Source organism: Paenibacillus sp. F4 (assembly GCF_002894905.1).
Classification (GTDB): domain Bacteria; phylum Bacillota; class Bacilli; order Paenibacillales; family Paenibacillaceae; genus Paenibacillus; species Paenibacillus polymyxa_B.
This window is the reverse complement of sequence record NZ_POVS01000017.1, coordinates 57,672-173,014: the sequence shown is the minus strand read 5'-3', so window position 1 is coordinate 173,014 and position 115,343 is coordinate 57,672. Positions and strand designations below refer to the sequence as shown.

The following is a 115,343-nucleotide window of genomic DNA, read 5'->3' as shown; positions in this document are numbered from 1 at the left end:
GCCGAAGCCTGCAAATGAGCAGAGCTGACGGATTCCTGGGCCAGATGGTTGGACTGGACAGCTTCTTCTGACAAATGTTTGGCTTGCACCGCTTCGTCTGTAATGTGCCACGGCTGGACCGATTGGGCAGACAACTTGGCGGCAGTCACACCCTCATCCGCCAGTTTGTCGGACGTAACAGACTCATCCTGCAAAGCATCGGTCGATATGGACTGTGACGCGATGTGCTCTCCCTGAATGGTTCCAATCTGCAGATGATGTGGCTGGATGGACTCCGGTGCGATGTGCACGGACTTCACTGCCCCCTCTGCCAGTGCTCTATCCTGTACTGCTCCAGCTGCCAGATGCCGAGTGTGTACCGACTGCGCAGAAAGATGTGAAGGGCCTATACTGCCTTCCGCGAGGTTCATTCCTTGTACCGAGCGCGCTGCCAGCTTTTCCGAGGTGACACTTTCCGCTTGAAGCGCACGACCTGACACACTATCCGGGGCCAAATGTCTCGTGAGCACCGAGGAAGCCTGTATATGCACCGAAGTGACCGCTCCTGCAGCCAGATGTGCCGAATCCACGGCCGCCACAGCCAAATGGTTGCTTTGTACAGCTTCGTCCATAATATGTCCGGACTGCACGGCATGGGCAGACAGTTTGGTGGGAGTTACGCTTCCCTCCGACAGTTTGGCAGAGGTGACCGATTCATCCTGTAAGGCCGGAGTCGCTATAGCTTGCAATGCAATATGCTCTCCCTGAATGACCCCGCTTTGCAAGTGCTCTGATTGGATGGATTCTGCTGCAAGATGCTCAGACTTCACAGCATTCTGGGCTAATATCGTGTCCTCTACTGCTCCTGCTGCCAAATGTCTGGTTTGTACGGCCTGTGCTACCAAATGTCCGGGTCCCACGCTGTTTTCCGCCAGGTTGGAAGACTGCACAGCCCTAGCCGCTAACTTCTCAGAAGTGACGCTTTCCGACTGAAGGGCATGGCCGGACACACTATCCGGGGCGAGATGTTTGGTTTGGATCGAAGCAGACTGCAAATGGTTAGAGGTGACGGATTCCGGAGCGAGATGATTCGCCTCCACTGCTTCAACAGCCAGATGGTTGCTCAGCACCGCTTTATCTGTAATATGCCATGGCTGCACAGAACGAGCAGACAGCTTGGAGGAAGTGACACTACCCTCAGCTAACTTAGGCGCAGTAATCGCCAAATCATTGATTTTATCCGTGGCTACACTTTCCGGCGATAGTTTCAACGAAGTAACGGCATGGTCTTGCAAATGGTGGGAGTACACCGCTCCGTTTGCCAAATGCGCGGTTTGAACAGCGCCTTCACCTAGTATGTCTGCGGTAACGGACTGTTCTTGCAACGCCGCGGTTCCGACACTGTCTTCCCCAAGATGTTTGCTCTGTACAGAGCTCTGGGCCAAATGGGTCGAATCGACGGATTGAGCCTGCAATGCCTTTCCACCCACACTATTGTCGGCAAGGTGGTTTTCACGAATTCCCCCCGTTGCAATGTGTGCATGTGTAATGGCTTGAGATGCAATCTTATTTCCGGTTACCGCTCCTGTGCCAATTTTAGGTTCCGTCACTGCTTCGTCAGCGATTTTGTCAGACTTAATCGCGCTCGAAGCAATGTGATTTTCCTTGACAGCCTGATTCGCCACATGGTGTTCCAGCACTGCTCCCTTCCCTAATTTCTCGCTTGTCACAGCCCCGGAATGCAAATGTTGCTCCGTAACCGCCTCTGGTGCAATATGATCTTTCCGAATAATTTCGGATTGAAGATGCACGGAAGAGACTGCCTCCGGAGAGATCTGAGGCCCTTGTATGGCTGCTGTTGCAATATGTCTGGTAAGTACTGCCTCATCGGCAATTTTGTGTGGGAGAATGCTCTGATCCGATATTTTGGATGAAGTGACGGATTGATCAACAATTTGCAATGAGCCTACAGACTGATCTGCCAGTTTATTGGACTGAATACTCCGATCCGCGATATGCCGGGCTGTTACTTGGCCTGTTCCAAGCTGTTCTTCCCCGATGGAGCCAGGACTCAGATGCTTTCTTTCAATCGCTCCAGCCTGAATGTGCGCACTGGTCACTGCCTCAGACTCCAGATGACGCCCACTGACAACACCTTCCTCCAATTGTTCCTTGCCCACAATTCCATTGGATAGCTGCTTGCGATTAATCGAACCGGGGGCCAGATGCCTTGCATGAACGGCATGCTCGGTCAGGTGTGCACTCTCAATGCTGCCAGCTTGGATTTTAGCTCCATCCACAGCCCCATCCCGCAGTTTGGAAGTGGTCACAGATTGATCGCCCAGCTTGGAGCTATCAACAGCTTCATTAGCCAAATTGTTCGATTGAATCGTACCACTGCGAATTTTATCAGAGGTAACCGACTGATCTTGAAGCATATCTGAAGACACGATCCATTGCTTGAAGTGACGGCTCTCAATGGAACCATTCGCAATATGATCGCCGCTGATAATCTTATCAGCCAGCTTCTCAGGAGTGATGCTGCCATCTCGAAGTTTTTCACCACCGATGGAGCGATCCTGCAATTTACTGCCTGACACCGATGCGTCCGACAGATGTTCCACCGTAATGGAGTCTGGGGCAATCTTCGAAGAAGTCACAGCACCGTCGGCTATCTTAATCGTTTGAACGGCATAATCCGCCAGAGATTCCGTGTGGATGCTCTCTTGTTTCAGTTTGCTGAAATCTATGGAAGCGGGAGCGATCTTCTCACCCGTCACAGCGAAATCGCTCAAATCGTCTGTATAGATGAAAGCATTGTTTACATGCGGGGCTTTCTTATTGCTCAAAATTTCCTCCACATCAATTGGATCAGGTTCTGGCTCCGGCTCCGGCTCTGGTTCTAGCTCTTGGGGTTCCTCCATCGACACTTGAGTCTCCTCTGCATCCGCACCTTCAACCTCTGTCTCATACGAAACCTCGACTTCAGGTTCGACAACAGTCTGTAGCTCCGGCTCCTCTTTGGTTGGGGGAGGCGGAGAAGCAACTTGATGAAGTCTTGCTTCTGTCTCCCTCTCCGCAGGCTGTGGCTTCACGCGATGTATCATACTTAATTCATTCATATCCGGGTCAATTACACTATAGAGCGGCTTTTTGTTTCTTATGGTTTTGCGGCTCTTATTCTTCAAGCAGCTCTCTCCCTTCTCGTATTTATCGTTACAGCATCATATGCAGGCCCTTAGGCACTTGCCACCCCGTGCAAGGATACACTTTTGGGTAAAAAGGGTACTTACTGAAATCCACGTTTGAAAAAAAATAGTTAAAAGTTAAAATAGTAAGGGTGAAGATCGCTACAAGAAGAGAGGAATTACAATAACATGATTATCAAACCAAGAACACGTGGCTTTATCTGCACCACTGCTCATCCGGTGGGCTGTGCCCAACATGTTCAGCAGCAAATTGACTATGTACAGGCCCGTCCTGCTATCCAGGGACCGCGTAATGTACTTGTGATCGGGGCATCTGCCGGATATGGGTTGGCTTCTCGCATTACTGCCGCCTTCGGTGCGCATGCCAATACAATTGGTGTATATCGCCCTAGTAATGCTACGGCCACACGTACAGCATCGGCAGGCTGGTACAATTCTGCTGCATTTGAAAAAGCTGCTCAGGAAGCTGGGCTTAAATCCTTAAGCGTGACAGGCGATGCCTTCTCGGATGAGGTCAAAGCCAAAACGGTGGAAGCCATTCGCGAAGAACTGGGACAAGTCGATCTGGTGGTTTACAGTGTCGCTTCAGGTCGCCGTACAAATCCCCGCACAGGCGAAACGTTTAATTCCGTGCTCAAACCTATTGGTAAGCCTTACACAAACAAGACCGTTAACTTCCACACCGGGGAAGTCAGCAGCGTGACGCTCGAACCCGCAACAGAAGAAGAAGTACAAGCAACTGTAGAGGTTATGGGTGGTGAGGACTGGAAATTGTGGATTGACGCCTTGCGTGAAGGCGGTGTATTGGCTGATACTGCAACAACCTTCTCCTTTTCGTATATTGGTTCAGATATTACGCAAGCCATCTACAGAGAAGGCAGTATCGGAAGTGCAAAGGATCATTTGGAGGAGACAGCACATCAGCTGAACGATCAGCTGAAAGTTACAGGCGGACGCGCCTTCGTCGCAGTCACCAAAGGACTCGTTACCCAATCTAGCTCCGCTATCCCTGTCGTTCCTCTGTATATTTCTGCTTTATATAAGGTAATGAAGGAAAAAGGGCTGCATGAAGGGTGCGTAGAACAGAGCTACCGCCTGTTTGCTGAGCGTCTGTACGCACCAGAAACTCCTGTAGATGAAGAAGGACGTATTCGTATTGATGATTGGGAACTGCGCGAAGACGTACAGGCAGAGGTTGAGAAGATATGGGAGGCGCTGACGACCAACAATATCTACGAATTGTCAGATCTTGAAGGATATCGTCACGAATTTTTCCAACTGTTCGGCTTTGAGTTTGAGGGCGTAGACTATGATACTGACATCGATCCCATCGTAAATATTCTTAACGTGCGCTAAGTCTTTTCATATCGTCATTATGTCAGAAAAACAAAAAAAGCTGTTCTCCAGCAGAGAAACATTTCGTTCTGCATGGAGGACAGCTTTTGTTTTTTAATTAAAAGGGACACTTTGTCCGCTTCGAACTGCAAAATGAAGCAAACATTGCAATTTTAAATTTCATTTGATATTGTACAAGTAGGCATAGCAAAATCCCTCTTCCTGACAAGAGGGTAAACACAGTTGGACAAGTCCTACCTTGACTGACCGTGATACTATTTGCTCAGCCCATCACATCCATATAAGGAGGTGTACAACATGGCAAAAGACGTTCTGTGTGAAGTCAATTCATGTACGTACTGGGCCCAAGAAAATAAATGTAGCGCTAGCTCCATTTACATCGTAAGCAACAGACCTGAAGACACTCACAAATCCGAAGAAACAGACTGCAAAACCTTCGAAGCCAAGTAAATCTTTGATCTCAAGCCTAAGTTTTATAAAGAAGGAGCCCATGCCCGGGTTCCTTCTTTCTTATGATATTCTAACAAGAATGATAATTATTATCAAGTCCTTTTTGCAGTAATGGAATTGAATCTTTCGAAGCACAAAAGAAGCGTTGCCTGAACGATTCGCTCCGCTTCTTTTGTTTTTCTGTAAGGTCAATTACTCAACGGGATTACCATTTCTAAGTCTTTATGGTATGTTTTGACCTCTTTACCCCGGGCATCCTTCATAGGCGTCCACTTCTTGTTGACGGTCAGCGTATACGGCCTGATGGTGATGGAAGAGGGTCTGGTTGCAAACGGAGCATACATTTCAACTTCGTGATAATTGAGCGCCGGAGCCTTGTTATAAATTCCCATCAATTCTTGAGCAATCAGTTTGCCTTGCGGGTCCGCAATGTCATAATACATCTTGGTTGCACTCCAATTTCCAGTCTGTTTGGATGTACTCGGCACTTTACCATTGCTGTCAATAATGATCCGGGTATTGGCCGAGGAGAGCTCAATCTGCTTGACAGTATAACTGAAATCTCCGCTGCTCTGCGTTTTTTCCGGCTTAAGGACCAGTTTGTCCTTCACCGTATTCTGCACAGGCACCTTAAATGAAAACGGTTCTTTAATGCCGCTAACATTGATTTTTAATGCCATTTCAAATGAGTCTGGCAGATTTTTTTCAGATAATCCTTTGTCTATTGCGATTTCTAATGTATTATCCAACATTTTTTTATTTTCGTCGAATACCGCGTTTGAGACTCTCAATAAACTTATTTTTTCTCCATTAATAGATATTTGAGGATCTATTAGGTAACCCTTTTCTAACTTCCGGGATTTGTCCTTGCTGAAAGGAGGCATTGTACTGATCTTGTTGATCCCCTTGCGTTCAATTTGCACGGTCAGACGAATCCCGTCATATTTCACCTTTTTGACCGTCAGTGTGACGCCATCCCGTGTCAGACTGCTTGCGCTTGCCGCCGGGGCAGTTGATTGTGCAGCTGCTGCCTGGATTTGCCATGCAGTATCGGAAATCGTCACTCCTGTACCCATAATCATAGTTACTGAAGCTAGAATAGCCGATTTGAATATTATACGCTTCACTTTAATATATTGCTTCATTCGTATTTCCTCTCCTTTATCGTCCGGGTTGGGTTGTTTTATCATTGAGATGGGACTGGGATCGTCATTTCCAAATCCTTATGATATGTTTTGGCCCAATTTCCCTCTTGATCCTCTATCACAGACCAGTCCTTCTTAACCGTCATAGTGTACGGCATGATCGTAATGGAGGTCGGTGTTTTTGTAAATGGACTGTATGCTTCATCCTCATGGTATTCGGAATCAGGACTGCGATGGAACAGACCTAACATATGTTGCTCCAGCTGATTTCCGTCCTGATCCACAATGTCGTAATACATTTTAGTCGCGCTTAAATCGCCTGATTGCTCCGCGGTGCTCGGTACTTTGCCCTTGCTGTCCACAATAAGACGGGTTGTTACCGGAGTCAGCTCGATCTGCTTCACCGTGTAACTGAACGTTCCGCTGCTCTGTGTCTTATCAGGCTTCAGCAAAATTTTGTTTTTGGATAAATTCTTCACCGGCACCTGAAATTCAAATGGCTCATGGAAGCCGCTCACATTCACTTTTACTGTAATCTCAAATTCGTCAGATAGATTTTTCTCCGACAGTCCTTTGGTGATTTCATACATAGCCATATTGTCGATGAGCTTGCCGTCTTCCTTTTTGCCAACCGCGTCCGTAAACGAACCGTACACCATCTTTTGTCCTTCAATAAAGACCTTAGGTGTGAACAAATACCCCTTTTTTTGCTTTTCCACGGGTACCTTCTCCAATGTATTCCCCTCGACACTCACGGCATCCTCGGGCAAATAAGGGGACATAATCCTCTCATCTTCTACCCCTTGGCGTTCAATCATGAACACCAGCCGTGTTCCGTCAAACATAACTTCTTTGATGTTCAAGGTCACTCCATCGCGGGATACACTCAAATGGGGTGTCGTCGTCAATCCAGATTTACTGGCTTGCTGCAAGCTTCTGTCAAAATTATATTGGAATACGCTGCCGATCAACGGGATGTTTTTTAACGTTTCGGCCATAGCTGGGGACACAAAACCGCTTCCCAACACCAGTCCTCCCAACACTGCCGCTGCAGACGCACTAACGGCCACTCTTTTGATCCATGTGCCTTTTTTGTACGTTAACTTCCCGCTCCCCCCGTCCATTTCCCCCAACCTCTTCATAATGTCATCCGTATAGCTAACCTGAGGCATCTTCTTATTTTGGACCGTGCGGCGGATTTGCTCCATTTGCTCGTGTTCAGTTTGATCCTGCCATGCGCTCATTCGTTAGCCCTCCTTTTTTCATTTTTTGCTGAATCAGCTTTTTGCGTAACCGTTCATACTTTTTTCGCAAAGTCGCGGGCTTGCAATCCATAATTTCTCCGATCTCCTCAAAGCTGTACTGCTCAACAGCTTTCAACAGCACAAGATTTCTTTCTTCCGAATTCAGATTCATTAGAAGCTCATCGACTTCGCGTTCATCATCGGATGGATAGTAATCATCTAGATGTTGCTGTTGCTCTTTTTGGATCGATATTAATCGATGCCAGCGGCTTTTTTTCCTAATTTGATCCAGGCAGTGATAGTACGCTACTTTATAAAGCCACGCCGAAAAGGAAACCTGCTGTCTATATTTACCTATTGCCTGATATACTTTGATAAATATATCCTGTACCGCATCCTCCGCTTCCTCGCGGTTTTTCAGAATATAATAGCAGTACATATATATCTGCTTTTCATAAGTACGTATGATGGTGGCATAAGCCTGTTGATCGCCAGCTTTGACGCGGTCCACGACGGATTCTACATGTTCTGTATGGTCGTTGGCCCCGTGGCTGAACCGTTCCATAGGATCACCTCCTTGTGTGTCCGTCATTATCTGTATAACGAATACTGTCTTCATGATTGTGACAACTTCTATAAAAACAAAAAAATTCTCGATAAAGACAAAAAAAAGAAGCGTCGCTCTGAACGATTCGCTTCTTGTGCTTGACCTTTTGTAATTGTTCTTGCTTGGTCGGCTTCATTCGTATGTGCTGTGAAATCTCGCCATAATGGTCATTCGTTTTGCGGCTTTGTGCCGCGCAATAGATTCCAGCGCGTTTTGCCTTGCTCAGCGCTTTTTGTGTTTGAGTACGTGCCATACGGCTTCACTCTCCTTCATTGGACTCCTTTTATCATAGCATCCAATAGTCAAATCGTGAATGGTTTGTCTGACTCAAGCATTCTTCAATTCATTAAATGTCTGAAAAAATATCCGGATCCCCACTGGAGGCCGCTACAATAAAAACAATAACTATAAAAATGATGATTAGTGTATAAATCAGTGTACCGATAATACTACATACCAATCCAGCAATGGCCATACCTCTGCCTTGCTCGCCATGACGGTTAATTTCCTTCAGGGAAAGACTGGACAAAATAATACCCACAATTCCGATAATCAACCCAAGATAGGGAATGACAACAGATAAAATTCCGAGCACCATCGAGGCAACAGCTTTACTATTTGTAGGTGGAACTACTGGGGGCGGGTTAAATGGGGCGTTATAATCGTTCGTCTCCTGAAAAGGATCGGAAGACCGAGGCTCCTTGTACAAATCACTCATCTGTTAAATTCAACTCCAATACGAAAAATAGCAAATATATAAGTTCAAGGGTACCACAATCTTACAAATCAGGACAGTACTTATTTCAATTTTTTAAATTAGAACGTTAAAAAGAAGAAACCTAGCGATATTAGCACTTTTTGAGGTAACCGGGCATACAGTATTTTACCTGTTACAGATCAATTGCGCTCCATGAGAGCATCCTGCCAAGGAGGTCGGAGCTATGTTATATCGTGCAACATCCCGCAGAAAGGGCTCGCCTCACAAACGTTTAAATGCAGATACACTTAGGAAAATATCCGCTGCCATGCTACCCTTTTACAAAGCTATTGCAACCCGACGTGCGTTTGCAGTTCAATGGTCACGAGCTGTCGTTCAGGCGAATTTGGATCGGATGAAATCCCTTCTCTGCTCAGTAGCTCCATTTGCCGCCAAACAAGGCTTAGGCACGAACGGCATCGGCTACTTTATTTCCTTTTTAGCTCAGCCACCGATGCTCTATTATACGAATGGAACGACGATTCCACCGGGGACTGTGCAGTTTACGTTTGAGCCGAGAGTTCATCGCGCCATCGCGAAAGCCGTTTTTCCGCTGTATCGCGAATTGGCACGCAATCCATGTTTTGCTTCTGCCTTAGCCAAAGCGATCAACAGACAAGACCAGCGTGCAGTTCATGTCATGATCCGTAGTTTGATTCCATCCTCTGCGCTGAAATCCGTACAAATTGAGGATGATGGCTTTGCATTGCTTTTTAAGTATCCCTTTAGCAAGTACCCATATCGCAATCTGCTCTTTCGGGAGTTCACATAAAAAGGTATGCTACTAGCGTGCTTGCTTGAGTTCTCCAATGAGCTCTTTTCCCAGTTGTATAGCCATATCTGTCAGCACTCGGATTTCGTCCTTGGTTGCATGATCTAAATGTGCCCCGCAGCAAATGGCAAAATTGCCTGCAAACTCTTTTCGCAAGCGAACTGCAATTTCTTCGGTAATATAAAACTCCTTGTGATTTTGCAATTGCACAGTTTGAATCGGCTCTAGTCTGGCCCCTGCTGTAATCGTTCCCAAATGGGGCTGATCACCGCCTGAAATGAGTACAATGATATCTTCCCCCATAAAATAGGCATCCAGCACAAGACGGATACGTCCGCTTTCTTTTTGCAAATGAATCATATGATCCTCTCCTGCTAAAATATTATTGTGAAACGATTCACTTTATAGAGTTCTACTCATTGTATCGCTTCCTGAACGGTTCGACAATTAAAAATGGCCCACAGCAGCCTCTATAAACCGTGGCTTGCTGTGGGCCTTCATTGATATTCTAAAACAAGCATTCCATTTCCTACTGGGTGTTAACGGATCGTGATCGTATGCACAGTCTTACCGATTGCGCCGTCATTATCCGTCACCGTTAGCTCCACGGTATACGTTCCAGCTGTGGTGAATTTATGCTTCACCTTGGAACCGACTGCCGTATCGCCATCGCCAAAACTCCAGCTGTAGCTGACGATTTCACCGTCTACATCACGGGAAGCTTTGGCGTTAAATTGTACATTTTTGTTCTTCTTAGCTGATTCATTAGCCTGAATAATGGCTACTGGCTTTTCATTGGATGTAGGTGGATTCGGATCAGGGTTCTGTCCTCCACCATTGGTTACATACAATCTTCCCGGCGCCTCCGTCTCCACTTCATTTCCCGCTGCATCCCTTACCCGGATCACGATGACTCCGCCTTCCAGGTTCAGAGAAGATGAAGTGAAATAAGTACCTTCATAGTGGCCTGATGAAGTCTCATTTAATGGAATATCGTTGCGGCCCAAAGTGGACAGGTTGAAAGGCAGCTCCACATGGAAGGACGCCTCCAAACCGGATGCACTGTCAAAGGATACCCGTACCGACTGCCCTGGAGTAATACGCACATCCTCAGCAGGGTTAATGTTTTCAAGCTTCGGTAGAGCTGTATCGACATACACCGAGCGCGTAACGGTTGTTTCGTTTTCGGCAAGATCCTTGGCCGTCACCGTAATTTGATTTTCGCCTTCGTTGATAAGCAATCGCTTGTTAAAGCTGCCATCACTTCCAAATTCAGCGGGCTCACCGTTAATCGACAATTCGGTGAGGAACTCGTCGTACACGGTACCGATAACACTAACTACACCCGCGTTCGTACGGGCTCCTTCATCAGGAGAAGTCAGGATCAGGCCCGGTTTAGTCTGATCGAGCGTCACAACTACCGTTTCGGAACGATCCGTTAATTTGCCGTATACCGCTGCTTGAACACTTAGCGGATTAGCACCTGGCTGAAGACCAACCGACAAACTGAACTGACGATCCTTCACTTTCGTTGTGCCAGCCAGCTCCTTACCGTTAAAGAGCTGAATATCGGCTCCTTCTGCCGGAGAAGTTCCTGTTACGGTAATCGTCTCTTCCTGCGTATAGGTAGCCTTCGTAGGAGTCGTAATCGTTGGAGCATTCACCGGATATCTGACGATAGCCCGGATCATGTAGTTCCCTTCCTCCTCAGGTGATTGGCTCCATGTGCCGCTTACACCTTGCCAGCTTCGAAGCGCATTGGGACTGCTTTCATCTGTAGCAAGACCCGGCGACTGTGTGCCTACAGCAGACTGTGTATATACGATGTAGAAGTCACCTTGAACCGTCACCGGCTCTGGGAGCTGCACCGTCGTCCATTGTGTCTCATCCCGTACGGCAGTCCCGTCGAATGGACCAGCCAACAATCGTCCAGGTGCTCCTGCCGCACCGGAGGCGTCATAGACAGAATATTGGAATGCCGTTCCTCCCGGATTCGGGAAAGCAGAGTTCCAGAACAAAAGCGATGCTCCTGTCACTTGAGCTACTTCCGACTCAGGCGTCATTCTGACTGCCCATGAATTGCCTGCCGCGTTAAAGGCTCTAGCATTTTCTCCTGTCCCGTCATCGTAGGCAATGCCTCCTTGGAACCCAATGAAAGGTTTCAACGTGACATTCGCTTCCACACTACCGTTCGGAGGAGCAGTAACGGATACACTGTCGCTATAATAATTCTCAGCTGAAATGGACAATGTGTATGTTCCTTCCAGCACGTCCAGCGTAAATTCTCCAGCCTCATTCGTCTCTACCGGAGCAATACGTGCATCCTCCAGCACCAACACTTTCGCTTTTTGGATCGGTTCACCGGATTGCTTGTCGGTAATGACCCCGTGAATCGTACCGTGAGGTACGGCCTGAAGACTAAAGTTTGCTCTGATGACTTTGTTATTCTCAATCGTGACTGCTTTTGTTTGAGGCACGTAACCATAGGCTTCAGCCTTCAGCGTATAGTCGCCCGCTACATGGGTGAAGCTGTATTTGCCCGTGGTCGGGTCCGTTTTCACCGAACGTCCGGTTTCCAATACCGTAACCGTAGCGCTGGCTGGAAGACTGTCGAGACCGACACGTCCACTATCCACCGTTGTTTCTGCCGGCTTCACTTTCTCCTGGAATTCACTCTTTTCAGTGCTTGTAATTTTGTACAGCGGGAATTGTTCTTCCGCTTTTTCCAGCTTGATATTCGACTCAGGTACGATGTCCTTGGTCACTGTCGCAGCTGGAATACCCAATACACGGAAATCGTCAATGTACCAGCCGTTCTTGTTCACACTGTTATCCGATTTCAAACGGAAGCGAATTTGGATCTCATTGCCAGTGTAGCTATCCAGATTGTAATAAACCGGAGCCCACTTTTTCCCATTCGTATTGTGAGAGAACTTGCCCAGCTCGCTCCACGTGTCGCCATTGTTTTTGGACACTTCCACATAACCGTAATCATAGCCGGCCTCAATTTCAAACCAGTGATTGAAGGTCAGTGTTGCGTTGCGTACAGCCTGCAAATTAATTTTTGGAGAAACCAGCGAAAATTCAGCTCCGTTCTCATAATTGCTATCAAGATCGGTTGCCCACACATTTGGTCTGGACACTGCGCTCTCTGGTCCTACTTCCTTCGGAATGCCATGTTCCCACTCATCCTTGGTACCGGAATGAGTCCAGCCATTATCCGAGTTGCCGTCAAAATGATCGCTATACAGCGTATCCGGCACGTCTACTCTCAGAGAAGCCTCATTCGACTTGATTCCTTCATTACCACTATAATCCTCAGCCGCCACTGCATAATGATAGGTCGCTCCGCCGACCGTGATGGTATCTGTGAATGTCAGTGCCGAGGTTGTACCAATGGAAGCATAATTTTTGCCTGATTGGGTAGAACGATACACCTTATACTGCTTCACATCATCATCGGAGGAAGCATTCCAGGCCAATGTGACGTTGCCCACAGTATCTGCTTCAGCAGTCAAATTGCTCGGCGCAGCAGGTGCAACGGTGTCTGGCTCCTGAATCGACAGATCGTCAATATACCAGCCATCTTTCACAACCGTATTGTCACTCGTAAAGTTGAACAGGAGGTATACCTTTTGACCCGCGAATGCCCGCAAATCAAGATATTGTGTTTTCCAGCCGTTGCTGGTGCCGGTAAACGATAATACCTGCTCAAATGCATTCTGATTATTCGTGGTCGCTACGTACACTTTGCCGAAATCAGAATTGTTTTCAAGATCGTACCAATGCTTGAAGCTGACCAGTGCCCCTTTTGAGCTCTCGGTCAGATCAATCGGAGGGGCCATAAAATAACTGTTGGAGTTGGCCTGATATTGGCCTTCGAGATTAGTCGCGATGACCTTTGTACCCGAATGTGCGCTTTTAGGGCCGCTTGTCGGAGTTCCCCATTTCCAAACACTGCCCTGTCCACCGATATTAATACCGGCAATGTCTTTTTCGAAGTCTTGTGTGTAGCCTGGTTTTACGCCTTTGGAGATTTTAACCTTGTATACTTCAGTTTCAAATCCGTTATTACCGTAATCATTTACACGAATATAGTATTCCAGACCAGCGCTGTCCACCAAAAAAGTCGGGATGGACGCTTGATATGTACCATCTTTGCTAACGCCGGAGGTCCGTTCCAACGGAATATATACATAGTTTGACGTACCTGCTGTTTTGGCAAATGCCTCAACGGCCGTCACGCCGACATCATCCGTTACATGAGCAGTCAGAGGTATATCAATACCCTCGAATGCCGCTGCGGGCGGTGTATGCTCGAGAACAGGTGCTTCCAGATCGTCGCCACCCGTTACAACTTTACCAGACACGGAGCCCAGACCTTGCATGACCGAACCGACTGCATCCAGCGCATTAATGACACCATGTCCGTAGCCATTGTTTGGCGAAGTAGGATATGTGCTGTCCGTGCGCGGTGTAGCTGTGTTCATCAAAATTTCCTCAAGCTGGTCTACGGTAAGCGAATGATTCGCTTGCAGCAACAGAGCTGCAAGGCCCGCCACATGAGGTCCCGCCATGGAAGTACCGTTATACCCGCCTTTATAGGCGCCACCAGCGACAGATGACCGGATATTAACACCCGGCGCGGAAACTTCGGGCTTCACCTCACCATAGGGTGATGGTCCTAACAATGAGAAGCTGGCCAGATTATCATTGCTATCCGTGGCTCCAGTAGCGAAAGATTCCGGATAGTTTGCCGGATTGGCTACCGAGGCAGGTCCGCCCGGATTGGAAAGAGAGGTATTACCTGCGGAGAATTCGGGGAAGATTTGAGCATCCCGCCATGCCTGAACCACAGGGCGGAACCATTCATCAAGACCCGGTCCGCCTCCCCACGAGTTGTTCACTACGTCTGGAGCAAGCTCGGGATGAAGATTCCCTTGGGCATCTTTTGGCGCAAGCAGCCATTGACCACCATCCAGTATAATCGCATCCGTCGTTTCCGGATTAAAAATCCGAACCGCAATCCACTTCGCACCAGGTGCAACGCCAACTCGATTCGTTCCGTTTTCTTCAGAGCCGACCATCGTGCCCATCGTATGTGTACCATGGGAATCGTCTTCCTGATCGACCGGAAGCGTCGCATGACTATGCGGATCGTACCAGCTCAGCTCGGGATTCACGACATTGCCTGCCGCGTCCAGACCCCGCCATTTGCGATGAAGGGCCGGATGTGTATAATCTACACCTGTATCCAGATTGGCAACCACGATTCCGGTTCCGTCAATTCCTTTTTCCCACACTTGTGGTGCGTTAATATGGGATATGTTCCATTCCACCGTAGATGGGTCTACAGCGTTCTTACCTGCATTGCCAGGCTTAGCCGATGTTTTGCCATCGTCCTTCTCCAGTTCTACAGCTTTCTCTACCGTTGCAGACTTCGCCGTTGCTGCTGTCGCTGTTTCAGCTGTTTCAACCGTTTTGGCATTTGCTCCCTCTGCTTGCTTGTCAACCGTCACCTTTTGCAGATAACGCGTTTCATTCGGCAAGACTTTATCGACCTCAGGCAACTGCGAAATATGATCCAGCACCTCCTTGGTGCTTGTTACAGCCAATGCATTGACAATAAAAAAGCTTTTATATTCCTTCACTCCGCCGCTCTCTGATTGCTTATCCAAATAATTTTCAAGCCCATATTGGGTTCTTGAAGCCGTTTCACGCAGAGAACTGATCACATGGCTGCGTGCAGCCATTTTGGCAGCGGAAGGTGTTATTTTCTCAAGTGAGGCCTTTTGGAGAGCATTTTTGGAAACCTTGTTAGTGTCAACTTGTTCTTTTAATTTGACCAGATAGGTAACATAGTTATTCTCCTCAAACTGTTTGGTCAGTTTCGGAGATACCTTCGCGGTCGTGATCTTGTGCGAGGCTGATTTCAGCTCCAGCTTGGAGCCATCCGGTGTGTTTTTCGCCAAAGCAGGTTGAACAAAGGAAAAGGCCATAAGCAAAGATAGTCCGATAGATAGTGGTTTCTTGAATCGTTTAGGTTTAATCAATTACTTCTCCACTCCTTTTACTAGGTTTAATGTTTCTGGAATAACCTGTACAGAGTAAGACCTCATACCTTACACATCAAACACACGGGTTGCGCAACACGATGTGGCTGGCGACCACCTCCTTCATAGAATATAGAGGCACAAAAATATTTGGCTGTTCATAGGCGGTGGTACTTCATAGGTGAGTTTACAATCCTAATAGGAAGCGATGAAATTCAGTAGAAACCAAGGAGAAAATGCAGGAGAACTTCGAAGAAAAACATGTTATATCATTACAGTTTATATTAAAAATTGATATATAATCATATATTATGGAATAGTATAAAGTTATCAAAACAGATATACAAGTCATTTTTTTGCATTTTTCTTGAAATTCTATGACTTTTATATTCTTTTATGTACGAAAACCCCCTTTTTGCGGCTACGCAATAGTGCATTACACGGTTAACAGTTGTATGCAATTTCTGTACGAGCCGCTCAAAGGGATTTTCGGGGGTCTTTCTTAATCCTATCTTTCGCTCTATATCTTGTTCATTGGAAGTCTCTTATGGGATTTTTGCAAAATCCTCACTTAAGTACGGAGTTCACCGCAGCAAGCGCGTCGATCAGACCGTATCCGTAACCATTATTTGGTGAAGTCCGATACTGGCTGTCAGTCAGCGGCGTCGCTGTTTTCGAAATCACATCCTCCAGTTGATCCACCGTCAATGATGGTTTGGCCTGAAGAAGCAGTGCCGCCAATCCGACTGTATGCGGACCTGCCATGGAAGTACCGTTCCATCCCCCCTCATAAACTCCGCCAGGTACAGAAGAGCGAATGTTTACACCAGGAGCCGAAATTTCAGGTTTCACTTCGCCATAAGGAGAAGGACCGCGCAGCGAGAAGCTGGCCAGCTTGTTGTTAACGTCGGTGGCCCCTGTGGCATAAGCCTCCGGCAAATTCGCCGGATTGGCTACAGACCCGGCTCCGCCCGGATTTGACCATGTTGTGTTCCCTGCGGAGAATTCGGGGAATATCTGAGCCGCTCTCCACGCCTGGGTAACTGGACGATACCATTCATCCAGGCCAGGTCCACCGCCCCAGGAGTTATTCACCACATCCGGTGCAAGCTCAGGGTGCTTTTTACCGTTTTTATCTACAGGAGCAAGCAGCCACTGTCCACCGTCCAGCAAGATGGAGTCTGTTGTGTCCGGATTGAACACTCGAACGGCAATCCATTGGGCACCGGGTGCAACACCGACTTCATTCGTACCGTTGCTGTCCGAGCCAACAATCGTCCCCATCGTGTGGGTACCATGTCCATCTGAGTCTGTCGGCAGTGATGCTCCGTTAACCGCATCATACCAGCTCAGCTCTGGATTCACGACTTGACCGGAAGCGTTCAAACCGCGCCATTTTCTTTTCAACGCAGGGTGAGTATACTCTACGCCTGTATCAAGATTGGCAACGACAACCCCTTTGCCGTCAATGCCTTTGGCCCACACCTGTGGTGCTTTGACTTTGGTAATATTCCATTCAACCCGGCTAGGAGTTACAGCATCCTTGTATACAGATTCCTCCACCGACTTCTGAGCATTCACTTCCGTTACAGCCGTGTCTACAGCGGCTTGATCTGCAACCGCCTGGTCAGCTGTCGATTCCTCAACTACGGGCTGGGCATCCTTATCTATTTCTACCTTTTGCAGTTCCCGCTTTTCATCCGGTAAAATTTTGTCGATCTCAGGAAGTGTGGCGAGATTATCCATGACCTCTTTGGTACTGGTTACCGCAAATGCGTTCACGATAAAGTAACTCTTGTACTTTTTGACGTTTCCGTTATTGACTTCCTTCTTTAAGTATTCTTCCACGGATTGTTGCGTTTTTTCTGCTGTATCCATGAGGGAGTTCACAACCGTTGTACGTACAGAAAGCTTAGCAGCAGCGGGGGAAATCTGCTCTGCAGAGGCCTTTTGGAAAGCATGCTTGGCTACCGACTCCGTATCCACCTGATCTTTCAATTTAACCAGATAGGTGACATACTCGCTGGCACTGAATTGTTGGTTCAGCTTCGCTGAAACCTTGGCGGAAATCGTCGATGCTCCTGCTGAGGTGGTTGTGCTGGAATCTCCATATACCGGAGAAATCAGAGAAAAAGCAAGAAGAGCGGTAAAACTGACCGACAGCGTCTTTTTGATATTTTTCGACTTAATCAATACTTTCCATCTCCCTTTACTTGGTTTTTTAATTCTCAAGGACAACCTTCCGGGCAGCTACGTCAAAAGCTCACAAAATAGCCTCTGGTACTCACCTCCTTTAAAAAATATAGATTCCGCCGGGGTGAAATCCATAGATCATCATTCTGAGGTGAACAACCCTTGGTGCAGACCGTAAAGAACGAGCATCGGGTAGAAACAGGTGGACAAGTTTGAAAACGATAAGTGAAAAAATGAAGAAAAAGGTAGGGTAAGAAACTAGAAGTGATCGAGGAGGTTGATAGCAAGTATTAAAATACAATTTAAAACAAAAGAATGAAACATATGGTATCTTTTGAATCTAGTATAGTGTCATAAAATCAGATATTCAAGCATTTTTTTGAATTTTATTCCTTTTTTTCTTTAAGAAGAGAAAAATCTCTTCCATTTTCGAAGCAAATGCAAGTCTTCATTGTGCACTTGGTTTCGGAGATTAGAAGAGATTTTTCGGCATTCACCAATAAATTTTATCTGCCGCTATTTACAGGTATGGGAACCGAAACGGCTCCATCTGCAAAGGAAGATTTGGTTTGCTGCGATCTGCGGCACAGACTCGTACATTCTCGGAAAGCCATTTGTCTGCATCCACAGCATTGATCCTGATTCACCAGTGCAAGGGCAGCCGTAAGAGCCTCTCCTGTATGTTCGAAAAAATGCTTTTGTCCAATCATGTCGTAGCATCCGGTTTTCTGTAGTAATGCCAGCGGTTGAGGTTGGAGTCCGGAAACAAGCACCGTCCCACCAGACTTTCTGTATTTCTGAATTAATGCAGTAAAGTTAGCTTCTCCTGTCATATCCATAAAGGGGACCTTTCCCATACGCAATAACAAAATCCCTTGCAGATGATCAGTCTGACCTCCCACACCTGAGTTTTCCAATACTGAAGCTGCACCAAAAAATAGAGGGCCTTCCACATTGTAAATAGCCACTTGTGGACAATCATGCTGATCTGTGACCATATGCGCGCCTACTTTTTCATGTTTTACAGAAGGATCAGGAAGTACCTTGTCTACTGAAAGTGTACTGCTCATACGTTTGACAAACAATACAACCGCTAGAATCAGGCCTACCTCCACAGCCGTTGTCAGCGTCGTAAAAACCGTTAGCAAAAAGGTGACAACCAGCACAATAGAATCCGCTGTCCGCGTTTTGAGAATGTGGGCAAAATGCTTGCGCTCACTCATATTCCAGGCCACTACCATTAGCACCGGAGCCATACTGGCCAACGGAATATTGGATGCATAAGGTGCAAAAAGCACCAGAATGAGGAGCACCACGAACCCATGTACGATACCTGACATAGGAGAAACAGCACCATTACGGATATTTGTGGCAGTGCGGGCAATTGCACCTGTCGCAGGAATACCGCCGAACAGCGGTGTCAGCAAATTAGCAATCCCTTGTCCAACCAGTTCACGATTGCTGTTATGCCGGGCTCCCGTCATACCGTCAGCTACCACCGCTGAAAGCAGAGATTCAATAGCTCCCAGCATTGCAATAACAAGTGCTGGCGGCAAGAGTTTCACAATCAAATCCCACGTCATCGCAGGAATATGTAGCTCAGGCAAAGATGCTGGAATTGCGCCATACGCAGAACCAATCGTAGCCACCTGCCCTGGAAAAAGTAAAGCTGCCACCAGCGTTGACAAGAGTAGGCCAACCAGTGAGCCGGGTATCTTGGGCCATTTTTTAGGCACCAAAATAAGCGCGGCAAGACAGATACAAGCCGTCAGGATACTATATACATTCAGTGAAGGAAGTCGATGGATGAGCTCTGCCATGGAAGGCAGAAAAGTTTCATGCCGCTCTACCCCGCGCAAGCCGAGAAAGTTAGCAATCTGACCGCTGAATATCGTTACGGCAATTCCGGCCGTAAAGCCAATTGTTACTGGCTTGGGAATAAACTTAATCAGTGCCCCCAGCCTTAGCACACCCATTAAAATGAGCATAATGCCCGCCATAAAACCGGCTATTAGTAGGTTCTCATAACCGTATTGCATGACAATAGCCAGCAAAATCGGAATAAATGCACCAGTAGGTCCTCCGATCTGGAATTTTGACCCTCCCAGCAGCGAAACCAAAATTCCCGCAACAATGGTCGTATACAGCCCATATTCCGGCTTTACTCCTGATGCAATGGCAAACGCCATACCAAGCGGAATCGCCACAATCGCTACAATACTTCCGGAAATGAGATCCTTTCGCAAAGCCCCTGCGTTATAGCCTTCGAACCTTCCTATCCACTTCATTCCTGTAACCCTTCTTTTCTGTAATAGCATTACTTCTCGTTACGTATACCTTCCAGCAACGAGATAGCTTCGACCAAATGATTGTCAAAAATCCGCCGCGCCACCGCAAGCAGCTCCGTCAAAAGCGGATCACGTAGTGAATACACAACCGATGTACCTTCCTTGAAGCTGTTCACCAAATTTTTGGCCCGTAAAACGGCCAATTGCTGCGATACGGCAGAACCTTCGGAACCGAGCGCAGTCTGTAGCTCGTTCACATTCCGTTCCCCTTCACTCAGCACCTCCAAAATGCGGATGCGCAGAGGGTGAGCCAATGCTTTGAAAAAGTCGGCCTTAAATTTCTGGAGATCTCCTTCCATGCCTGCTCCGTCCCCCTCACAGAATTGCCCTATAAAAGATCAACAATATCTGAATATTTGAATATTTAGTACAATAACAGCTTTGGGCCAATTGAACTATGATGTTACTCACACTTCACCATGAGTAAAGTCACATTCTCCCACACTTCTACCTTTCAAGGGTTGACAGCTTCCACAGGTTTCCATTAACATAGCAATTAACTTTAAGAAAAGGGGGCCGACAGACATGACCGAGCTTTACATGATAACGACAGACAGGCAGCACGATACAACCACATATTTGAGTTTTTGTCTCATCGGCCCCGTTCGGGCGACATGATGGGTGATATCACGCTGTCTGACGGCGTGATTAGCCAGGCTTTTTTATTTTTTTATGCTATTGGAAGAACAGGTTATTTTACGTATTTATGATGTGTTGATCATAAAATGTAATGACACTTTCGGTGCAGGAAGCCGTAGACGACAAGTCTGCGGTTTTTTTTGTTTTTTAAATCTTTTTATGCAAATATTTATGAATTTACATGAAGAAGGGAACTACCCATTTATATGAATATACAACATACAACCAACTCGTCCTTGCATGAAGGACCATACAGCCATCTGATGAAGCTTCCGGCAGGTGATCTGACCGTATATGCTTCTCAGCAACTTTTCTCCTCACTGGATTACAAGGTGTTCGAGATGGCTAATAACAATTTACAAATTCCAGGTATCCGCTATATGGGATACACACCAGATGTACATGTAGGCGTCGGAACCTGCATCGGTACGACTGCTGTATGGGGAATGGAGGACGGCTATGTATCTCCCTCCATCGTCGGCAGTGATATTGGCTGCGGCATGCGCGTACACCTGACCAATTTGCACAAGGATGCTTTGAAGGAAACCAAGCTGCGCCGCAAGCTGGTCAAAACCATCGATAAATACTTGCCCATGGAAGCCCATCAGCGCGGGCATTATTCGGATATCCGACTGGAGCATATTGTACGCAAGGGTCTACACGGCTTACCCAACAAATATATTCCGGACAGCTACACTCCTAAGAAATCCACCTCACTCACCCATGTAGAGCACAGTAAGTTCTCATTTGATGAGGAGGTGCTGAATCTTGTCGAAGATCGTACATGGCATCGGGCCCACCGACAGCTCGGCACGCTGGGTGGAGGCAATCATTTTGTCGAAATTCAGGCGATTGAGATCGCGGAGGAAAATCGCGAAACAGCTGAAGCTTGGGGTATGTTCGACGGTCAAGTGGCTGTGATGATTCATTCTGGATCGCGGGCTTGGGGTGGGGCAGTCAGCCAAGCCAGTTCATCTGCTATTGCCAAGACGATGAGCCGTCTCGGACTCGGTACCTCTGACCCAAGACTAGTATTCGCACCGCTGGATCATCCAGAGGCTGCACATTATGTCGATATGATGTATTCGGCGCTGAATTATGCCGTGGTGAACCGACATCTCATCGCATACTCCGTGCGTGAAGCCTTCCGCGATGTCTTTGGTACAAAGTGCGAGTTGCGTACTTTGTACGATCTAATGCACAATTATGCTTGGGAGGAATCCCATCCCGATCACGGCAGCGTGTTTGTGCATCGTAAAGGTGCTACGCGTGCTCTTCCAGCAGGACACCCCGACAATCCGCGGCCTTATCAGGCGACAGGGCATCCGGCCCTGATCCCCGGCTCTATGGGGACAGCCTCTTATATTATGGTAGGTTTACCAGGCGGTCAGGATAACTTCCACTCCATTTGCCATGGAGCAGGCCGTATTCGTTCGCGTTCTGCGACCAAACGACTCGTCAGTGTGGACGATTTTGCAGGAGCCCTGGGTGTAGGGACAGACGACGAAATTGTGGTCAATCAGGCATCACTGGAAAGCATTATCGACGAATCTCCGCAAGCCTACAAAAATGTAGATGATATTATCGAAAGTGTCACCGGGGCAGGACTCGCAGCAGTTGTAGCCAAATGCAAGCCGCTAGCCGCCCTGAAAGGAGCCAAATAATTTGAGTATAGACATCCCAGCTATTTACGAATTTGATGAACGTACAGATGGACGCATTACCGGTTATGCCGCTTATGCCCGTCTGATCGACGGTATCAGTGAAGCGCTCTATAACCGCTATGGCGTAAAATACGTGCTGTATGCCAGCGATGATCCCAATATTGAGTATTGGGATCTGCTGGAGGAGGATATTCGTTCAGGTAGCCCCGATCTGGAGCATGTGGCACGGGTCTTCGATCGTTTGGAGGAACGCACCATCCAGTATGACGATGACGGGCCGACTCCTGAATATGGCGTGCATCTGTCGATGCGTAATAATGTATTCGCCTATCCCAAGTGGGGCATCGCGCTGGCGCGAGTTCCCTTTTTCCGTGAGAATGGCGTGTACAATGAAGATTACGTATTTGCGATAGGCGACCAGGAGCTGCAAGGCTTCCTCGCGGGAGTACGCGGTCGTGAACGTAAGCAGAATATGAAGCGTGTCACCGTTTTTACCGACACAAGCCGTGGACTTTCTCGGCAGGCAGAGCCGATAACCCGCGCAATTACGCGGGATGACGTGATTTTGAAAGCGGAAATCAAACGGGATATTTTCCGATCACTTGATCAGTTTTTTGAAGCGGATCGTACCTTCTATCAGACTTATAACATTCCTTATAAGCGTGGTATTTTGCTATATGGCCATCCGGGCAACGGTAAAACAACACTTGTAAAATCTATTGCCAGCAGTGTACCGGGTCCGGCAGCCTACTGGCAAATTACGGAGTATACAACCAGCGAATCGGTCAAAGAGGTATTCGAGGCGGCTACTCGCCTGGCTCCAATGGTGCTAGTCATTGAGGACATTGATTCCATGCCTCAGGAGGTGCGTTCCTTTTTCCTGAATACCCTCGACGGTGCTACATCCAAGGAGGGCATCTTCCTGATCGGAACGACCAATTATCCCGAAAAAATCGACCCAGGTCTGATGAACCGGGCAGGGCGTTTCGACCGGGCTTATGAAATCAGTTTGCCTGACGAAGCGCTGCGACTGGCGTATCTCAAGCTGCGCAACTTCCTTGTTTTTGCAGGGGAAACAGGTACACAGAAGGCGGCATCCATGACTGACGGGTTTTCGCTGGCACAGCTCGGAGAACTGTATGTCAGCACTGCTCTGGAGTGGCATGAGCAGGGAAAAGCCGATATTGAGCTGATTATCAAAGGTATGCGAGGCGAGCTCGATAAGAGCCGCAAGCAGGACTGGTTAAAAAATGTGGCCGAAGGACGAGTCGGGTTCTTCTGAGTTATCCTTTCATTGCCTTATCAAGAAATTTATGTTACGTTGATAAATAATAAAGTATCGAAAGGGTGACCTTAAGCCAATGATCTACTAATCCTATTCCACCAAAGAAAAAAATCGTAATCTTACGAATTTTCTGGATAGGATTAGTGTAGGCTTTGGGTATTAACGATAAGAGCATTGCTTCTTAGACGGGAGCAGTGTATCTTCTTGTTCGTATGTCTACCTCCTATCCAGAAACCAATGGATCAGGAGGTTTTTTGCATGAAAAGAATACTTGGAATTCTAATGATTAATATCTTCATCGTTATGGTGGGCGTTGGTTTAATTACCCCCATCCTGCCGGAACTGATCATTGAGTTTGGAGCCAGTGGACGGGCTATCGGTTTATTGGTAGCAGCCTATGGCATGACACAATTCCTGCTCTCTCCCCTGACTGGACAGCTGTCTGATCGATATGGGAGAAAGGCATTCATCGTCGTAGGTGTCATTGTTTTTGCTGTGGCTAAATTTATCTTTGCTATCGGAGATGAGTTATGGATGCTGTACACCTCAAGACTTCTGGAAGGAATGGCAGCAGCCCTGATTATTCCACCCATGATGGCATATGTAGCGGATATTACAACAACCGAAGAACGCGCCAAAGGAAATAGCCTGCTAGCCGCAGCCATGTCATTCGGATTTGTTATTGGACCTGGACTGGGTGGTCTTCTTGCAGGATATGGAACGAGAGTGCCGCTTTACGCAGCGACAGGTGCTGCTATGGTTGCTGTTATTTTTTCAGTGTTTTGTTTGCCTGAAAGTTTATCAAAAGAGCAAATGAAAGCAGCGCGGGCAAGAATGATTCAGAAGGAATCTATTTACAAACAATACGCGAGATCGTTGAAGTCAAAATATACAATGCTCTTTGTACTTGTCCTCGTGATGACCTTTGGACTCGCTAATTTTGAATCTGTTCTTGGTTTATATGTAACGAACCGCTTCCAATTCTCACCTCAAAATATTGCTGTCATTCTGACCGCAGGTGCTGTGATCGGAGTCGGTATGCAGGCACTAGTTGTTGCTAAAATAATCAATAAGTTTGGTGAACAAAGGGTGATCAAAGGATCGCTTCTTTTTACCTCAGTTGCTTATATTTTATTTCTCTTAGCCAAAGATTTTTGGAGTATCTTCCTTGTCACTTCCCTTATTTTCTTTGCCACAGCTATGCTTCGTCCAGCTCTTAATACACAATTATCGAAGATGGCCGGGAATGAGCAAGGATATGTAGCGGGTATGAATAATGCCTATATGAGTGTCGGGAATATTTCAGGCCCTACTCTAGCGGGATTTTTATTTGATACAAATCTGTTCGCTCCATTCATAGCAGGCTGTTGTATTCTGTTGATTACTTTTTTGCTTACATTAAAATTGAAATAAAAGAGGACAACTGATGAGCAAAAGGCAGCTACGGGTGCGAGGCTTATTTTTCAATGCCCGGCTGTAGCTGCCTTTTTATTCAGTCTAAACGCTTATTTTAATAAATACTGTAATTCCCTTTATTCCGCTTCCCCGCTCAGACGATTCAAAAACTGAATAGCCCGTGGACTGGTGGGCTGCTCCAGAACCTCATGCGGCGTACCCTGCTCAACGATTACACCCTGATCCATCAAAATCACATGGTCCGCGACCTCGGCTGCAAATTTCATTTCATGGGTGACAATAACCATGGTCATCCCTTCAGCAGCCAGTTGCTTCATGACCTTGAGCACCTCGCCTACTAACTCAGGATCAAGCGCAGAAGTCGGTTCGTCGAACAATAGTACCTCAGGTTCGACCGCCATTGCCCGGGCAATACCGACACGTTGCTGCTGTCCTCCCGATAACTGATGCGGATAGGATTCCGCTTTATCAGCCAACCCCACTTTTTTAAGCAATTCCAATGCACGTTTGCGCGCCTCGTCCTTGCTCTTTTTCTGAACTGTGACTTGTCCCTCCATCACATTTTGTACTGCTGTCATATGCGGGAAGAGATTGTAGGATTGAAATACCATCCCTGTCCGCTTGCGCAGTGCCAAAATGTTTTCTTGCCGGAGCTTCGTTCCTTTCGCAAAATTCAGTGCAATATCCCCTACTTGGATCTCTCCTTGGTCAGGAACCTCCAGCAAATTCAAGCAGCGTAAAAGCGTTGTTTTACCAGAACCGGAAGGACCGATGATAACAAGCACTTTCCCCTTACCCAACGTCACGTCAACACCCTTAAGCACTTCCAGCGAGCCGAACGATTTGTGTATATTCCGAATTTGGATCACCGGTACAATCTCCTTTATCTGACGGAAAAACGGCCTAGTCGCTTCTCCAGGTAATTTTGCAGCACAGTCAATATGGTGCTAAATAACAGGTAAATAACCCCCGCCTCGGTATACACCAACAGCGGTTCGTATGTGGTAGCTACAATCTGGTTAGCCGTTCTGAACATTTCCACATAGGTGATGGTCGCAGCCAGTGAGGTATCCTTCACCAAGCTGATGAATGAATTAGCCAACGGAGGTACGGACACACGGGATGCTTGCGGGAGCACGATACGACGCAATACTTGCCAGCGCGTCATCCCCAGGGAGTACCCCGCCTCCCATTGGCCTTCCTGAATGGATATGATAGCCGCACGCATAATTTCAGAGCTATAAGCCCCTACGCTGAGGGTAAAGCCGATCACTGAAGCAATAAACGGGTCCAGTGTAATACCTACGGAAGGTAAACCATAGAAAATAATATACAATTGCACCAGCAAAGGAGTTCCTCGAATCACCCATACATAGAAGCCGAAAATCAGCTTGAGTATTCTCCATTTGGACAGCCGGGCCAACGCTGTAATCAGCGCCAGCACGAGTCCAAGAGCAAAGGAGATAAGCGTGAGCGGAATCGTAAAAGAAACCCCTGCTTTTAGCAGAGGCAATAATGAATCGATAATGATTTGTATTTGGCGATCATCCATTGTACAGACATCCTTTGAAAAGATAGGTTTGAGAAGATTCGGTTCGACTTGGCGAACGTTTGGTCTTCATTTATTATTTAGATACGTCAGCTCCAAAATATTTCTCAGAAATTTTCAGGTACGTACCGTCAGCCTTCATATCAGCCAGCGCTTTGTTTACTTCCTTGATCAAATCTTCGCTGCCCTTATTGAATACAGCTGCGCTGTGTGAAGCATCTGAAGATTCGTCCACCTTTTTGATTGGTGCGTCAGGCTTTTGCTTTTTCAGATCGAGATAGGATAATCCATCATTGACGGTCGCATCCACCCGCTTGGAAGTCAGGAGGTCAATGGCTTGGTTGAATCCCTCTGTTGCCACAATTTCTGCGCCGTTGCTTTTCGCGATTTGAGTCAGGTTACTGGTCAGGGATTGCCCAGCCTTTTTCCCTTTTAGATCAGCAAATTTCTGGATGTCTGTATTGTCTTCGCTTACGATCAGAACTGCCTTGGAGACAATGTACGGATCGGAAAAATCATATTTTTGCTTGCGCTCATCTGTAATGGATACTTCATTGAACACCGTGTCAAACCGCTTGGAGTTCAACCCTGCGAATATACCGTCCCATTGCGTCTCGATAAACTCCGGTTGTACCCCTAGGCGTTTGCTCACTTCAGTTGCAATATCGACATCGAAGCCTGTCAGTTTACCTGCGGCATCATGGTAGGTAAACGGAGCATAGGTGCCTTCCGTGCCAATTCTTAGCTTGCCGCTTGCTTTTACAGATTCAAGAGTAGCTGTAGCAGTGGTATCTGCTTTTCCATTATTAGATCCGTTTTCTCCGGTAGATGCATTATTGGTACTGGCGCCTTTATCGTTGTTACCGCAGGCCGAAACCAGCAATGCCATCACGATGAGTACAATCGGCAAAAAACTAAATTTTTTCATGGTATCCACACTCTTTCCCTTTTTCTTGATAACCTAGCACACGGCTGGTCATTGAATAGTACATCATTCATTTTCACGCGTCAATGCTTTTATCCAATAATCCCTATGCAAAAGGTAAGTTATATATCTTTTCAGCCTATAGTTATTCTAGGTTGACTCTTTCATTGGCAGGCTATTCATTACAGCTCCCCTCACAACTTTTTCTGTACCCTTACGTTAGAGATTTCGTATAATAGGTTTTAATATGCAGTTAAATATTACCGGAGTGTGATCATGGATACCCAAAATTCAACCTTATCCTCTACTTCACCTGAAGGAAGTCACTCGGCTTGGGCTACCTTCACTTCACCTTTAAAACAATCCAAAGCGTTCACCCTGTTGTGGCTTGGACATTGGATCGCAATGTTGGGGAGCTCAGTCACCACAGTCATTTTGCCACTGGTTATCTATTCCCTAACAGGCTCGACTACTATCATGGGACTGGCGATGACTGTTTATATGCTGCCTAACGTACTTATTCTGCCTTTCGCAGGAATGATCGTGGACAGAATTGACCGAATCCGTCTCCTTCTGTTTACGAATATCGCCCGGTTTGGGCTGATGTTCATTGCGGCGGTGCTGATGTTTACAGGCGGGATGAAATTGCCGCTACTATTCGTTGGCCTAGCGTTGTACGGATTGATGGACGGTATCTTTAATCCTGCTTATTCTGCCTTACGTGCACAGGTGTTCACACCGGACATACGTAATGCAGCCAACGCGCTTAGTCAGATCAGTATACAAGCCGTCCGTCTACTTGGCCCTCCGTTAGGAGGCTTCATTGTATCTTTTTCCTCACCGGGTGTCGGCTTTGGACTGGATTCTATCGCTTATCTGATATCTTTTGCCTGCTTTTGGATGCTGAGCGCTCATTTGGCCTCCATCATCGGCAAAGGTCAGGTAGATCCAGAACAGCTAGATCAGGGTGGACAGCATTTTCTCAAGGATTTTATCGCAGGCTTTACCATTCTCAAAAGCCACCCCTGGCTATGGATTACGATTCTTGCCTTTTCCTTCATTAATATTTGTTATTCAGGCATTATCGCTGTACTCATTCCGTGGCTGTTCAAGGTTCATCATGGCTACAGTCCAGTCGTATACGGCATTGCGATGGCAAGTAGCGGCATTGGCGCCATGCTGGGGGCCTTTGTGTATGGATCACGCAAGCATTGGAAGCATCGCGGTCTGCTCGCTTACTTAGGAGCTTTTGTCAGCGGTCTTGCTTTACTACTGTTGTCTGTAGTCACCTGGATGCCAGGACTGATTATGAGCATGATGCTCGAAGGATTTGGCATTATGATATTTGCGATTATCTGGGAGACAAGCCTTCAGGAATTAGTCCCAGCCGAGTCTTTTGGACGTGTAGCTAGTCTGGATCTAATGTTTTCCTTTGCCCTGCTCCCTGTCGGCTATCTGGCAGTAGGTGCTGTGGCAGATAAGCTTGGTGGTATGTTCACAATTGGCATGTTTGCAACCATCGGCATGTGTATCGTGCTGGGCGTTCTAAGTGTTCCTCATATCAGGCGGTTTCAATAGGAAAAATTCGTAATTTTTCCTCAAAAAAAGCTGCTCCCACAGGTTCATTTTCGAACCTTGCGGAAGCAGCTTTTTTCATTTTAGTCCTAATCCTCATAGGGACTAGTCTATTCAATGATTCGTAAAGTTAGCCTCTACTCCGTCCAACGGAACGGAAGATCAAGCTTACAATCACGACCAGCACAATCGCACCAATTAATGCAGGAACGATGTAGAACGATCCGATTTCTGGACCCCAGTTTCCCAGAATCAAGCTACCCAACCATGCGCCGATAAAACCAGCGATGATGTTACCTATCACGCCACCCGGAACATCACGACCTGCAATAATTCCTGCCAACCAACCAATAATACCACCAACAATCAATGCCCATAACCAACTCATTTTGCGTCACCTCGTTTAAGTTTTTATCGTTGTGTTCTATTATTAACCACTCGAACTCCTTTTGAACACACAAAAGACAATTGGTTAATATTACCACAGAACGGAACACTGATTTAGGGACTTGATACCATCTTACGTGCCTCTACGACTATTTATACCCCTTGAGTGAAAAGTGTGTCTCATATGCGTTTATCCTTGTATTCCTGCTTTTTTTGTGCCATCCTCACATTATGGCTTCATTAATGTCACTTCATGCATAAGTTACAAAAATAACAGATTTTAAGGAGTGACCCCAACTGGAGTGTCGAGTAGGATGTGCCGCGTGCTGTATTGCCATTACGATTTCTTCCCCTATTCCCGGCATGCCAGATGGAAAACCAGCTGGTGTTCCTTGCCCTCAGCTAACTTCCGATTACCGTTGCCGATTGTTTGGCAAACCTGAGCGCCCAGTTGTATGCAGTGGATTCCATGCTGATGAGGATACGTGTGGAACAACTAATGAAAGAGCATTTGAACTGCTGAGAGAGCTGGAGGAGTCAACTTTACCGGGTAAAGCTTAAGGAGAAGTTCATTCTATATGAAGGAGAATTTTAATTATGAATGTTATTGAAAAAAGAATTGCCGAATTGAAGCAATATCGGCCTGATCTTACCGCCCCGAAGGATATAGATTTATTCTGGGCCAAAACATTGGAAGAAGTCCACACCAAACCTGTACGTGCGTTCAAAGCTCCCGTAGAAACACCATATCCTCATATCCTTGCCTACCGGGTTACTTTTGAGGGTGTCGATGATACGCCTCTGCATGCCTGGTATGTACGCCCCCGATTTGCCGGAGATCAAAAACTGCCGTGTATCGTTCTGTTTCATGGCTATACAGGCGGAAAAGGCTATCCTGAAGATTATTCCTCCTGGCTCATGCTTGGCTTTGCAGTATTGGCGGTAGATGTGCGTGGTCAGGGAGGAGAAACGGGAAACCGTCTGGGTGATCCTCATGGTACGATTAAAGGCTGGGTAACGAAAGGAATATTGGACAAGGATACCTGCTACTACAAAACGATTACAACCGATGCCCTTAGAGCCGTAGATTGGGTAGCGGAGCAGTCAGATGTCGATTCGGCTAAAATCGCAATCAGTGGCGCCAGTCAGGGCGGCGGACTTTCATTAATGGTGGCTGCGCTCAGCGATAAAGCTGCCATTACGGTAGCGGATATCCCCAATATGTGTCATATGGATTTTGGTATGATGAATTCTACCAGTTCACTGACGGAAGCAGCTGAATTCGCCAACCGATTTCCAGAGCATTTGGAGCAGGTACTACATACATTAAGTTATTTTGACGTGATGAATCTGGCTCATCGCATTCGTACCCCGATCATGGTATCGGTAGGGTTCAAGGATACGGTGTGTATGCCAGAGACGATTTTCGCCGCTTATAACCGTATTGAATCACCGAAAACGATTGAAATTTATCCGTTTACCGGACATTGGGTTGAAGGCTTTCAAAGACGCAAAACGGCAGAATTTTTAGTTCAGCATTTTTCATAATTCCTCCGGTGCACAAAAAAGGAACACCACGCATCAAACTGCGTAATGTTCTTTTCTACTGCATCGGGGCCAGTCCCGCTTACGCCCGACAAACTCCTCGACAACTCACACGAAACAAATCTTCTAAGATTACGATGCAGCTCGCTGTTCTGCTGCCGAATCCCCTGTCCATTTTCGCACCCAAACAAAATCCATAATCATCAGACCAAACGGGATGAAGGAGGCAAACATAATAAAAAGAGGCCGCCGTATAGACCAGTGCAGTGCTGTTTTTCCATAGATTAAAGCAACGAGGAGCAACAAAAAGCTCACCCGGTATATGTTACCAATCACCATAACCGCCTGGGTCATGCCCGCAGCTTGCAGGGGCTGGTGGGTGAATAGTATCGCCAAATAAGCTATAGCTTGAATCCAGAGCATGAGTCGGACACGCCCCAAAGGTGTTCTTAACACAAATTTAATCCCCTCTCCATAAGCAAGGATGTTCTCTCATCCTTTACACATCCTTTATTATAACGAAAAGGTCCCCAAACTCCAACCTATCCATTTTTGAGTTTTGACCTAATGAGTTGTGTCTGATACAGTTGTGTAAGAGGTGATTATAAATGCTTAAACTGGGTATACTGGACCAGTCTCATATTCCTGAAGGCGGTACTGCTCAGGATGCATTATCCAATACAACAGATTTAGCGCGTGAAGCTGATCAACTGGGATATAGCCGTTATTGGGTATCCGAACATCATGCGTCCAAAACACTAGCGCACTCCAGCCCTGAGGTGCTGATTGCGCATTTGGCTGCTCACACATCACGCATTCGTGTGGGTTCAGGCGGTATTATGCTGCCACACTACAGCGCGTATAAAGTCGCCGAAAACTTCCGCTTGCTGGAGGCGCTCCATCCAGGACGCATCGACCTGGGAATAGGGCGTGCTCCCGGTGGTTTACCGCTAGCTACTCGCGCCCTGCAGGAAGGCAAGTACCAATCTGTCGAACAATATCCACAGCAGATTCTCGATTTAATCGACTACTTCCATGATTCGGTGCCTGACAATCATCGGTTTGCCGGTCTTCATGCTTCCCCGATGATATCGACCGTTCCTGAATTATGGTTGCTTGGCTCCAGCGGAGAGAGCGCCAGATTGGCCGCGATGATGGGTGCCTCCTATGCCTTTGCCCAATTTTTCGGTACTCCAGGTGGCGTAGAAGCTACCGCACGTTACCACGAGCAATTCCAGCCTTCGATCCTGGGTGGTAAGCCCCATTCCATGGCGGCAGTTACGGTGGCCTGCGCTGAAACCGAAGAGGAAGCTGAGCAGCTGGCGTCCAGTGCTAGTTTGTATTTCCTTTTGCTCATGCAGGGTAAAGAAATGAGTTCTCTTCCGTCGGTAAAAACAGCAATGTCCTATCCGTACACGGAGTTTGATCGTGAGCGGCTACGTCAGTCCGCAGCATGGCGTGTTGTTGGTACCCCTGAACAGTGTAAGGAACAGCTACTAAGACTGGCTGAGCAGTATCGTACCGATGAGTTGTTGGTCGTTTCTTCTATTCATGACTTTGATAAACGTGTTCAGTCCTACCGTCTGCTGGCCAAAGCTTTTGATTTGGTATAAACGCGGTTGAACGGAGGCTGAGCTTCAGAAACATTAAAACCCCCGCCTGCCTATAATGGCAACAGCGGGGGTTTGTCGTAGAGAGGGTCCATTGGAACCAAATCCTCTGCACTATGGAAGTAATTCAAGCACCACAAAAGTCGAATATCATATGGTACTTTGGTAGTACATACACCGAAACTAAAGTGTCAGTCGTTCCCTCCTAAAGTTCCAGTCCCCATATACCAAAGGCGCATACTGTATACTCCAAAGCTCGGAAAGATTGCACCCAAAAGTCCCATATCTTTACTCGTTCCGATAAAGTTAGTTACGGTTGGATTCTAAGGTTCTATGCCCCAAACCAGCTTACCCTGCTGATATACAGTGCCATGGTCCCAGTCTGCGAATGCTGTTTGGGTAGCACCATAGGAGTAATCGTTGGTCTCATCAAAATTGCTCCAATTTGCAGCATGAATACGGGGTTGAATTTCTCCACTTTCCCCGCCGGGCTGGATCGTTCCCGATCCATCTGTGAAAGAAATCTCCACATATTTATCAGCCTTGGCCTTCGGATTTGGCAATGTTACAAAAGTTGCTTGAACCTTTTCATTGCCAACCCTAGCCCAGTCCACAAAAAACTGCTGAGCTTGTTTGCTTTCATCTGTGTAATAGTAGCGAATTTTTAGATCACTCAACTTCACAGCTGTTTTCCCTGTATTTTTGATATTAAATTCAGGACGGATTGCGTTATCCTTGGCGTTCGTGTCATTGGTGCGATACTGTAGCACAATCCCTTGATCATTACTGCCTGGTGTACTTCCTCCGTTGCCGTTATCGCCGCCGTTGTTGCCACCACCGTTATCACCGCCAGTGTTGCCATCTCCGCCATTATTCCCACCGTTGTTTCTGCCTCCACCATTGTTGCTGGAGCCTTCCAAAATCGCCTGTTTTACGAATTTGCCGGAAGCGGACAATTGTGAATCAGGCCATCCGCCCTTACGGTCAGCCCCAGGCAACAGCGCAGCAGAGGTCTCATTTTTGTCTGCCAACGACCAGTTTGCCCAACTGATTCCACGGCTGGCCAGAAAATCAGTCCATACTTTGGCTTCATTCAGGAACGGACCACCGTTACCCGAAGCATCGCTTGTACCCCACTCGGTAGCAAATATGCCCACACCTTTGTTCAGCGCATAATCGACCCGATCGCGCAAGTACTGTCCATGCGTACCCGCATAGAAATGTACGGTATACATTGTATTCTTGTCTGGAAGTGGATGGTCTGCTGCATCATGTACATCCTGACTCCATGTACCTGTTCCTACAATAATAATATTGTCCGGGTCCTTAGCGCGAATAACCTGAGATACCTCAGACGCATAAGGTCGGATTTGATTGTTCCAGTTCACATTCCCATTCGGCTCATTGGCAAGTTCATAGATTACGTTAGGCAAATGGCCGTACTGAGTCGAAAATTCATTAAAGAAAGCTTTGGCTTCATTTTTATGAATGTTCGGATCGCCATCTGAAAGAATGTGCCAGTCGATAATGACGTACAAGCCCAGTTTCTGTGCTGCCTCAATCGCTTCCTTCACTTTATTTTTCAATGAAGGATTGGCGATATAACCATCTTCTTCAGTGTACAACGCAACCCGAAATACGGAAATGCCCCAATCGTCCCGTAACCATTTCATAGAGTCCTGATTGACCAGATCCCCAAACCATTGGACGCCGTGAGAGCTAATACCTTTGAGTTGTACATGTTTACCATTTTTATCCACCAGTTTACCATTCTTTACTGAAAGTTGTCCGTAACGTTCCACAGGGGTCGTCCCAGCAGCCTCTGCTGTTTGCGTATTCCAGTTGAATCCGTTCGTTAACGTTAACAGTAATACTGCTGTTAGCATCACCGCTACTCTTTTTGCGATCCTTGGCAGGATCCATTGCCCATTCATCATTTACACATTCCTTCCTTTTTATAAAGTAGATGAGACTTATCAGTACGTTGTTCTCCGCTCTTTCGCCTCCTCCTTCATACAACAAGAGGATCAGGTCCAACATTCGATGTACTTACCTGTATATGGATGTTACTACTATTATAGTTAGTTTCATGTTACATTTCGACTTTATGATAGAAAATGAACAGGAAGTCACGGTTTTTGGGATGTGTACCACTTGGTTGGCTACTGTAGAGTACTCAAGGGACAAAAGACTCATTTACCCATTGCAAAATTTGGAGAATTTTAGTTGTTTAATAAAAAAAGACTGCTTCCCGATGCCTTAGCTCGGTATAGCAGTCTTATAAATGATCTTATATGTGATCGAATAATGTTACAAATATCGTCTTAACGTATGATCTCCCTATTACCCCTGAGCAGTTGCTTGAGGTTCTTTGGTCGTCTGATCTTCCTTCATATCGCCGCCATCCGTCGCTTGATCTGTCAGTACAGTCTCAGATGAGTTACCTATTACCTTGTCAATAAGTTGCAGCCAAGGTTCTTCACTACCTCCACAGCTCTCAATATCACCGAGCAGGGACTCTAGCGTGGTTCCTTCTTCTGGTAAATCAATAACTAAACTGTCTTCGTCAACTTGGATGGTGCAGCAGGTTTTCATTGTAAATCCCTCGCTTAATTCATATTTGAGCATGCAGTAAGCTAGCTCAGATGGGATGAACTCCCATGGATTCCGGGATAAGCCCTTTGAATCCGTCTGAAATTATAAACCTAATGCACATCAATTGCAATGAACAAACCTTGAATTTTTAAGAATTAGCGAGTGTTACAGAATGGATATCTAAACGAAGTGTTCGCGACAGTAAATTTGGATATATAAAGAATCAGTTCAAACATTCAGCGAGTTCCGTAAAAATCACCCCAAGGGCATAAGCCCCTGCGTCTGGATAACCAAGGCTTCTCTCTCCTACCGTTCCGGCACGGCCCATGCGCGCTACGATGTCTTCCGTCTTTTTGGCCCCTAATACAGCAGCTTGAGCACCTCTTACAAAGGCAGCCTTCACATCAAAATCTAATTTCGCACTCTCTAACCAGCTATCCGCACATGGCACTAATGCATCAATAAGCGTTTTATCGCCAACGACGGCTCCTCTGCCGAAAGAACGTTCGCCTGTCGATTGTATACCTTGCACCGCAGCCTGCATCATATCCGCGAATTCGGAAACGGTGAGTTCGGTTCGTTCACCCGCAGATCGTGCCGCTGCGCGAAATGCTGATCCCCAGATCGGACCCGAAGCGCCGCCGCAATATTCCATGATGACGAGCGAGCATGAATGAAGAAAGGCTCCCAACGTCAAAGAATCTTGATTCAGGATGTCTCTCCATTCCCGTTTCAGCTGACGAAATCCCTTTGCAACGCTCATGCCAAAGTCGCCGTCGCCTGCATGAGAGTCAAGATCGCAGAAAGATACCTCATTCTTGATGATAACCTCGCTCATCTTATCGACTAGGTAGATAAGATTGTTCAACGTAACTTTGTTGTTCTCAATAACTGCGAAGGCAGGGTCCGTTTCCACCTCAAAGGATACTTGCCGCTTTTCGTCTGTTACAGTTGAAATATCCGTGAATGCGACATGATCAACAGGTCCAGCCACCTTGAACGCAGGCGCGTTGCTTTCATGAGAAAGGAGCGTTTTCAGTTCGTTGTTCAGCTTCATGATGGAAACCGAGATACCTGCCATATCGATACTCGTCATATAATTGTTGACAAAAGTGCGATCAATCTTGATCCCCTTCGCTGCTAGTTCGCGAGTGACCGAATGGTTGAAGAGGTACAGTTCTTGTAGAGGCGTACCGCCGAAACCATTGATCAACAGGGCGATTTCTCCGCTAAATCCAGTTTCAATCTGCATGTCTCGAAGGAGATCGGTCACCATTCTGCCTGCCAGCGTATCCGCATCCGTCAGCTTCTCGCGGCTGGTCCCAGGCTCGCCGTGAATGCCGACGCCATACTCGATTTCATCATGCCCGAGCTCTAATGTTGGCGTGCCCTTCGCCGGCACGGTACACGAAGTCAATGCGAATCCGATACTGCGTACATTCGCAGCGGCTTTCTCAGCCACTGCTTTAACTTCCGCCAGACTCCAGCCCTCTTCCGCCGCTGCGCCCGCGATTTTATGGACGAGTACCGTTCCCGCCACCCCGCGCCGTCCGACTGTGTATAGGCTGTCTTCTACAGCGATGTCGTCTTCAACCTTTACATAGTCCACTTCCAGACCGTCTTCAGTGGCCAGATGGGCGCCGTTTCTAAAGTTCATAATATCGCCGCTGTAATTTTTGATAATCAGCAGCGCACCTTTTTTCCCGGTTGTCGCTCGGATGGCCTGATATACTTGAATTTGTGAGGGGGAGGCGAAGACATCACCGCAGACCGCGGCATCGAGCATCCCTTTGCCAACGAAACCAGCGTGGGCGGGCTCATGACCGCTGCCACCGCCGCTGATGAGCGTTACTTTCTCCGCGTTCAATTCCTTTTTTTTGAGCACTTTGTATTTTGGCAGAAATTCCAGCTCGGGATGAGCGAGCGCAATACCGCTGCACATCTCAAGGACCAAATTTTCCGCACGGTTGATGACCTTTTTCATGCTACTTTACCTCCGCTTTGTACTGGCTCCCGATACGGTCGGCCGCAGCGATTGCCGCTGCAACCTGCTCCACTGTGACCGGAAACGGCATGGAATGAATCGATTCCTCCAGAATGCAGGCCTTTGCGGCTACTTCCATGAGTTCTTCCTGGCTGATATGATCGACGCCAATATCAGCCAAGCAGACCGGTAAGCCGACGGCTAAACAGAAATCAAGTACCTGATGTAATTCTTCCGTCGGTGCGTTTTCGAGCACCAGCTGTGCGATCGTGCCAAATGCAACTTTCTCTCCATGATAATAATGATGCGTGCCTTCCAAAATCGTGAGTCCATCATGAATCGCATGGGCCGCCGCAAGTCCGCCGCTCTCGAAGCCGAGGCCTGAGAGTAAAATATTAGTTTCAATTATATTTTCGAGTGCTTGCGTAACTTGGTTTTCATCACATGCCGCTTTTGCTTTGGCACCGTCTTTCAACAGCATTTCATAACATAGCGTTGCAAGTGCAATCGCCGCATTCGTACCTATTGCTGGCGCACACTGTCCTTCGCGTACTCCGTTAGGCAGTCCGGCATTGACCCTGGAGTAAGAACGGGAGGTCGCACGGGCTTCAAAGTAAGTCGACAGTGCATCACCCATGCCTGATACGAGGAATCGGGTTGGTGCATTGGCAATTACGGTAGTGTCGACTAATACGACATTCGGACTTTGCTTAAAATAGGCGTAATCGTCGAAAGCACCTTCCGGGGTGTAAAGAACGGCCGAGTGACTTGTCGGTGCATCCGTCGCAGCAATCGTCGGACAGATGATTAGCACTTCCCCTTGGGCCACGCATTTCGCCGCGTCGATCGCTTTCCCACCGCCGAGACCTACGATACAATCGCATCCATTCGCAGTAGCAATTTCCTGAAGTCTAGACACTTCTTGTCTGGAACACTCACCCATAAAACCGCTTTCAATAAAGGTTACGTTATATTTACCCAAAGTGGAATCAAGCTTATCTTTTACCCGCGCCACATCGTCAGGATGCGCAATCAGTAAAGCGGATTTGCCGAAGGTGCTCACATAGTAACCCAAATTCAACAATTCGTTTTCACCTTGTACATATTTGCTTGGGCTGATAAAAGCTTTTCTCATCTATAATTCCTCCTTATGATTGTGTTGGCTTCGTTCTGATTAAGACTATAACCGAACCATGTAAACTTTACATTGGAGGAATCAAGGAATATATTATAATTTACAATCGTATTTTTTTGCACTGAAGATCACGAATTGTACTTTTTTGTTATTGCTTACAAGATAATTTACCATTAAGGGATGAGAATCTTGATACGTGAACATTTGAGCATCCAGAAAATCTTTGATTTGAAAAAGTGGGAGCAGTTGCAGGATTCATTAGCATCCGTTACCAAATTAGCCATTCTCACCGTCGATTATAAAGGGAATCCCGTAACTAGCCACAGCCAATGCCAATCGTTCTGCAAGAAGGTTCGCCAGGATGAGAATCTCCTTCCCTACTGCCAAAAATGTGACTCTCGCGGTGGGCTTGAAGCGGTGCGTTCCAATAAACCTTATATTTATCTCTGTCATTATGACATCGTCGACATCGCGGTACCGATCATTATTGACGATAAGTACATCGGCGCTGTCATGGCAGGTCAGGTCCGCTTAGCCGATCCTTCAAGCGCCTTACAGCTCGAGCAAATCCTCACGTCAAAAAATGAAAAACTGTATAGTTCCAAATGGGAGGAACTTAAGAACGACTATGCCGATCTGCCATCCATGACCTATCAGGAAATTCAGACGATCTCCAGCATGTTATCCTTATTGTGTAATTATATTGTTGAAGAAGCGATGAACAAAAATCTTCTCGCAGAAATGTTCGAGAAGGCGTCGGCCACACAGTCCACTCCACAGTTGTCCGAGATCCTTCCTGGCTACTCGTTGGAGCATATCGAAAACCTTAAGAAAGAAATGAATAATTTCTTAGCAGATGCCTATCTGAATTCCTCAGGAGATGTGGATATTTCGTGCGGAAATCCCGTACTAAAACCCGCCTTCGAATATATTTTTGAGCACAAGGGTGAAACTTTTTCTCTCAAAGCCATGGCTGACTTGTGCCACATTAGCCCAAGCTATTTTAGTCGGCTGTTTGCCAAGGAAACGGGGGAGAACTTTTCCAGCTATCTTTCCCGCCTGAAGATGAAATGGGCGAAGCAGTTGCTCGAAGCTACAGATATTCCTGTATCTCAGATCAGTAGCGAGCTCGGCTTCAATGAGCCGGGGTATTTCATAAAAATATTCAAAAAGTATGAAGGCACAACGCCCGCGGTGTACCGAAAGTATTACAAGGGATAAAATAAACGAAAAACAGATGATTCACGGGTCTATCGTCTCCATGATCATCTGTTCATGTAAATTAGTTCTGCTCAACTACTTATGTCCTGGTGTGCTTCTCAAGCTGCAAGAGATGGTGATTTGCGCTCAATCACCATCCCCTTTTTATCAGCAATTTTATGTTGGATTGTTTCTTTATAGTTACTGTAGTGTTTCTGACTGATCCTGGACGTTCGTTTCATTGTACAAAGTAAAGAAAAACATTACTGTTTTTAAGAAAAATAAGCAATAAGTCTTCCTTCGTCTGGGTAATCACCATCCCACCCACATGGAAAACCACCAGCCTTATAGATTCTAAAAACTTGTTCATAAAAATTTTCAATTTCACCATTTATTGCACGATTTATTGCGCAATTTCTCAAATCTACTACAACACTTTCAAAAAAATCACTATAAGAGTCCGTTATTTGACTTCTAAGACCATCTGCTATTAATTCAGTTAATTCATCCAAACCATTAGGTTTTTGGGAAGAATCTAATTTATACAACTTTCCCTTAACTTTTCCCATTTCAAGTTGTCTTATATCAGACCAAGTATATTCATCTTCACCGAAAACTTCAGTAATGGCTAGTCTTTTCGCCTCTTCATATTGATTAATTGTAACAATATTTTGAGGTCTTTCTATTTTTGGAAAATCCATCATAGAATTTGAGAATTGAATAACCTCTTCAACTAAATTACTGTGTATTCCGTACTTCATAACTTATCAAACCACCTTTCCCACAAATCTATTGTTGCGCCCCCGCCTCTGTCCCAAACAGGCTTAATTTTATCTTTGTTTTTAGCTCTGTCAAGTAAATAATCATCCATACCTTTGGATTTTATTTTTTTCAATTCTTTTTGTAGATAATCATCTGTCATATATAGTGGTAGCCCTTTTTCTTGAAGTTTTCTCAACTTTTGTTGTAAATCAAATACTTGCTTTTCAATAGCGGCTATATCTTGGTTTATATCTATTTTATTAAGTTTACTCTCTACAAAATCGCTATAAACTGAATGATAGCCTTGATGCCTCGAGGTTGAACTTGTAAATTTGTCTGGAACGCGAAGGAAAAAACCATTGGAGGCATGGTCCATATCCATTCCTATTTTTTCAATAACAGGATGTTCGTTAAACTCTGCTGGAATAACATGCTGTGCTTGATAAGGAGTACGCTTTGTAGACCTGCGTAACCCCATCTCTTCAAACATATTCTTACCTAACTTCGTGGAACTTCCCCCCGTTACCTTACCAGGAGTTCCCGGAATCAATCTCTTAGATTCGCCAGATCCATCAACCTTCTTCGCCGCGCTCTCTTCCATTTCCTTCATGACCTTGTTGTAATTCTTCTGCACATCCGTCTGTGGAAGTGGTCCGCTGTCCAACTTATTAACGTGCGGAACTGGTGCTCCGTTGGCTGTGGCCAACTTCCCGGGGCTGAGGCCGTCTGCCATTTTACTCAGCTGCTCATTGAACTTCTGACCCAGTTTACTGCCGGTCTGCTCCAGTTTGGTTACAGCTTTACCAAAGCCTGCCCCGACTGCATCTACACCTTTGCTAATCCATTGCGGTGTAACTTTGCTGCTTACCTTTTCCGCGAATCCGCCGATGGCCTTGCCTACTTTGGAATCCAGTACGCCCACGGTGACAAAGCCCAGTCCTGCGTCCTTTGCTACTGAGCCCCAGTTGATCTTCTCACCACTTAGCACCTGACTCGCCAGATTTTCCGCGGCATTTGTCACACCACCGATCGCTGCTTTTCTTAGCAACGTTCCTCCTACACCGAGTGGACCAAAGATCGCTCCAGACACTGCCCCGATCCCCGCTTCTTTTAAGCCGGTCAGGGCATAGTCACTAAAGTCGCTCACTTCCCCTCGGGCGATATCCGATGCCGCCAAACTCGCTACGCCCAAGCCGCCTGCAAGCAGTGCTCCTCCGGCTACCGCCGCAATGACCACCGTACCCGCTCCAAGCGTCGCTACCGTAACGGCCGCCACCACGGCTACAGCTGCCACAACCGCCAAACCGCCCAAAATATTCATCCCCAGCTTGCCCCAGTTAAACGGTTCAGGGGATGGCGGCGGTGGAGGTGGCTCGCCTTCCTTCGGTTCATCATCAAACGGCGGGTATGCAGTTCGGTCGCTACCGTCCGCCCAGACGTTTCCTCCCAACACGTGGTATTCGTTTTCTACCGAAAGCCCCGTGCTTCCTCCCGTCTGATACGCCATGACCTGGCTGGTTCCGTCAATAATGATTTTCTTCGGCGTATTCAGAATGATTTCCTGCTCTGCTTCTAGCGTTAGCTTTTTGGGACTAGTTATTTCAATCCCAGTAGCATCGTCCAGACTCATCTGCAATGTTCCACCCGGATCACCCATGATATGGATGCGACCCGGTGCCATTTTCAGCTCACTTCCATGCTCCGTACCAAAATATCGATCATTGGGATTACTCGTTTTCGCGCAACCGTCTCCATTTGTACGAACCGCACCCAAAATCATTGCTCTGGAACCAGACGCATCTGGAAAATACAGGCTTGCCTGTGTTCCCACCTTCGGCATACTGTACATCGCACTTCCCGTTGGGGGAGCGAACGGATACCAATGCGGCTCGGATACCCCATCATCCTTATCAATCGCCAGCCGCAGCTTTACTTCCTCTCCCCGTACCGCCAGAACCTCTCCTTCCAGAGAAATTCCGATTGTTTTGGGATTGGGGATGAAATCACTGCGAATGCCCTCCGCGCGGGCCAACACATAACTGAATAGCAAATGCCCCTTTTCCATGCGGCTTCGCAATTCAGTTACAACCATTGTTTTCTGGCGAAATTGAACCTCGTCTCCAAGAGCATACCGTTCTCCGCTTTCAATCTCGTATTTGAAAAAGTCGGTATCATGTAGCCCGGCTGACGTTCCGCCTGCCCGCTGATAGCCTTTTAAATCCTTACTTGCCGTATATGGCGTATCCTTCCGAATCGTTCGCTGGGTGCCAGCAGGCATGCCGAAATACAGCTTCGGCGATGCGGACTCCCATATGTCGCTGACCACCACTGTATGTAAACGGCTCGCCATCCGTTTCATAAACTCCCAGTCGGTTTCATCATATTGTAAAATGGCTTCGCCTACCGACTGCTCTCCGGTCTGGTACAAGACATCACTTTGCTCATAGCCTTGAGCAAGCTTATTCACTAACTGTTTATATGTTTGTTTTTCCTCAGGAAAAGACCGCTTTCTTTTGACAATATCCAGCTCAAATGATCCACTGATTCCTTCCAGTGTAAGTGTATACACTCCATTATGGTTCTCAACTTCTACCGTATGGACGACACCCTTAAACAAGCTGATTTCCTCTTGTCCATTCTGCGCATACACATGTAGCTGATCCTCTGAGGTCGCATCCAGCGCAGCCGTGGCATGACTCGACTCCCTACAAATGCCTGTGAGTGTAATACGCCCATGCTCACCCGGCTTCCACTCGATCTGAACATCCTTTAAGACCTGAATGGGGTAGGGGGAATCTATTCGAATCTGATCATATCCTATCATGTTTTCAAACCTCCCTTCCAGCTACTCCTCCTGCTGGCCATTCGTATGAAATTCGATAAATCCATGATATAAACAAGTCTGAAATGAAGAGGTCGTCAAGGCTGGCTGGCCTTCCACCTTTGTCTGTTCTTTTGTGTTTTTCCACTTATCCGTCAGCATCGGCAGGCATGGCTTCCCTGAGATTGTGGAGCCATCTTCGGCGATCAGATATATGGTCTCGGCACTCGGCTGTTCCGGACTGTTACAAATTCCAAAGTGAGGGACATTTTCAGGAGAATAATCTCCTTCATTCATCATGGGTTTACCATTAACAAAAGCCCCGTGGCTGTTCGGCAAATTGATCTTTCGAGGATGGGTCCCGCAAGTGCAACGCATACAGGCCCCCCGTACGACATAATACTCATTGTCTGACATGTACCCTTTCCCTCCCTATTTCACCTGGACTTGCTCCAAAGCGATCCCGGTATAATCACGCCGCAATATACTTTCCGCCACGTCCAAACGGACGATGATCATCGGGGTAGCACTCTCCTGGATTGTAAAAATCTTGTGGCTCCGAATAGCATCTGCTTGTAATACCAGCTTTCTAAGCACACTTTGATCCAAATTCCATTCGCTTTCTGGATGTACTGCTGCAAGTCGCTCCACAAAAGGAATATAGTAATTCTTCTGTATCTTCTGTTCGATCTGAGTAAGTATCGTTAATTTCATAGGCATCTCCGGCACATAGGCCTGGACAAGGCGTTTTAAAGCATCTGAAATGAGTGGAATGGGACCTTCTAGATAATCAATAAAAATACTTTCTGCATCTGCCTTCACGTGAAACATCAATGGCTTGACAATATCCTCCGGCTGCAAATCATACAGCTTCCACGGATCAATCGTTTCCATTACCTTTTGTAACGTAGGAACATGGGTATACCGCACATCCTGCTTTAAGAGGAAATAATCCATGAAGATTCCCCCTCTCGTATCTCAGCTCTCTCACTACGCGTAAAACGGCACAATATTTCGCTATCATCTCGATATTCTCCAGCAAATATCGTGCATACATTTGCTTTTGGCATCCTTTCTAACGAAGGGGAAGCGATAAAAACTGGCATCTGGCTTTTCAAGAACTCAACAGTGAGCAGATGGTATTTGACCGCCTCAATTTGTTGAATTTGTTCAATATCCATCGTCGTGATCTTTCGGGCATAATCTGATTTAAGCTTTTCCAGCTTAGTCATGCGATTGAACAGAGGCTCGAAAACAAAGTCTGCCGACCATTCCACAGCGCATTCAGTCTCATCCAGAAACCAATTTTCATCATAGGCATCTATACGATAAACCGCTTTATTTTTCACAACACGAGTTCTGAGCAAGGAGATATAAATATATCGAATATCCCCCTTACGACCTTGCTCGTGCTGAAGGGTAGCGAGCTGACATATCGACTCTAAAGCTGCTATAAGCTCGTCTTCAATGGCTTGCTGGCGCGTCAGAAAGTTGTTTTCAATAAGAGCCAAATCATGTATCCATTCCGTAAATACGTGCTTTTCCAGCAAATCCTGCAACGCAGCATCCCGATCCATGAGCTTCATTCAATGTTCACCTTACCCCCGGTTAATCTCACATCATCCATGATGTCGAGTTTGGCTCCGGATTGAATAAAACTTACGCCTTCTTTCCCCTCCATAATAATTTTCGCTCCCCCTGTAATTTGGATATCTTCCTGAGCAGACAGGGTTATTTTTTTGTTACTGTTAATTTCGATCCCGCCTTCATCCGTGAGACGCATGAGCATTTGCCCACTGTTGATAATTTCTACTGCACCAGGCTTGAAAACGACTTGTTTGCCGTATTTGGTGCTGATACTCTTGACCGCAGGATCACTTCTTTTAACGGGATCAGAGGAGGCAAGATCGACAGAACTGGCGGCAAAAGCATGCTGCTCCCGTTCATCCGGAAAGTACAGACGAATTTGATCACCTGCTTCCGGCATAACATACCAACCGCTGCCATCAGGAGAAGAATAAACCGTAGAATAGGGAAACCACATAGCCCCGGATGCAGTCGAGCCTTGATCAATTTCCAGCTTGATTTTCACTTTTTCTTTGGAAATATCAATTACCTTGCCAAACAGAGAGGCTCCTGAAAGATCATAGGCATAGACGGTCGGGCATTTTAACCCATGTGCATCCCGTAAAATGTAACGATTAACGATCAGATTTCCTTCTGTGGTCGTCTCCGCCCTAGCTATGTAAAGCGTTCTTTTATGAAAAATGACGGAACTGCCCAGTTCTAGCACTTTGTTGCTGGTCACTTCATAACTCAAGCTGTTAGACTCACCATATTCCGGCAGTCCGTTACGGGACATGAGCTTGTGCTCCTTCAAGTCTTTTTTTATGGAATAGTTATGTTCGTTCAGCGGTTGAGGGGCACTAGAATGGGGGACACCAATCACATATTTCAGTCCTTGTTGCATCGTAATTGGAATTAAAGCAGCATGTAGCCGAGAAGCAATTCTTTTGACAAAGGCCCAGTCCGTTTCATTATATTGCACTAATAATTCACCGATAGCTGCGCCATGAGAAGCCTCGTCAATCACTTCTGCATCAGTATATGAACTTGTAACATGCGAAAATAGATTGTTATATGATTCCGCTGTTTTTTGGAATGAACGACGTTTGGGGCGAATGTCCATCATTAAGGTTTCACTGCTAGCCTCAATCGTAAGCTCTCGTACTCCGTTTACAGCTTTTACAGCAATATTCGTGACGATTCCCTGAAAAAACCGGATCTCCTTGCCTTCACTTTTTAAGAAGACTTCGATGTGCTCATCTTCATCCGCTTTTTCTACGTATTGATCCAGCTTGTCCTCCGAAACAATTCCACGTATGCAGAAGCTCACATGTTCGTTTAACTGTTTAATGAGATGGATACTTAATACACGCTGAAACTGATAAGGGGCCACCTGAACATCTGCTGTGGTGTAAATGGGGTTACTCATTCATATCCCTCCTTTTCTGCCTCGTCAACCGTTTGAATGGTACGAATCATCTGCAGGGCGACATCCCGCCATTCAGAATACTGCTTATACGGACAACAAAATGTTCCCATGACCGTCTTTCCTTCCAGCTCAAAGTAGAACATATTGTGGTAGATGGGCTGGTCTAGCGCAGGACTTTTAAAGTCAAAATAGCCAATCTGCTTACCATGTACCTCTTCTATTTTTTCTTCATAAAATACGTGGGCAGGATTCATATTTTTCATCATTGCCTTCATGCCAGAAGTGAGCTGTTCCACCCATTCATCTTGTAGCGTCTGGTCCACCCGATTCAGGGTAACATCCACACTGCCCAAATCATTCGTCAAAATCATTTCTGGACGTTGCTCATGAGGATATTTAATCTTTTGCAAATGCTTGGGCATTGGAGTAAAGATAGAGGGGACATGCATTTTCAGCCGATCCTTAAAAAAAGATCGCTCTTCAAACACATAGGATTGACCGTTAATGATTATGGGTCCTGCTAAAATATTGTTAGGCCTCTTCAGCTTCTCCATCTCACGGAGCCGATCCAAAATCTTTTCATCCTCATATTTCATAATGCACACTCCTCTACCTGATTTTCTAATCCACAATCATCCGTCCGGCTCCGCTGCCCTGCCAACGGCCTGCTGTTCGTTTTCCACGTCCGGCGCCTTCTAGAATAAGAACTAGCTGTCTATGCAACTGAGCATGAGAATAATCTCTGTATTCCGCACCATTTCGGTTAGCGATGTAATGCTGAATGGACTCTCTGTCTACGGCTTCTGAGTTCAGGCATATGAGCGCAAACATACAATCCATCGGATCTGTGGCACCACTTTTAAGCAGCTCAGATGCGAAGTAGCGCATCGTCTTCGGGCGCAATGTACTCTGCTTCAAACCCGCAAAAGGAGCATGAATATCACTCCATGTATTGAATTCGGTTGCCATGTCGGCAAAATCCTGATAATCCGAGCGAAGCACGGCTCCATCTTTGAGCTTGAATCGGCCCAGCTCCATCTTATCCAGACCGATCTCTGCCTCATCCTCCAGCACGATATCTGCATGATGGGCTGTGAAATCCGGGCGATCTGTTTGTTCCAAAAAGAGCAACTTCAGCACCGATAGCCGGCCTGTAGCCGCATACGGCACTTCCTGCTCCTGCTCCAGCAGGTATAGTCTATCCTTGTGCTTCACGATGCCTCTACCAATGGTCAGCGTATTCTCCCCGACAGTTACGTTCATTCCGGTGATAATGCCATCCGAAAAATCCTGATACCGGATATCCAGAAAACTGCGTGGGTAGTCTCGCAGGTTCTCCAGCATCTCGGTTTTTAGAATACGGCCCTTCTCAAACTTCGGAACGATATGCGTTAACATGTGGTTTCCTCCTCTCTTCGCTCTGCGACGTCATTACTGCTCTTCTTTATTCAAGGGAACGGACAACCGATTTACGCCGGGCGCAGGAGCCGGAACAGTCACCTCTGGAATCTGTGAGTTAAGCTTTATATACTCCGAGTAATTGAGCCATTTTTTGTTTACCACATAGGAACAAGCGATTTTGTCATGCAGCGCCTGCTTCTTCGCTGTGAAGGCCACCATGATGTAACCGACAAATATAGTGACCAAGCTAATGATCTTACCCCAGTAGCGGGCGTTGGCCCGTCCGAAAGATATTTTTTCATTATTTTCATCCACAACGACAATCCCCGTAGCCAGCTTGCCGACCGTTCCTCTGCATTTTGATGATTCCATGATGGTGTGGTAAAGCCAATCCAATAAAAGAGGGCCAAAAATAATAATAGCTCCCAAAATTCTCACCGACACATCGTCTAAGTGTGAAACAAACTCCAAAAAATTCGGCATTTTTACGAACGCAGAGACAAACCCTATCGTCACAAACGGCAACGTATCAATCAAACGAATAGTCACAAATAAAATAGTATAATCTAGCAAATGGGCTAAAAATCTTTTCCAAAAACCAGCGTACATCCTGCTGCTCCTCCTGTTTAAAGCCTGCTGTTCATCAGAATCTTTGAATCTGTGTGCCAACCTAAATGTCACATCCCAACTCTGCGCCCAGCCTGCTCGCGAAGGATATACTTCAACTCGCGTTTGTCCACAACATAGGTACGGGCAATCAGATCGTGGAGGGCCTGTTTTCTCGCCGTAAAGGCTGCCATAATAAAGCCGGCAAACAAAATGATGACTGATAGAAGCTTACTCCAGTAGCGTGCACTTGCACGTCCAAAGCTGAGCTTATGGTTAAACTCATCTACCACAACGATACCGAGAGCCAGCTTGCCCACCGTTGCTTTGCATTTGGACGATTCCATAAGCGCATAATATAGCCATATAGCTCCCCAATTCAGCAAGGTCTGTCCTATTGTTTTCATTGTAAAAATATAAGTAGATCCATCTGAGAGCAAAGAGCTTTCTGCCGGAGACGGTACCCAATCCCCTAAGGTTCGAATCACAAGCCAGATCAATCCAATTATTAAAAATACAAACCATAGAATAAGGCTATCGATGATATAAGCCAAAGTTCGTTTCCAAAAACCTGCATACAGCACGTTATCCCCTCCAAGTGTTGTGTACTTTTCTGATTTCAGCATTTTGCGAAATCCTTAATTTACTATTTCGTGCCGTCAAAGAAATCCAGCTCGGAGAGATCATTTTCGAAGGCAAAAAAGCGTTTGGGACCCAGATGCAGCAATTCATCTCGGCGGGTAATCGGCACTACATAAAAGCCCCAGCGGCTATCCCCGACAAAAACAAAATATTTCGTTTCCTCATTGCGGATGGAGTCCGTATCATCCTGCGGGATATCCCGCCCGTACAGCACGGCAATTTCCTCATACGGCATGGGTTCAAAAGCTTCTGGCCGACTACGGTACACATGACGCTGACGCAGCTTGCCGCCGTCGGCCGTCAGGAAGAACTCCACCTCTGCCGCATGAGACGGCCGGGAAATGGAACCGCGCACCCGGTTGCTCTCCAAACTCGCAATCAGCTCCTTTTCGCGCCCCGTATGCGTCCATGCGCTGACCGTGTACGGAATAGCAGGAATATGATTGGTAATGACAGGCTCAATCGTGCCCATTTTTTTAGCGTTCAGGTAACGGATAGCCCCGCGCAGACAGGCCATTTTCAACTCAGGTACCCGGCTGAGGTCCTCTGCCTTTTGACGAAACTCAATACTGCGCCCCGGTACAAATTCCTTGAGTGCTTCGCGAAATACGTCAATCCGGCAGGACTGCCCGGTCAACTTAATAATCGAATAATCCTGCAAGCGCCCCTCCAGATAAAACTCATCCAGAAACTTGCGCACAATATTGTAGATGTCCGCCTTAAGAAGTTGCTGTATCTCCCGAATGTTAAACACCACATCAGGCAACCCATATTCATCACGAAACCGCCCGTTCTCGATGACTGAAACCAGCCAACGGTCCATCACTGCAATGTTCAGGTCGCTTTCAGCAGATAATACCTGCTCGGATTCGAAGCGGCTGCGCAAGATCCCCGTACGTAGAAAAAATTCCTTTTTCATATTTTCTGCCGCACTCCATAACAGATGAAAATTACTCAGTACCCGCTGATATTCATCCCGTGTAGCATGCTCATACTGTTTGAACGCGGTAGGCAAGATGGCCTCTGCCTCTCGGTAGCGTTCCTCCAGTCCCGCATATACAGCATCTACACCAAACTCATCCACATGACGGTACAAATCTCCCGAAGGAATGCCGATCAGGGCATCAATATCGGTGTCAGGCAAACGAGTCTCGGCAGCATAATAACCTGCAAATACAATTTTCATAAACTGCATAATCCGATACGTCAGATTGTTTCCACCAAAATTGGTATCCCCATTTTCATACGTTGTGTGAATATCCAGCTTGTAAGCAATACGTCCGTCCTCAATTCGGAATCGGCAGGAAGACAAATCTGTCGTGCCTCCACCACAATCAATAACAAGTGCCTGATACTCCTCACCGTCCGCAAAAGTCCCTCGTTCCATCTGGTCTGCCAGCGTGTTGTACAGCACAGCCAGCCCTTCGTCCAGCGCATCCTCCGCTTCAATCTGGTAATCAGGCAAAATATCACTAAACATCTCTATAAACTGGGGCTGCAGCTTTACGGGAGCAGAAAAGTGCAGGTTGCGAAACCGACACTTAAATTGCTGCTCGGCTGTAGCAATCACATAACGGATAAAAGCAGCTAAAATATCACTGCGGGAAGCGGTTGCTGTATTCCCCTCGGAATCCATTAATTCCTCGATTCGCTTATAATCGTTGACCCACCGCTTGATTCCCCGCAATACAGTCGCACGGCTGCCTGCCACGTCAGATCCACGTAGTGCATCTTCTCCAAATACATAAAGGATATGTTCTGGATTGGAGCAATCTGCGACGCGAATAGCAGTCGGCAATACTTCGATCCAGTCGCCTTCTGCCCCTTCTGGGCCGGGGAATGACACATAATTGATGGCGTTCAGCCTTACCGTGCTGCTCATACCTGTATCAGGAGCCGTAACGTAGGAGCTATCCAAATAAGCACCTGCTGTGGTGTTCGAGGTGCCAAAATCAATCGCAAGTACCGCATCTGTAGTTTCCGTGCCCCGAATGATCAGCTCTGCCACCGGAATCCGGTGACCTTGAAGCTTCAGTGGCAGCATTGGCTTATCTCCATAGTAGAGGTTATAAAAATATTCTGATTCCTGTCTTCGCAGAAATAGCAGGCTATAACTATGATTGGACGTCTCTCGCAGTTCAGCATCACGATGACGAGAAAGATAATATACGCCTGTTCGTCCCTCATCCTTCACCAAATTCAAAACACCGCACAGTTCTCCTGTCGCATTCACCAGAAGCACATTAGATGAGCTCAGCCAAGGCAAATCGGATTCAATCCGGTAGTTGTCCATGCGACCTGTGCGTACACCCTGATACAGTGTGATTTTAGCGGGAACCCGGATACCGCTGCTCTCCTGCCGACGGTCGTTCCAGTTTCGCTGTAGTGCCGATTCCATGCGTTCAAAACCGCCAGGGTTCGGCCTTGTGATGAGTAAATGCTCTTCCGCACTCCGAAATCGCAAAATCACGCGAATCAATTCTTCACGTGCCAGGCGATTGGCAAATCCCTCGACCAGTCGTTCCTTATCGCATATTCCGCGTAACTGAAAGGTCGTCATTTGCTCCAATTCCGCCCGCGTGTATTTCGCCGTGAAGCGTATGCTTTTTCGATCGGTGAGCGGGTCTAGCAACCTGTATGTATAGGGTCCGTTCATCGTTCACATGTCCTTTCTTAGCCATTTAGCCTTAATAGAGGGCGATAGCGTCTATTTTCATCGTAGGATCTTCCTCCAAAATGCCGAAATGACTTGTCCAATACAATTCCGTCGTAAAACGTGCCGGAAGAAACAAATCCAGAATCAAATCCACCTTAATCCGTGACAACGGCGTCTCCTCTTGGCCGATATAGATGAGTAATTCGTCTTTTTCCTCACAATTGGTGTAAATGATTGAGCGATGAAAGACGCGCCGCATCGTTTCTTTTAGCAGATGTACGGCTTCTCCCGTCTCATACAGGCGCAGCAATCCTTCAGCAATCGCGTCCTGATCCTCACGGTTTAATTGTCCAAAGCCTTCCTTTACCTTCGGGCCAAAAATGCCCTCTGCAATATCACGCCGAACAAACTGGATATGGTACTCCCGCCGATTCATCCCTTGATACAAGTCCATTTCCGCCAGAAAATGCATCATAATATCAAATAGCGATTCTCTCAGCTCCAGATACTCTTCAGCATCCGGTGGAAACAGATCCCGAAAAATAGAATAAAAGCGGTAGTACGGATTGATTTCCACTACCTGCTCCAAATGGGAAGTATTCAACTCTGCCAGACTAAGCTCCATATACGGAGAGTAGCTGACAGCGGGTACGAAGCGGAATTTATCTACATCCAGCCCCTGTTCCCTCGCGCGCATGAGCAAATCCCAGACGTAATTCACACCCATTCTCCTTCACACTTGTACTCTGGAAAATACATCTGCACTTCCGATACCAGAAAACTCATTAAATCGGATAAAATATAAGCAGGCGCGGTTGGCAAAACATCGTCAGAACCACGTCTGAACCCCAAACGCATGATCTGCTTGCCTTCCTCTGTCCGTACATTATCGCTGACAAACGGATTTAACGGATATGTCTGGGTTTTGGTTACAAGGTTGCTTACATCATTTCTCCCTGCACCTCCCCATATATCCACACGTTCCAGCTCCAGCCCCTGCGCTGCTTCAAACGAGTTTACGATGCGCATGATTTCCGCTTTGGCACGGACAATCACGGCCTGTTTTCCTGCATAGCGGCCCAAAAAGCTGTCCTGTCGCCGATTGGACAATAACGGATAAGTCTGACGACTAAGTCTCGTTGTAACAGGCTTCGTAACCTTCAACACATTCCATTCGCCAGACTTATCACGTGGTGTGACAATCGTCAGTTCCTCTTCTGTACGCTTGATATATCGGATGTCACCTTCAGTCCCGTCAATCAAGTAACCATGCTCAGGACCTGTTTTTCGCAAAGGCAGCACATGCTCATAGTTCACACGATCCATAGCGGGTATAGGGAATCCGCTGTTCTTTAGAGATAGCCTTTCTATGTTCCAAAGCGGAAAAACGTCGCCCTTTTTAAAAACGTCGAATTCCTCCAATGAAATGGTAATTTCATGAATTTCTTCATGGGCGGCCGGCTCTCCGTCTCCACCAATCAATACGCAGTCCACAAACTTATAAGCGTATGGGTGATTAATTGTTTTCCACGGCATGCCATTTTGCATAAAGGTGTGATATAACTGCTCAATTTCCAAAATATAAGAACGGTTATGCTCCAGACGAAAACGAATCGGATAATTGCCAGTTTCCGTGACCAACATTCCTGAGAAAATTCGCTTGCTGCGCACCAGCGCTGAGATTCGTTCGGTCTCCATCTCAAGAAAAAGCGTAAACAACGGCATCGCACCGCCTTCGCGTACCACCTCTGCCACACGGCTGATGTCCATCTGCTTTTCCTCCGTATCGGACGGTAACACAGGATATAAAAATTCATGAATCGGGTCATAGTCCTCACGCGATGTCAATGACACGTACACATCAATCTTTTCTTCCGTATTCTCAATTTCCTCAAATACCCGCCGTTCTAACTGGCGGGTCATTTCTTCCTGATATTCGACGAGGTTCATAAATACCCCCGCCATCATATTTTTCAGTAAACGTCTCTGCTCTAAATCGTCCATCTTGCTCAAACGGTCTTGTACTAGCTCTTTCACGACGTCTCACTCCTTTCCGGCTCCAGCATTCATTGAACATGAAAAACTTAACTTCCGTTCGCAGCAGTCCGATCTTGGTTCTCTGAATCAGACGCCCCTGCTGCTTTAGAAGCGGAATCAGCAGTTCCTTGCTCTTTGTTGGTATCCACCTTGGCCGAAGGGGCAGTTCCATCGCCCGTACCCATGCTCTTTGCAGCCGAAGAGGCTTCCTTCTTCGCGGGTGTAGTTCCCGCTGAAGCCGTCGGTGCAGTCTTCGTTTGCGATTCTGCAGCAGGGGTTGCAGAATCGGAAGATGAAGCTTCACTCGCTGCGTCCCCTGCGTCCGCGTTGTTCAACGCTCCGTCAGACAATCCCAATCCAGCAGGAAGCTGACCGTTTTTCTGTTGCTCCGCGCTCTGCTTTTCCTCCGCCTTGGCAATGCTCCGCTCCAATGCCAGAACACTTTCGAGCTTATCGATCTCCTGATAAATTTCCTGTGCCCCGCTATAGGCATCAATGGCTCCTTCATAATCGAGATCCTTCATCATCCGATCCCCTTTGGCCTGAAGTTTGCCAGCTTGAATCTCCTTGAGCTGCTGCTGAATAGCTGTCAATTTATCGTTGGCCTCGGTAATTTTCTTCTCCAGTTCTTTTTGCGCGGACGTATAACCGGATTCCATCGCAGCCTTGTTTGCTTTCTTGTACAGCTTAAGCGCATTCGTGTAATCTCCGCCCTGAAATTTTAAATCTCCGTCCTTCATCCAGCTCGCTGTCTCGGCATAGCTGTCCAATTGATCGATTTTATGCTCAATATCCTTCACATTAAACGGTGGATATAGCCCGGCGCTTTTCCGTGCTTTAGCGTAGCTGGCTTCAGCTTTGGTAAAGTCCGCCTTTTCCACATAGCCGTCTCCATCAACCATTAATTGAGACAGTTTCTGCTCGGCAGTATACAGTCGCTTGTGAATTTTATCGTTAATTTTAACCGCCGCATTTTTCGCTTCGCTGTAGGACTTGAGTGCCTTCGCATAATCCCCCGTCCTTGCATAATCGTCTGCCGCTTGGGCTGATTCAATCATCGTTTCCAGCGCAGCTGCCTTATTCGCAGCCATACGAGCCAGCGTAATCCATGCTCCCCCGCCCACAACAATAAAGACAAGCAAAGCAAGCAAAATCCGTTTGATCAACTTGCGGCGGTTTTTAGGCTTTTCCTGAAAAACTTTATTTACATAAATGGCCGCAGCCGTGTAATTATTCACCGTCCGGTGCTGTTTGCTTAGCAGCACCTCTTCCAATGTGTCTGTCAGCATGACCGGGTCCTTCGCTTCCTCCAGCGCCCCCAGCATTTCCGCCAGCTCGACGTCCTCCCACATCCCTGATGTGGCAAGCAGGATTACATCTCCATCTGCAAGCTGCGTCTTTTTGGCGTAATGGGCATGAACTCCATTCGGATTTCCCAAGTATTCCAGCAGATTACCTCGTTCCTCATGTGTGCTGGTCGCTTCGTCTGGAATGCGTCCATCATCTGCCAATGACTGAGCCAGACTATGATCCTTACTGCGAAAATTAAGCCTTCCATTGCGAAAATGATATAGCCGCACATTACCGCACGAAACATACACCATTTTGTTATAGTTGGTCACTACCATCAGCAGACTGGCTTTGAGCCGAACGCGACGGCTTTCAAATTGCAGCCATTCCTGTGCTTCACGCAGATCTCTCATCAAGCGCCGTTTGGACATGGAAGGCTTCTCCATGAAGTTTTCCAGCACCGTTTTGACAACCATTTCTGCGCTGCGCAGCTCCTGATCCGAATCTAGACCGTCTGCGAGGACATAACAGGCCATGTCGTCCGTCTCCATGAATGCAAAATAGTCCCGGTTGTCTATGTAAGAGCCCGCTTCCGACACAAAGGCGGTACTAAAATCGCTGTTGTCCTTGCGCATCGCTACCCCCGTCTTTCTGGTTTCATCCTATCGCCAAAATAAGTACTGTCGCATTATCCTGACTCTTAAAGCCTTTATCATTAATGACGTCGATCATGGCATCCGCTGTTTCCTGCGGTGTTCCACCCTTGCGCATAATCTCTTCCAATTCAATCTCCGTCAGCGCCTCCTGAATGCCATCGCTACACAGCAGCACATGATCGCCTGAATACAGACGAATCGGTGCACTACCCAGTTCCATGCTCTCAAAGCCCTCATAGCCCAAGTAGTTGACCAGTTGATTGCGCACTGGACTCGTTTTGGCTTCCTCCGAGGTCATTTGTCCAGCAAGCACTCGTTCCTCCAGCAGTGTTTCTGCTGTATGCTTGGAATTGACTGTTTGGAAATGACCATTGCGGTAAATCGTAATCAGGCTGTCGCCCACCGCTCCGTAATACAGCTGATAGCCGCACACAACGACCGCAGCCAGCGTCGTTCCTCCGCCCTGTCCATTCAAATTTTGCAAAATGCCGCGATTGCTTTGAGTTGCCGCCTCTGCAAAATATCCGTTCAAATTCGTTGCATTTTCCAGCTTGGCAAACGCCTTCGTAAAAGTTGTCACAGCCAAGGTACTGGACATACGTCCATTGGCCAGTCCACTAATACCGTCTGCGACAACAGCCAGCGTACCGACAGGTGTCGTCATACTGGAGAAATAATCATCCTGCTCGCTCCGGCTCCCGATCGTTTGACCATTTCCGATCTCAATTCCACTCACGGTACGGCTGCCGGAACTTCGCGTCAGTCGTATACGGATCATGAGCAGAACAGCGAATAATACCGCAGCTCCACTTACAACAAAATAAGGCTGCATATCGTTACCTCCCTGCACCATTGCCCAATTCCGTCCTAGTTTTCGTTATCCCACTCAAAATGGGCGCCACACAGCGGGATAAAGATAAATTTGCTGTGTCCCAGCTGAATCACGTCATAGGCAGCCAGCTCTGCTGGTGAATATACCGCCTCGTTATTGTGGTACGCCAAACCCGATGAATCGCCTGGCAGCAAGTAAAAGTTACGTTTCTTCGGATCATACACAATGACCGCATGATTTCTACGGGAAATCGTGTTGTCCCCGATAATGCGGACATGCATTTCCTCTGCGCGTCCGATAAAGTTTTTCTCCGCCATAATGCGATAGTCCTGACCCACCTGTGCTCCTTCGATGCATACCAGCCATCCGGTTACCGGATGAATCCCCACCGTCTCGCCCAAATACGGCATTGTTTTGTCGTTATCTCCCGCGACGTTTGTTTTCGCCACTGGCTCTGCGCTCTTGGGTGCAGATATATTTACTACCGTGTTGCAATATGGACACGTATTTCCGTGTTTTCGTGTACTGAACATGTGTCCGTTCGGGCATCTTGTCAAACTCATAGTCGGTTCCTTCCCCCATTGTCATGATTGTCTTTTTAGCGATCTGAAGATTTGCAGCATCCTCATCTATTTAACGAGCAGTCTCGTATTGGCAATATATAATAAGTCACCTGAGTAAATCCGGTATGGCTCACCGCTTTCCAACTTCTTAGTTACACTTTCGTTGGCAGACCGCAAGCCTGTACCATTACCGGAATCTACATCCTCCACAAACCAGTCGCTGTTCACCCGGTTGAGCACCGCATGCTCCACACTTACCAGGGAGGCATAATCTGTACCTACCAAATCAATATCCGCCTCCGAACGTGACGTTGTTTTACCGATTAAGAGTGACGTTTCGCCTTCGATATACCATTCTTTAATGGACTCGCCCTCTTCATCAATCAACACCAGCTTGGCAATCCGCTGACGCTGTGCCTTTGGCTTAGCCACAGGTACAACGGACACCAGATTACGCAGTATGTATACAAGCACGCTGATTCCAATACCTATCGCGACCACGGTTTTCAGACCGCTGTAGCCTGTACGATTAAACACATAAAAGGCGATCGCCAGCATCAGCCCGAACATGGCAACATCTATGATGAAAACCCATCTGTTCTGCGCCGTTTTCACTGCTTGCTTCCCCCATTTCTATCCTGAAATCATCACTTTTTACGAATACCGAAAAATTGGTTAAACATCGCTGAGGTATCCGTCGGATCACCGGATTTTTTCGTTTTTTTCCCTGGTGAGCCCTCCTTCGTTTTCGGATGAAAACCAAAAAATTGCTCAAAATCAGTTCCTATATCAGCCGGATTGAATCCTTTGGCTGCCGTACGCGCACCGCCGGAGGATGCAGCCCCTCTCCCTCTCTCTTGCTGTTCCCCGCCAGCTCCCTCAGTTTTTCGGATGAGCTCGGCATCGTATGCCTGCCGCAATGCTTCGTCACGCAAGGTATTGTAAGCCTCGTGAATCAGCTTGAACTTGCGCGTTGCTTCCTCGCTTCCCTGGTTGGTATCAGGATGATACTTTTTGGCCAGTTTACGGTAAGCCTGCTTAATCTCTGCCTCCGAAGCATCCCGGCTGACACCGAGCAGCTCATAGTAGTTGGTCATTGTGTGATGTTCCCCTCTCCGAAAAAAATAAATATTAAGAGACCCGTAGGCCTCTTAATATTTATCCACCCTGCACTTGTGTGCCGGGTGAGTGTGTGTTTAAGCTGCACTTAACGTGAAGACGTTAAGCTTAAACCGGATATCCGCCGTCGATTGTAGCCAGCTCGGTTTTGTCTTTCTTTTGTTTGATGTAGAGTGTAAATGCACCTACACCTTCTGTGTCGCCGAAGTGCTCGTTGTAGTCTACAACGAAAGCATTCGGGAAGTGGATTTTACGCACAACTTGATCAGCTGCGATAACTTCCAGTGTTACTTTACGGTAGCTGTCTGCTTTTTCAGCAGGAACCAGAGACCACAAAGCCAGTTTCAGCGTGTCATCCGCGCTGTCACCGTCTACTGCTGTGATGATTTTGCCGCTGATGCGCAGCGTGGAGCCTACGTCAGTGGAGCGTGCATTGGAATCGTCCGGTGTATCGGTGTCATAAATAACCGTTTGGATGTTATCCAAGCCCAGCTCGATTGTTTCTTGTCCTTCTACTTTCAATCTGAATCCCATGTGTGTTGCCTCCTTGAAATTAGGTAATATGATGGCGGGAGATGCAGAGCTTCTCCGCGATTTATGTATAAAGACGGTTCTGGATAGAAACGCCTCTAACATCTTTCGTAGTGCTCGGATCATGATTTGACCGAGCTGGTTCCCTTAGTGATCATGACTTCCAGGTTCTTCACATTACCGTTGAAGACCAGATCGATATGGCACATATTGCTTTTCTCATCAATAATGAAGCTCATATCGTCTCCGTCCTGAATAATCGAGTTAACAGATCCTCTGCTGCTCAGCCACTTGCTCTTCTGACTGCTCGGATTGTTACTGAAGAAGCGGACGATATTTTCGTGTTTGAAGTCCCCTGTCTGATAGCGCAAAATACGTTCAATGTACGTGCTGACCAGCGTCTTGTAGATGGAGTCAAAACCGTCTTCGGACATCGCCATGCTTCTCGCCTTGTAGACGGTAATCCGGCGGATATCCTTATCCTGGATCTGAGCATTCTCGGACGAGAATACAAAGCCGAAGTTTTTACGGTTGATGGCATCCTTGATCGTGTTGGTGAAACCGGTGATTTCCTTGGCCATCGTCGTCACCGTGCGCAGACTGTTGTCTCCTGCTTCGATGTCGAAGCGTACGCCAGGGAAGTTTTTATTGACCGTTTTAAACGTCTCACGCAGGTACTCAGGACACTGATAGGAAGCGACCAAGCCGGCGGCAACGTAGGCTGCACCTACATAAACGCCCTCGATCCACAGTTTGAGAATATCCTCTTTCTCCTTAGAGAGCTGTACACCGTCTTCGGTCTGTAGCATTTTGCTGTCAATAATGACACCCGATTTGTCCTTCGGAATAATTGTAAAGTTCGGTACACAAGGAATGGCAAATTCGCTATATTCTCTGCGAACGAGACTGGCGCATTTATCGACATATTTATCGATGCCTGCTGTTGCCATACTGTTGAAGGTCGTTTCTTCACCGGATTCAAAATTAAAGAACATTTGAATTTTGTAATCCTTCACGACTTGCAGCAGCATCGAGAGCGATTCCATAGAATTTCCGCCCTGCTTAACGACTTTCTCGTTGCCCTTGAAGCGTTCACGTGAAACTTTTACCTTACCGGCTGCTTCCAGCTCGACGGATGGAACGATACCGAACCAGATCGTGTCGCTGAATTCATTCTTAGCATTCACAGTGTTCAGGTACGTTTCCAGACGCGGGATATTGCTGCTTTTCACCAGCATGTCCAGCTTGTTGTTCGCCACCAGCATTGTCGGCAGCATGCCTTTGCTCTTCGTTGCATATTGATCGAAGAACATTTTGACACCGAGGATTTTCTCCACAAGCGGCTTAACCGCCTTTACGAAATCGTCCTTGGCATTTTTATAGAACTCCAGATACGTGTTGTAGTTTTGAACTTCAACCGCTGTATCCACCTTCGTCTGAACAGCTGGCAGTGGCACAAATGTGCGAACCACCAAATCCTTCACATAGTCAGAAGGCGTATCTGTAATGGAGTTATAATCCTCTTCGAATACTTGGGAGAGATCGCCAGTGCTGTTCTCATCCAACAGCATCAGCTCAGTGCTGTCGCTCTTCGGCGCTTCAATAATTTTCAGTTCGCCGCTTTCCCCAATGGAGAGCATACCCACCTGAATCAGCTCACCGGAGTTTTCCTCTTGGGCGCCACCGAGCAGAAGGCGGGTTTTAATGTCCTCAATTGCCAGTGGGAGCATAGCCATAACGTTGTTATAGTTCTGACTCGCTTCCTCGAACATTCCATTCAGCTTGTCACCCATGTCGAGTTTCTTCGGATCGCCATCGTCCAGCTTGTCGTATTCACCGTACATATAGTGAATTTCTTTGCGGACTTGACGAATATCATCCATGACCTTTTTCGGTGAAATCATATCCAGCAGATTTTCAAATTTGAAATCTACATTGGTGATTCCTTGACTGCGCTTGGTATCAATGAGCGTAAACAACATTTTCAGAAAATCATTACTTTGATTTACACGAATTTCAGAAATGCTATCCTCGTCAATTCCCTCTGGCTTTTTAAGGGTGTAGACGACTTTTTGATTGGCCGCGTTAAAAAACGAATACACGGTCGGCGAAAACTTATCCAAAAATTCGTCAAAGCTGCGCACCAGAAGGTGCTGATTAATTTCCTTGATCTTCTCATCGCTCAAGCTGTCAATACCCTTCACATCACCTACAATGGTGATCAGGTCCAGCTTTTCCGGGTTAATCTCTTCAAAAAGCATTGTCCGGTTGGTTTGATAAATGATTTCCATCGCTGTCGGCAAATGAACAAAGTATGAGTTATAGGTCCATTGCTCCATATACGGACATGGGATGTCCAATTTGAAACGGACGAATACTCATTTTTGGTTCTTTTGCCTCCTCCCCCCTACTTAACATTTAAATTCGTCAAAGGATTGAGCTTTTACCACATTTACGGTACAAGCATATAACCTCGAAAATCGGTCCGAAGCGTTATTCGGCTTTTAACGGCAAAGCATGCAAATGAGATGTTTTTCAAATTCAAAAGATCAGATAACACAGAAATTTAAATTTATGATTTCGTATTCCTAACTTCAATCCCAATTTTTGCCGTTGATACGAGAGCTATCATACAAAGCACCCTTCAGTTTTGTCAATTTCTGTAGTCTCAGATTGAAACAGGGTATTTTGACTCATTTTATGCGTGAATACGTAATTTTCATGATATGTTAGACCTGTTTCTTCAGGGAAATATTCACAAATGGAACTCAATTACCGATAGAAGTCCATTGGATATTTCTGATAAGCGTAAAAGAATCAAATTCATGGCTAATGTGAGGGTTATCAGCTGTTTTGATCCTTTATCCCTTATATCCCAAGGATTAGGAGAGTCGACACACCCACATTGGCCTCGGCGATGGAGGAGCTTATGTTCAGAATAAGGAAACTAGGATTTATCATTTTCATGACTTTTGTACTATTTTTACAAATGGGCTTAAATGGGGTCATTTGCACTGTAAATCAGGCTAATGCAGCATCTTTGGGTGCTGTCCCGATCGAGGGTTATGATGCCGTTTTTGTATTGGATACCAGTTATTCCATGAGGGATACCGATCCAGAGGGCATTGCCGCGGAAGTCATCAATATGTTTATGGATTTGAGTGATGCAGACCGCACACGCGTCGGATTCGTTGCCTACAATCACCACGTGGTCGCCTCGAAACCACTAACTTCGATTGCCGTTGCAGCGCAAAAATCCCAGATCCAGCAGGAAATCAGAACACTTAACCGTTCCGGTTATACGGATTTGGGACTTGGGTTGCGCAAAGGCTCGGAGCTGCTAGCGGCAGGAGCATCCCAAGGGCGTCAGTCTTTTATGATTCTATTGTCAGATGGAGAGACTGATTTTGGTGCCTCCTCTGGTTCCCGATCCAAAGGTGACTCCAATAACGATGTATCCTCTGTCATCAAATCTGCACAGACCAAGGGATATCCGGTGTACACGATTGGTCTGAACCATGATGGCACAGTGAACCGACAAGAACTCGAACGGATCGCTTCTCAAACGGGTGGAGCTTCTTTTATTACGAGTAGTGCCGAGGATCTGCCGGAAATTCTGAACCGTATTTTCGCCAGTCAAATTCGCTCCAAGCTCGTTCCAATTGCTGCAATTACGACCACTGGCGAGATGCAGGAATTAACTGTAACTCTACCTGATTCCAGTATGGAGGAAGCCAATCTGGTGCTTTTGTCGGAGCATCCCCTTCTGGAAACACAGCTATATTCCAATTCAGAAAATGTCCGCAGGTACAAGTCGAGCCGATATGCGATTTTAAAAATCGAGCATCCACAGGCAGGCAAAGTGAAGTTGAAGCTACGGGGCATACGCGGGGATTTGGTGAAAATCAATTTACTTGGCAGCTACCGACTGGAAGCCGAAGCAACCATGGGAGGAAAACAAGGAGCCGCAGCGAATGGCAACAAGCCTGTGCAGTTACCTAAAGGCCAGGCCACACCATTTCAGGCTCAGCTCCTGTTACCGGACGGTCAAAAGCTTACAGATGAAGCCGTATATACGTCTCTCCAAGCCCATATTATAGTTACTCCCAAGGGGGGCACAGCCAAAAAGGTGCCTATGACCTATAAGTCAGGAGCCTTTCATACCGAATATGCGTTCCCTCAAACCGGGGATTATACATGGCAGCTATCTCTGGATAGTCCGCAATGGTACCGTAAGGGGACTGTACATAAGGTTCACGCGGCCAATGCAGCGCCACAGGTCTTAAAAGACCTGACGATTCACCTGGTAAAAGAAGACGGCGATTCCCGTCGAAGTTTATCAGATTTTATGGTTGACCCGAATCATGACAAGCTGAACTATAAGCTGGATTCAGAAGCCTCTGGGGATACGGTCCATGCTGAGATTAACGGTAATGATCTGCTGCTATCCGAGCTCCACACAGGTGACTCTAAGCTGAAGATTACCGCTACCGATCCGGAAGGAGCATCCAGCAGCGCTACACTAACCGTTTCCGTACAATCCCGGTATACAGCCATTAAATGGACAGTAGCCATCAGTATCGTGGTAGCCGCTCTTCTGTATTGGTTCTTGCGGCCGAAGCCGCAGTTTGCCGGAAGAATCGAAGGATATTTTCTCGCTACAGCAAGTGGGCAGGAGATTCCGGTAAAATCCTGGCCGCTCACCTCCTTTCCGGGTCGTAAGGTCAGCTTGCAGGAGCTGTTCCGCACGCTTGACGTTCACGAACCGTTGCCAGAAGCGGAACGGATCCTATTTTCCGCAGGCAAAAAAGGGAGCCTGATCGTGAAACATGATACACGCTGTGCCTTACAGCATGGAAAGATCAGATTAGCCCGCAACAAAAAAGCGGTCATGGAGTACAGTGACAAACTGTACATTACATTCGAGGATGGTGTCACTGAAATCGAGCTGCGATACAAAGCGATTAAACCGAATACTTCAGTGTACACCGACCATATCCAAGCTCCGACAGGATAATGTCCGTCACAACGTAAAAAGAGAAGCACCATCTCTTACGATTAACGAACCGTAAGAGTAGGGCGCTTCCCTTTTTTTATCCAATATTCCGCACGTAGTGCGGCTTTAAACCATCGAAGTGAGCGGCAACGCTTGTTAGCCTGTACCTCCAGACCACGCCGAATGACATACGGCAGCAGAGAGAGTCCCGCATTTTCAATCTGAATCCGCTCGGAATGATCTGCAAACAATCGGCCTGGCACATCTGGCGGAGGTGTTCCTTTTCGGCAATAATACAGCGTGGCGGCCAAACTATAGATATCCGATACAGGCCCCTGCTGCGAACGATTAGAGTAAAATTCCAGTGGAGAATAGCCCGCCGTGGTGAAGATCGGATGCTCTTTACCTTCAAAATGCACAGCCGAACCAAAATCAATCAGCTTGATGTTGCCATTTTCCCCAATCATAATGTTGCCCGGCTTAATATCTCGATGAATAATTCCTTTGTCATGAATGTACTCCATGGCATCAATTAAAGGTAGCAGCGTATGGTACAAAAAAGTGGGATCATACGTTGGCACAGCCTCTTCTTTCATCATTCGATCCAATGTCTTGCCTGCACAGTATTCCATGACCAGATAGGCAGTTCCATTTTCCTCAAAGTGATCTATATAACCGACAATTCCCGGATGACTTAACTCCTTCAACATTTGCCCTTCACGCAAAAAATAATGCATAAACTCCACGTATTTGGATTGCATAGAAGCACCGCAAGTGACCGTTTTTCGATCCATCCCCCGCAAAGCCAGTGCATTCGGAAAAAATTCCTTCACAATGACCTTTTCTCGGTTATCCAACAGCCTTGCCGTATACACGATGGCCAGCTCACTGCGGGACAAGGCGCTTCGAATTTGATATGTATTTCGCAGCTTCGTATTACGGGCAAGCAGATTCCCGCTTGTATCCACGATCATGACTCGTCCTCCTGTCAGGTTCTTAGCTTATGTCTTTTGTATATATCGGCTTATTACATATCTATTTATTATACCGTAAAATAGATTATTGGAAAAACAAATAACCTGCCATAATCTCCCTTAGAGAAATGATGACAGGTCTTTTGGCATTCATCTGGTTCTTTTTTCTCAAATCGTTTAACCCAGTTTTGTTCCGGGCTTCATGCTGCGCACACTGTTGGTATTTTTCTTCCGTTCACTGCGCAGTTTGCCTTTGCCTTGTTCTGGAGTGCGAATGGTGAGGGCAATCAGGAACGATACGACACACAGTACAGCAATCGTGGTAAAGGTCGGGATGAATCCACCTAGCAAGGCTGCGATAAATGACCCCGCCAGCGCACCGAGGCCAAAGCCTTGATACACAATACCATAGTTTTTGCTTTGATTTTTCAGACCGAAGAAATCAGCTACGATGGCAGGAAAGACTGTAATGTTGCCGCCGAAGCAAAAAGCAATTCCTGCTACACAGGCAAAGAACAAACCATAATTCAGCGGTACCAAACTCAGTACTGTAACTGCGACCGCCGTTGTTAATAGAGCACCCGCTACTACTTTCAGACGACCTACTTTATCCGATAGCGCACCTAAAATGATCCGACCCGCCGTGTTGAAAATAGCGACCATAGCGACCGCATTAGCGGCTGTTGCTACATCTAGACCGGCCATCCGTACGCCGATATCCTTGACTACTCCAATCAGGTAGAGACCACTCATACAAGCGGTAAAGAACATTACGAACAGCAGGTATGCCTGCTTGGTGCGCAGCATTTCTTTAACGGTGTAGTCCCGCTGTACAACCCCATTTTGTACCGAAGGCTTGTTCACGACTACAGCTTCTCTTACCAGGAAAGAACCACCCACAATCATGATCAGCACGATCATTCCCCAATATAAAAACGCTTGTGATACGCCAACGGACTGAATCAACGAACCATTAATATACTTGAATATAAGACTGCCTGTTCCATATGCCCCAACCGAAATACCGGAAATAAGTCCTTTTTTCTCAGGAAACCATTTAATCAGATTCGACAGTGATGTAATATATGCCGTTCCATCCGCAAAACCTACGACAATACCCGCCAAAATATATAGCAGAGACAGCGATGTTACCTGCGAACTGAGCATGAGACCTGCTCCTAACACGACACCTGCACACAAAATCAGACGACGTAGTCCCCATTTATCCTGTAGTTTGCCTGCGAATAATGTAGCAAACGCCAGTGCAAAACTGGTAATTGAAAATGTAATGGCAACCGAACTGAGGTTCCAGCCAAAGCGGTCCACCAACGGTTGATTAAATAAACTCCATGTGTAAATGGTTCCTAATCCCATCTGGACAATTATTGTTCCAAGTACGACAAGCCAACGATTTCCGCTGTTTGTTTTCATTTCAATCTCCTCTTTTCATTCCGGCTCTACAGCGTCAATTTGTGATCATCATAACCGGGAATCCAGTACGCTTTGCGCCTGTGGAGGAGCAAGTCTGTAAGGATTCTCTCTACATGGATTATTATAACCCTGCATGTTAGCCAGAAATCGTTTGAGGAATGAAATGCACATATAGCGGAATGAAATGCCTTTAAAGTCGCATAATTTGCCGGAATTCCTTGGCCTTGCTACGGCTTACCGGAATTTCAGCTTCTAGTCCACGCAAACGCAGGAGATACGTATGATTAAACCAAGGTACAATTTCACGGATCTGCGACAGATTCACCGTGTATGAACGGTGACAGCGGAAAAAGTCCTGCTGCGGCAGCCGGGCATGAAATTCCGAAATGCTCATCGGCATCGTATATTCTTCGTGCCTTGTAAAGACACGGGTCACCTTTTCCTGCGCACACGCATAGTAAATATCATTCGCATCCGTCACAATGATTTTGTCATTTTTCAGCAGATTAATACGACCTGGCGCAGCAACGGCGCTGGCTTCAACAGCTCGGGGTTGTGCAGTCTGGACAGGTTCCTGTATTGGAACACTCCGCTGCTCATAAGCATTTTCCAGCTTACGCAGCATAGATGCGATCCGTTTTTCATCATATGGTTTGAGGATGTAGTCGAACGCCTCCAGTTCAAAAGCCTGCGCTGCATGTTCTTTATAGGCGGTCGTAAAAATAATATAGGGCTTTTTGGCAAATTTGCTTATGTTCTGTGCCAGCAGCATCCCGTCCAATGAAGGAATGTTAATGTCCAGAAAGATCGCGTCCGTCTCCTGATCTTGCAGAAACCGAAACACATCTAGCCCATCCTCGAAACTATCGGTCACCTCAATGTTGCTATGAGTCTGAATAAGATACTCCAGCTCTTCACGCGCCGGAAGTTCGTCTTCTACAATTATGGCCTTCATGACTTCTCCTTTGGTATGTCAAAATAAACTTCGGTGCCCGGTTCATGCTTCAGAATAATAACTCCTTCGCCGTACATAAGCTTGAGTCGTCTGTGCACATTGTACAAGCCGATCTGTTTAGCCGGAACCCGATCATGATACAGGTTATCCACAACATCATCCCGTATACCTACCCCGGTATCTGCTACAGAAATGCGCACCTTTTCTCCACGATCCTTTACAGAAATAGTTACTGTACCTGACCCCTTTTTCTTGAGGATTCCGTGATTAATCGCATTCTCAACCAGGGGCTGGATAATAAGACTTGGAATACGCACAGACACCTCATCCATTACATACTCTACCTGAAGTCGGTTGCCGAAGCGTGCTTTTTCAATTTCCACGTAATCAGACACCTGCTGAAGCTCTTTATGAATTTCGATCAAATCATCATTCAGCTCCAAATTATAGCGCAGATAGCCCGATAAATTAATGATCAGCTCTCGTGCCTTATCCGGCTTGGTGCGTGTCGTAGAGGCAATGGCATTCAGCGCGTTAAACAGAAAATGAGGATTAATTTTCGTTTGGAGCGCCTTTAGCTCGGCTTTATTCGCCGCTTCCTTAATTTGCTCCACACGCGACACTTCCATTAACGTGGAAATGATTTGAGATAAGCCAATCGCCATCGTCTGCAACGGATACGTAATTTTATAAGCTTTGCGATAATAAATCTTCAAGGTGCCAGTTACCTCTCCCCGCTCCTCTAACGGGATAATGAGCAGAGACTGGATTTGGGGTGTTTTATCATCTGCAATATGGTTGCGAATCGTGATTTTACCGCTGCGAATCGTCGATTTAGTCACATCGCTAATGATCTCATCTCCGATGTGATAACGCTCTTCGCCAAAACCGACATAGGCCAGCACATCTCTGGTATCGGTAATTGCTACCGCGTCTGCCTTGATATCTTCTTTTATGATCGAGCAAATGGTATGCAAGGATTCCGCATTAATGGAGCGAAAATAAGGCAACGTCTTATTGGCAATATCCAGTGCCAGCTTGGCCTGTCTGGCCGCGATATTCTCCTTTTCCCCCTCCACACTCTGGATCAACAGAACGATTAAACCGATACTGACTTCTCCGATAATCATCGGTAAACCAATCTTGGAAACGATGTCCACTCCAAGGTTATGGGGTTGTGCCATCACCAGAATGAGCAGCATCGTCAATGCTTCGCAGACCATACCTGCGGCGATACCGACTAGCCATCTCTTGGAACGGTTGACCCTGCGGCCGATGTATCCTGACACCACACCTGCCAAAATACTCGTAATCAGACACGGAATCGAGGTCACTCCCCCGATATCAATTAGATAACGATGGATACCTGATACAATACCTGTAACAATCCCAACCCATGGTCCAAACAAAATACCGCCCGCCATAATTGCAATGATTCGAACGTTAACAAGCGAACCTTCGACTTCAATTCCGGTGTATGTACCGAACAGTGCAAACATGCAAAAAATCAACGTTAGTATGGCCAGTTCTGCTGGAGAATGGCTGTTCTTTTGCAAGGTTTCCTTAAATCGTGGGATACGTGTAATAAAAAATAAACAAATTAGTAACAACGCTGCTCGCTCAAATAGCTGCATCAGCATTTCCAACAAGGCGTTCACCTGCGTTCCTCCTAAATAAAAACGGATATGCCTACATAGGTTGTGTTATCGTGTACGTCGTTCATACACACCATACCCAAGTATCATCAAGCCACATACGAATAAAATAATAACAAATATATTGTCAACAAAACTCGGCATATCAGGTTCTGACATAGAGATGCCCGAACTATTTAATTTAACAGGTACGGAATTCGCAGCCCATTGAATGACCGATATAAAGCGCTCCATCGTATAAATCACTCCGCTACCCAATAGGCTCAACACGCCGATCAACAAATATTTAAGCTCCATAAGAATTTATTCCTCCTTAATTACAAAGCATTTAAACTGCCACAAATTATACCATCAACTTCCATCTAATTATAGCTTCTAGAAATCCCCTCTTCATCTCCCTTCTTCAAACGCAGTAAAAAACCGGAGAGTACCGCTTGATAGCGATAATCCCCGGATCTCTAGTCCGCTAATGAAGCATTTCAGTTATTTGCTTTTGCTGATTTCGGTAGGAATGTTGTCCTCCTTCTGATCATGTACCAGTTCTTTTAACTGGATAATCAACGTCTCCAGCTCATTAAACCCGGTCACCATATTGGAGGTTATATTTCGTTGCTCCTCTACTCCAGCCAAAATTTGCTCTGACGCTGCACTCGCTTGTTCTGTAACGCTTGAAAACTCCTCCATCTCTTGAACGACCTGAGATGAGAATTGCTGCATACTATTCGTACTGGCTTCCACCTCCACGGCCTGCAGCAGCACTTTATTGGCATTTTGCAGGATATCCTCCAGTACAATTTCGGTCGAATGGGCCGATTCCATACTCTGCTGTAGTCTTTGCTGTCCCATGTCAAATTGGCTTACGACAGAATCCATCTGAGTTCTCAGTTGGGTCAAAATACCTTCCATTGCCACCGAGGTATTCCCTACCATTTCAGCCAAATTACGCACTTCGCCAGCCACGATGGCAAATCCTTTTCCATGCTCTCCCGCTCTGGCGGCCTCAATGGATGCATTCAAGGACAGCAAATTAGTTTGTTTCGAGATTTGAGTAATATCTTTGAGCATGGCAGACATATTATCACTTTGTGTTTTAAACTCGTCCAACTCTTCTTTGGTACGACTCATAACCAGACCCAAATCCTTAATTTGAGACGTTAATGCAAGCAGTTGATTGCTCCCTCTGCTCCCGGCACTTTTCGTATCTTCGGAGAGCTGCTTCAATTCTCGGGAATGATCGGCAACCTCGCGCACGTGCTGGTCAGACTGAGCCAAGTTATCCGTTACCTCAGTGATATTCGAAGCTTGCATTTCTACCCCTTTGGCAACCTCCTGAAACCCGATGGCGACTTCATTCGTCACGCTGCCCGTAGCATCCACTTGATTCCTGAATCGTTCTGTGAAGCTATGCAATCCAGCTACAGCCTGTCTCACTTGTTCAAACAAAAATTCAATACGTTGCCTTGTGGCATCCATATCTTTATTTTGCTCTTCCGTTTTCTTAAACTGCTTTTGATTTAACACCGATACCACTAACAATAGCAAACCAATCAGTAAAACAATAATAAACTCGTGCACATAACGCAAAGGACCGGTAGCCGGGGGAGTTGCTGGCGTACCGATGGTAATTTGTATAAAAATATTACACAGATTTAAGACCATTGCTATCAAAAAGTATCGGTAAGATGGGTAGAGCAACAACAATGAGCAAATAAAGATCGTAGTCACTGCCTCCACGCTAGATAAGTTCACAAATATACATATTAATACGCTATATAACGTAATAATCCAAGGAATAAGGCGGATTCCTTTCTTTTTCATATTCAGAATCGTCAAAACTGCGGCGACTACAAATCCTACACCACTAGACACCCACACCGATGGATTAGATAATGCCGGGATGGTGCTGCTCAAGGTCATAATCCAAAAAATAATGATCACCAATTTGTTTCTTTGCCACAACAATTCATTCGTTCTGTCCATGATTGTGTACGCGCTCCTTAGATATATATTAGGTATTTATAAAATAAAAATGTAAATACCATACTATATATATCGTCATATCAGAACGCGTATTGAATGAAAATCGTACAAACACCACATTCCCTTTTAAACACCAAATCACAACAGGACAACTTTTTAAAGAGAAAGAGTATGTAAGTGTAAATAAATGAATGCAAAAAATCGCCCCCTAGCAGGGAGCGATTTTGAATACCTTTTTGATGATCTTCTGCAATTGAAAAAGATTCATAAACCAACTGAAAACATTAGGATTCCTTGTTTTCGGAAGCCTCTTCAGTGCCTTCAGTTGCCGCTGCATCACCTTCCACAGCAGCATTTTCTACTTCAACTGCACGCGGAACGATAATAGAAGCAAGCAGTTCTTCTTCAGGGACGTGCAGTGTTACTCCTTTAGGGAGCTTCAAGTCGCTAGCGCTCAGCTTGTCGCCAACATCCAGTGCGGATACATCCACCTCAATGGTAGATGGTAAATCAGCAGGAAGACCTTCGACTTCAACTTCCGTTTCCTGAACTTGCAGAATACCGCCTGTTTTTGTACCTACAGGTGTACCCTGATAATCAATAGAAACACGCACGCGAAGCGGTTTGTTTTTGGCAATTTTCAAAAAATCGGCATGCAGCCATTGGTTGTCACGCTGTTGATAATCTTTAATAATAACCGGAATGGTTTCTCCACCCTCTACAGTGAGGTTAAACACCTCTGAACGTCCGGTTTTGACTACTTTATTAAATTCCTTGGCATCGACATGTACAGGGGTTCCTTCAAGCTCAGAGCCGTAAACCACAGCTGGAATCCGTCCTTTTAACCTCAATTCACGAATAGCCGAACCCTTCTTCTCTGTTCTCGGCTGGGCGGTCAGTTGAATACTTCCTCCATTAGAACTCATGATATACAACCTCCTTCAGGTTACCTTACAAATGATTTTCCTCCAAGAATCTTGCCTGTTTACCAGTCGTACTACAGGATATAAGCCAGCAAGCTGGCAAAACTAAACAAGTCTATAATTCTATTTTACCCCTTTTTTCTGAAACTGACACACATTTACATAAAAAAATAGCATTTCTCGAAATAATCGAAAAATGCTACTTTCGTATATATAGCGACCAAGCATACAAGTCTATCCGGCCCGATTATCATTTACCAGTAGCAAATATTCTTCTCTGCCACTATGAATCAATACCTGCATCACAGACTGGTTCAGGTCTATATCAATATAGCGATCTGCCTCAACATCCTTGGCATCCCAGTGATTAAGCCGGACAATGTAGCCAATTCGCTGTATATCAGGAGCCACCTGAATACGCGCTATTGCACGACCGTCATCCAAATCACGAAATTCGACATGTCCGTCGCGGTGCCCAGTTCCCCATACCCATACGTTCCAGCCAGTGTATTGCCGATCTGCACGCTCGTAGATCAGCTCAATCGTGCGAAATGGAGCGACTTCACTATCTTTTCCTTTTCCAAGCTGGACATCTGTCAACGCCATGGCTGTACCTGCAATTTCTTGATCTGTTCCCTCATCCGAGTCTTCCAATTCGTTCTCCGCCTGACGATTAGCCTGATCTTGTTCAGTCACAAAAGAGACTCGCGCAGGTTCTTCCTGATCATATAACACCATCATCGACCAGCGTGATACGGTTACACGATGGCCTACGACTTCATACCGTGTCTCATTACCAGCCCCGTGTGCGTCCACGACCACATGCCAACGATCCGATTCCGCAGGCAATAATATCGTTTGCTCTACATCCGAGCCGTTATAAATCACCACAATATGATTCCAGGCATCGCCGTTAGCGTGGTGCCTCAAAGCAAAAGCGACCACATGCCCACTGCTTTGCAGCACTTCCATATGCTGCTCCACCAGCTCACGATGGTCCATTCGGAATGCCGGGTGGTTGCGCCGCAAAGCAATTAAGCCTTGGTAGTAATCAAACACTGGGCGAAACCTCGCCTTGTTATCCCAATGGATGGCATTCACCACATCTGAGCTTCGGTAGCTATTATGGTCTCCATATTTGGAGCGCAGCAGTTCATCCCCTGCATGAATAAAAGGGATGCCTTGCGATGTGAGCACCATACCGTTAGCCAACAGGGATTTGCGTACGGTTTCGTTCTCTAGCAAGTTATCTTCATCCAGTTCCCAATACGGGTCTGCTTTGGCAACAGCTTGTTCAGGTGTCCTCCCATCCTGTGGCTTCCCCTGCTCCCATTGTGGAAAACGACAGTGCTCCCGCAAATGTCTTACCGTCAAAATTTTATCCCACAGATTGAGATTATCGTGGGCAGTTACATAATTGACGGTCTCCGATGGCTGAGCTGTGAAATCATGAATAGCCCCAAAAGCACCTTTGAGCACCTGTTCCTCCTGATGTTCTGCCCCCGTGGCAAACCCGCTCCCAGTACCGTCGCTATCCCCCTTAATAGCAGAACGGTAGTTGTCATTAAAAACGGCAAAGCCTTTGTCGCGTTGCGTTCCTTTTAGCGTAAGCAAGGGTTGCGGAGATTCTCCTCCCGTCCAAGGCTCACCATAGATCAGCAGATCGGGACGCACTTCAGAGCGAAGCTCCTGGGTAAGCTGCTCTACGGTCGGTGTATCAATCAGCCCCATCAGATCAAATCGAAAGCCGTCTATATGATATTCCTCTGCCCAATAGCGTAGTGAATCCTTGATATACTTGCGCACCATCGGACGTTCGGTTGCCACCTCATTACCTACACCTGATCCATTGGTGAGCTGCCCTTGCTCATCCTTGCGGTAATAATATCCAGGTACAACAGGCTCAAATGGCCCCTGTTCCACCGAATACGTATGGTTGTACACGACGTCCATAATGACACCGATGCCGGCAGTATGCAAAGACTGTACCAGCAGTTTCAGTTCTCGTATACGCGTCTCCGGGTCAGCCGGATTGGAAGAATAAGACCCCTCCGGCACATTATAATGCTGTGGATCATAGCCCCAGTTATATTCAGTTTCTAATTCCGCAAAGTCATTCACCGTATGAAAGTCAGCCACTGGAAGCAAATGAATATGTGTAATGCCCAGCTCCAGCAGATGATCCAGCCCGATGCTGTTCCCCTCAGTATCCTTCAATCCCGTATACGTAAAGGCCTCAAACCGTCCCTGAGCAGCAGATAAGTCTTTTTTCCCCGTATTAAAATGGGTATCCATCGAAAAATCACGCACATGAAGCTCATAGAGAATGGCATCTGTCGGCCGCTTAAGGGTAGGCCCCGCATCCAATTCCCATCCGTCCGGGTTGGTTTGAGCCAAATCAATGATCGCTGTACGCTGCCCGTTGGCTGATACCCCTGTGGCATATGGATCGGCAACATAATGAATGGTGTTGTCCGCCCACTCCAGCCTGTACATGTAATAATATTTGTTCCAGTCCCCTTCCAGCTCTATAGACCATACACCTTGATCATCACGGCTCATGAGAAATTCCTGACCACCGCCGTGCTCCTGAACGTTCCCTTCCTGATCGTACACCCCCGCATCGTTATACAACGCTATATGGACCTGCTGCGCAGTCGGTGCCCATACCTTGAACTTGCTGCCCGCAGGCGTATAAGTAAGACCCAAATCATAGCCTTCATATATGGGATATGTTGTGTGCTCAAGCTCATTGAGCTGATTGAAATCTGACATTCCTGTTCACCACCCATTTCTGTACATCGGCTTACAGCCTCTGTTCATCCATCATTTATGATGTTTATGACTTGTCAATATACCTCAGGATTTTGTAAAATCTTCACCTAATAGGCTATCAAAATAAGACAAGCTTGAAAAGCTGGATGATTTAAATAAGGATGACGCTTCCATTTCAACGCACACTCCATTTTATGACAAAACTATGAACAGGCTACAGCTTTTGCCCTCAAGCATAACAATAGTTAGAAAAGTCAGGACAATCTACGGTTATCCATTTCAAAAATATCGTCTGCAATCCGCATGGTAGAACTTCGGTGCGAAACAAGGACAATCGTTTTATCTTGCTGCTGTTCCTTTAACGATTTTAAAATAATCGCCTCGTTCAGGCTGTCCAAATTGCTGGTAGGCTCGTCGAGCAGTAAGAGAGGAGCATTATGGACAAAGGCTCTGGCCAGTCCCAAGCGTTGACGTTCTCCACCGGACAGCCTGTCCCCCAATTCTCCAACTCGGCTGTCATACCCTTGAGGCAAGGTCATAATAAAATCGTGCACGGATGCCTTACGTGCTGCTTCCACCACCTGCTCATGTGTAGCATCGGGCTTTCCAATTTTGATATTAGCTGCAATTGAATCATCAAACAGGAACGTATGCTGGTCTACATAGCTCTGTAAGCCTCTCAAATGTCGGGTCCCAATTTCCTTCAAATCGTGTCCGGATAGCATAATTTCACCTTGCTGCGGGTCCCTAAATCGCATCAGCAACTTTAGCAGTGTAGACTTGCCAGAGCCGCTTTTACCCTGAATGCCTAAAATCCGCTTATGCGGTATCGTGAGACTTACATCATTCAGTACCGTTTGACCATCGTATGCAAAAGTCACCTTGTCTACTCGTGCCCCAGTAAAGGCGACACTCATCCCTTCGATATTTTCCTCTACCTCCGGGGTTTCCTCCAATAGACTCAACACTCGTTCCCCGCTCGCCAGCGTTTGAAGCAAATTGTTGGACAAGTTGCTCAGTGCGACGACCGGACCAAATGAACTAAACAGGGCAATGACAGAAATTAGCATACCTGTAAAGTCAACCTGACCCTTAGACATACCGTACAATCCAGCCAGTAGCATCAAGAATGAGAATCCAACTACAGCCGCATCTGTGATGGCTCTTGTGATGCCTTCATGATGCTTCAAGTCCTTCTGCTTGGCATCCAATTGATCCGTACGACGATTAATCTCATTCAAACGTTGTTCTCCTTGCCCATATTGCACAATTTCCTTCATACCCCGTAAGCTGTCCAAAAAATAACTGCTCAGCTTGCCAAAGCTGCTTCGGTATTCCATCCCCTGACGTTTGCCCATACGTGACGTGAGTAAGGGAATAAATAAACCGACAGTTAGGTAAGCAAGCGCAGCGAGCCAGCCTAATAGAGGCTCATAAGAACCGATAAAAAATACCATGAGCAGTGAAGTGATGATGCCGATCATAACAGGCGCTATCGTATGCGCATAAAATACTTCCAGCAGCTCAATATCACTCGTAATGAGTGATATCAGATTCCCCTTGTCCTTGCCTTCCAATTTGGCTGGAGCGAGTCTTCGCAGGGCTTGAAGCACCTTATCACGCAGTACAGCCAGCAGCTTGAAAGCGAGATAATGACCACTCATTTGCTCGCCATAACGGAATACGCCGCGCAGTACGGCACAAACCACGATCGACGTCAGCAAAAACAACATGGTGTAGCCTGTCGTAATGCCCGTTGCTATAAGCAGAGCAAGGGCTCCATACACTATAATGCCAATAGCACAAACAAAACCAAGCACTCCTGTAACAATCGTGATGAGCAGTACAGGTAAAAGAGGACCCGCCAATACCAATAATTGGCCCATGATCTGTAATCCGTGTCTACGCATATACAGCCCCTCCTTTTACAAACTGCTCTACCCGGTGTTGACTGAGATACATCTCCGCATAGTGTCCTTGCTGGCTCAACAGTTCATAATGCGTTCCGGATTCTGCCACCAATCCGTTTTGCAGCACATAGATACAGTCGGATTGAACTACATTTTCCAGTCTGTGAGAGATAAGAATCACTGTTTTTTGACCTGCAAGCGCATGTATTACCTCCATAATGCCTTCCTCACTTTCACTGTCAATGTTAGAGGTGGCCTCGTCAAAAATGTACACACGACTATCATGCAGCAATGCTCTGGCTAGTGCTAGCCGTTGGCGCTGTCCTCCTGACAGATTTGCCCCCTGCTCCTCCAGTTCTGCTTTCAGTCCTCCTTCTGAGAGAATAAAATCATACAGCTTCACTTGTCGCAAAGCTTCCAGCATTTGTTGCTCATCCGCGTGCTCATTGCCCATTTTTAAATTTGCTTCCACTGTGCCTTTAAAAATATAGCTGTTAAAACCGATCCAGGTCATGTGACGCATGCGGCTTTCTTCCGAAATATCGGTGAGCTCGGTTCCTCCAATCGTCAGACTTCCTCGATACCCCTCGTGATGCCCAACGATCAATCCGGCTACCGTACTTTTACCAGAACCTGATTCCCCAACAATTGAAACCAATCTGCCCTGGGGAATATCCATGGATATATTTCGTAAGGTATCTCTCTCGTCGTAGGCGAAACTCACTTGCTCCAGTCGAATATCTGTGTTTTCTATGCTTTCTTGTCCTTGTATAAGATCCTCAGTACTCAACATTTGAAATATTTTGTCGCTTGCTGCCATTCCGTTCATGGCGATATGGAAGTAAGAACCCAATAAACGCAGAGGAATGAAAAATTCTGCCGACAGCAAAACAATGATGATTGCTCCTGCCAAGCCAATATGGCCTGAAGAATATTCGCTTACCGCGACCAGTACACCCGCAGCGGCACCACCAAATGCGATAAGATCCATAATGGCCACGGAGTTAAGCTGCATAGTCAGCACTTTCATTGTCATTTTGCGAAAATCCTCAGCTGCTGTGTTCATTTCCTGATGTTTATCCTGGTCTGTTCCGTACATTTTGAGCGTAGTCAGACCTTGTACATTCTCCAAAAAGCTGTGGCCCAGATTGACGTAACTGCCCCAATATTTCCGAAACAGCTTTTTAGCCATCCTCATAATGACAATGATCGACACTGGAATTAAGGGAACGCAGATCAATAGTATAATGGCTGCTTTGAAGCTGACAAAAGAGAGGGTGATGAACAACGTTACGGGGGCAAGCAGACTGTAAAATAGTTGAGGCATATATCTACCGAAATAGGTTTCAAGCTGCTCTACTCCTTCTACAGCAACCTGAATAACCCCCGAGGTGGAGGTATGATCTGTATATGCGGGTCCCATCTTCAGCAACTTGCCGTAAATTTGTGAGCGCAGCGTTTTTTTAGCATTCACCGAAGCACGATAGGATAACATACTGGCTGCATAATTGCTCAGGCAGCGAATTGCAATAGCAGCAATAACAATGACCGTCATAGATAGAATCAGCTTGCGAGTCACTTGTCCTTCCCATGCTTGCTGCATAACAAAAGCCATAGACAACACAGCGGCTATACTCCCCAAAAGACCGATCCACTGCACAAGCACACCCAAGACGATATATTTCCGAGAATGTTCCACTAGACCGAGCAGACGGCTGTCGACCATTTTAGACCTTTTTTTGGGAGTAGGTGTAGGTAAAGGTTCAGGTGAAGATGAAGGCGTTATTTCTACTGCAGCGTTTCTCACTGTTCCGATGCGGAATATAAAGTAATAATATTTAAAAAGGATGACCAAGACGATGAGCGTTTTGCCCCACACATTAGGGGTGAAAATAAAGCCTGTAATCAGCATCGTTGACGCTAAGCCCAATGACGTGATTTTCGTAGACAGCTTCAATGACCTTGTTTGGACAAAACTCTCTAGATGCTTTTGGTACAGAGAGGTGTTCGAAAACCACTGGTGAATCCTTTCGGACCCCCGCATAAAGAAAAAGGTCGCTAGCAGCAGAAACGGTGTAGTCGGTAGCAACGGTAGCACTACACCAATAACTCCAAGCGCCAAAAATAAAAACCCTAAGGTAATATAGATCGGTTTCACTATAATCCTCCCTAATAGTTATAATAGTAATGATTTCATTTTATAGATAATGATAATCATTATCAATATAAACAATTTAAGCAGGTTGTTATGTGATGTAAATCACGCATATAAAAATCCTCTTGATGCACATCCCTACAGAACACGTTAGTGTTGATGTGGATGCTTTGCCTTCAAGAGGATTATCGAAAGATAATATTGATAATTCGTTGTTTTATGAATTTATAATATCATATTGCTCCAATATCTGCCGATGTAACGGGTGGTCTGCGGTTATGGAAGTATAACGCGTCAGCGCCGCACCCAGTCCTTCGCTACGAATCGCCTGCTGAAGCTCGACTGCCTCGGGGTCTTCCGTAATATCAAATTTACAGGCAGCAGCCATTCCTAACGCCAGATGATCCGTAGGGATGCCATACTCCTGTGCTTGGAGCGCGGGACGTACAAGACGATCATTGGGGGACAGCTTGCGCAACGGTGAACGTCCGACCCGAGTAACATCGTCTGTTAGATTAGGATTGCGGAAGCGATCCAAAATTTTAGAGATGTATTTCTTATGCTCCCCTTGATCCAAACCGAAGCGCTTCACAAGCACCGCTCCTGTTTCCTCCAGTGACCCTTGTATCGAATCCACCACCTTGCTATCCTTCATAGCCTCCTGAATGGTAGCATAACCTGCGGTATAACCAAGATAGGCTGCCACGCAATGCCCCGTATTCACCGTGAACAGCTTTCGTTCAATGTAAGGCTCTAGATCCTGCACGTACAGGATGCCTTCGATTTCTTCATGCTCAGGTGCCATTTGCGAACGATCCACCACCCACTCGTAAAAAGGCTCTACCTGCACATGTAACGGGTCCTCGTGGTGTTGGATCGGCACAATCCGGTCTACAGCAGCATTTGGAAAATACACCGAAGCCTCTGCCTTAGCACGGGTCGCCTCATCCAATAGCGCAAAAACATGCTCTTTCAGTTGGGCGCTGCCTCCGATTGCATTTTCACAGGCAATCACATGCAGCGGCCTTGCTCCTCGCTCTACCCGCCGCTTGATTCCCTCCGCAATACCTGCTGCTATGTGCTTGAGGATGCTGACACCTACCGCGGTCGTTACCAGATCTGCGTGGTCTACCGCATCGGCTACAGCCGCTGCATCCTTGCCGTCAATTGCCGTCACATTCGTGACCAGCTCCGTATCCTTTGTATCATTGGCTAATTCTACGGTGTATTGTTTACGACGGCGTAACTCGGATACAAGGGTGTCGTTGACATCTGAAAAAACAACCTCATAGCCTGCACGCGACAGAATCAATCCGATAAAGCCGCGACCGATATTTCCTGCTCCAAAGTGGACGGCTCTCATAGCTCCAGCTCACTTTCGAACAGATCTATAATTTCCTGTGGGGTCACCGCATTGCGAAGTTTATCCATATTTTCTTCCTCCGCACACACCACGGCGATACTCGTCAAAATCTCCATATGATCGCCGCCTTGTGCTGCAATGCCGATCACCATGTATGCTTTCTCTTCCCCAAAATCTACGCCTTGCGGAAACTGAACGATGGAAATGCCTGTCGATTGAATAAGCGTCTTGGATTCCTTGGTGCCATGTGGAATAGCCAGCCCGTTCCCGATGTAGGTAGACACGATCTCCTCGCGTTCCAGCATCTTGTCAATATACTCACTTGAAATATGTCCTGCATCCAGCAGGATTTGTCCAGCCATGCGAATCGCCTCATATTTGTCTTTGGCGATTGCGTTCATTTTTACTTTGTCTATCGTCATAATACTCACGGTAGGTTCCTCCCTGTCCCTAATTTACTGTGGAAAAATTCAGCCAGCTCACTCGATATATAATTGACAATATGATCCCTGCTACCGTGTTCCAGTAGCGTAACCATGTCTTCCTGCAAGAGTAATGCGCTAATCTCGCTCAATACCTCCAAGCTCTCTCTCGGCAGCTCACGAGGTCCCAACATGAGCAGCACGCATTCTACCTGTTCACCTGTATCCGCCAACAGCGGCTCTGCCAGCTTATACAAGGTAAGCGAAGGCTTGCGAATATAGTGGCTACGCGTATGAACTAAAGCAATGGAGGTATCAGAAATTACCTGACTACCTTGGCGCTCTCTTTCCATGAGTTGTGCAGCAACCGCAGAAGGCTCTGTAACATTCCCCCGCCCCGCCTCCAACATGCATATAGCCTCTACGATCGCCGCCATATCCATCCCCTGATTTTCCAGCGGATACACTTGAAATTGCTGTACAATGTGTACAATTTCATCGAGAATTTTCCGCAGGCCGGTAAGCCACTCCATGTCCTGACCGGGCTGAACGACCTGTTCCTGCTGATGGTCATCGGGATGATGGAGTGTAATATGCTGGATGAATTGACGCAGGCGATCACTCTCCTCCTGCGTCAGCAGCGGGCTTATCTTAAGATAGCGATCTGGTTCAAGCGGTAGCTCTACTGTCGAAATGATCAGATCATAATCCTCCTTGGGGATCCGCGCCGCCTCGTACCATGAGGCCCTATCCACAATTTTGATCTGTGGTAGCTCTTTGGCGAGCCTTGTTGCCAGAAGTCTGGATGAACCAATGCCGCTCGTGCAGACTACGATGGCCCGCACCTCCCGCCGCAATTGTCGCAGCCGCTCCAGCGAAGCGCCGAAATGCATGACCAGAAATCCGATCTCTTCATCAGGGACTTTCATTTCTGTCATGTCCGCCGCAGCCTTTTTCACTGAGTCGAATAAGCTGCTGTAATCCTTGCGGATTTGCTGAAGGAGGGGATTACGAATCGACTTGCCTTCCTTCAAACGTTTGAATACCGGAGCCATATGGGCAATCAGTCCTTCACGCAGAACACGGTCCTCTTCCAATGGCGTGCCTGTTTCTTCCTCCACACGACGAATCAACTCATGAACCGACTCCAGCAGTACAAGATCATCCAGCGGCAGCAGCCGGGTAGAATGATCCTCGGCATCACGGAACAGCAGCCTGAAATAAGATCGTTCCGGGTCCGGAAAGTCAATATCCAGCGCCGCTGACAATTCTGCGCATATGCGTTCTACCATAGCTGTGCGCAGCATGATATTCTCATCCGAATCTGTTTTCGAATATGAGAGACGATGAGCCACAACGTACCCGAGTCGTAGACGTGCCAGCGAAACGCAAATTTGAATCAGCAACTCCATATACTTGCTTTCCACCATGTTTTCCAACCATTTTTCATGGGGCCGCCAGAGGGCATTTTCCACGATCAGCAGGTTCTCTCTGCCGATCATCTCCAGCAGCTTGTCAGCGACACGGGTTACAGGACGATGCTCTTCTCCGGCTGAAAACAGATCGGATTCATCCAAATATTCAAGTGCTAGTTCGGAAATCGCCCGTCTTTTGTCTGTCTCGCGCCCCGTCATCTCGACGCCGTACCCTCGTCTGCGCACAAGCACGAGTCCCCGTTCCCCAATCCAGCCTTGCAAATCGTCCAGATCATGACTGACCGTAGTTACCGTGACTTTCAGATCTGAAGCCAGCGCCAGCAGCTTGATCGGCTCCCGTGTATCCAGCAGCATGCAGAGAATCACGATCTTTCTCTCCTCAGCCGAATATTCATCTGACTTCGTATCCAGCAATTGCTTCCGCAGGCATACAAGCTGAGCTGGGTCAGCATCTATACAGATACCGATTCCTGACTTTTTCTCCAGCTTCACCTCATGAACTGCCAGCCAATGCTCGACTGCGCCCAGTTCCCGATGAACCGTCCTTGTGCTGACATTGATCTTCGTGGCAATTTCCCCGGCTGTAACCTCTTTGGACTGCTCCAGAAGATATTCCACGATGTCACGTTGTCGTTTCGTAATATTCATAAGCGCATACCGTTCCTTCCCAAGCTCATTCCTCCAGCAGGAGACGTATATTGCATACAGTCCGCCTGACTTCGATGGGGATTAAGAATCGGATTTCAGACGTTCAACCAGCGCTTCGTATTCAGGACTCTTCAAAAAATTGTCAATGGAAATGTGCTCAGCTTTCGGAGCTACTGTTTTAGCCCGGTCTGTCAACGTTTTTTGCGTAATGACAATATCCGCATCCTGTGGAATTTCACTGATTGCTGTATTCGTAACTGTTACGCCCACACCCGCCTGCTTCATTTTTTTGCGTAAAATCGAGGCACCCATAGCGCTTGAACCCATACCTGCATCACAGGAAAAGACGATCTTGTTCACTTCGGATTTATCCTTGAGCGTTCGATCTGCGGCAATCTCGGCAGTACGATCAGCTTCGTGGTTATCTTCCATTACAGTGGCATTAGCACTTGCACTCTTGCTTTGATTTTTCATATCTTTCAGGCGGGATGCAGCTTCCTCCAGCCCCTCTTCTTGTTGCTTACCAGTCTTGAGTAACACTGCAGCAACAGCAAAGGATACGACCGCAGCAGCGATCACCCCGCTTAGCATTGGCAAATATCCGCCTTTTGGCGTCATTAGAAAATAGGCGATAATGCTGCCCGGTGAAGGAGCAGCAACCAGTCCGGCACCTGTCAACATGAAACAGAAGGTTCCCACAACGCCCCCAGCTATAGCTGCAAGAATCAGAATCGGCTTCATCAAAATGTAAGGGAAATAAATTTCATGAATCCCGCCGAAAAAATGAATGATGACCGCTCCAGGAGCCGACGACTTCGCAGAGCCTTTACCGAACAGGCAGTAGGCCAGCAAAATACCGAGCCCCGGCCCAGGGTTGGATTCCAGCATGAACAGTACGGATTTCCCTGTTCTTGCAGCTTCCTCCAACGCAATCGGACTTAATACTCCGTGATTCAGCGCGTTGTTTAAAAATAATACTTTTCCGGGCTCAATAATGAGGTTGACAAGCGGCAATAGCCCTGCGTTCACGAGGAACTGTACCCCTGCCGATAATACTTGACTGATCATTTGTACAACCGGGCCGATCGCCACATGGGCAAGCAGTGCTAGAATGGCACCGATAATCCCGGCTGAGAAATTATTGACCAGCATTTCAAAGCCTGATCTGACTTTGCCTTCAATGGCCTTGTCAAACTTCTTCAATATCCATGCAGCCAGCGGACCAGCTACCATCGCGCCCAGGAACATCGGGATATCGGCCCCCACAATGACACCCATCGTCATAATGGCACCGATCACACCTCCACGCTGTCCGTGAATCATCGTGCCCCCTGTGTAACCGATCAGCAGCGGCAGTAAATAATTTTTCATCGGATCAACCAGTTGTGCAAAACCTTCGTTCGGGAACCATCCGGTCGGAATAAAGAGTGCTGTAATCAATCCCCATGCAATAAAGGCTCCCATATTGGGCATAACCATTCCGCTAAGAAAACGGCCAAAACGCTGTACGGCGACACGAGTGCCTCCTTTTGAACTTGGCTTTGTGTCCAATGTGCTCATATTCAAATCCTCCTTGTAGGTAAGCATCACTACCTTTTCTTAAAATTCATACTAAATGACAGCGCTATCTTCATCAACGAAATGAAAACGTACTTTCGTCATGAACGTTGATGACAACATTTAAATTTAAATTATCCGGGATGGTATTATACCTGCATAATTCTTCTTAATATGACCTGTAGCTATAGAAATTAGTCGAAAAAACAGGAATTTAAATCTGCACAAACTTATAGGGAACCACCTTCTGTGCCAGAGTAAAACACGTAATTACGCTTCCAAAATGACAACAAAAAAATAGCCGCTATGGCAGATCATAGCGACTATTTTATACAAAAAACGAGCGAACTAACGATGCTCTTATTCAATTGAAAATCAATATAAAAAATTCAGAATAACACGCTCTTTTTTCATGCTGTATTGCCCCATTATTACTCCGAAATCAACTTCTCATACTGATCCGCAGACAGTAGCTTGCCCAATGTTTCCTCCACATCTTTGCCCATCTCTACTTCGATCATCCAACCTTTTTCATAGGGAGATTCATTTACTAGTTCAGGCGTACTTTCCAGCGCTTCATTCACCTTTAATACGTTTCCCGTCACCGGAGCAAAAAGGTCGGATACCGTCTTCACCGATTCAATCGTACCGATCTCCGCTCCCTGCTCAATCGTTACTCCCACCTCAGGTAATTCTACAAAAACAATATCACCCAGTTGATGCTGTGCAAAGTCCGTAATACCAACCCGCACCGTCCCATTCTCTGTACGCTGAACCCACTCATGTTCGTTTGTATACCAAAGTTGCTGCTTCACTTCACCCATCCTGTTCCCCTCACTTCCATATGAATAAAATCGCTTTTGCTCACCTGTATTAGACAGGTTAAGATTATGACAACAAGAACACTCATGTCAATAATACTAACAAAAATACTTCATATCACCTCATATAGCGTACTATATAAAAATATGATAGCTTATAACAAACGCTTACATATCCTTATTTATATATTAAATGTTTTTTCTATTGTTTTCGATGACATTTTTATTGACATTTTGAATGAATTTGCGTATTAATGGATTATAGCAAATACTTTGGGAAACACCCCGACAACTGCAAACGCGGATGAACGCAGAGGGAGAGACTGCCAAAAAGATTCGCATAGCTGTTGCCGCTTGTGAGACAGTTGTGCACGCGAATCGGATCAAGTTGTTATCTGCACAGCCAGGTAATATACCGCAGATCCCGAAGGTAGCGCCGAAGGAGTAAGCCTGCATTTGCAGGTGAATCTCTCAGGCAAAAGGACCTCTGCCGGACGCATCTCTGGAGAGCATTCGCTATTGGAGCGGATCACCCAAGAGGAAACCCGGTACATACCGGGGTAACTTTCTGGTATCAAGGACAGAGCTGAAAAAAGAGTATAGACTGCTGTCTATACGTTTTTTTCGGCCTGTCTTTTTTGTTTAGCCGATCACACCGGATAGGAGTGGAAAAATGACTAATTTGCGAAGAACACCGCTATATTCGTCCTACGGGACGCAGTCTGGGGTTCGTTGTATTGACTTTGGCGGCTGGGAGCTCCCCGTTCAGTTTAGCGGCATTCAAAAGGAGCATGAGGCCGTCCGCCAACGTGCGGGTTTATTCGATGTATCGCATATGGGCGAGTTTTTGGTTGAAGGCAAAGAGGCCGAAGCTTTTCTGCAAAGGGTGACCACGAATGATGTCAGCCAGTTGGAAGCAGGTCAGGCACAATATTCACTCCTGTGTTACCCCGATGGAGGTGTAGTAGACGACCTACTTGTTTACTGCAAAGGACCAGAACGCTACATGCTCGTAGTGAACGCCTCTAACATCGATAAGGATTGGGATTGGCTCATTCGCCATATGCCTGCATCCGTTCACATGGAGAATGTGTCTGATGCGATAGCATTGCTGGCGTTGCAAGGACCAGAAGCAGTACGAATTGCCGCAGCCGTGGCAGATACGGACATTACGAATCTGGCATCTTTCCGCTTCCATGAGGACGTGCCATTGTTCGGAGCAAAAGCTCTCGTCTCACGAACCGGATATACGGGCGAAGACGGTTTTGAATTTTACGTACCTGCCGCGGAAGCACCAGCCGTATGGGAGAGTTTGCTTCGTTTCGGTGAGTCGTATGGGCTGATTCCCGCTGGACTTGGTGCTCGGGATACCCTACGCTTTGAGGCACGGTTGCCGCTGTACGGACAGGAGTTATCTGCCACGATTTCACCACTTGAAGCCGGTCTAGGGTACTTCGTCAAGCTGAATAAAGGAGATTTTATCGGTAGAGAAGCACTGCAACGTCAGAAAGATCAAGGGATTCCTCGCAAATTGATCGGGCTGGAAATGATTGATCGCGGTATCCCACGCGCCCATTATCCGGTATTCGCAGAAGGACAACGCATCGGTGAGGTCACAACGGGAACTCAGTCGCCCACCTTGAAGCGTAATCTGGGCCTCGCCTTGGTGGACAGTCGTTTTAGCGTCCTCTCCACACCGCTGGAGGTTGAGATTCGTGGCAAACGCCTGCGTGCCGAGGTGGTGGCAACACCCTTTTATAAACGCCCGCGCTGATCTTAAACTCTCTTCATTTCAATAAAGCAAACATGTCAGATATGAACTTCCGGGTTTCTCATCTCACACTTTTTTATTAGCTAATTTACGATTTAAAATTTTGCTTTTCGAAAGGAGCCAGAACCTATGAAGCAGCATCGTTATCTCCCTATGACTGAGCAGGATCAAACCGAAATGCTGCGTGTGGTCGGTGTATCATCCATTGATGATTTGTTCAGTGACATTCCAGAGGCCATTCGATATCAAGGGGAACTCCCTCTTTCTTCTCGACTCGATGAGAAAGCCTTGACCCGCCACTTGGCCGAGCTGGCCAGACACAACGCCAATACAGACACACATGCCAGCTTCCTTGGCGCAGGAATTTATGATCATCATATTCCGTCCGTCATCCAGCACATCACTTCACGCTCGGAATTCTATACAGCCTACACCCCCTATCAGCCGGAAGTAAGCCAAGGCGAGCTACAAGCCATTTTCGAATTTCAGTCGTATATTTGCGAATTGACGGGCATGGCTGTAGCTAATGCCAGCATGTACGACGGAGCGACTGCACTGGCGGAAGCGGGCTCACTGTCCGCCGCAGCTACCCGCCGTAAACAGCTTATCGTATCGAGGTCCGTCCATCCAGAGGCACGTCAGGTATTGGCAGCCTATGCACGCGGATTGGATTTGGACATCGTGGAGATCGGCTGTTCGGACGGCGTAACGGATGCTGATGCGTTAGCGGCGGCCGTATCGGAACAGACCGCGGCTGTTTTGGTCCAAAGCCCCAACTTTTTCGGAGCCGTGGAAAACCTGAAGCCGATGGCTGATCTCATCCATGCGCACAAAGGTCTTTTGGTCGTCAGTGCCAACCCACTGGCACTTGGCTTGCTGGAAACACCCGGCAAACAGGGCGCGGATATTGTGGTAGGAGACGCGCAGCCACTTGGCATCTCCTCTTCTCTCGGCGGTCCGACCTGTGGATACTTTGCCGTTTCTCAGACACATATGCGCCGTATCCCTGGCCGCATTGTGGGTCAGACCACAGACCGCAATGGTAAACGCGGCTTCGTGCTGACCTTGCAAGCGCGGGAACAGCATATCCGACGCGAAAAGGCCACCTCTAATATTTGCTCCAATCAAGCGTTGCTAGCTTTATCCGCATCTGTATACTTGTCTGTTATGGGTAGGAAGGGGATCAAGGAAGTAGCCGAGCTAAATTTGCATAAAAGCCGATATGCCTTAGAGCAATTGCTGAGCTTGAAGGGCGTAACTTCCTCGTTTAACGCACCAACCTTTAACGAGTTTGCCCTTAGACTGCCTGAGGGTACAGATATGAGCAGACTCCAGACCGAGTTGCTAGCTGCTGGATTTATCGCTGGCTACGATTTGGGCCGGGACTATGAGGAACTTGCTGGTCACATGTTGATTGCCGTGACGGAGCAAAGAACCAAAGAAGAGATTGACCAATTTGTACACACCTTGGGGGGATTGCTATGACACACACCGGACAGGATCAGAAACAAGGGCTGTTGAAGGAACACGATCAAGCGCTCATTTTTGAATTGAGCCGTCCGGGTCGCATCGCCTATTCCCTTCCCGAGTGCGACGTTCCCCGTCGCCCGGTGGGAGAGCTTTTGCCAGATTATGCGCTGCGCAGCGAACCTGCGGCATTACCCGAGGTATACGAAGTAGACGTTATTCGGCATTATACCGCCTTGTCCCGGCGAAATTTCGGCGTGGACAATGGATTTTATCCGCTCGGCTCCTGTACGATGAAATACAATCCGAAAGTGAATGAGGATGTCGCCCGGTATACAGGCTTCGCCAAAATCCATCCATATCAGCCCGAGGAGAGCATCCAGGGTGCCATGGAGCTGCTGCATACGCTCCAAAATGATTTGGCTGCGTTAACTGGCATGGATGCCGTCACGCTTCAGCCCGCCGCGGGCGCCCATGGCGAATGGACCGGGCTGATGATGATTCGCTCATACCACGAAGCACGCGGTGAGCGACGTACCAAGGTGCTCGTGCCGGATTCCTCGCACGGAACGAACCCCGCCAGCGCAACCGTCGCGGGCTTCGAAACCGTCACCCTCCCCTCCACTCCTGAGGGGCTAGTGGATCTGGATGCGCTGCGTCAAGCCGTAGGCAACGACACCGCTGCGCTCATGCTGACCAACCCGAACACGCTTGGACTGTTCGAGAAGCAAATCACTGACATTGCTGCCATCGTGCATGACGCGGGTGGTCTGCTCTACTATGATGGGGCGAACTCCAACGCCATCATGGGGATTACCCGCCCCGGGGATATGGGCTTCGATGTAGTGCATCTCAATTTGCACAAAACGATGAGTACCCCGCACGGCGGCGGCGGCCCCGGCGCTGGGCCTGTCGGCGTAAAGCAACGGCTCATCCCTTATTTGCCCAAGCCGCTTGTCGTACGGGATCCGCAGGGGGTGTACCACTGGGACCGGGAACAGGGAGATTCTATTGGACGGGTTAAGGCCTTTTACGGCAACTTCGGTATTCTCGTTCGTGCCTACGCCTATATCCGTAGCTACGGTCCTGATGGCTTAAAGCGTGTATCGGAATGCGCTGTGCTCAATGCCAATTACATGATGCATCGGCTCGCTCCACATTTTGACCTGCCCTACCCTGGACATTGCAAACACGAATTCGTAATGTCGGGGCGAGGCTTGAAAAAATTTGGAGTGCGCACGCTTGATGTAGCCAAAAGGCTGCTTGATTTCGGCTACCATCCGCCTACAATTTACTTCCCGCTGAATGTAGAGGAGTGCATCATGATCGAGCCCACGGAGACGGAAAGTAAGGAAACACTTGATGCTTTTGTCGACACTATGATTCATATTGCGCGGGAAGCAGAAGAGAACCCTGAGCTGGTACTCAATGCACCATATACTACTCCAGTCACACGATTGGACGAAACTACCGCAGCCCGCAAACCTGTACTGAATTGCTCATGCAGTTAAAAACAAATTCTACTTAAAGGATGCAAAAAAGCCGGTATCTAAATAGATACCGGCTGCTGTATGTACACAGCAATTTTTTTTGTTGGAAAAAGATATAACCTTTGAAATGTAATACCCTTCCTTAGCCTTCGATGCTTTGAACCAATTCAACAACCTGTTCTGCTGTTTGCATGTCCAGAGCTTTTGTAGCCAGTTTTTCCATGTCCGCACGGGACAACTTGGAGATTTGACTACGTGCTGGCAGAATGGAAGTTGCGCTCATACTGAACTCATCAAGTCCAAGACCCAGCAGCAACGGAATTGCTGTTGTATCTCCTGCCATTTCACCACACATACCAACCCAACGTCCTTCACGGTGAGCGGCATCAATAACCATTTTCACCAGACGCAGAATGGATGGATTGTATGGTTGATACAGGTAAGAAACCCGCTCGTTCATGCGATCCGCTGCCATTGTGTATTGAATCAGATCGTTTGTACCGATACTGAAGAAATCTACTTCTTTTGCGAATTGATCAGCCAATACCGCTGTAGAAGGAATTTCTACCATGATGCCCAGCTGAATTTCTTCAGATACGGATACACCCTCGGCTACCAACTTTTCCTTTTCTTCCAACAAAACAGCTTTAGCTTCACGGAATTCGTTCAGCGTAGCAATCATCGGGAACATGATGCGCAGGTTACCATGCACACTCGCACGCAATAAAGCACGCAATTGAGTGCGGAAAATATCCTGGCGATCCAGACACAGACGAATAGCACGGAATCCGAGGAACGGGTTCATTTCTTTCGGCAGGTCCAGATAAGGAAGTTCTTTGTCGCCACCGATATCCAAAGTACGAACTACAACCGGCTTACCTTCCATTCTTTCCAGAACGGTTTTGTACGCCGTATACTGTACTTCTTCGGATGGAAGCTTATCGCGTCCCATGTACAAGAACTCCGTACGGTACAAGCCAACGCCTTCACCACCGTTGTCCAGAACACCAGCTACATCATTAGGCGTACCAATATTGGCTGCCAGTTCGACATGGACACCATCGACAGAAACCGTAGCTTCGCCGCGCAGCTTGCGCCACTCTTCGCGTTGCTTGTCGTATGCCACCTGTTTAGCACGGTATTCCGCAACAATCTCTTCGGTAGGGTTCACGAATACGTGACCATCCAAACCATCAACGATAATCAAATCGCCGCTTTTAGCTTGAGACAATATATTTTTTGTTCCCACAACTGCAGGAATTTCAAGTGAGCGAGCCATAATAGCCGAATGCGAAGTACGTCCGCCGATGTTCGTTGCAAAACCTTTAACAAATTCACGGTTCAGCTGAGCTGTGTCGGAAGGTGTCAAATCTTCTGCAAGCACAATCGTTTCTTCGGCAATTTCTGCAGGACTAACAAAATGAACACCAAGCAGGTGATTCAGGATCCGCTTGGTTACATCACGCATGTCCGATGCGCGTTCTTGCAAATAGGCACTTTTCATGTTTTCAAACATGGAAATAAACTGTGTAGCTACTTCATTCAAAGCATAGTCAGCATTAAGCTGCTCGTCTCTGATTTTAGCTTTAACCGGATCGATCAATTCAGGATCATTCAGGATTAGCAGGTGAGATGCAAAAATTTCTGCTTTCTTCTCTCCCAGCTCCTGAAGCGTTTTCTCCTTAATCGATTCCAATTCGGTTTGAGATTGTACCAAAGCCGCATCCAATCTCGCGATTTCAGCTTCAACATCACCAACCGCGCGTCTCTCTACAGCGTAATTCGGATGCTCCAAGATAAACGCCCGGGCAATGGCTATGCCTGCCGAAGCGGCAATCCCGGAAATTTTAAGCATGAACTTCGCCCAGCCCTTCGTTAACGATTACATTTTCAAGAGCTTTCAGTGCTTCGGCAGCTTCAGCGCCTTCGCAAATAATGTTAATAGTATCGCCTTGTTCCAGTCCCAGAGACAATACACCCAGAATGGATTTCAAAGTTACTTTTTTACCGTTAGCTTCGGCAAAAGATTCAGCACCGCTGAATTTGTTAGCTGTATTTACCAGTGCAGTTGCTGGACGTGCATGGATACCGTCTTCATCCGTAATTCTAAAAGTTGTTTGCATAATTTGTTCCTCCCACTTTCCTAAAGATAATATTTGTTTACACGCAGTATACCAGATAATTGATCAGACGGCCTAAGCCGCCTAATCAACTAATCCGAAACACATAGAGTTTATTTTATCGTAATTATACCATCTTCGCCAGCCTTCAATACTCCAGTTTTGTTTAAAGTTACCGAAGAACCTTCTGGAAGGTTAGTAAAAATGACAGGTGAAATGATGGATTTAGCGTTTGCCTTCACGTATTCCAGGTCTACTTTCATAATAGGCTGGCCAGCTGACACAAGATCGCCTTCGTTCACCAAAACGTCAAATCCTTGACCTTTAAGCTTCACAGTATTCACCCCAATATGAACAAGCACTTCTTTACCACCATCGGATTGAATACCAATCGCATGCTTGCTTGGGAATACATTGAATACTTTACCATAAACAGGGGACACAATCGTTCCATCATTTGGCACGACCGCAAAGCCGTCACCTGTCATACGTTCTGCAAATACCGGATCGGGAACCGTCGAGATATCAACCAATTCTCCGTTAACAGGCATTACAATATCTTCTACAATAATGGTTTGTTGTTCTTCTCCAGCTTCCTTCTCCTCTTGTGGAGCAGGTTGCGCCGGAGCTGGTGCTGGTGTACGTCCAGCCATGATATCAGCCATTTGAGATTTAATGGTGTCGGAACGTGTACCGAAAATTGCCTGTACGTTGTTACCGACTTCAAGAACACCCGATGCTCCAAGTTGTTTCAGACGGGCTTTGTCAACGTTCGATTTCTCATTAACCTCGATCCGAAGACGTGTGATACAAGCATCCAGATGCTTGATATTCGATGAACCGCCGAAAGCTGCCAAAATGTTGTGCGGGAGCTCGTCACTACTACCGACTGCTGCGCCATCCACATTTTCTGTAGCTTCTTCACGTCCTGGTGTTTTCAAGTTGAACTTCCGTATGATGAACCGGAATCCGAAGTAGTAAATAACTGCCAAAATCAGACCGACGATGATTACATACCACCAAGGCGTACGGGTTGGAATAATCCCGAAAATCAGGAAGTCAATAAATCCGCCTGAGAAGGTCATACCGATTTTGACATGTAAAATTTGCATGGTCATAAATGACAGACCTGCGAATATACAGTGTACTGCAAACAGCAGTGGAGCTACGAACAGGAAGGAAAATTCCAGTGGCTCCGTAATACCTGTCAAGAACGAAGTCAATGCTGCTGAACCCATGATACCTGCTACATATTTTTTGTGTTCTGGTCTTGCTTCATGGTACATCGCAAGCGCTGCTGCCGGCAAACCGAACATCATGAATGGGAATTTACCCACTTGGAACGTACTTGCTGTCAACGCCACTCCGTCGCGAAGCTGGCTGAAGAAGATCTGCTGGTCACCGTGAACGGTTTGACCTGCTTTGTTAACATATTCACCAAACTCAAACCAGAACGGTGAATACCAGATGTGATGCAAACCAAATGGAATAAGCGCGCGTTCGATAACCCCAAACAGGAACGCCGACAAAGTCGGGTTGGAATACACCATAAAGTGAGATACTGCGTTAAGTCCTTGTTGGACTGGAGGCCAGATCAGAACCAGCGCAAGTCCAACAATCAGTGAGGACACCGCCGTTGCAATTGGAACGAAACGCTTACCCGCGAAAAATCCCAGATACGAAGGAAGCTCAATTTTGAAAAAGCGGTTGTACATGGCCGCGGCCAGTATACCGATGATTATCCCGCCGAACACCCCGGTTTGAAGCGTTGGAATCCCCAACACGTTCGCATAACCCGGTATTTTTTGAGCAATCAGACCAGGTGTGACACCCACGGCTGTACCCAAAGTAATGTTCATAACGAGGTAACCGATGATGGCAGCCAAACCTGCGACACCTTCACCGCCCGCCAGACCGACGGCTACGCCGACTGCGAACAACAGTGCCAGATTATCAAAAACGATTTGTCCGGCATTCATCATGATCGTCGCTACCGATTGAACCCAGCCCGCATTTAATGCCGGAATGTACTGGAGAAAATCAGGATTGACCAGCATGTTACCGATACCCAATAAAAGCCCCGCAGCTGGCAAAATCGCTACAGGAAGCATTAATGCTTTACCGACACGCTGTAAAACGCCGAAAAGCTTTTTAAACATACCTTCCACATCCTTCTCTGAAATTTAGAACAGAGGCAAAACAACAAAAAAGGCATGAGCCGATTTAAGTATGTTTGAAAACAACCTTGGGATATAGAATGCCCCAGTAGGCTGTAAACAATCACAACTTAAAACAACTCATGCCTGATCGAATCAGTAACACGTTAAATGTTCAGTTAATGTTCAGTTGTTGTCTTCCTCATTGCAAAATTGATTATAGCACCCCACTAAATGCGAGGCAATACTTTTTTATTCCGGTTTTATCACTTTTGTTGCTCCCCCTGCTCTTTGCGTTGGGACAACCGCTGCAGATGCATTGTCAAATAACTAACCTCAGCCGGGTACACAGATTTACGGAGTCTTTTCTCCATAATTTTCGTGAGCTTCCAGGCCAGCATATACATTTCCGGATACTCCTCATTCAAAAGCTTGTCCAATCGATAAATCTCCTGCACAATTTCTCCTCGGCGCACACGTTCAATTGCAAACCTCAGATGAGTCAGCAGACGAGAATAATCAAGAGATTGGAGAGGAATACGATAATCCAGTGTCGTCTCGACAACCTGAACCATATCAGCAATCAGACGAGAATCCTTCCTAACCTCGGAGATATGCTGGTTTGTCATGGCGCTATAAATATGCAGGGCCACGAATCCGATTTCATCTTCTCCCAGATCTACATTCATCTTATCCCTAATTAAAGCAACAGCCTGCTCAGCCATCTTGTATTCCTGAGGATATATTTCCCTAGTCTCATACAAAAACGGATTATGAATCGTAATTCCCTGTTTATGACGGTTGATGGAAAAAGCAATATGATCAGTTAAAGCAATCAGTATGTGCTCATTTAGAGGCTTCTTTGCTTGAAGCTGAACAAGATGAAGCACCTCACCGATGACCTCAATGAGCTTTTCATCCAGCTCAGGAAGCAACCGTTTGTATTGCTCCTGTTCTTCATGGCTTTTTAATATAAATAATTTTTCAACTGAATCCAACGGCATAAGATCGCCGGGTCTGCGATTGAAACCGATTCCTTTTCCAATCACGACAACCTCATCATGCTCGGGATGCATCCCTATAATCACATTGTTATTCAGCGCTTTGGCCACTTTTAGGCTGCTCACATCCGCACCTCTTTTATCAGAACCTTGATCCTAAGAATTATAGCATGAAGCTCAGAGGAATCCACGTTAAAGTACCAAATATTCGGCTAAAGGTCAATAAAAAGAAAACGCTTTTCATCACATTGCCGGGAAATGCTGTGATGAAAAGCGGTCTTTTTGGTTAGGGATAGATGCTCCCCAAAGACTTATCGTTATTCTTTATCTGCTAGTGCTGCCTCCACCGAGGCTGGAAGAGGCTGCTTATTCGCTTCACCGGAGGACGGCACCGAATGAAGGCCTTTTTTCCCAGTGGTCAGCCCCTTGATTAACTGCTCCACATCAATACCGGATACACTCTTCAGCATCTCGGGTGCCGTAGCCATCAGTTCGGTGACATAATTGCTGACACGCGCTGCTCCTTCTCCTTTTCCCGTATCAACTACGGTTAGTTTATCAATGGATGCAATTGGTTCGGCAATACGTCCAGCCAGATCAGGCAGCATTTTCACGATAATATCGAGCACGGCGGCCTCTCCAAACTTCTGGAACGCCTCCGCCAGTTTTTCCTTGGCCTCCGCTTCTGCAAGTCCACGCAAACGGATAACATCTGCGTCTGCCGTACCTTTGGCGCGTTCTGCATCTGCTTCTGCTTGCCCGTTTAGACGTTTTTGTTCAGCTGACGCTTTAGCCTGGGTCTCAATCGAGTATTGCAGCGATTCAGCCTCACGCATTTTACGCGATTTATCTGCTTCCGCCGCTTGCTCGACCGCATACCGATCGGCTTCGGCCTTCTTTTTCACTTCCGCATCATATTGCTTTTCACGTACCTGTATTTCCTTGGTTTGAAGATCAATTTCCCGTTCCTTGCGCACCAGCTCGACCTTCATCTGCTCCTCGACAGCAGTCTGCTTGGCACGGGCCTCCTGAATGTGATAAGCCTGATCGGCTTCGGCCTTCGCTGTATCCTGTTCTTTCTTAAACGAAGCCACTTTCAGTTCCTTCTCCTTGGCTGCCTCGGCAATGTTGGTATCCCGCAGCAGTTCGGCCTTCTGGCCTTCCTGTTCCGCACGCGCCTTCTGAATCCTGGCATCCCGCACAGCCTCGGCTTCCGCAATCTCAGCATCCCGTTTCACAGCGGCAATTCTCGGCTTACCGAGTGCATCCAGATATCCGTGCTTATCACGCACATCTTTGATGGTGAATGAAACGATTTGTAAGCCCATTTTTTTCAGATCGCGAGCAGCTACGCCCTGTACTTCCTGCGCAAACCGATCCCGATTACGATATACTTCTTCCACTGTCATCGAGCCAAGGATTGCGCGCAAATGTCCCTCCAGTACTTCCTGAGCCTCTCCCCTAAGAGCCTCCAGTGGCTTCCCGATGAACTGCTCGGCTGCTGTGGCTACATCCTCAATGGAACTGCCGACCTTGATGATCGCCACACCATCCGCAATTACGGGAACTCCTTGCTCCGTATACACTTCCGGTGTGGTTACGTCCAGTTTGTGGGATAACAGAGAGATAAATTCGGACTGCTGGAAAATAGGCCAAATGAAGGCGCCCCCACCTCGTACAATTTTAATTTTGCGACCAGAGTCATCCTCGGAAATATTTTTATTTCCCAGAAAAGAACCTGTCACGATCATCCCTTCATCCGGTCCTACCGTTTTGTAGCGGGCCCAAAAAGCGATCCCTAATATGACGATAACGATAACAACAATCCCAGGGACCAACACAATATCTTGCAAATTTGACACTCCCGATCACGCTCCCTTCAAGTTAAGCGAATGCGCCGTCTATGTGTCCAGGTACGCTACGCGGACGACGCCCTCTGCGACCTCAACCACGACGATACGGGTTCCCGCAGCAAGCGGTTTGTGATCGAAGCTCGATGCTGTATGTATGGTGTTGCCTGCACCCAAGCGGATCATAACCTCCCCGTAACCAACCTCAGGTACAGGAATGGTGACCTCACCGATTCTGCCAGTCAGCTCACGCATGGAGAAGCCGCTGGATACCTCCGAATTCGCCATGGGCTTGATAAACGCAAAAAATACGAGCACTCCAATAACAAGTGCAATCCCTAAAGCAAGCACAACGACCCAGCCCATGGTCAGCTCGGTATACTTTGTCAGTAGTACACCAGCCCCGCCAAAAGCGGTCATGGCTCCAAGTAATACGACAGGCCTGAACCAATCAAGGCCCGGTAGCTCCAATCCACCATCCAGCCAACTACCGAGTACATCCCCGATCAGCACACTGACTACGGTAAAGATAGCGCCCCCTGCCAATAGCCACCAAAATATGGTTTCCATGCGACTCCTCCTTCCATGTACCTTTTCAGCCTGGTTTCCAGTCTATAACTATGTTTACGTATTCAACCTAAAAAAGTTTCAAAATTTTCCTCTAATATCCCAAATGAAACCCAAAAAAGCACGTTCGTACGTCTAATGACGTACAAACGTGCTTATAATGATATAAATGTCGGTTTACAGGGATGCTTTGTAAATTTCGACTACATCTTCGCGATTGAGCTTGTTAAAGCCACCAAAAGATCCGAATTTCACAGCTTTATCAGCCATAACATCGATTTTGGACGCATCAATATCGTAATCAGCCAGACGGCTTGGTGCACCAATCGAGTTCCAGAAATCACGCAATGCCTGAATACCTTCCAGCGCCACTTCTTCATCACTCTTGCCTTCTGGGTTTACATGGAACACATTGACGGCCAGTTGTTTGAAGCGTTCAGGCTTCACATGCAGATTGTGTTTCATCCAGTTCGGGAACAGAATAGCCAGTCCTCCACCATGTGGAATATCATAAACAGCAGACACAGCATGCTCAATATTGTGAGTAGCCCAGTCACCTGTTAGCCCCATGTTCAGGAAACCGTTCAGCGCCATCGTACCACAATACATAATCGTTTCACGCAGCTCATAGTTTTCCAGATCGTTGACCAGACCTGGAGCCGCATCCATGACCGTACGCAAAATCGTTTCGCACCAGCCAAGTTGGACCGGAGTATTGGATTCCAAATGAAAATAATGTTCCAGCGTATGTGACATCATATCTACGATTCCGTAAACGGTTTGATTTTGTGGCAGTGAGTATGTGTTCACTGGATCAAGAATGGAAAACGCAGGGAACGCAAATACGCTACCCCATCCCAATTTTTCCTGTGTTTTTTCATTTGTAATAACAGAACCCGCATTCATTTCAGAACCGGTAGCTGCCATGGTCAAAACCGTACCTAATGGCAATGCTGCCTGTGGTGCCGCTTTACGCTCTGCAAAATCCCACATGTCGCCATCATATTTTGCACCAACAGCAATGGCTTTGGAACAATCCAGCACACTACCGCCGCCTACAGCCAGAACGAGGTCGATTTGATGTGTTTTACACAATTCCACGCCTTTATGTACTGTAGATAAGCGAGGATTCGGTTCCACACCAGCCAGTTCCGTTACCTCTGCACCGATTTCACCAAGCAAACTTATTACATTATCGTACAAACCGCTGCGCTTAATGCTGCCGCCGCCATATACAAGCAGTACACGTTTACCATATTTAGGAACTTCACGCTTGAGAGCCTCCAATTGTCCTTTACCGAAGATCAATTGTGTAGGATTATAAAATTCGAATGCTTTCATCGCAAACGCCCGCCTCCAATAGTTCTAAAGTTTAATGTTAAGAAACTACTCTATTATAACCTTTTCGGTTACAGGAAACAAATATGCTTTATTTTCAGAAAAAAACCACACTCCTTGAGGGAGCATGGTTCCATGTCATATCTTGGGAGGGTTCTCGTAGTGTATTATGTGCTGCACAAGCAATTTTATTCTCCCAAAGTATATCCCAATTGTTTCATAAAACGACCAAACGCTTGCTGCCCGGATTCATTCCGCTTATACACTCCTGCATGCTCTAAAATTTCACTGAATTTCAGTCCAACTTCATTTTGTACGGTACGAACAGCCGTCTCCTTGTCAGGCAAACGACCGAACCGGGTATTTAACTGGTAAATCCAGTCTGCATGCTTAAACAGTGGATGTCCTTCCTGCTGCATAGCCACAGCCAGTTTGTCATCCCCACACAAAATATCTGCAATTCCATCCAGTTCATTCTTGAGCCGCCCTGGTAATATGGCAAGTCCCATAACTTCGATCAGACCGATATTTTCCTTCTTGATGTGATGCATCTCGCGGTGAGGATGGAAAATCCCCTCCGGATACTCTTCACTCGTTCGGTTGTTACGCAGTACGAGATCCATCTGATACCTGCCTTCGGAATCACGGCGCACAATCGGCGTCACAGTATTATGCGGAATCGTTTCCCCCTCCTGCTCTGTGTGAGAGAGGACATCGGCTACAGGATCACTATAAGCTTTCCAAGCTTCAAAAGCAGCATTTCCCGCCTCCAACAGAGCCTCGGCATCTGTTGACGTAAAACGGATGACCGACATCGGCCAGTTTACAATCCCTGCTGTAACCTGCGGGAACGCTTCATTATGGTATACGCCGTCCACACCCGCTTTTTCAATTGGGAATGTATGACGACCACCCTGAAAATGATCATGGGTCAGAATCGATCCGCCGACAATCGGCAGATCCGCATTGGAGCCAATAAAATAATGCGGAAACGCTTTCGTAAAGGCCAGCAATCGGCGCAGTGTATCCTTTGTAAGCTTCATCGGTACATGATCATGATGGAACACAATGCAGTGCTCGTTGTAATACACATAGGGTGAATATTGAAAAAACCACGGTTCCCCATTCAATTCCACCGGAATGATGCGCAAATTTTGACGGGACGGATGATTTACTCTGCCTGCATATCCGACGTTTTCACGGCATAATTGACACTTGGGATAAACAGGCGGCGGCAAAAGCTTCGCCATCGCAATTTCCTTGGGACTTTTTTCTGGCTTGGACAAATTAATCGTGATTTCCATATCTCCGTAAGATGTCGACTGATTCCAGTACACATTGCTGGCAACCCGATCCATTCGGATGTAGTTCGAATCGATGGATAATTGATAAAAAGCATCTGTCGCCGCCTCTATGCCACGTTCAGTCTCCGTTTGATGAAAGTCACGGATGACTTCAGACGGTCTTGCCATCAACAGTCCCATGATTTTGGAATCCAGCAAATCACGATACGTATCTGTGTTTTCAGGGATAAGTCCAGTGGCAAAACCATAATCTATCAATACATTAAGCACAGGCTGGAGAGCTTCGGGGGCCATAACGCCCCCTGCTTCCCCACCTGAATAAGGCTCCGAAAACCCAAACTGCTCCAATAGCAGATTACGGCTATAATCTGTATCCTGCGGACCGATCAAGCCCTTGTTTTGTGCGAATGCAACCAGTTGCTCCACCGCATATAGAGCCGATTGCTGCACAGTTTCGTCGATGTCATGGGCCAAATGCCGGGAATGTTCCCGGCCTTGGCCTTTATCTGCGGATTGGCGCTCGCTCATATGTCATCGTCTCCCGTCTATTCGTCGCCGTAGCCGTGAGGGTGCGACTGATGCCATCCCCATGCTCCGCTAATAATATCCTCCAATTGGGTACGTGCTGGACTCCAGCCCAACACTGAACGAGCCTTGTCAGAAGATGCAACCAATATCGCTGGATCGCCTGCGCGGCGTGGCTCTGTCACAACTGGAATGTCGAGCCCAGTGACCTTGCGTGCCGTCTCAATAACTTCTTTTACAGAGAAGCCCTGTCCATTGCCCAAGTTAAATATGTTGCTGTCATTGCCTTCGCGCAAGTAATTTACTGCACGCACATGAGCATCCGCCAGATCACTCACGTGAATGTAATCCCGAACACACGTGCCGTCAGGTGTCGCATAATCCTCACCAAACACAGCGATGTGTGGACGCTGTTTCAAGGCTGTCTGGAGCACCAACGGGATCAGATGGCTTTCTGGTCGGTGATCTTCACCGATCTTGCCGCTCTCATGCGCACCAGCCGCATTAAAATACCGTAAAGACACATATTTGATGCCTAAAACTTTATCAAACCACGACATCATGCGCTCCATCATCAGCTTTGTTTCACCATACACGTTGGTTGGCTCTGTACGGTCTCCCTCTTCAATCGGCACCTTTTCCGGTTCGCCGTAGGTAGCCGCAGTAGAGGAAAACACGATTCGGCGCACTCCAGCATCCTTCATCGCCTCCAGCAAGCTCAGCGTGCCAAATACATTGTTGTCGTAATATTTACCAGGATTTTGCATGCTTTCTCCAACCAGCGAATTGGCTGCAAAATGGATAACTGCATCGATACTATTTTCAGAGAACAGTTTGGACAGTAGTTCTTTATCCCTCAAATCCCCTTCATACAACTTGCCTCCAAGCAATGCTGCTTTGTGCCCGGTTTGCAAATTGTCCAGCACCACAACTTCTTCTCCCAGATCCAACAGTTCTGCTACGGTATGTGAACCGATATATCCAGCTCCACCTGTGACTAAAATGGCCATGTTATTCGTCCTCCTTCAGTTCTTTTACTCCGTCTCCTGCCTTGCATACATAAAAGCTAGCTTCCAGCCCTGTGCGGGTCTGATAAGCTTCGCCGACTTCCTTCACAAAACGTTCCACATCGTCCTCATGAACCAATGAAACCGTACAACCTCCAAATCCGGCTCCTGTCATACGAGCACCCAGCGTGCCAGGAATGCGTCGTGCTTCTTCAACCATGACGTCCAGCTCCGTGCAGCTGACCTCATACAAATCGCGTAATGAATCATGAGAAGCATTCATTAACTGACCAAAAGCTGCAAGTTCATTCGCCGCGAGAGCATCGACAGAGGCCAACACACGAGCGTTTTCCTCCACCACATGCTGTGCCCTCCGACGCACTGTTTGGTCCGCGATGTGATGTTGAAGCTCTCCGAAACGTGCCTCATCCAGCTGAGCGAGGTATTCCAGTGACGGCTCCTGCTGCTGTAAAATGGACAGTGCTTCGGCACACTGGCTACGACGCTCGTTATAGGCTGAGTCCACCAAACCGCGACGCTTGTTTGTATTGCCGATCACGAGCTTATAAGCCCCCGTGCGGAATGGCACTTTACGGTACTCCAACGTATCGCACATCAGCAGAATTGCATGATCAGCTGCTCCGTTCGCTACAGCGAACTGGTCCATAATGCCGCAATTGACACCAACGTAATTGTTTTCTGCCCGCTGGGACAACAAAGCGATTTCGACCGTATCTGTTTCCTGTTTCTCGATCGTGAGAAACGCGTATCCTGTGACAACCTCAATGGAGGCTGAGGAGGATAATCCAGCACCATTCGGTATTTCTCCATGATAGAGCAGGTCATATCCGTTAGACGGATAAACTCCCTTTTCAGCCAACTCCACCAGCACACCCACCGGATAGTCCACCCACTCATCCGTTTTGTTTTTACCTATTTCTCCGCGGGAGATAGATACTTCATACGACAGGTTTGTTGAAGCAAAATGAATTTCATCATCATTGCGCGCACGAAGGATTAGCGTCGTTCCGAATTCCAGCGCAGCCGGGAGTACATAACCACCGTTATAGTCGATATGCTCTCCAATCAGATTGACACGTCCAGGTGCATGAAATATCCGCAGTTCATTGCTGCTTTCACCATATTTTTCAATAAAATGTTTCTTTAATTCAGTAGAGTTCATATCCGCATCCACCTCATATACCGTTAGTAAAGTGCCCTCCTGATTTCCCTGTAACATCTTAATCAGGTTGACATCTCTTATGATTTCAGTATAAATGAAAGCGTCACACAATGTAATGCATCCATGTGTTTAAGCTATGGATAAATGTGACTTGGATATGTACAATGTAAGTATACCGCATCCGCTAAACCATTCACAAATGCAGGAAGGATGACCCTATTTTGCAAGCGCATTCATATAGTTATTCCGTCGCCTCTAATCCGGTGTTTTATGAAAATAGCCCGCTGCATGTGCTTTTTGCAGGAGAGAGCCAAACCAAATCCGGTCATGCCGTGGGGCCGAAAATCTATGATTACTATCTGCTTCACTTTGTAGAATCGGGCAGAGGTATCTTCCGAACGGAACAGCACACATATCAGCTTGAAGAAAACGATTTTTTCCTTATTCATCCCGATCAGCTGGTGAGCTATACCTCTGATGAAGAGGAACCGTGGCGTTATCGTTGGTCTGCGTTTACCGGACACCATACTGAGCAGGTGGTGCAGGAGGCCGGGCTACGTGTTCACCAGCCTGTCTTTCATGCTTCCGATCAAAGTCCCATCCCCGGTTATTTGGAGCAAATGCAATTGGCCTTTTATAGCAGAAAATCTAGTTCTCATCTATCAGCCTTGGGCTATTTGTATCTGATTATGGGGGAAGCAGGCAATTACCTGAGTGACTGGACTGATCCGTCCGGGGCGGATTCGCAAATTCAACGTACCGTCAAGCAGATGGTTCAATATATGTCCACTCAGTACGCACACCCCGTTTCCATTGAGCAAATGTCTGAAGGACTTGGTTATAATCGTGCGTATTTGTCACGGATATTTAAAAAGGAAACGGGCATCTCCCCCGTCACCTATCTGCTTAAGCTAAGAATCGACAAATCACGTCAACTGCTGCGTGAACGTCCTGAACTATCTGTAGAGCAAGTGGCCGCTTCGGTCGGACTAACCGATGCCTTATATTTCTCACGTCAATTCAAGCGCTTCTGTGGTCAGTCTCCAACCGAGTACCGAAGCAAGGTTAAACAATACCCACAGTCGTAAAGCAGACTTAAACAGCCCGCATCCTTCAAACGGATGCGGGCTGTTGGTTATTTATTGTATAAGAGGATGCGAAATTAGGCCGATGACTACAGAATAACTTTCACCATAAGGCTGTGCCGCCGTCCTGTCAGTTCCCGGCATTCAGAATCGAATCAATTCGATCCAATTCCTCCTGAGAAAAGTCCAGATTGGATAAGGTAGCAACATTTTCTTCAATTTGGCTTACACGGCTTGCCCCAATCAAGACAGAGGTCAGACGTTCGCCGCGCAGAGCCCAGGCCAGCGAGAATTGAGCCAAACTTTGTCCGCGTGCAGCAGCCATCTGATTCAGGGCGCGTACCTTGCGAAGTGTCTCTGGCGTTACATGGTTCTCATTCAGGAAAACCGATGTACTCGCTGCACGTGAATCCTCGGGAATTCCGTTCAAATATTTATTGGTCAGCAGTCCCTGCGCCAGCGGGCAAAAGGCAATGCTGCCTACCCCGTTTTCGTCCAGTACATCTTGTAATCCGTTTTCAATCCAGCGGTCGAGCAAGGAGTATTTCGGCTGATGAATCAGAAGCGGTGTTCCCAGCTCCTTCAGAATGCGAGCTGCTTCTGCTGTCTGCTCCGCACTATAATTGGACACACCCACATACAGTGCTTTGCCGGAACGTACGATATGATCCAGTGCTCCCATTGTTTCTTCCAGCGGCGTATTAGGATCAAATCGGTGAGAGTAGAATATATCGACATAGTCCAGCCCCATCCGCTTCAGGCTCTGATCCAGACTAGATATCATATACTTGCGAGATCCCCAGTCACCATAAGGCCCTGCCCACATATTGTATCCCGCTTTGGTAGAGATGACCAACTCATCCCGGTACGGTTTCATATCACTGGCTAATATTTGTCCAAAAAATTCCTCAGCTGATCCCGCAGGAGGACCATAGTTATTAGCTAAATCAAAATGCGTAATCCCCAGATCAAAGGAGCGAGTAATCATGCTACGGCCATTCTCTGCGTTGTTAATCCCGCCAAAATTGTGCCACAAGCCCAGAGAAATAGCGGGCAGTTTTAGACCTGATCTCCCTGTACGGTTATATTTCATACTTTCATAACGATCTTCGCCAGCTAAATAAACCATGCTATCCCAGCCTCTCTCGAAACATTGTAATGTCCATCACAACATCATCATAGCGCTTTTATCCAGGCGTTGACAAGAAAACGATTACAGACCTAATTGATGAGCAAGTTTTTCCATAACTTTACCGATTGGATCGGTGATCAAAAGATCCGCCTTATGATCATACGAGGTGGGATCTGTATTCAGCAGCACCGTATGTTTACCACGAAAATAAGTAATCAAGCCCGCAGCAGGATGTACTGTCAGCGACGTTCCTCCAATTAACAGCAAATCAGCCTGCGAAATAGCCTGAACAGATTGAATAATGGTATCCTGATTCAGCTCCTCCTCATATAAAACGACATCCGGTTTGATAATTCCTCCATCTATTGGACATTTGGGTACAACCTCAGAGCTGTTCATCACTTCATCTAGGCTGTAAAAACGTCCGCATTCCATACAGTGGTTCCGATGCACCGAGCCATGAAGTTCTAGTACATTCACACTGCCGGCAGCCTGATGTAAGCCGTCAATATTTTGGGTCACAACCGCTTTTAGACGGCCTTGCTTTTCCAATGACGCGAGGAAATGATGACAACCGTTCGGCTCCGCATCGGGATGCAGCATTTTGCTGCGATAGAAGTCGAAGAACACTTCAGGATGCTTCACAAAAAATGAACGGCTCAGCATAACCTCAGGGGAATAAGGCAATTTCTCCTCACTTTGATATAGGCCTGCTGCCGAACGAAAATCCGGAATACCGCTTTCCGTCGATGTGCCTGCACCGCCGAAAAAAACAATATTCTGCGATTGCTGTATCCATTCCGCCAACGTATTAACTTTCATACCCTACGCACCTCCAGCTCTTCATATCCACGAACAACCTTATCCGCATCCAGCAAATGACCAGAACGTTCTGCTTCTGGCGCAAATCCAATAGCGAGCCGCACTCCGGCACGTTTGCCCATCTGCATGTCCCCATTGCTGTCTCCAATGACTACCACGTCCGCCGGCGACAATCCTAGTAACGAGCAGGCTTTTTCAGCCATTTCCGGGTCAGGCTTACCATATGTAACCCTATCATGTCCGATAATCTCATCAAAATAGGATGTCAGCCCCATCCACTCCAAATGCTCCTGTGCAGCCTCTGTACTGTCAGAGGTCACAACCGCTAGCTTCAGCCCGGCATGGCGGCTTTGCTCCAGCAATGTCCGCAACCCTGGAAACACCTTCGCTGCCCGATGTCGCCGAATATCAGCCATCGCCGTTTTATTAAAGTCGCGGACAAGCCGCACAGCTTCATTCCACGGTACACCAGCATTATAAAGCTGCCAAGCCAGTACTCCCGTACTTTCGTCCACCGTCCCCATAGCCAGCGGGCCAGAAGGATCGTAACCGATCACACGTCCCTCCTGATCGTGAACAGTACCTAGAATACTGCCTTTTTCCACCGTAAAACCGGCACCCGCCACGGTAAGATGCTGCTCCATCATATCCAGTATAGAACGAGCCCAGGGGCCCCACAACTGAATAAAATCCAGCAACGTTCCATCTTTATCTAATAAAATACCACGGCATGGGTACCGCTCCCCCTGCACGATCAGCTCAGACATGCAGCACACCTCCTTTACTGATTCTTAGCAGCCACATCCACACTCTCTTTCATCCAGTCCTGTAAAGCCGTTACCGTCTGATTCCATTGCTCAACAGCGCTAATTTTCGCAGGATTATCTCCTTTTTGGACACCATAACTGCCGAATTGGGCATGGTTCCCCCCTTCGACTGTAAAATACAGCGTGTTGGCCGGTAAATAAGTTCTTCCACTTTGGACATTTTCCATCTGGACGACTCCATCATCACTTCCCAGTAGAGAAATAACGGGCAGATTTTTATCCTTTAAATTACCCTCGTTATCCGGGTAGGAGGCGAGGAAAAATACACCTTTGACCTGATCAGGATGTACAGCTGCATATCGGGCCGCCATCACACCGCCTAACGAATGGCCTCCAATAACAAACGCTTCTTTCGGATATGCCTTTAGCACTTCATTCGCTAAATCCGGGGAGATCAATGCAAGGTTCAGTGGCATTTTTGCAATGATCACATGATGACCCTTTTCCGCCAGACGGCGCGCCAAGGGCGCATAACTTTCGGGCTTCACCAACGCCCCTGGATACAAAATGACTCCAGTTCCGCTTCTTTTTACAGGCTCAAAACCAACCCAATGTTCTTGTTCATTTACTTTTACAGCATCCGCTACTTCGGCTAATGCAGCAGCAGCCGTCTCGTCAGGCTGATAAGGCGTAAATACCTTCCATGCTCCCCACCCTGCGATCAGTACAATGACAATCAGGATGCCCGAGAGAATTTTCCATATTTTCCGAGGACCACGTGTCCCATATGAATTGTATGATCTTCTTGTTCTTCTTCTCATTGTAAAAGTTCCTTTCGCCTTTTGTACCTCGAAATTCGTAATTTGAATATAAAATGTGTCGCTGTATTCATCAGCGTAACTATAGCCTTGTTAGGGTAACATCGTTGTACATACAGGGTCAAATCAGCATACATTTCCAGGTATTAGCCCATCTTTGTCCGGTGTTCAAGCATTCGCCACATAATTAGGACATGGTAGCGCTTACTGTTGTGAAAAAAATCACAATGATAAAGTCCAGAGTATCGTACCTTGTTCCTTGTAAAGAATTATTTTTTAAATAGTTTAGTCGGCAGAAGCCGTTCGGAGGGAAACACATGACGACAAGCCATGATGTACAAGGGGAAAGCTTCTTTCTCAATTTGCGATTTCTGTTGATCATATGCGTATTTGCAGGGAATGCTCTGGAGCCTCTAGTCGGTTCACTTCATATTGCCCAACAATGGTTCAGCTGGATATTCATGTTTCATATGCCGTTGTTTGTACTCGTTACAGGCTACTTTGCCCAAACATCTTTGACCGGATCCGCAGGCCGAAAAGTTCTGCTTCAGATCGGTATGCAATATCTTATTTTTCAATCGCTCTATTCGATCTTGGATGTTGCACTCTTCCACGTTCCTCATATCCATCATTCGTTCTTTGCTCCTTATCTGCTACTCTGGTTCCTTGCCAGCCATATCTGTTGGAGACTGCTAATGCTGTCTTTTCAGAAAATACCACCTGTCCTCCAATTGGGTATATCCGTGCTGCTGGGTGTCCTCGTCGGGTATCTCCCTGTGGATGGTATATGGCTGAGCGTATGCAGAACCTTTGTTTATTTGCCTTACTTTGTAGCAGGTTATCATTTGAATTATGCGGACGTTCGGCGGTTCTTCACAGCTCCAGTCCGCATAATCGCTGGCGTTGTATCTCTTCTGCTTTTGGTACTGGCGGGAACGTCGTATTTCGGCATCCCCGCAGGCTGGCTGTATGGCAACATGACTTACGGTGAATTGGGCCATACCGAATGGTACGCAGGAATTTACCGCATCGGCATTTATGGAGTTCAATGGATAGCATCCATGGCGTTCCTAAGCTTTGTTCCAGCTGTCACAGGACGTATAACCGAGATGGGCAGACGGACACTATATGTCTTTTTACTCCATGGCTTGATCGTCCGTACCGTTGTTGCGAAGGGGGTCTACGAATATATAGATACTCCAGTGGAAGTCATGTTGATTGTAGTGTGTGCTGCAGGTCTGTGCTGTATGTTGACCATGCCTTGGGTTCGAACTGCAACACGACCTCTGATTGAGCCACAGGTAGAGTGGATGCTAAAGCCAGCTCCTTATCCTTTTAGACGGTCCGCGTAATCTTTTTATCCCTTTTTTATTTAACATTGAACACGTGACAACCCACTCACAGACGAACATGTAAGCGAGTCTACCCTCTCTTTACTCCACTTAGAGCCTGTTTCATACAGGCGTGATGTGGTAAGTAAAGGATGCGCGCAACAAAAAACAACTTTTTTATTAAGGAGTGATTTGTAATGGCACGTAATCAAAATCAGGGGAAAATGAGTCGCGAAGAAGCAGGTCGTATGGGTGGAGAAGCTACTTCCAAGAAGCACAATAAGGAATTTTATCAGGAGATTGGTAAAAAAGGCGGGGAAGCAACCGCAAACTCTCATGATAAAGAATTTTATCAGGAAATCGGCAAAAAGGGCGGCGATGCTACAGCTGAGTCGCATGACAAAAATTTCTACAGAGACATCGGTCGTAAAGGCGGCAGAAATTAAGGTGTAGTGTCATATTCCGCCCTCCTTTAACATAAAAACAAGCCTGAGCCCATCCGCTTTATTGAGGAATGGGCTCTTTCATATTTTACCTGATACGCAAACCTATCAGTATACATATTTCTAAGAGAATCACATTCTAACCTCTTCTAAATGCAATATATAGACAAATAAAACTGCTCATATCTATATATTGTTGATCACAGAACACTTCTTGTACTTTTTCAAAATCTTCATATATGTAGAAAAAAGCTCACATCTATGATAGACTCTTTAGAAAACATCTGCGCTATTACGGCGTCCATTGAACGCCATACTATTTTTATACTTTGGGGGGAAACCAGCATCATGACAGCTAAGACGAAAATGCGTTCCGATATGATTAAAAAAGGCTTTGACCGCGCTCCTCACCGCAGCTTGCTGCGCGCAGCGGGTGTCAAGGAGGAAGATTTTGACAAACCGTTTATTGCGGTATGCAACTCGTATATTGATATCGTACCGGGCCACGTCCATTTGCAGGAATTTGGCAAAATTGTCAAGCAAGCCATTCGTGAAGCAGGCGGTGTACCTTTCGAGTTTAACACCATCGGTGTAGATGACGGCATTGCCATGGGACACATCGGTATGCGTTATTCTCTGCCAAGCCGCGAAATTATAGCTGACTCTCTGGAAACTGTCGTTTCTGCTCACTGGTTTGACGGTATGGTTTGTATTCCTAACTGTGATAAAATTACCCCTGGCATGATGATGGGCGCATTGCGCGTTAACATTCCAACTATTTTCGTCAGCGGCGGCCCTATGAAAGCTGGTAAAGACAAGAACGGACGCTCTATTTCCCTGACCTCCGTCTTCGAAGGCGTAGGTGCATATCAGGCTGGCAAAATCGATGATCAAAGCTTGCTTGAATTAGAACAATATGGCTGTCCGACATGTGGCTCCTGTTCAGGGATGTTCACAGCGAATTCCATGAACTGTCTCGCAGAAGCGATGGGTCTGGCTATGCCGGGTAACGGCACCATTCTTGCAGTAGCAGAAGAACGTAAAGAATTCGTTAAACAATCTGCACGCCAATTGATGGAATTGATTAAGCTGGATCTTAAACCACGTGATATCGTGACTAAAGAAGCTATTGATAATGCATTTGCATTGGATATGGCAATGGGCGGTTCCACGAATACCGTATTGCATACATTGGCACTTGCCCATGAAGCAGAAGTTGACTACCCTATCGAACGTATTAATGAAGTGGCAAACCGCGTGCCTCATTTGTCCAAATTGGCACCTGCTTCCGACTATCATATCGAGGATGTTCATAATGCAGGCGGCGTAAGCGCAGTGCTGAATGAATTGTTGAAGAAACCGGGCGCACTGCATGGTGACTGTATTACAGTAACCGGAAAAACCATTCGTGAAAACGTAGAGGGTCAGGAAATTCTGGACACTAACGTTATCCATAAACTGGACAACCCGTATTCCGAACGTGGCGGTCTGGCTGTATTATTCGGTAATCTGGCACCGCAAGGCTCCATCATTAAAGTCGGTGCAGTTGATCCTTCGGTTGGTGGTTATCACAAAGGTCCTGCTATCTGCTTTGATTCACAGGAAGATGCACTGGCAGGTATCGCCAACGGTAAAATTAATGAAGGACACGTTGTTGTTATCCGTTATGAAGGTCCAAAAGGCGGACCTGGTATGCCTGAAATGCTCGCTCCAACTTCACAAATCGTGGGCATGGGGCTTGGTGCCAAGGTGGGTCTGATTACAGACGGACGCTTCTCAGGTGCTTCCCGTGGTATCTCCATCGGTCATATTTCCCCCGAAGCCGCAGAAGGCGGACCTATCGCTTTTGTTGAGGATGGCGATATCATCGAGCTGGACTTGAACAATCGTAAGATTGAGCTCCACATTACGGACGAAGAATTCGAACGTCGTCGCGCCAACTGGAAAGGCTTTGAGCCGAAGGTGAAAACGGGTTACCTGGCACGTTACTCCAAGCTGGTGACGAACGCAAGTAACGGCGGGATTATGAAAATCTAAATGCTTTGCTAAGATAGGATTACTTTATGAACGGCTAAAAAGCCTTTCGATCCCTAACAATGGATCGAGAGGCTTTTTTATTAGGTCATTAGGGTTAGCCTATTCAGTCATTTCGCTGTTGAGTGTATGGACATCATCTCTCTTAGCTGTTTGCTCAAGAGCTTCGTCTAAGCGGTGTAAGTCTCCCTCATGAAAACGGTCAAACAAGGTATCCATTGGCATCACAATCAGTTTCGGTACCATTACATCTTTTTTTTCACCCAATTGCGCTGAACCCGAAGGATGGATAACACGAAATAACAGCTTTAGATATACAGTGGACACATGCTTAAACAGTCCTTTGGGAAGCTCCCGAACTTGAAATCCCAACTTCTCTGGTCCCCGATGAATCATACTTACTGCGTAGATCGCCTTTACACCCTTCATTTCAGAATCATGTACAATGCGTTGGGCCAGATCAGGAAGTTGTTTTTTTACAATCCGAATTAATTGAATGGCTAGATGTACCATCGACTTTGCCGTCGAACCTAATTGAAACAACTTTTTATTATCAAAATGAAGCTCGATTACCGGGTCCCCTTTTTCTAGCCACCTGCTGTTCTCCATATTTACATTTGGCCCATGATAGATACGGCGACGATAATAAAAGATCGTATCCTCCTTGCTTACGGGACGAAGACGAAATAAAATATGGAATAGCCGCTCATACTGGAGCCATCCAAATACCAGCGTTCTTTTTAACCAGCCCGTACTGGACATCTCGGAGGCAGTAGGTTGATTGACAGACTGACGGCAAAACAATGTATCCACCCGTACGCTGCGTAATTGTCGTTCTTGGGCGACCCTCAGCAGCTTCTCCAGTGCGATTAGCATATTCTGGGGCGCTTCCACGTCTGCCCCCAATGTCGTACCACAGTCATGGAGCAGCATCACCTCGCCACCCCTCAGCTTTTTGAGCATTCTCTCTGCTAATTGTTTCGCTCCAATGCTTGCCTTCCAGTCCCCGAACATGGAGGACCATAATACGATCCGACGACCATGGGTGTTGGAAATATCAAAAAAGTTCACTATCCCCCAAGGGGGGCGATAAAAGGTCGTTCCCTCGCCAGTTACTCGACGAATGACTGACTCTGTCTGAGCAATTTGTCTTCTGACGGTAACAGGCCTCATAAGCCAATTCGATTTGTGCACATAATTATGAATACCGATTAGATGTCCTTCATCATGCATGCGTTTCAGAAGTTCAGGGTGTTTTTCTGCATTCATCCCAACAACAAAAAAAGTAGCCTTGGCATCAAAACGCTTCAGTAAATCAAGCAGCTGTGATGTATACACTGGATCAGGGCCGTCATCAAAGGTGAGCGCATATTCTTGCTCACTTTTGCCGCGCCTGAACACCCGGAAACCAAATATACGACTAACCAGCGCCGGAATAAAAGCATAAAAAGTTGAAATGTAAAACATCCATAACAGCAAAGTCTGCACGTTTTATCCCCACTTTTCTATTCTGAACTCCCCAAGCAGGCTTCCTGAGGAAAACTCACTTACTTATATGTTATCACAATGACGCAAACATGCCGAGATTTCGCTATTGCATATGGTCAGCATTGAGGTTCAATTTAGTGTACAATAAATAAAAATCTAAAAGGAGTCGTTGTATACATATGCTTCCATTGTACAAAAAATATTGGCGTACCGTTTTTGATATCGGTCTGATCGTATTAACCGTGTATTTAATTATGTTCGTATCCAGCAAACTCTATCAACTTGCCGCACCTGTGTTCCTTTCGTTCGTCGTGTTCTGGTGCATTGAACCTGCTGCCCGTTATTTTCATCGTAAAGGAATGAAAAAGCCTTTTGCCTCCGCACTCTCCGTATTGCTGTTTATCATCCTTTTACTTGCTATTTTTTTCGGATTGGGCTTGATTCTGGTTACGCAATTTACAAAAGTCGCGCAAAACCTTCCACAATATACTCAGATTATCCAAGCGGAATTCACGCGATATCTTCATCTTTCTCAAGATAAAATCGCTGCTTTACCTCCAGGTGTTACCGAACGTGTGAATGATTATTTTGCGACTGCCACCACCATTGCTACGAAGTGGGCACAGCTAGGATTATCCTTTTTCATACAGTTCCTCAGTTCTTTCACTGTTTTTATGGGCAACTTTGCCATTGCAATCATTCTAGCGTTCTTTTTAAGTATGGAAATTAATCTTTGGAAGGGCATTGCTCGTAGTAAAACACCCAAGACATTAAAAACTGCTTACCTTTTTCTAAAAAATCACGTACTTAAAGCTATCTCTGCTTTTCTCAAGGCTCAAGCTCTACTGGTAGGGATTACCTTTGTTCTCGTATTTATAGGTTTACTCATTTTGCAAGTGGATAATGCCCTCTCATTGGCGCTCGTGGCAGCTTTGTTTGATATTCTGCCCTTGCTGGGTGTGCCTGTTATTTTTATTCCGTGGGCCGTGTATCTGTTCATCACAGGCAATACCGGCCTGGCTGTAGGCCTGCTTATTGTCATGGCTGTCACGGTGATCGTCCGCCAGCTGGCAGAGCCTAAAATCACTGGTAATTCCATCGGTGTTTCATCTGCCTATCTGATGCTTTCCTTTGCCATTATATCGTTGTCCATCTTTGGACTGGCTGGATTAATCCTGTCTCCCATTCTGATCATTTTGCTCAAGGAATTGTGGCAGCAAGGCTATCTGCAGCAATGGATTCGGTTTCCGACAGAGGAATTTGACGAGCCTCCGTTTATCGTTAAAATCCAGGAGGAAGATCGTGAAGTTACCCGTGGAACTCAGGAGGATTGAGCTAACAGATCCATTACTTGACCAAACAGTGCTGTAGCTTGATTTGCAGAATGTGTTGAAGCATTTTGCACAAGGACGGCGACCGCATAACGAGGCCGCTCTATCGGACCATACCCTATAAACCACTGGTGATTGATAGGGTGACCGTTCTTCAAAGCTTGGGCCGTACCCGATTTGCCGGCCAGATTCCATGATTTATTACGCAAGGAGGCACCAGTCCCCTGTGTCACAACCTTTTCCATTGCTTCACGAAGCTTGCGAGCCGTCGATGTGTGAATCGAGCGGCTATCCTCGGATGAAGGTGCAGCATGAGCAGGTAGTTCCAGCAAGGTGCTACCGTCTGCGTAGCTGATGCGTTTTACAATACGTGGTGCATGTACTTGACCACCATGCAGCAAGGTGACGATGAGATTAGCAGCTTGGAGAGGCGTCACTAGCACATCTCGCTGACCGATAGCTGTCTGTACACGTACGCCCGAATCAGACGCGTTCGTGTGGGAGCCGAATACGGCTCCCTTTTCTTCGTGATCCAGCGGTCTGAATTGAGGTAGCCCTGCAAGATTCCGCTCCTGCCAGCCCACTGTTCGGCTCAATCCCAGTGCAGAGGCTGTGGCCTGAATTTGCTCAGGATTAAGCCGTTCACCGAGATGAGCGAACACACTATTACAGGATACGGCAAGCCCTTCCTCCAGGTTCAGGGTACCGTGTCCTTCTTTTTTCCAGCAAGCCAGACCGTACTTGCCATAAGATCCATGACAATGGAATTGTTCCTGCGGTTGGACGACACCTGATTCAAGTGCAGCAGCAGCCGTAACCAACTTAAAAATGGAACCAGGCGTTATCGCCTTGAGTGCACGATTAGACCAGTCTGTTTTTTGCTGTGGATCAACATGACCGGGATTATAAAAAGGGCGAGACACCATCGCCAGTACATCCGCGTTCCCTGCATCGAGCACTACCACCGCCCCTTCTGCCAAATGACTAGATTCCGTCAGCTTTTCAATCTGTTCCTGTATAGGTAGATCAATTGTAGTCTGTACCTGTAAAGGATAGTGACCATTGGATGGAGCACTGACACGCAACGGTATATGAGTCAATGGACGACGCTGCGCATCTACAAATCGGGAGACGAACGTTTCACCGACTCCGCTCAGCAGCGGCTCCAGCGTTCTTTCCAGCCCGGCTGCCCCCATCGGCAGTTCACTCGCTCGGTCGGCACGTTCATACAGAAAGCCAAGCCATTGCCTGCCATTGGGCAAATCCCTGTAACGTTTCGTATAAGGTACAAGCTCAATAAGCGAAGGGGCTAGCTTCAGCAACTTGCCTGCTTCATGCAGATTGATTTGTACGGGCTCTCCGTGCCCATCTCGCCATATGAGCGGGGATTGCAGTCCTTTCCAGCGTGTCAGTAGTTGCTTCTTACTCGTACGCAGTAGCTCGGCCAGTTCTTCGCCATGTAAAGCCGCTTTGCCATCTACATCAGGAAAAAGCACTGGCGTCCATACGACTCCGCCAGTCAAGGGTTGCCCATGCCGGTCCGTAAACTGTCCACGTCCAGAGTCGATAGAAATGCCCTCCTGTCGCTGACGTGCTGACATTTCCTTAAGCGAATGCCCCCCATAAACGGACATATGAATGCCAGCTGTCCCCTGAATCCAAGCCAGTCGGAATAATAAAATCAGCAGTAGTGCCATCACCCCCAAGGCCATATATGCAATTCGACGTTTTCGAATGAAACTGCTACCACGGCTCGGCACACCCATCCTTCTTTCATCT

Annotated in this window: 90 protein-coding genes, 1 pseudogene and 1 riboswitch (1 of these 92 only partly in view); of the genes and pseudogenes, 20 read left to right on the top strand and 71 right to left on the bottom strand. The window is 46.9% G+C overall.

Going from position 1 to position 115,343, the window contains the following annotated elements; all coding sequences use genetic code 11:
* Positions 1 to 3,167, bottom strand: the 5' portion of a protein-coding gene (locus tag C1T21_RS19405) for a WIAG-tail domain (RefSeq protein WP_103049393.1). It extends 3,058 nt beyond the left edge of the window; only the first 3,167 of its 6,225 coding nucleotides appear in the window; its start codon is at positions 3,165 to 3,167; its stop codon lies off the left edge, out of view.
* Positions 3,168 to 3,356: 189 nt separating this feature from the next.
* Between C1T21_RS19405 and fabV the strand changes: the two genes are divergently transcribed.
* Positions 3,357 to 4,544, top strand: a complete 1,188-nt coding sequence (fabV, locus tag C1T21_RS19400; RefSeq protein WP_103049392.1) for an enoyl-ACP reductase FabV — start codon at positions 3,357 to 3,359, stop codon at positions 4,542 to 4,544.
* Positions 4,545 to 4,841: 297 nt separating this feature from the next.
* A complete protein-coding gene (locus tag C1T21_RS19395; RefSeq protein WP_013311427.1) occupies positions 4,842 to 4,994 on the top strand; it encodes a DUF1540 domain-containing protein in 153 nt (50 codons plus the stop codon).
* A gap of 188 nt (positions 4,995 to 5,182) precedes the next feature.
* On the opposite strand, the gene C1T21_RS19390 is transcribed toward C1T21_RS19395, so the two are convergent.
* The 5 genes from C1T21_RS19390 to C1T21_RS19370 all read right to left on the bottom strand — a co-directional run bounded on the left by C1T21_RS19390 (position 5,183) and on the right by C1T21_RS19370 (position 8,708).
* Complete coding sequence (locus C1T21_RS19390; protein WP_103049391.1) at positions 5,183 to 6,139, bottom strand: DUF5643 domain-containing protein; 957 nt, start codon at positions 6,137 to 6,139, stop codon at positions 5,183 to 5,185.
* A gap of 41 nt (positions 6,140 to 6,180) precedes the next feature.
* Positions 6,181 to 7,383 carry a DUF4179 domain-containing protein gene (locus tag C1T21_RS19385; RefSeq protein WP_103049390.1) on the bottom strand — a complete coding sequence of 401 codons (1,203 nt, stop codon included), beginning with the start codon at positions 7,381 to 7,383 and terminating at the stop codon, positions 6,181 to 6,183.
* Positions 7,358 to 7,948 carry an RNA polymerase sigma factor gene (locus C1T21_RS19380; RefSeq protein WP_258012549.1) on the bottom strand — a complete coding sequence of 197 codons (591 nt, stop codon included), beginning with the start codon at positions 7,946 to 7,948 and terminating at the stop codon, positions 7,358 to 7,360. The genes C1T21_RS19385 and C1T21_RS19380 overlap by 26 nt, the downstream gene beginning before the upstream one ends.
* A 4-nt stretch (positions 7,949 to 7,952) precedes the next feature.
* Entirely contained in the window at positions 7,953 to 8,243 is a 291-nt protein-coding gene (locus tag C1T21_RS19375) for a hypothetical protein (protein WP_258012548.1), read from the bottom strand.
* Between the two features lie 93 nt (positions 8,244 to 8,336).
* Positions 8,337 to 8,708, bottom strand: coding sequence for a DUF4190 domain-containing protein (locus C1T21_RS19370; RefSeq protein WP_029515642.1), 372 nt, complete (start codon positions 8,706 to 8,708; stop codon positions 8,337 to 8,339).
* Between the two features lie 223 nt (positions 8,709 to 8,931).
* Here C1T21_RS19370 and C1T21_RS19365 point away from each other — a divergent pair, with 223 nt between their 5' ends.
* The gene (locus C1T21_RS19365; protein ID WP_103049388.1) at positions 8,932 to 9,519 is read left to right on the top strand and encodes a hypothetical protein; all 588 of its coding nucleotides are present in this window, start codon (positions 8,932 to 8,934) and stop codon (positions 9,517 to 9,519) included.
* A 12-nt stretch (positions 9,520 to 9,531) separates the two neighbouring features.
* Here C1T21_RS19365 and lpdD read toward each other — a convergent pair whose 3' ends face one another.
* The 5 genes from lpdD to C1T21_RS19340 form a co-directional block, all read right to left on the bottom strand.
* Positions 9,532 to 9,879 carry a prenylated flavin chaperone LpdD gene (lpdD, locus tag C1T21_RS19360; RefSeq protein ID WP_023989817.1) on the bottom strand — a complete coding sequence of 116 codons (348 nt, stop codon included), beginning with the start codon at positions 9,877 to 9,879 and terminating at the stop codon, positions 9,532 to 9,534.
* Between the two features lie 179 nt (positions 9,880 to 10,058).
* A complete protein-coding gene (locus C1T21_RS19355) occupies positions 10,059 to 15,572 on the bottom strand; it encodes a S8 family serine peptidase (RefSeq protein WP_103049387.1) in 5,514 nt (1,837 codons plus the stop codon).
* 567 nt (positions 15,573 to 16,139) lie between these two features.
* Complete coding sequence (locus C1T21_RS19350; protein WP_103049386.1) at positions 16,140 to 17,765, bottom strand: S8 family serine peptidase; 1,626 nt, start codon at positions 17,763 to 17,765, stop codon at positions 16,140 to 16,142.
* Positions 17,766 to 18,271: 506 nt separating this feature from the next.
* On the bottom strand, positions 18,272 to 20,053 hold the full coding sequence (locus C1T21_RS19345; RefSeq protein WP_103049385.1) for a SulP family inorganic anion transporter: 1,782 nt from the start codon (positions 20,051 to 20,053) through the stop codon (positions 18,272 to 18,274).
* 29 nt (positions 20,054 to 20,082) lie between these two features.
* Positions 20,083 to 20,412: an ArsR/SmtB family transcription factor gene (locus C1T21_RS19340; RefSeq protein ID WP_013311437.1), complete on the bottom strand. Its 330-nt coding sequence runs from the start codon at positions 20,410 to 20,412 to the stop codon at positions 20,083 to 20,085.
* 546 nt (positions 20,413 to 20,958) lie between these two features.
* Between C1T21_RS19340 and C1T21_RS19335 the strand changes: the two genes are divergently transcribed.
* From C1T21_RS19335 to C1T21_RS19325, 3 genes are all read left to right on the top strand, one after another.
* Positions 20,959 to 22,416 carry an RtcB family protein gene (locus tag C1T21_RS19335; RefSeq protein WP_028542491.1) on the top strand — a complete coding sequence of 486 codons (1,458 nt, stop codon included), beginning with the start codon at positions 20,959 to 20,961 and terminating at the stop codon, positions 22,414 to 22,416.
* A 1-nt stretch (position 22,417) separates the two neighbouring features.
* On the top strand, positions 22,418 to 23,698 hold the full coding sequence (locus C1T21_RS19330; protein ID WP_103049384.1) for an AAA family ATPase: 1,281 nt from the start codon (positions 22,418 to 22,420) through the stop codon (positions 23,696 to 23,698).
* A 261-nt stretch (positions 23,699 to 23,959) separates the two neighbouring features.
* On the top strand, positions 23,960 to 25,114 hold the full coding sequence (locus tag C1T21_RS19325) for an MFS transporter (RefSeq protein ID WP_103049383.1): 1,155 nt from the start codon (positions 23,960 to 23,962) through the stop codon (positions 25,112 to 25,114).
* Between the two features lie 119 nt (positions 25,115 to 25,233).
* On the opposite strand, the gene C1T21_RS19320 is transcribed toward C1T21_RS19325, so the two are convergent.
* From C1T21_RS19320 to C1T21_RS19310, 3 genes are all read right to left on the bottom strand, one after another.
* Positions 25,234 to 25,986 carry an amino acid ABC transporter ATP-binding protein gene (locus tag C1T21_RS19320; RefSeq protein ID WP_103049382.1) on the bottom strand — a complete coding sequence of 251 codons (753 nt, stop codon included), beginning with the start codon at positions 25,984 to 25,986 and terminating at the stop codon, positions 25,234 to 25,236.
* A 14-nt stretch (positions 25,987 to 26,000) separates the two neighbouring features.
* The gene (locus C1T21_RS19315) at positions 26,001 to 26,669 is read right to left on the bottom strand and encodes an amino acid ABC transporter permease (protein WP_023989825.1); all 669 of its coding nucleotides are present in this window, start codon (positions 26,667 to 26,669) and stop codon (positions 26,001 to 26,003) included.
* Between the two features lie 73 nt (positions 26,670 to 26,742).
* Positions 26,743 to 27,594: an amino acid ABC transporter substrate-binding protein gene (locus tag C1T21_RS19310; RefSeq protein ID WP_103049381.1), complete on the bottom strand. Its 852-nt coding sequence runs from the start codon at positions 27,592 to 27,594 to the stop codon at positions 26,743 to 26,745.
* A gap of 273 nt (positions 27,595 to 27,867) precedes the next feature.
* Between C1T21_RS19310 and C1T21_RS19305 the strand changes: the two genes are divergently transcribed.
* The gene (locus C1T21_RS19305; protein WP_103049380.1) at positions 27,868 to 29,169 is read left to right on the top strand and encodes an MFS transporter; all 1,302 of its coding nucleotides are present in this window, start codon (positions 27,868 to 27,870) and stop codon (positions 29,167 to 29,169) included.
* Between the two features lie 127 nt (positions 29,170 to 29,296).
* Here C1T21_RS19305 and C1T21_RS19300 read toward each other — a convergent pair whose 3' ends face one another.
* Positions 29,297 to 29,554, bottom strand: coding sequence for a GlsB/YeaQ/YmgE family stress response membrane protein (locus C1T21_RS19300; protein WP_023989828.1), 258 nt, complete (start codon positions 29,552 to 29,554; stop codon positions 29,297 to 29,299).
* A gap of 296 nt (positions 29,555 to 29,850) precedes the next feature.
* On the opposite strand from C1T21_RS19300, the gene C1T21_RS28110 reads away from it, so the two are divergent.
* On the top strand, positions 29,851 to 30,114 hold the full coding sequence (locus tag C1T21_RS28110) for a YkgJ family cysteine cluster protein (protein WP_190299610.1): 264 nt from the start codon (positions 29,851 to 29,853) through the stop codon (positions 30,112 to 30,114).
* 36 nt (positions 30,115 to 30,150) lie between these two features.
* Entirely contained in the window at positions 30,151 to 31,101 is a 951-nt protein-coding gene (locus tag C1T21_RS19290; protein WP_103049378.1) for an acetylxylan esterase, read from the top strand.
* 129 nt (positions 31,102 to 31,230) lie between these two features.
* On the opposite strand, the gene C1T21_RS19285 is transcribed toward C1T21_RS19290, so the two are convergent.
* Positions 31,231 to 31,554, bottom strand: a complete 324-nt coding sequence (locus C1T21_RS19285) for a DUF3817 domain-containing protein (RefSeq protein WP_025723814.1) — start codon at positions 31,552 to 31,554, stop codon at positions 31,231 to 31,233.
* Between the two features lie 152 nt (positions 31,555 to 31,706).
* Here C1T21_RS19285 and C1T21_RS19280 point away from each other — a divergent pair, with 152 nt between their 5' ends.
* The gene (locus C1T21_RS19280) at positions 31,707 to 32,711 is read left to right on the top strand and encodes an LLM class flavin-dependent oxidoreductase (protein ID WP_103049377.1); all 1,005 of its coding nucleotides are present in this window, start codon (positions 31,707 to 31,709) and stop codon (positions 32,709 to 32,711) included.
* Positions 32,712 to 33,031: 320 nt separating this feature from the next.
* Here C1T21_RS19280 and C1T21_RS19275 read toward each other — a convergent pair whose 3' ends face one another.
* The 4 genes from C1T21_RS19275 to C1T21_RS19255 form a co-directional block, all read right to left on the bottom strand.
* Positions 33,032 to 34,645, bottom strand: a complete 1,614-nt coding sequence (locus C1T21_RS19275; RefSeq protein ID WP_103049376.1) for a cellulase family glycosylhydrolase — start codon at positions 34,643 to 34,645, stop codon at positions 33,032 to 33,034.
* A gap of 406 nt (positions 34,646 to 35,051) precedes the next feature.
* Entirely contained in the window at positions 35,052 to 35,303 is a 252-nt protein-coding gene (locus C1T21_RS19265) for a hypothetical protein (RefSeq protein WP_025723818.1), read from the bottom strand.
* Between the two features lie 223 nt (positions 35,304 to 35,526).
* On the bottom strand, positions 35,527 to 37,287 hold the full coding sequence (gene dhaK, locus C1T21_RS19260; protein WP_103049374.1) for a dihydroxyacetone kinase subunit DhaK: 1,761 nt from the start codon (positions 37,285 to 37,287) through the stop codon (positions 35,527 to 35,529).
* Position 37,288: 1 nt separating this feature from the next.
* Positions 37,289 to 38,422, bottom strand: a complete 1,134-nt coding sequence (locus tag C1T21_RS19255; RefSeq protein WP_103049373.1) for a glycerol dehydrogenase — start codon at positions 38,420 to 38,422, stop codon at positions 37,289 to 37,291.
* 189 nt (positions 38,423 to 38,611) lie between these two features.
* Here C1T21_RS19255 and C1T21_RS19250 point away from each other — a divergent pair, with 189 nt between their 5' ends.
* Positions 38,612 to 39,643, top strand: coding sequence for a PocR ligand-binding domain-containing protein (locus tag C1T21_RS19250; RefSeq protein ID WP_103049372.1), 1,032 nt, complete (start codon positions 38,612 to 38,614; stop codon positions 39,641 to 39,643).
* Between the two features lie 251 nt (positions 39,644 to 39,894).
* Here the strand turns inward: C1T21_RS19250 and C1T21_RS19245 are convergent, their stop codons facing one another.
* The 20 genes from C1T21_RS19245 to C1T21_RS19150 form a co-directional block, all read right to left on the bottom strand.
* Complete coding sequence (locus C1T21_RS19245; protein WP_103049371.1) at positions 39,895 to 40,383, bottom strand: hypothetical protein; 489 nt, start codon at positions 40,381 to 40,383, stop codon at positions 39,895 to 39,897.
* Entirely contained in the window at positions 40,380 to 43,208 is a 2,829-nt protein-coding gene (locus C1T21_RS19240) for an AHH domain-containing protein (protein WP_103049370.1), read from the bottom strand. The genes C1T21_RS19245 and C1T21_RS19240 overlap by 4 nt, the downstream gene beginning before the upstream one ends.
* 21 nt (positions 43,209 to 43,229) lie before the next feature.
* On the bottom strand, positions 43,230 to 43,622 hold the full coding sequence (locus C1T21_RS19235) for a DUF4280 domain-containing protein (protein WP_023989844.1): 393 nt from the start codon (positions 43,620 to 43,622) through the stop codon (positions 43,230 to 43,232).
* A gap of 15 nt (positions 43,623 to 43,637) precedes the next feature.
* Positions 43,638 to 44,162 carry a hypothetical protein gene (locus tag C1T21_RS19230; protein WP_103049369.1) on the bottom strand — a complete coding sequence of 175 codons (525 nt, stop codon included), beginning with the start codon at positions 44,160 to 44,162 and terminating at the stop codon, positions 43,638 to 43,640.
* Complete coding sequence (locus tag C1T21_RS19225) at positions 44,144 to 44,791, bottom strand: hypothetical protein (protein WP_103049368.1); 648 nt, start codon at positions 44,789 to 44,791, stop codon at positions 44,144 to 44,146. The genes C1T21_RS19230 and C1T21_RS19225 overlap by 19 nt, the downstream gene beginning before the upstream one ends.
* On the bottom strand, positions 44,788 to 46,200 hold the full coding sequence (locus C1T21_RS19220; protein ID WP_103049367.1) for a phage tail protein: 1,413 nt from the start codon (positions 46,198 to 46,200) through the stop codon (positions 44,788 to 44,790). The genes C1T21_RS19225 and C1T21_RS19220 overlap by 4 nt, the downstream gene beginning before the upstream one ends.
* Positions 46,197 to 46,796 carry a hypothetical protein gene (locus tag C1T21_RS19215; RefSeq protein ID WP_103049366.1) on the bottom strand — a complete coding sequence of 200 codons (600 nt, stop codon included), beginning with the start codon at positions 46,794 to 46,796 and terminating at the stop codon, positions 46,197 to 46,199. The genes C1T21_RS19220 and C1T21_RS19215 overlap by 4 nt, the downstream gene beginning before the upstream one ends.
* A 25-nt stretch (positions 46,797 to 46,821) precedes the next feature.
* Positions 46,822 to 47,598 (bottom strand): DNA and RNA helicase, encoded by a 777-nt coding sequence (locus C1T21_RS19210; RefSeq protein WP_103049365.1) that lies wholly within the window; start codon positions 47,596 to 47,598, stop codon positions 46,822 to 46,824.
* Between the two features lie 33 nt (positions 47,599 to 47,631).
* On the bottom strand, positions 47,632 to 48,210 hold the full coding sequence (locus tag C1T21_RS19205; protein WP_103049364.1) for an RDD family protein: 579 nt from the start codon (positions 48,208 to 48,210) through the stop codon (positions 47,632 to 47,634).
* A gap of 68 nt (positions 48,211 to 48,278) precedes the next feature.
* Positions 48,279 to 48,791 carry an RDD family protein gene (locus C1T21_RS19200; protein WP_103049683.1) on the bottom strand — a complete coding sequence of 171 codons (513 nt, stop codon included), beginning with the start codon at positions 48,789 to 48,791 and terminating at the stop codon, positions 48,279 to 48,281.
* A gap of 62 nt (positions 48,792 to 48,853) precedes the next feature.
* Complete coding sequence (locus C1T21_RS19195; RefSeq protein ID WP_103049363.1) at positions 48,854 to 51,505, bottom strand: Hsp70 family protein; 2,652 nt, start codon at positions 51,503 to 51,505, stop codon at positions 48,854 to 48,856.
* A 31-nt stretch (positions 51,506 to 51,536) separates the two neighbouring features.
* On the bottom strand, positions 51,537 to 52,226 hold the full coding sequence (locus tag C1T21_RS19190; protein ID WP_103049362.1) for an iron-dependent peroxidase: 690 nt from the start codon (positions 52,224 to 52,226) through the stop codon (positions 51,537 to 51,539).
* A complete protein-coding gene (locus tag C1T21_RS19185) occupies positions 52,223 to 53,542 on the bottom strand; it encodes a normocyte-binding protein (protein WP_103049361.1) in 1,320 nt (439 codons plus the stop codon). Before C1T21_RS19185 ends, C1T21_RS19190 begins: the two co-directional genes overlap by 4 nt.
* 47 nt (positions 53,543 to 53,589) lie before the next feature.
* Positions 53,590 to 55,467 (bottom strand): PP2C family protein-serine/threonine phosphatase, encoded by a 1,878-nt coding sequence (locus C1T21_RS19180; RefSeq protein WP_103049360.1) that lies wholly within the window; start codon positions 55,465 to 55,467, stop codon positions 53,590 to 53,592.
* A gap of 22 nt (positions 55,468 to 55,489) precedes the next feature.
* The gene (locus C1T21_RS19175) at positions 55,490 to 56,320 is read right to left on the bottom strand and encodes a PP2C family protein-serine/threonine phosphatase (RefSeq protein ID WP_103049359.1); all 831 of its coding nucleotides are present in this window, start codon (positions 56,318 to 56,320) and stop codon (positions 55,490 to 55,492) included.
* A gap of 35 nt (positions 56,321 to 56,355) precedes the next feature.
* On the bottom strand, positions 56,356 to 56,883 hold the full coding sequence (locus C1T21_RS19170) for an FHA domain-containing protein (RefSeq protein ID WP_103049358.1): 528 nt from the start codon (positions 56,881 to 56,883) through the stop codon (positions 56,356 to 56,358).
* 66 nt (positions 56,884 to 56,949) lie between these two features.
* Complete coding sequence (locus C1T21_RS19165; RefSeq protein WP_103049357.1) at positions 56,950 to 57,498, bottom strand: FHA domain-containing protein; 549 nt, start codon at positions 57,496 to 57,498, stop codon at positions 56,950 to 56,952.
* 32 nt (positions 57,499 to 57,530) lie between these two features.
* Positions 57,531 to 57,980: a J domain-containing protein gene (locus C1T21_RS19160; RefSeq protein ID WP_103049356.1), complete on the bottom strand. Its 450-nt coding sequence runs from the start codon at positions 57,978 to 57,980 to the stop codon at positions 57,531 to 57,533.
* A gap of 130 nt (positions 57,981 to 58,110) precedes the next feature.
* Complete coding sequence (locus C1T21_RS19155; RefSeq protein ID WP_013311475.1) at positions 58,111 to 58,536, bottom strand: hypothetical protein; 426 nt, start codon at positions 58,534 to 58,536, stop codon at positions 58,111 to 58,113.
* Positions 58,537 to 58,655: 119 nt separating this feature from the next.
* Positions 58,656 to 60,824 carry a hypothetical protein gene (locus C1T21_RS19150; protein ID WP_023989860.1) on the bottom strand — a complete coding sequence of 723 codons (2,169 nt, stop codon included), beginning with the start codon at positions 60,822 to 60,824 and terminating at the stop codon, positions 58,656 to 58,658.
* Positions 60,825 to 61,450: 626 nt separating this feature from the next.
* On the opposite strand from C1T21_RS19150, the gene C1T21_RS19145 reads away from it, so the two are divergent.
* A complete protein-coding gene (locus tag C1T21_RS19145; protein ID WP_103049355.1) occupies positions 61,451 to 63,550 on the top strand; it encodes a vWA domain-containing protein in 2,100 nt (699 codons plus the stop codon).
* 41 nt (positions 63,551 to 63,591) lie between these two features.
* Here C1T21_RS19145 and C1T21_RS19140 read toward each other — a convergent pair whose 3' ends face one another.
* The 15 genes from C1T21_RS19140 to gcvH all read right to left on the bottom strand — a co-directional run bounded on the left by C1T21_RS19140 (position 63,592) and on the right by gcvH (position 84,537).
* On the bottom strand, positions 63,592 to 64,503 hold the full coding sequence (locus C1T21_RS19140; RefSeq protein ID WP_013311478.1) for a serine/threonine protein kinase: 912 nt from the start codon (positions 64,501 to 64,503) through the stop codon (positions 63,592 to 63,594).
* Positions 64,504 to 64,680: 177 nt separating this feature from the next.
* Positions 64,681 to 65,934 carry an L-lactate MFS transporter gene (locus C1T21_RS19135; protein WP_023989863.1) on the bottom strand — a complete coding sequence of 418 codons (1,254 nt, stop codon included), beginning with the start codon at positions 65,932 to 65,934 and terminating at the stop codon, positions 64,681 to 64,683.
* A gap of 190 nt (positions 65,935 to 66,124) precedes the next feature.
* Positions 66,125 to 66,889, bottom strand: coding sequence for a LytR/AlgR family response regulator transcription factor (locus tag C1T21_RS19130; protein ID WP_103049354.1), 765 nt, complete (start codon positions 66,887 to 66,889; stop codon positions 66,125 to 66,127).
* Complete coding sequence (locus C1T21_RS19125; RefSeq protein ID WP_176716854.1) at positions 66,886 to 68,547, bottom strand: sensor histidine kinase; 1,662 nt, start codon at positions 68,545 to 68,547, stop codon at positions 66,886 to 66,888. The genes C1T21_RS19130 and C1T21_RS19125 overlap by 4 nt, the downstream gene beginning before the upstream one ends.
* A gap of 45 nt (positions 68,548 to 68,592) precedes the next feature.
* On the bottom strand, positions 68,593 to 68,841 hold the full coding sequence (locus C1T21_RS19120) for a hypothetical protein (protein ID WP_039272912.1): 249 nt from the start codon (positions 68,839 to 68,841) through the stop codon (positions 68,593 to 68,595).
* Between the two features lie 186 nt (positions 68,842 to 69,027).
* Positions 69,028 to 70,524: a methyl-accepting chemotaxis protein gene (locus C1T21_RS19115; RefSeq protein WP_103049353.1), complete on the bottom strand. Its 1,497-nt coding sequence runs from the start codon at positions 70,522 to 70,524 to the stop codon at positions 69,028 to 69,030.
* A gap of 284 nt (positions 70,525 to 70,808) precedes the next feature.
* On the bottom strand, positions 70,809 to 71,450 hold the full coding sequence (locus tag C1T21_RS19110) for a 50S ribosomal protein L25 (RefSeq protein ID WP_061828704.1): 642 nt from the start codon (positions 71,448 to 71,450) through the stop codon (positions 70,809 to 70,811).
* Positions 71,451 to 71,681: 231 nt separating this feature from the next.
* The gene (pulA, locus tag C1T21_RS19105) at positions 71,682 to 74,222 is read right to left on the bottom strand and encodes a type I pullulanase (protein WP_103049352.1); all 2,541 of its coding nucleotides are present in this window, start codon (positions 74,220 to 74,222) and stop codon (positions 71,682 to 71,684) included.
* 254 nt (positions 74,223 to 74,476) lie between these two features.
* Complete coding sequence (locus C1T21_RS19100; RefSeq protein WP_103049351.1) at positions 74,477 to 76,132, bottom strand: amino acid ABC transporter ATP-binding/permease protein; 1,656 nt, start codon at positions 76,130 to 76,132, stop codon at positions 74,477 to 74,479.
* Positions 76,125 to 78,290 (bottom strand): DUF454 family protein, encoded by a 2,166-nt coding sequence (locus C1T21_RS19095; RefSeq protein WP_103049350.1) that lies wholly within the window; start codon positions 78,288 to 78,290, stop codon positions 76,125 to 76,127. Before C1T21_RS19095 ends, C1T21_RS19100 begins: the two co-directional genes overlap by 8 nt.
* Positions 78,291 to 78,504: 214 nt before the next feature.
* Positions 78,505 to 79,650 (bottom strand): mannitol-1-phosphate 5-dehydrogenase, encoded by a 1,146-nt coding sequence (locus C1T21_RS19090; RefSeq protein ID WP_103049349.1) that lies wholly within the window; start codon positions 79,648 to 79,650, stop codon positions 78,505 to 78,507.
* Positions 79,647 to 80,081 carry a PTS mannitol transporter subunit IIA gene (locus C1T21_RS19085; protein WP_103049348.1) on the bottom strand — a complete coding sequence of 145 codons (435 nt, stop codon included), beginning with the start codon at positions 80,079 to 80,081 and terminating at the stop codon, positions 79,647 to 79,649. Before C1T21_RS19085 ends, C1T21_RS19090 begins: the two co-directional genes overlap by 4 nt.
* Complete coding sequence (locus tag C1T21_RS19080) at positions 80,078 to 82,156, bottom strand: BglG family transcription antiterminator (RefSeq protein WP_103049347.1); 2,079 nt, start codon at positions 82,154 to 82,156, stop codon at positions 80,078 to 80,080. The genes C1T21_RS19085 and C1T21_RS19080 overlap by 4 nt, the downstream gene beginning before the upstream one ends.
* 81 nt (positions 82,157 to 82,237) lie before the next feature.
* Positions 82,238 to 83,716 (bottom strand): PTS mannitol transporter subunit IIBC, encoded by a 1,479-nt coding sequence (locus tag C1T21_RS19075; RefSeq protein WP_103049346.1) that lies wholly within the window; start codon positions 83,714 to 83,716, stop codon positions 82,238 to 82,240.
* A gap of 428 nt (positions 83,717 to 84,144) precedes the next feature.
* Entirely contained in the window at positions 84,145 to 84,537 is a 393-nt protein-coding gene (gene gcvH / locus C1T21_RS19070) for a glycine cleavage system protein GcvH (protein ID WP_103049345.1), read from the bottom strand.
* 394 nt (positions 84,538 to 84,931) lie between these two features.
* Positions 84,932 to 85,031: riboswitch (glycine riboswitch) on the top strand.
* A gap of 176 nt (positions 85,032 to 85,207) precedes the next feature.
* Between gcvH and gcvT the strand changes: the two genes are divergently transcribed.
* The 3 genes from gcvT to gcvPB all read left to right on the top strand — a co-directional run bounded on the left by gcvT (position 85,208) and on the right by gcvPB (position 89,283).
* Positions 85,208 to 86,308, top strand: a complete 1,101-nt coding sequence (gcvT, locus tag C1T21_RS19065) for a glycine cleavage system aminomethyltransferase GcvT (protein ID WP_103049344.1) — start codon at positions 85,208 to 85,210, stop codon at positions 86,306 to 86,308.
* A 126-nt stretch (positions 86,309 to 86,434) separates the two neighbouring features.
* Entirely contained in the window at positions 86,435 to 87,790 is a 1,356-nt protein-coding gene (gcvPA, locus tag C1T21_RS19060) for an aminomethyl-transferring glycine dehydrogenase subunit GcvPA (RefSeq protein ID WP_103049343.1), read from the top strand.
* Positions 87,787 to 89,283, top strand: coding sequence for an aminomethyl-transferring glycine dehydrogenase subunit GcvPB (gcvPB, locus tag C1T21_RS19055; RefSeq protein WP_103049342.1), 1,497 nt, complete (start codon positions 87,787 to 87,789; stop codon positions 89,281 to 89,283). Before gcvPA ends, gcvPB begins: the two co-directional genes overlap by 4 nt.
* A 121-nt stretch (positions 89,284 to 89,404) precedes the next feature.
* On the opposite strand, the gene ptsP is transcribed toward gcvPB, so the two are convergent.
* The 10 genes from ptsP to C1T21_RS19005 all read right to left on the bottom strand — a co-directional run bounded on the left by ptsP (position 89,405) and on the right by C1T21_RS19005 (position 102,313).
* Complete coding sequence (ptsP, locus tag C1T21_RS19050) at positions 89,405 to 91,117, bottom strand: phosphoenolpyruvate--protein phosphotransferase (RefSeq protein WP_103049341.1); 1,713 nt, start codon at positions 91,115 to 91,117, stop codon at positions 89,405 to 89,407.
* On the bottom strand, positions 91,110 to 91,385 hold the full coding sequence (locus tag C1T21_RS19045) for an HPr family phosphocarrier protein (protein ID WP_013372579.1): 276 nt from the start codon (positions 91,383 to 91,385) through the stop codon (positions 91,110 to 91,112). The genes ptsP and C1T21_RS19045 overlap by 8 nt, the downstream gene beginning before the upstream one ends.
* A gap of 110 nt (positions 91,386 to 91,495) precedes the next feature.
* Positions 91,496 to 93,541, bottom strand: a complete 2,046-nt coding sequence (gene ptsG / locus C1T21_RS19040) for a glucose-specific PTS transporter subunit IIBC (RefSeq protein WP_103049340.1) — start codon at positions 93,539 to 93,541, stop codon at positions 91,496 to 91,498.
* Positions 93,542 to 93,804: 263 nt separating this feature from the next.
* Entirely contained in the window at positions 93,805 to 94,665 is an 861-nt protein-coding gene (gene glcT, locus C1T21_RS19035) for a glucose PTS transporter transcription antiterminator GlcT (RefSeq protein WP_103049339.1), read from the bottom strand.
* 191 nt (positions 94,666 to 94,856) lie between these two features.
* Complete coding sequence (locus C1T21_RS19030; protein WP_103049338.1) at positions 94,857 to 96,392, bottom strand: flotillin lipid rafts scaffold protein FloT; 1,536 nt, start codon at positions 96,390 to 96,392, stop codon at positions 94,857 to 94,859.
* Positions 96,393 to 96,440: 48 nt separating this feature from the next.
* Positions 96,441 to 96,959, bottom strand: coding sequence for an NfeD family membrane protein (locus C1T21_RS19025; protein ID WP_103049337.1), 519 nt, complete (start codon positions 96,957 to 96,959; stop codon positions 96,441 to 96,443).
* Positions 96,960 to 97,133: 174 nt separating this feature from the next.
* Complete coding sequence (locus C1T21_RS19020; protein ID WP_103049336.1) at positions 97,134 to 98,297, bottom strand: iron-containing alcohol dehydrogenase; 1,164 nt, start codon at positions 98,295 to 98,297, stop codon at positions 97,134 to 97,136.
* 185 nt (positions 98,298 to 98,482) lie between these two features.
* A complete protein-coding gene (locus C1T21_RS19015) occupies positions 98,483 to 100,126 on the bottom strand; it encodes a UDP-glucose--hexose-1-phosphate uridylyltransferase (RefSeq protein ID WP_103049335.1) in 1,644 nt (547 codons plus the stop codon).
* A gap of 17 nt (positions 100,127 to 100,143) precedes the next feature.
* Positions 100,144 to 101,133 carry a UDP-glucose 4-epimerase GalE gene (gene galE / locus C1T21_RS19010; protein WP_103049334.1) on the bottom strand — a complete coding sequence of 330 codons (990 nt, stop codon included), beginning with the start codon at positions 101,131 to 101,133 and terminating at the stop codon, positions 100,144 to 100,146.
* A 1-nt stretch (position 101,134) separates the two neighbouring features.
* Positions 101,135 to 102,313: a galactokinase gene (locus C1T21_RS19005; protein ID WP_103049682.1), complete on the bottom strand. Its 1,179-nt coding sequence runs from the start codon at positions 102,311 to 102,313 to the stop codon at positions 101,135 to 101,137.
* 221 nt (positions 102,314 to 102,534) lie between these two features.
* Between C1T21_RS19005 and C1T21_RS19000 the strand changes: the two genes are divergently transcribed.
* Entirely contained in the window at positions 102,535 to 103,401 is an 867-nt protein-coding gene (locus C1T21_RS19000; RefSeq protein ID WP_103049333.1) for an AraC family transcriptional regulator, read from the top strand.
* 127 nt (positions 103,402 to 103,528) lie between these two features.
* Here the strand turns inward: C1T21_RS19000 and mgrA are convergent, their stop codons facing one another.
* The 4 genes from mgrA to C1T21_RS18980 form a co-directional block, all read right to left on the bottom strand.
* Positions 103,529 to 104,527: an L-glyceraldehyde 3-phosphate reductase gene (gene mgrA, locus C1T21_RS18995; RefSeq protein ID WP_103049332.1), complete on the bottom strand. Its 999-nt coding sequence runs from the start codon at positions 104,525 to 104,527 to the stop codon at positions 103,529 to 103,531.
* 84 nt (positions 104,528 to 104,611) lie between these two features.
* The gene (locus C1T21_RS18990; RefSeq protein ID WP_103049331.1) at positions 104,612 to 105,352 is read right to left on the bottom strand and encodes an NAD-dependent protein deacylase; all 741 of its coding nucleotides are present in this window, start codon (positions 105,350 to 105,352) and stop codon (positions 104,612 to 104,614) included.
* A complete protein-coding gene (locus C1T21_RS18985) occupies positions 105,349 to 106,119 on the bottom strand; it encodes an HAD family hydrolase (RefSeq protein ID WP_103049330.1) in 771 nt (256 codons plus the stop codon). Before C1T21_RS18985 ends, C1T21_RS18990 begins: the two co-directional genes overlap by 4 nt.
* 14 nt (positions 106,120 to 106,133) lie before the next feature.
* Positions 106,134 to 106,940: an alpha/beta fold hydrolase gene (locus C1T21_RS18980; protein WP_103049329.1), complete on the bottom strand. Its 807-nt coding sequence runs from the start codon at positions 106,938 to 106,940 to the stop codon at positions 106,134 to 106,136.
* A 314-nt stretch (positions 106,941 to 107,254) separates the two neighbouring features.
* On the opposite strand from C1T21_RS18980, the gene C1T21_RS18975 reads away from it, so the two are divergent.
* From C1T21_RS18975 to ilvD, 3 genes and pseudogenes are all read left to right on the top strand, one after another.
* The gene (locus C1T21_RS18975) at positions 107,255 to 108,289 is read left to right on the top strand and encodes an acyltransferase family protein (protein ID WP_103049328.1); all 1,035 of its coding nucleotides are present in this window, start codon (positions 107,255 to 107,257) and stop codon (positions 108,287 to 108,289) included.
* Positions 108,290 to 108,465: 176 nt separating this feature from the next.
* Positions 108,466 to 108,705: pseudogene (locus C1T21_RS18970) on the top strand (KGG domain-containing protein); the annotation flags it as partial.
* A 354-nt stretch (positions 108,706 to 109,059) separates the two neighbouring features.
* Positions 109,060 to 110,748: a dihydroxy-acid dehydratase gene (gene ilvD / locus C1T21_RS18965; RefSeq protein WP_023989895.1), complete on the top strand. Its 1,689-nt coding sequence runs from the start codon at positions 109,060 to 109,062 to the stop codon at positions 110,746 to 110,748.
* A gap of 99 nt (positions 110,749 to 110,847) precedes the next feature.
* Here the strand turns inward: ilvD and C1T21_RS18960 are convergent, their stop codons facing one another.
* Positions 110,848 to 112,233 (bottom strand): polysaccharide deacetylase family protein, encoded by a 1,386-nt coding sequence (locus C1T21_RS18960; protein WP_103049327.1) that lies wholly within the window; start codon positions 112,231 to 112,233, stop codon positions 110,848 to 110,850.
* A gap of 179 nt (positions 112,234 to 112,412) precedes the next feature.
* Here C1T21_RS18960 and C1T21_RS18955 point away from each other — a divergent pair, with 179 nt between their 5' ends.
* Positions 112,413 to 113,567 carry an AI-2E family transporter gene (locus C1T21_RS18955; RefSeq protein WP_103049326.1) on the top strand — a complete coding sequence of 385 codons (1,155 nt, stop codon included), beginning with the start codon at positions 112,413 to 112,415 and terminating at the stop codon, positions 113,565 to 113,567.
* On the opposite strand, the gene C1T21_RS18950 is transcribed toward C1T21_RS18955, so the two are convergent.
* On the bottom strand, positions 113,555 to 115,330 hold the full coding sequence (locus C1T21_RS18950) for a peptidoglycan D,D-transpeptidase FtsI family protein (RefSeq protein WP_258012543.1): 1,776 nt from the start codon (positions 115,328 to 115,330) through the stop codon (positions 113,555 to 113,557). The two genes, C1T21_RS18955 and C1T21_RS18950, sit on opposite strands and share 13 nt — an antisense overlap.
* Between the last annotated feature and the right edge of the window lie 13 nt (positions 115,331 to 115,343).

Excerpts from the sequence above, each read along its gene's own strand:
- C1T21_RS19245 (WP_103049371.1), bottom strand. The coding sequence starts at position 40,383 with ATGAAGTACGGAATACACAGTAATTTAGTTGAAGAGGTTATTCAATTC.
- C1T21_RS18950 (WP_258012543.1), bottom strand. The coding sequence starts at position 115,330 with ATGGGTGTGCCGAGCCGTGGTAGCAGTTTCATTCGAAAACGTCGAATT.
- C1T21_RS19395 (WP_013311427.1), top strand. The coding sequence starts at position 4,842 with ATGGCAAAAGACGTTCTGTGTGAAGTCAATTCATGTACGTACTGGGCC.
- C1T21_RS19115 (WP_103049353.1), bottom strand. The coding sequence starts at position 70,524 with ATGGACAGAACGAATGAATTGTTGTGGCAAAGAAACAAATTGGTGATC.
- C1T21_RS19160 (WP_103049356.1), bottom strand. The coding sequence starts at position 57,980 with ATGACCAACTACTATGAGCTGCTCGGTGTCAGCCGGGATGCTTCGGAG.
- C1T21_RS19145 (WP_103049355.1), top strand. The coding sequence starts at position 61,451 with ATGGAGGAGCTTATGTTCAGAATAAGGAAACTAGGATTTATCATTTTC.
- pulA (WP_103049352.1), bottom strand. The coding sequence starts at position 74,222 with ATGTCAGATTTCAATCAGCTCAATGAGCTTGAGCACACAACATATCCC.
- C1T21_RS19100 (WP_103049351.1), bottom strand. The coding sequence starts at position 76,132 with ATGCGTAGACACGGATTACAGATCATGGGCCAATTATTGGTATTGGCG.
- C1T21_RS19220 (WP_103049367.1), bottom strand. The coding sequence starts at position 46,200 with ATGAGTAACCCCATTTACACCACAGCAGATGTTCAGGTGGCCCCTTAT.
- C1T21_RS19075 (WP_103049346.1), bottom strand. The coding sequence starts at position 83,716 with ATGAGCACATTGGACACAAAGCCAAGTTCAAAAGGAGGCACTCGTGTC.
- C1T21_RS19155 (WP_013311475.1), bottom strand. The coding sequence starts at position 58,536 with ATGGGATTCAGATTGAAAGTAGAAGGACAAGAAACAATCGAGCTGGGC.
- C1T21_RS19005 (WP_103049682.1), bottom strand. The coding sequence starts at position 102,313 with ATGAACTCTACTGAATTAAAGAAACATTTTATTGAAAAATATGGTGAA.
- C1T21_RS19315 (WP_023989825.1), bottom strand. The coding sequence starts at position 26,669 with ATGGATGATCGCCAAATACAAATCATTATCGATTCATTATTGCCTCTG.
- C1T21_RS19310 (WP_103049381.1), bottom strand. The coding sequence starts at position 27,594 with ATGAAAAAATTTAGTTTTTTGCCGATTGTACTCATCGTGATGGCATTG.
- C1T21_RS19370 (WP_029515642.1), bottom strand. The coding sequence starts at position 8,708 with ATGAGTGATTTGTACAAGGAGCCTCGGTCTTCCGATCCTTTTCAGGAG.
- C1T21_RS19340 (WP_013311437.1), bottom strand. The coding sequence starts at position 20,412 with ATGGAAGGAGATCTCCAGAAATTTAAGGCCGACTTTTTCAAAGCATTG.
- C1T21_RS18980 (WP_103049329.1), bottom strand. The coding sequence starts at position 106,940 with ATGAGAAGAAGAACAAGAAGATCATACAATTCATATGGGACACGTGGT.
- C1T21_RS19170 (WP_103049358.1), bottom strand. The coding sequence starts at position 56,883 with ATGAGTTTGACAAGATGCCCGAACGGACACATGTTCAGTACACGAAAA.
- C1T21_RS19150 (WP_023989860.1), bottom strand. The coding sequence starts at position 60,824 with ATGGAAATCATTTATCAAACCAACCGGACAATGCTTTTTGAAGAGATT.
- C1T21_RS19210 (WP_103049365.1), bottom strand. The coding sequence starts at position 47,598 with ATGTTAACGCATATCGTTCCGAAGTTTGAGAAGGGCCGTATTCTAAAA.
- gcvPA (WP_103049343.1), top strand. The coding sequence starts at position 86,435 with ATGAAGCAGCATCGTTATCTCCCTATGACTGAGCAGGATCAAACCGAA.
- C1T21_RS19080 (WP_103049347.1), bottom strand. The coding sequence starts at position 82,156 with ATGAATATTACGAAACGACAACGTGACATCGTGGAATATCTTCTGGAG.
- ptsG (WP_103049340.1), bottom strand. The coding sequence starts at position 93,541 with ATGTTTAAAAAGCTTTTCGGCGTTTTACAGCGTGTCGGTAAAGCATTA.
- C1T21_RS19180 (WP_103049360.1), bottom strand. The coding sequence starts at position 55,467 with ATGCGCAAGGACAACAGCGATTTTAGTACCGCCTTTGTGTCGGAAGCG.
- C1T21_RS19020 (WP_103049336.1), bottom strand. The coding sequence starts at position 98,297 with ATGAAAGCATTCGAATTTTATAATCCTACACAATTGATCTTCGGTAAA.
- C1T21_RS19305 (WP_103049380.1), top strand. The coding sequence starts at position 27,868 with ATGGATACCCAAAATTCAACCTTATCCTCTACTTCACCTGAAGGAAGT.
- C1T21_RS18985 (WP_103049330.1), bottom strand. The coding sequence starts at position 106,119 with ATGTCTGAGCTGATCGTGCAGGGGGAGCGGTACCCATGCCGTGGTATT.
- C1T21_RS19130 (WP_103049354.1), bottom strand. The coding sequence starts at position 66,889 with ATGAAGGCCATAATTGTAGAAGACGAACTTCCGGCGCGTGAAGAGCTG.
- C1T21_RS19090 (WP_103049349.1), bottom strand. The coding sequence starts at position 79,650 with ATGAGAGCCGTCCACTTTGGAGCAGGAAATATCGGTCGCGGCTTTATC.
- C1T21_RS19215 (WP_103049366.1), bottom strand. The coding sequence starts at position 46,796 with ATGAAATATGAGGATGAAAAGATTTTGGATCGGCTCCGTGAGATGGAG.
- C1T21_RS19140 (WP_013311478.1), bottom strand. The coding sequence starts at position 64,503 with ATGATCGTGGATACAAGCGGGAATCTGCTTGCCCGTAATACGAAGCTG.
- C1T21_RS19175 (WP_103049359.1), bottom strand. The coding sequence starts at position 56,320 with ATGCAGCCTTATTTTGTTGTAAGTGGAGCTGCGGTATTATTCGCTGTT.
- dhaK (WP_103049374.1), bottom strand. The coding sequence starts at position 37,287 with ATGAAAAAGGTCATCAACCGTGCGGAAAATTTGGTCCTTGAGATGTGC.
- ilvD (WP_023989895.1), top strand. The coding sequence starts at position 109,060 with ATGACAGCTAAGACGAAAATGCGTTCCGATATGATTAAAAAAGGCTTT.
- C1T21_RS18955 (WP_103049326.1), top strand. The coding sequence starts at position 112,413 with ATGCTTCCATTGTACAAAAAATATTGGCGTACCGTTTTTGATATCGGT.
- C1T21_RS19045 (WP_013372579.1), bottom strand. The coding sequence starts at position 91,385 with ATGCAAACAACTTTTAGAATTACGGATGAAGACGGTATCCATGCACGT.
- C1T21_RS19235 (WP_023989844.1), bottom strand. The coding sequence starts at position 43,622 with ATGTCAGACAATGAGTATTATGTCGTACGGGGGGCCTGTATGCGTTGC.
- fabV (WP_103049392.1), top strand. The coding sequence starts at position 3,357 with ATGATTATCAAACCAAGAACACGTGGCTTTATCTGCACCACTGCTCAT.
- C1T21_RS19345 (WP_103049385.1), bottom strand. The coding sequence starts at position 20,053 with ATGAAGTGGATAGGAAGGTTCGAAGGCTATAACGCAGGGGCTTTGCGA.
- C1T21_RS18975 (WP_103049328.1), top strand. The coding sequence starts at position 107,255 with ATGACGACAAGCCATGATGTACAAGGGGAAAGCTTCTTTCTCAATTTG.
- C1T21_RS19390 (WP_103049391.1), bottom strand. The coding sequence starts at position 6,139 with ATGAAGCAATATATTAAAGTGAAGCGTATAATATTCAAATCGGCTATT.
- C1T21_RS19205 (WP_103049364.1), bottom strand. The coding sequence starts at position 48,210 with ATGTACGCTGGTTTTTGGAAAAGATTTTTAGCCCATTTGCTAGATTAT.
- C1T21_RS19385 (WP_103049390.1), bottom strand. The coding sequence starts at position 7,383 with ATGAGCGCATGGCAGGATCAAACTGAACACGAGCAAATGGAGCAAATC.
- ptsP (WP_103049341.1), bottom strand. The coding sequence starts at position 91,117 with ATGCTTAAAATTTCCGGGATTGCCGCTTCGGCAGGCATAGCCATTGCC.
- C1T21_RS19230 (WP_103049369.1), bottom strand. The coding sequence starts at position 44,162 with ATGGATTATTTCCTCTTAAAGCAGGATGTGCGGTATACCCATGTTCCT.
- C1T21_RS18990 (WP_103049331.1), bottom strand. The coding sequence starts at position 105,352 with ATGAAAGTTAATACGTTGGCGGAATGGATACAGCAATCGCAGAATATT.
- C1T21_RS19015 (WP_103049335.1), bottom strand. The coding sequence starts at position 100,126 with ATGAGCGAGCGCCAATCCGCAGATAAAGGCCAAGGCCGGGAACATTCC.
- lpdD (WP_023989817.1), bottom strand. The coding sequence starts at position 9,879 with ATGATTCATTTGCAAAAAGAAAGCGGACGTATCCGTCTTGTGCTGGAT.
- C1T21_RS19375 (WP_258012548.1), bottom strand. The coding sequence starts at position 8,243 with ATGGCACGTACTCAAACACAAAAAGCGCTGAGCAAGGCAAAACGCGCT.
- C1T21_RS19110 (WP_061828704.1), bottom strand. The coding sequence starts at position 71,450 with ATGAGTTCTAATGGAGGAAGTATTCAACTGACCGCCCAGCCGAGAACA.
- C1T21_RS19265 (WP_025723818.1), bottom strand. The coding sequence starts at position 35,303 with ATGAAAACCTGCTGCACCATCCAAGTTGACGAAGACAGTTTAGTTATT.
- mgrA (WP_103049332.1), bottom strand. The coding sequence starts at position 104,527 with ATGGTTTATTTAGCTGGCGAAGATCGTTATGAAAGTATGAAATATAAC.
- C1T21_RS19275 (WP_103049376.1), bottom strand. The coding sequence starts at position 34,645 with ATGATGAATGGGCAATGGATCCTGCCAAGGATCGCAAAAAGAGTAGCG.
- C1T21_RS19290 (WP_103049378.1), top strand. The coding sequence starts at position 30,151 with ATGAATGTTATTGAAAAAAGAATTGCCGAATTGAAGCAATATCGGCCT.
- C1T21_RS19225 (WP_103049368.1), bottom strand. The coding sequence starts at position 44,791 with ATGAAGCTCATGGATCGGGATGCTGCGTTGCAGGATTTGCTGGAAAAG.
- C1T21_RS19365 (WP_103049388.1), top strand. The coding sequence starts at position 8,932 with ATGTTATATCGTGCAACATCCCGCAGAAAGGGCTCGCCTCACAAACGT.
- gcvPB (WP_103049342.1), top strand. The coding sequence starts at position 87,787 with ATGACACACACCGGACAGGATCAGAAACAAGGGCTGTTGAAGGAACAC.
- C1T21_RS19280 (WP_103049377.1), top strand. The coding sequence starts at position 31,707 with ATGCTTAAACTGGGTATACTGGACCAGTCTCATATTCCTGAAGGCGGT.
- C1T21_RS19335 (WP_028542491.1), top strand. The coding sequence starts at position 20,959 with ATGAATATACAACATACAACCAACTCGTCCTTGCATGAAGGACCATAC.
- gcvH (WP_103049345.1), bottom strand. The coding sequence starts at position 84,537 with ATGGGTGAAGTGAAGCAGCAACTTTGGTATACAAACGAACATGAGTGG.
- C1T21_RS19325 (WP_103049383.1), top strand. The coding sequence starts at position 23,960 with ATGAAAAGAATACTTGGAATTCTAATGATTAATATCTTCATCGTTATG.
- C1T21_RS19025 (WP_103049337.1), bottom strand. The coding sequence starts at position 96,959 with ATGGAAACCATATTTTGGTGGCTATTGGCAGGGGGCGCTATCTTTACC.
- gcvT (WP_103049344.1), top strand. The coding sequence starts at position 85,208 with ATGACTAATTTGCGAAGAACACCGCTATATTCGTCCTACGGGACGCAG.
- C1T21_RS19255 (WP_103049373.1), bottom strand. The coding sequence starts at position 38,422 with ATGAGAAAAGCTTTTATCAGCCCAAGCAAATATGTACAAGGTGAAAAC.
- C1T21_RS19135 (WP_023989863.1), bottom strand. The coding sequence starts at position 65,934 with ATGAAAACAAACAGCGGAAATCGTTGGCTTGTCGTACTTGGAACAATA.
- C1T21_RS19120 (WP_039272912.1), bottom strand. The coding sequence starts at position 68,841 with ATGGAGCTTAAATATTTGTTGATCGGCGTGTTGAGCCTATTGGGTAGC.
- C1T21_RS19195 (WP_103049363.1), bottom strand. The coding sequence starts at position 51,505 with ATGAACGGACCCTATACATACAGGTTGCTAGACCCGCTCACCGATCGA.
- C1T21_RS19300 (WP_023989828.1), bottom strand. The coding sequence starts at position 29,554 with ATGAGTTGGTTATGGGCATTGATTGTTGGTGGTATTATTGGTTGGTTG.
- C1T21_RS19380 (WP_258012549.1), bottom strand. The coding sequence starts at position 7,948 with ATGGAACGGTTCAGCCACGGGGCCAACGACCATACAGAACATGTAGAA.
- C1T21_RS19240 (WP_103049370.1), bottom strand. The coding sequence starts at position 43,208 with ATGATAGGATATGATCAGATTCGAATAGATTCCCCCTACCCCATTCAG.
- galE (WP_103049334.1), bottom strand. The coding sequence starts at position 101,133 with ATGGCCATTTTAGTCACAGGTGGAGCTGGATATATCGGTTCACATACC.